The following is a 115,343-nucleotide window of genomic DNA, read 5'->3' on the forward strand; positions in this document are numbered from 1 at the left end:
TGGATCCATACATTAATGTCGATCCTGGGACTATGAGCCCATTCCAGCACGGTGAAGTATTTGTCACAGAAGATGGTGCTGAAACTGACTTAGATTTGGGTTATTACGAGCGTTTCTTACGTCGTGCCAAAATGACCAAATTGAATAACTTTACTTCAGGTCGTGTTTATCAAGACGTTTTAAATAAAGAACGTCGTGGTGATTACCTCGGCGGTACAGTACAAGTTATTCCGCATATTACGGATAATATTAAAGAACGTGTTCTTCGCGCAGGCGAAGGTTATGACGTTGCCATTGTGGAAATCGGTGGGACAGTAGGTGACATTGAATCTCTCCCATTCATGGAATCTGTACGTCAGTTGATGGTTGAGCTTGGTCATAAACGTACCATGTTGATGCATTTGACTTTATTGCCATATATCAAGTCTGCTGCTGAACTTAAAACCAAACCAACTCAACATTCTGTTAAAGAATTATTGTCGATTGGTATTCAACCCGACATTCTGATTTGTCGTACTGAACATGATGTTGACGCAGATACTACCCGTAAAATCGCACTCTTTACAAACGTTGAAGCACGTGCCGTTGTGGTGTGTAAAGATGCGCGTTCAATTTATCAAATTCCTCGTACATTTTATGAACAAAATGTTGATGATTTAATCTGTGAACGTTTTGGTTATGACAGCTTGCCTGAAGCTGATCTTTCGGATTGGGATCATGTTGTTGAAGCATTATTGAACCCAGAATACACAGTTCGAGTTGCGATGGTAGGTAAATATGTTGAATTGCCTGATGCATATAAGTCTGTTAATGAAGCACTCTTACATGCAGGTATTCAAAATCGTGTCAAAGTTCAAATTGAGTATATCAATGCAGAAGAACTTGAAGGCCAAAATCCTGCTGAAGTATTAAAAGGTATTGATGCAATATTAGTTCCTGGCGGTTTTGGTGAGCGCGGTACTGAAGGTAAAATGCAGGCGATTCAATATGCCCGTGAAAACAAAGTACCTTTCTTGGGTATTTGTTTAGGTATGCAATTGGCCGTAATTGAATTTGCTCGTCATGTTGCTGCTATGCCAGAAGCGACTTCTACAGAGTTTAATCGTTCAACAAAATTCCCATTGATTGGTTTAATTACGGAATGGCTAGATGAACGTGGTGAAATCCAGCATCGTAGTACTGAGTCAAACCTTGGTGGCACAATGCGTTTAGGTGCCCAAAAATCAGAATTGGTTGAAGGTACTAAAACACGTGAAGTTTACGGCAAAGCTGAAATTACTGAACGTCATCGTCACCGTTATGAAATGAATGATCGTTTCATTCCTGCAATTGAACAAGCAGGTATGAAAATTTCAGGTTATTCTACTGCGCAACATCTTGTTGAAACTGTAGAAATTCCTGAACATCCTTGGTTTATTGCTGTACAATTCCACCCAGAATTTACAAGTTCACCACGTGATGGACATCCATTATTTGCTAGTTTTATCGATGCTGCTAAAAAGCAGCACCAAAACAGCAAGTAAGTATGTAAGAACTTAAACTAGGAAGTTTAAATGTCACAATTAAAACCACAAGAAATTGTACGTTTAGGCGATATACAAATGGCAAATCACTTGCCATTTGTATTATTCGGCGGCATGAACGTACTTGAGTCGAAAGACTTAGCTTTTGAAATTGCAGAAACTTATGTCGATATCTGTACGCGTTTAGAAATACCATATGTATTTAAAGCCAGTTTTGATAAAGCCAATCGTTCAAGCTTACATTCGTTCCGTGGCCCTGGTTTGGAAAAAGGTATCGAATGGTTAGGTGACATTAAAAAGCATTTTAATGTTCCGATTATTACCGATGTCCATGAACCTCACCAAGCTGCCGCTGTCGCTGAAGTTGCAGATATTATCCAGCTTCCAGCATTTCTCAGTCGTCAGACTGATTTGGTTGAAGCAATGGCGAAAACTCAAGCCATTATTAATATCAAAAAAGCGCAATTCCTTTCTCCTCGTGAAATGAGCCATATTCTAAATAAGTGTTTAGAAGCGGGTAATAACAAACTCATTTTGTGTGAACGTGGTACGTCATTTGGCTATAACAACTTAGTCGTTGATATGCTGGGTTTCGACACCATGAAAGAAATGAATGTACCAGTATTTTTTGATGTAACGCATGCATTGCAAACACCGGGCGGTCGTGCAGATTCAGCAGGCGGACGTCGTGCTCAAATCACAACCTTAGCTCGTGCAGGTATGGCGACTGGGCTTGCAGGTTTATTTTTAGAAAGTCATCCAGACCCTGAAAATGCAAAGTGTGATGGACCTTGTGCATTACGTATGTCGCAGCTTGAGCCGTTTTTAGCGCAGTTAAAAGAATTGGATACCTTAGTTAAAGGTTTCAAAAAGTTAGATACACATTGATGCGCTTAGAAAGCATCTTATTTTTAATCAACTGAGGAATTATTCATGAGCCAAATCGTTGACATTCGTGCACGTGAAATTTTGGACTCTCGTGGTAACCCAACCATCGAAGCAGACGTAATCCTAGACTCTGGCGTTGTTGGCCGTGCATGTGCACCATCTGGTGCTTCAACTGGTTCTCGTGAAGCTTTAGAACTTCGTGACGGTGATCAATCACGTTACTTAGGTAAAGGTGTTCGCACTGCTGTTCAAAACGTAAATGGTCAAATCAAAGACTTATTAAAAGGTCAAAACGTATTTGAACAAAAAGCACTTGATGACAAAATGATTGCGCTTGATGGCACTGAAAACAAAGAAAAATTAGGTGCAAACGCAACTTTAGCTGTATCTTTAGCTGCTGCGCGTGCTGCTGCTGTTGAGAAGAAAACTGAACTATTCCAATATATTGCAGATCTTCGTGGCCAAACAACTTTGTCTATGCCTGTTCCAATGATGAACATCTTGAACGGTGGCGCACATGCAGACAACACTGTTGATATTCAAGAATTCATGATTGAACCTGTAGGTTTCACATCTTTTGCTGAATCTTTACGTGCTGGTGCTGAAATTTTCCATGCTTTGAAATCTGTATTGAAAAAGCAAGGTTTAAATACAGCAGTTGGTGATGAAGGTGGTTTTGCGCCTAACTTACGTTCCAATGAAGAAGCAATTACTGTTATTCTTTCTGCAATTGAAACAACTGGCTATAAAGCAGGTTCTGATATTATGCTTGCACTTGATTGTGCATCTTCAGAATTCTACAAAAATGGTCAATATATTCTTGCAGGTGAAGGCAACAAAGCATTCACAAGTAACCAATTTGCTGACTATCTTGCTGGTCTTGTTAAACAATATCCAATTATCTCAATCGAAGATGGTTTAGATGAGTCTGATTGGGAAGGCTGGAGCTATTTGACTTCTATCCTAGGCGATAAAATCCAATTGGTCGGTGATGATTTGTTCGTTACAAATCCTAAGATTTTACAACGTGGTATTGATGAGAAAGTAGGTAACTCTATCTTAATTAAATACAATCAAATTGGTACTTTGTCTGAAACTTTAGATGCAATCTATCTTGCTAAAGCAAATGGCTACAGCACTGTGATTTCACACCGTTCTGGTGAAACTGAAGATTCTACAATTGCAGATCTTGCTGTAGGTACAGCAGCAGGTCAAATTAAGACTGGTTCACTTTGCCGTTCTGACCGCGTTGCAAAATATAACCAATTGCTTCGTATTGAAGAATTGACTCATGCTGCTTATCGCGGTAAAGCTGAGTTTAAAGGTTTAAATTAATATCTTTTATTGATTTAATTTAAAAAAGGCCATTCTTTTATTTGATATAGGGAATGGCTTTTTATTCGCTAAAAATAATCAAGAATAGTATGTGTTAAGTGAGATTTAATATGATGTAATTGATAAATAATGAAATTTAGAGGTGGAGTTTAATTAGCATAGTTTGTGGAAAAGAAAATTTATAATAAATAATATCGCGATATATGAGTTTTTAGCATAAAGATAATTCTTAAATTTTTAATTACCAAGTAGATTATTGAGCACATAATTATTCTTTTATAAAAAAGAGAATTTATTTTGTTCTAGTTTTGCAGTTTTCGCATAGTTTAGTGTTCTTCATACAAAATATTTGATGTATATTAGCATCTTAATTTAATGCTGTTACTCAAGACGCAAATACATGTTAGAAGTCTTTAAAACAACTTCAAGTAAAGTGATTGCAATACTCGCGATTTTAATTGTTGTGGTATTACAATATCGCTTTTGGTTTGGTGAGGGTGGTCATTTCCCTCATCAAGCTTTACTACAGCAAATTGAACAGCAAGCTGAAGTCAATGCTGAGTTAAAAGAACGCAACCGAATTCTTGCTGCTGAAGTGTATGATTTAAAAAATGGTGCTGAAGCCATAGAAGAACATGCACGTTTAGACCTTGGCTTAGTAAAGCCACATGAAACTTTTGTACAAATGAGTACCATTAGTACCCATTACAAACCTATTTATACCGATCCAAGTGTAGATTTAAGAACCAATGAAGATGACAACGAACCTGCGCCAGAACAACCGTAAAATTTGGGCAATTGTTCCTGCGGCTGGCTCAGGTCGTCGTTTTTCAAAAACTGAACTAAAACAATACCAAGTCATCCAAAATCAAACAGTTTTAGCGCATACCATAGCGCGTTTAAACGATTTACCACTTGCGGGTTATGTACTTGCTGTGGGTGAGCAAGATCATTATGCTCAAACATTGCCATTAAAAAATAAACATTTGAGTCATTTTTGTTTGGGTGGTACAGAACGTGTTGATTCGGTTTTAAATGCGTTGCGTTATTTAGAACAATTTGCACAAGCCGATGATTTGGTTTTTGTACATGATGCTGCTCGTCCTTGTGTGACACAGCAATGTCTTGAAAACTTAGTCGATACCGCAATAAACCTGAACAGCAGTGCAATTCTTGCAATTCCTGTACGAGATACTTTGAAGTGTGTTGAAAATCAGCAAGATATCAATAAAACAGTCAGTCGTGATCAATTGTGGCAAGCACAAACACCACAAATTTCTACCTTTTCAAAGCTTAAAACGGCAATCGAAAAAGCTTTAGCGAATAATATTGTCATTACAGACGAGGCGAGTGCATTGGAATATATCAATGAACCTGTCAAAGTAGTGATGGGGCGTTCTGATAATATTAAAATTACTTATCCAGATGATTTGGAGTTGGCCAAGTTAATTTTGCAATCGCAGCAATAAAACAACGAAAATAAAAATAATTATGCATTGATTGATTTTCTCAACCGCTATTTATCTCTATAATTTGACCAGATTAAACTAGGTTTAAGATTTGTATTCATGACACCATCGCCACAGTATAAGTTTTTACGTCAATCAGTCAGAGATGGTTTAAGTATTAATCAAAAAGTTTCAAGGTGGGACAAATTACACCTTGATCCTTGGTTATTGGGCTTTTTAATTATCAATGCAATTTTGGGTTTATTGATGGTCTATAGCGCATCTTCTGAAGATATGTCTATGGTCATTCGACAAGCCGTGAGTTTCGGTGTTGGTTTTATTTTGCTTTTTATTTGTGCACAAATTCCACCAAAAGTATATCAAGCGATTAGCCCTTGGTTTTATTTGTTTGCAATTTTGTTGTTGATACTGGTTTTATTGGTCGGTGATGTTCGATTAGGGGCAAAGCGCTGGCTGACCATTCCAGGGATTGGCAGTATGCAACCCAGCGAATTTATGAAGTTTGCCATGCCACTGATGATGGCATGGTATTTTGCACGTAACCCGTTGCCGCCAAAGTTTAAACATATTGTAATTGCCTTGATTATTATGATGGTGCCTTTCGTATTAGCATTATTACAACCAGACTTGGCAATTGGTATCGTGATTGGTGGCGTGTTTGCTTTGTTTTTAAGTGGCATGTCGTGGACTTTAATTATTGGGACTTTAGCGGCATTAGCACTGGCGTTCCCTTTAATTTGGACTTTTGTATTACAAGCTTATCAAAAGAAAAGGATTATGACCTTATTTGATCCTGAGTCAGATGCGCTTGGGGCAGGATGGAATATTATCCAATCTAAAATTGCGATTGGTTCAGGCGGAATGACAGGGCGTGGATTCTTAGAAGGAACACAGTCTCAGTTGGGCTATTTACCTGAACATCATACTGATTTTATTATGTCGACCTATGCAGAAGAATTTGGCTTTATTGGGGTATTCTTCTTATTTGCACTTTATACCGCAATGATTTTTAGATGTATGATCATTAGCTTAAGCAGTTTCCATAATTATGGTCGTTTATTGGCAGGTACGATTGGTTTGTCTTTGTTTTTCTATGTATTTGTAAACTCTGGTATGGTCAGTGGGATTTTACCTGTGACTGGTGATCCATTACCACTTATGAGTTATGGTGGATCGGCGGTAATTGCGTTGTTAGCGAGTTTTGGTATCGTTATGTCTATCCATACGCATAAATAAATAGAATCTTCAAAATTTAAAATTTCTTAAACTAAAGCTATTCCTTCTCTTTTTTAGAGGAGGATAGTATCAAATATAAATAAAAAAGTTTTTCTTAAATTTAAGTTCCTTAGATTGTCAAACTACCTAATTATTCATACAAGTGCAATGCATCAAATTATTGATCGTAAATAATAAATATTTTTTTGGATGAACTTTTAGATACTGTTGGTTTTAAATTCGTTTGGTGTACTTTTGAATCATAGATGGTTGTTCTATTGTGTGGCGACATGGATGTCGCCGTTGGGCGGCGCCCATGAGTAAAGAAAAAGCACTGCTTTGTTTGCAGCGCAAGGTTTGGCATCTCCTACGAAAAGTGAGGTATCGCCAACGCAAAGGAATTGAAACTTTGAATGTAAAGTGTGGCATTGCAAGTTTTTTTATAACGGAACAATTTCTTTTTCTATGCAATTAATTTAACTAAAAATATTAATTAGGAGAAATTGTATTCTTATGTCTGAGTTTTTTGACTAGGCAGCTATAATTTGCTGATGGTTTAAAAATCATGTGATATTGTGAATGATGTATCTATTTGAAATCGAATTTAAGCTGACACTTCAACATCAAATCAGTATTGCTAAATCTGTTCTAAGTGCTAAATTAAAATGGTCATATAAATTATTTCTCTAACTACATTATTCTTATTATAAGACGATTAAATCGTATAAGGTTCGGTTCAATATGCATATCATCATCATGGGAGCTGGTGTTATTGGTACAACATCCGCCTACTATCTAAAACAAGCAGGTCATGAAGTCACTGTGATCGATCGGCAACCCAATGTGGCTTTAGAAACCAGTTTTGCCAACGCTGGGCAGATTTCGCCGGGTTATGCGTCGCCTTGGGCTGCACCAGGTATTCCATTAAAAGCGTTTAAATGGATGTTTCAACCACATTCACCATTGGCAATTAAGCTAACGGGTGATATGCATCAGTATCAGTGGATGATCCGTATGTTGGCTGAATGTAATATCAATCGCTACCAAATCAATAAAGAGCGAATGGTACGGATTTCTGAATATAGCCGTGACTGTCTAGATGAATTACGTGCGGAGACTAAAATTCATTTTGATGAGCGCCAATTAGGTACATTACAACTTTTTCGAAAACAACATCAATTGGATGTGGCAGGCAAAGATACCGAAGTTTTAAAACATGAAGGCGTGCCATTTGAGTTGTTGGATAAAGCTGGCGTAATCAAGGCTGAACCTGCTTTAGCCCACGCAACTGTTGATTTTGTTGGTGGTTTGCGTTTACCGAATGACCAGACAGGCGATTGCCAAAAATTTACAACAGAGTTGGCGGAGCTTGCAGCCAAACAAGGGGTCAATTTTTTATTTAATACGGTAATAGAATCAATCGAAAAAGATGCTGAACGGATTACCGCGATTCATTTAAAAGATGGTCGTAAAATCAAGGGAGATGTTTATGTCATGGCACTGGGCAGCTATAGTCATGAAATGCTCAAACAATTGGAAATTGATGCGCCTGTATATCCATTAAAAGGCTATTCGATTACCACCAAAATTGTTGATCCGGCACTTTCACCAGTGTCTACAATCTTAGATGAGTCTTATAAAATTGCCTTAACCCGTTTTGATGATCGAATTCGTGTAGGGGGGATGGCTGAAATTAATGGGTTTGATCGCTCGTTAAAATCTAGTCGTGAAGACACTTTGCTTATGGTTTTACAACAATTATTTCCAAATGCAAGTGACTTATCAGATGCAAATTTCTGGACGGGTTTAAGACCTGCGACACCAGATGGTACCCCGATTGTTGGGCAAACAAGGTATCAAAATCTATATACCAATACAGGGCACGGTACCTTGGGTTGGACCATGTCATGTGGTTCTGCAAAATTATTATCGGACATTATTTCTGGAACCACACCACAAATTGAATATGATGATTTGAATGTGTTTCGATATGACTCAGTGAATCACTAAGATGTTTGTGAAACTGATATGAACCAAAGTTAGCAAGTCGCAGAACAGGCAATTTCATTTTCCAATGTGCATTTTTGGCATTGGTTTATGCTTTCACTTCGTGGTTTTAATGAAGAAAATTCAGATGAGGCGATTTAGGCTAATTTCAATCAAACTACAACAAAGCCAGAGTCAGTGATCAAGTTATTGACTAAGCTATTTAATTCTTAAGCGATTTAAAAATTAGATAATAATTGAACATATTTTACTTGTATTCGAGCAAATTCATGGCATATTAATTGCTAATACAAGGAAAGATGATTGCAGGAGAGAAGTCTCTTGCGGACTCGCCGAAGGAGCAACGACCCCGGAAACTCTCAGGCAAAAGGACTGTAATCATTGTAAAACCTCTGGAGAGAAGTCATTCTATTGAAAACAAAAAAGAAATGACTCACCGAAGGGGATGGTAAAGCCTAAATAGTTTAGGTTTTTATCGAAGCTCTCAGGTACACATGACAGATGGGGCATACATTGACAATGTAATTAAAAATATTGCATTTCAACGGAGTGTGCGTATGTGTCATGTCGTCATTATTGGTTCTGGTATTACAGGTGTTACTTCTGCCTATGAACTTGCTCAATTAGGTTATCAAGTTACTGTTATTGATAAACATTTATTTCCCGCAATGGAAACATCATTTGCCAATGGTGGACAGCTGTCTGCGTGTAATGCTGAAGTGTGGAATCAAAAATCCACTGTGTTAAAAGGTATTAAATGGATGGCGAAGAAAGATGCACCATTATTGCTCAATCCATCTTTTGATTTGCACAAATATGCATGGCTGGTCGAATTCCTTGGCAATATCAAACACTATGAAGCAAATACTCAAAATACAGTGAAAATGGCACTTTTAGCGCGTCAAAGGCTATTTAATATTGCTGAACATGAAGGGATTGATTTTGATTTAGAAAAACGTGGCATCTTGCATTTCTACCATTCTGAATATGATTATAAAGTGGCAACCAACGTCAATGCGCTGTTATGTAAAGGTGGTTTAGAACGCCATGCAGTGACCAATGAAGAAATTAAATCTATCGAACCGAGTTTGACGGGTGAGTACTATGGAGGCTTTTATTGTCCAGGTGATGCAACGGGGGATATTCATAAATTTACCACTGGACTTGCCAAAGCGACTGAAAAATATGGGGTAAAATATTTATTTGGTATGGAAGTTATTAATGTAGAACACACTGCCAATGGGGTGAATATTCAATATCATTCGAGTGTTGAAAACATGGAAGGTGGTTCAGTAGCAGTTGAACAACTCAGTGCAGATGCCGTGGTGATTTGTGGCGGTGTTGGTAGTTATCAATTGGCCAATCAATTGGGCGATCGTGTGAATGTTTATCCTGTAAAAGGCTATTCGATCACCGTACAATTGAATGATGAAGAAAGTATTAATGGTGCACCTTGGGTCAGCTTGCTCGATGAAAGCGCGAAAATCGTCACGTCACGATTAGGCGCTAATCGTTTACGTATTGCTGGAACTGCTGAATTTAATGGCTATAATCGAGATATCCGCTCAGATCGTATCCAACCTTTAACAGATTGGGTCAATAAGAACTTCGATATTTCAACCGAGCATTGTATCCCGTGGGCGGGTTTACGACCAATGATGCCGAATATGATGCCTGTGGTAAAACGTGGAAAACGTGAACGGGTATTTTATAATACAGGGCATGGACATTTAGGCTGGACGTTGTCTGCTGCAACAGCTGTGATGATTAGTCAGGAAATTGCAAGCTCGCATCCGATTTAATCGTATAGGCAATATTTTTGTATTTGCACTCTGGTGAATGTCCATATTCACCAGAGTGCTGGTAAAAATAATTAGGTGTGTTATGAATATAGAATCAACAACTCAAAAGCACTGGCATGAAACGAGCTATGTAAAGTTAGTTGAATCGATTCAATATATTGCACAAAATTATCACGATGTGTACGCCTTGGCCTTGTACTATTATTGTGATGATGATGAACCTTGTTTTCCCAAAGTTGAGCTGAACTTTAATACCATTGAACAGTTTGAGTCGCAAATTTCTGAATCTTCGAGTCAAGCTGAAGCGAAATGGAATTATGCCTATTGGTTACAACAACCGTCTTGGGATATTGGGGGAGAGAATGATCAGCTTTTGGCACAATGGTTTGAGCAAACACCATTTTATTATTCTCAAAAACAGATGGAATATGCTGAACAAGAAGATGATGCACTATTTAATGAACTTTTAGAAAAAGGCGAGCAGTTTGCTCAATTGTTTATTACACAAATAATCAAAATAGTTCAGCAATTATTTTCTGAAAATATTCTTCAAGATACATTTGGGAAAAATCTTCCAGTCATTATTCATGAGCTTGAATATTATGAAGAACCCATTTCGTGGACCAAAAAAGCCAATCCAAGTGCATTAATCAATGAATTTATGGATGCCTGTGAAAGTGATTTCTCTTAACAAAATATGCTTATGATTCAATGCTGAGGGACGTGATGTGTCCCACAGCACTTATTGAGTGGAAGCAAGCACTTTAAACGTTATAGACGAGTAAAGACATCTTCTTGGGTTAAACGAGACTTGGGCAATTTTGCATTAAAGTCAGTATCACTACGATAACCGAGTGTCATAATCACAGACGGGACCAAATTCTTTTCAATTAAGCCTAATTCTTCAGTCAGAATATCTTCGTCAAAACCACCGATTGGCGTTGCATCGATACCTTCAATACCTGCAGCTAATAGCATTTGACCCAGTGCGATAAAGGTTTGATTTTCCGCCCAGCGCTGAATATCACCTTTTTCATTGCGATAATAAGAGACATAGCCTGTACGACTGTCTTTTTGACCTTGCTTAGCCTTGTCATCTTTAAAGCGGCCACTGAGATCATCCTGCTGAAGTAAATTACTCAGGTGCTGTTCTGTAATATCTGCTTTGGTACAGAATAAAATCGTATGTGATGAATCTAAAACCTTTGGTGCGTTGTAGCTATATTTTCCGACTAAGGCTTTAGCAATACGTTGTTTAGCTGCATCATTGTCAGCAATAAAAAAATGCCAAGGCTGGATATTGATTGACGATGGGGTTAAACGCAGGATTTCAAGTAAACGTGCAAATTGTGCTTGAGGAATCTTTTTAGAAGAATCATAAGCTTTTGTGGTGTAACGTGTTTTTGCTACATTTAATACATCCATAAGGCGATCTCATATATCGTAAATTTTCGATATATTGTATGCTAAAATGGCGAAATGTGAATCTTCAAAACGTAAATAAAGGTGGAAAATCTTTTTTAGCTGGGATAAATATTTGTAAATTTTATCAATGGATTAAATTTGAACCAATATATCCCTGCAAAAAAGCATAAATTAATTGATTAATTCTTAATATTTTATTTCGTGTTTTTATTAAACTCTTAAATCCGCTATTTATCTGGTATTACAATAGATTGGATTCGTTAATTACAGCAGAAAAATCATTGGTTTTAGAATGATCAGAAACTCATTTAACAGTATTAACTTAAGAGAAATTTGATAGAGTAGTGTAGAGGAAAAGACATTTTTTAATAATTAAGTATTAAAATTCTTTTATCATTTTTTACTCCATGAAAAAGTGGAATAAGTTGAAAGACATAATATTATTTATAGGCTCAATTTTTGCTCTCTGCTGGATAATATACTAATAAGCATTCTCGTCTATTTTTACTATTAAGCTTTCTGTGATATTGATTCATGTTTGGATGGTTTTAATTTTATGGAATTATTAAATCTGTTTAGTTTAAGGGGGGGGAGTTATTGAATAATCCACTTAATAAATTTCCAATCCGCATTTTCATCCACTTCTAAAATCATTGCTTCAGATGTTTTTTCACGCCAATCTCCTAAAACAATTCTAGCTTTACCATTTACATCATGAATTTCAGGGCGATGAGTGTGACCATGAACCAACAGATCGACATTATTAATTGCTTTTTCTACTGCTTGTTGGTTAACATCCATAATTTCATAGGACTTATTTTGTTGAGACTCACGGCTTTTTTTACGAAAACCATTAGCAAGTTTTTGTCTAAAACCAAGTGGAGTACTTTTTAAAAGTCCCAATACAATCGGATTGCGAATAATTTTCTTAAATCGTTGATAAGAGATATCATCGGTACATAAAGCATCGCCGTGTTCAAGTCGAAATTGTTTATCAGCTATGGTAAATGTATAAAATTCGGGAAGTAGTTTGCCATCAAACTGATTTAAAAATTTTTCCCCTAAAGCAAAGTCACGATTACCCACTTGAAAATAAATTTGATTACCAGCTTGCAAGGAAAATTGTTTTAGATGCTCAATAATTTCATCTAACCAAGGCGCAGTATAATCATCCCCAATCCAAGCATTAAACCAGTCACCGAGAATAAACAGTTGTGTGTGTTGATATTTATAGTGTTCTAATAAATCAAAAAACCCTCGAACCAGTCGAGGGTGTTCTGGTGACAAATGTAAATCAGCGATAAACAGATAGGTCACTTATTTTTCCTATTTAATAACTCCTCCTAACCTTGCTTAGTAAAGGGAACAATATCCCTTTATTTAAAAGAAGCTTCGGGAGGATTTATAAATTATTCAGAGATAATTTTTGCAGATTCAATCACAATGTTTTCTAAAGGAACATCAGCATGATAACCACGGTTACCTGTACGAACACCTTTGATTGCTTCAACGATGTCTAAGCCTTCAGTCACTTTACCAAATACTGCATAACCCCAACCTTGAGCAGTTTTACCTGTATGGTTAAGGAAAGAGTTATTTTTTACATTGATGAAAAATTGTGCAGAAGCAGAGTGAGGTGCTTGAGTACGTGCCATTGCAACTGTACCCTCATCATTGCTTAAACCATTGTCCGCTTCATTTTCAATTGAATCACGTGTGGTTTTTTCTTTGAAGTTTTCATCCATGCCACCGCCTTGGATCATGAAACCGTCAATAACACGATGGAAGATTACGCCATCATAAAAACCATCACGAACATATTCTAAAAAGTTAGCAACAGTTTTTGGTGCTTTTTCAGAGTTAAGTTCAAGAACAATGCGTCCTTTGTTGGTGTTTAATTCGACTTGAGGAAAACTCATTCTATAATCTCCTAATCATGACTAAAAATGTCATGGGTTTTTGGTTGAGAGAAGCATAAGCAAACTGTAAACTACATAGCAAGTAAAAATGTGAAATTCTTTTGTTAAAAAAGGATAAAATCACATTTTATATATTCAATTTTAACTTTTAGAAGTGATTTATCAACTATGAAGCCAAATGATGTTGTTTCAGAACTGCCGAAAACTCCGACAAATAGTCCAAGCCCTGTCGATAATGCGCAGCAAGAACAACAAGCGGGCTTAGATTTTGTACGCCAAGTCATTACAGAAGATTTGGCAGCGGGCCGTACACAAAAAGTTGTTACGCGTTTTCCACCTGAGCCAAATGGTTATCTACATATTGGCCATGTAAAGGCTATTTGCTTAAATTTTGGTATCGCTCAAGAATACGATGGTTTATGTAACTTGCGTTTTGATGACACCAACCCAGATGCTGAAGAACAAGAATATGTTGACGGTATTGCCAATGATGTAAAATGGTTAGGTTTTGAATGGAATGGCGAACCTCGCTATGCATCAAGTTATTTTGACCAATTACATGCTTGGGCAGTTCAGTTGATCAAACAGGGCGATGCTTATGTAGATCTACAAAGCCCAGAAGAAATTAGAATTAACCGTGGTAATTTTGTCGAGCCAGGTAAAAACTCACCTTATCGTGATGCATCTATTGAAGAAAACCTTGCTCGTTTTGAAAAAATGAACAATGGTGAATTGGCCGAAGGTGAAGCAGTATTACGTGCCAAAATTGATATGACATCACCAAATGTACATATGCGAGATCCAATTCTATATCGTGTACTTCATTCAGAACATCACCAAACTGGTGATAAATGGAAAATGTACCCAATGTATGACTATGCTCATCCATTGTCAGATGCGATTGAAGGGATTACACATTCATTATGTACCTTAGAGTTTCAAGACCATCGCCCATTTTATGATTGGGTTGTTGAGAAAGTGCACTCACAATCGGTTCCACGTCAGTATGAATCTAGCCGTTTAAATGTAGATTATACGATTACCTCTAAACGTAAATTACGTAAATTGGTAGAAGGTAACTATGTTCATGGTTGGGATGACCCGCGTATGCCAACTGTGGTGGGCATGCGTCGTCGTGGTTTTACTCCTGAAGGGTTACGTGAGTTTTGTAAGCGTGTAGGTGTATCTAAAACAGACGGTATCGTAGATGTGGCTATGCTTGAATTCTGTATTCGCCAATCCCTTGAAAATACAGCAGCACGTGGTATGGCTGTTTTAAATCCGCTGAAAGTGACTTTGACCAACTTGCCAGCAGATTTGAATTTAAGCCATTCACGTCATCCAAATGTAGATATGGGCGATCGTATTATTCCTTTAACCTCTGAAATTTTTATTGATCGTAAAGACTTTGAAGAAGTTCCGCCAAAAGGTTTTAAACGTTTAGTTCCTGAGGGTGAAGTGCGTTTACGTCATGCGTATGTGATCAAGTGTGATGAAGTGATTAAAGATGCCAATGGCGAAGTGATCGAGTTGAAATGTTCTATTGATCCGGAAACTTTAGGTAAAAACCCAGAAGGTCGTAAAGTGAAAGGCGTTGTACATTGGGTTTCTGCGTCGAAAGGGATTCCTGCTGAGGTTCGAGTTTACGATCGTTTATTCACCGAAGCTGCACCAGATGCGGATGATGATTTCTTAGCAAACTTAAATCCAGAATCTTTAACGGTACTTCAAGCGGTAATTGAGCCTGCTTTGGCAAAAGCGCAGCCAGAAGATCGTTTCCAGTTTGAACGCGAGGGTTATTTTGTTGCGGATCAATATGATCATACAGCAGATAAACCTGTGTTCAATCGTGTCTTAGATTTGAAAGATAGCTTTAAACCGGGTAAATAATTTTATTCAATCCTGAATGAAATCATGAATTAAGACCTAGCTTTGGCTAGGTTTTTTTCATGTTGTTTAAAATTGATTGAGTAATACTATAGAAAAAAGATATAGTAAATGCATAAATAATAATCAGGACAAATATATGTCTTCCCAATTTGATTTTGTTACGGTCCATATTAAACCTAATGTTCATTATAAAGGACGATCAATCAGTTATCTTATCGAATGTAAAGATGGTTCGAAGAAAACATTGGGGGTAATTTTACCCACAGAGAAACCTTTAACTTTTGAAACTCATGTGACTGAGCGCATTGAAATTGTTTCTGGAAGATGCTTGGTTCGGATAGCAGATCAAGAAGAAATGGAGGTCTACAGTTGTGGAGAATCTTTTACTGTACCTGCAAATAGTCGTTTTAGTCTGCAATCTAGCGAAGTTGTAGATTATGTTTGTCATTTAGAATAACGAATAATGTTAGGCAAATCATCATTAGAATTCTTTAAAGTAATCCTGTAAATACTCAATAAAAACTTTTACTTTATCAGAGATTAATTTTTTATCTGGAATAACAGCATAAATAGCAGTGGGTTCTACCATAAAATTAGGAAGCACATGAACCAGTTTTCCTGAATCTAAATCGTTTTTGACATGCCAAAGTGAGTGATTGGATATGCCGAGCCCTGCCAAAGACGCCTGACGAATCCCTTCGCCTGAGTTGCTAATAAAATAGCCATTTACGTGGATATTTAATCTTTGATTGGATTTAGCATGATCCAGAAAGTTCCATGTATTGGTGATGCCTTGTTGATGACGCTGCACGATACAACGATGTCGCTGTAAATCCTCTAAACGTTTGGGGATACCAAATTTAGCTAGATATTCAGGTGCAGCACAAAGTAAGCGTTTATTGATAGATAAAGGTTTTGCAATTAAAGAAGAGTCTTGTAGTTTGCCTATGCGAATTGCGATATCCATACCTTGGGTAATAAGATCTACATTTTGGTCATTTAAATCTAGATTGATTAATAATTCAGGGTGGTGTTTTAAAAACTCAGCAATAACTTGAACTAGTATCTGGGTTCCAAAGGTTGCGGAAGCCGTGATATTAATGCTCCCTGAAAGTTTTTGATCTTGAAGCTTTAAATTTTCGGTCAATGTTTGAAAACTATCGAGAAGTGGACGTCCTTGCTTAATCAATATTTTGGCTTCTTCAGTCAGACTCAGTTTACGTGTCGTGCGATAAAAAAGTTTAAGGCTAAGCTGATTTTCAAGCCTTTGCACTCGTTGACTTGCCACTGAAACTGCAATATTGGCTTCTTTTGCGGCTTGGCTGATTGAACCCAAATCTGCGACACGTAAGAAGAAATGAAAGTCTTGTGTATTCATTTTCCATAAAATCGAAAAAGTAATTTCTTATTATCCTGATTTTTTAAACAATACCAAGTTGTTATTTTGTGATGAGACACATTATTCAATCAAGGTGAATGATCATGAAATATAATTTTTTAGGCGAATCTGGTTTAAAAGTATCTGAGCTGGGGTTTGGTGCTGGAACCTTTGGAGGAAAAGGTCCTCTATTTTCTGCATGGGGACAAACAGGGCAGATCGAAGCGAATCAAATGATTAGCACATGTATAGATGCAGGAATTAATTTCTTTGATACTGCCGATGTGTATTCAGACGGTGAATCTGAAAAAATGCTTGGAATTGCATTAGCGCCTTATCGGCACAGTACGATTATTTCAACTAAAGTTGCGCTTCGTAGCAATGAGCAAGTGAATCAGGTCGGATTTAGTCGTCATTATTTAATTCATGCAGTAGAGCAATCGTTAAAACGATTAAATACAGACTATATCGATGTTCTACAGTTACATCAGTTTGATAGCTTTACTTCACTCGATCAGCTTATGAAAACTTTAGATGAATTGGTCCGAAGCGGAAAAGTTCGTTATATCGGGGCATCTAATTTTTCAGGCTGGCAATTGATGAAAGCACAGTCGATTGCAGATCGTTATGGTTATGAAAAAATGGTAGCACATCAGGTGTATTATTCATTGATAGGTCGGGATTATGAATGGGAATTGATGCCTTTAAATCATGATCAGCATATTGGTGCTGTTGTGTGGAGTCCTTTGGGATGGGGACGTTTGACGGGTAAGTTTGATCGTGAGCGTCCTATGCCTGAAAATAGTCGCTTACATGAAACAGCACAATTTGCACCACCCGTAAACAAAGAATATCTTTATCAAGTGATCGATACTTTAAAACAGATTGCATTAGAAACGGGAAATTCAGTCCCACAAATTGCTTTAAAATGGCTGTTAACACGAGCTACCGTTTCGACTGTATTGATTGGTGCTCGAAATCAACAACAACTGCAAGATAATCTCATTGCAAAAGATCTAGTGCTTATGGATTCACAATTACAGCGTTTAAATCAAGCCAGTGCGGTTTATCCAGCATATCCATATTATCCATATTGGAATGGTCAATTTTCAGAGCGCTATCAGAGCATCGTTGAATCATCACTTATTCAAAACTAATTGGTTAAATTTATTAACAAAAACATGATACTGATTATATAGCACTTATGTTATCAGTATCACTTTGTTATCTATATAATTCAATATAAGTTTAGAAGAGTAATAAGAATGAATCCAACCATTGAAACTCAAATGTTAATTCGTAAACCCGTGTCTGCGGTTTTTAATGCATTTATTGATCCTGACATTACTTCAAAATTCTGGTTTAGTCGATCTACAGGACCACTAAAAGAAGGCAAAATTGTGCAATGGAGTTGGGATAAGTATCAAGTCAGCTCAAAGGTTATGGTATTTAACATTATTGAAAATAAATTGATTCAAATTACTTGGGGTGAACCCAAAACATCGGTAGATTTTATATTTGAAGAAATCAGCTCAGAGCAAACTTATTTAAAAATTAGAAATTATGATATTTCGCTTCAAGGCTCTGAACTAATTCAATTTATTATAGATGCAACTGGGGGATTCACCACAGTGCTGGATGGTTTAAAAGCTTATTTGGAATACGGATTAGAACTCAAATTGGTTGAAGACAAATTTCCACCATTTTAATGGTAATTTAAAATCAGGGCTTTACTTAAGGTCATGTGAAGAACCTCGTTGAGTATTTTACTTTTTAGGCTGTTGTTCTTTAAGTGATAAATAGGTTGGAAGTTTTAATTTTGACTGAGCCCTGAGTTTCATTTTTATGTATAAAACCAAAGCAAAACAGGTGGTTGCAACTGTTAAAAATAAGCCATTCATATAGGTCATGATTGAACTGATATAGCCAATCGTGGTTAAACGGTTCATCATTTTTACCACTTGAGGACTACTTTCAACCCCTGTAATTGCCCAACTACACAGATGTTCACAATTATTGATAATTAAATGATAGCTGTTTTCGTGCATGCGTGTACGCATACGTCGAACCACATGACGACCAGAAAACTTAGGTTGATCATAGTAACGGACACGGATCACTTTTCCATGTGAAAATTTTTCAAGTGAAGTGATTTCGATTGGGCGTTTTTTTACAAAATGTGCCAGTCCAGAATAATGTATAACACGACCTTTTCCAGCATAGATTCCATGATGACTATAGCCAAAATGTTTGACGATTAAATGCGCACCTAACGGGTATTTAGCTATTTGTTTTGTCTGCATATTCCCACTCAGTTCAAATAAAGTGTACACATGTATTTAATTGAAAGGATAGTTTGATTATAACGATGCAAAATGAATTTGATAGCCCTTAAAGTGATAATTAAGTAAAAAAATGCATTAAAAATGCTAATTAGCCTTCATTATTCAATAGATCACACGATAAAATATAACACTTTGAATGGGGTTGTTATGAATTTGAAAACTGGAGTATATGCGCTGATAAGCATGATGGGATTGAGTGCACTTTCCTTTCAAGTCAATGCCAATACCGACTATATCAAAATAATCAAAGACAAGAAGGTGATCGCAGATGCTGTACGTATCGACGATCTTGATCAGCTACAACTATTTTTAAAAAACCAACAAGGACAAACTTATAAAAAGTTCGCAGCTGTACAAAAAGAGCGTAAAAAATGCCAGATCAGTTTTGCCATGAATGCAGGAATGTATCATCCAAATTTTACACCAGTGGGTTTATACATTGAACAAGGTAAACAACAAACAGAATTAAACCAGCAAAAAAATAAATTTGGTAATTTTTTTATGCAACCCAATGGCGTGGTTGCTTGGAACAATAAGCAAGCTGTGATTAAAACCACTGAGCAATATCTTAAATCTAATTTTAAAGCTCGCTATGCAACACAATCTGGTCCAATGTTGTTGATCAATGGTGAGATCAATCCAATTTTCGTTAAAAACTCAGATTCATTGAAAGTTCGCAATGGGGTGGGAATTAAGAATAATCAACTGTATTTCGTGATAAGTCGTGAAAAAATTAATTTTTATAATTTTGCTGATATTTTTAAGACGCAGCTCAAAACAGATCAAGCTTTATATTTAGATGGTTCAATTTCAAGTGCATTCATTCTACAAGTGAAAAGGCATGATCAGACTTATGATTTAGGCCCAATGTTTATTTATAGTGAAGCAAAAAATTGTGACGATTAAAATGTAAAAATTAAAGTTTTGCTTATGACCTATATGCTAAATCAAAATGGATGCCTGCAAATTGAAGCATCCATTTTGTAGATTAAAGATAAATTACTTAACCATGCCAATGATTGAAGACTGTGCTTTACAGGCTTGAATAGCATCTTCTTTAGATAACTTTTTAATTTCTTCTTCAAAGGCTTTTTTCTGTTCTTTTAGTGAATCTTCAGGAATGCCACTTTGTTTTGCCAAGTCTTCCATATGCTTCCAAGATTCTTCACATTCCTTTGGCATACCACCACATGCGGTTAAGATAGTGCCTAAAGCGAGAATTGGAATTAAACGTAATAATTTCATATTTAGATCCTTTAATTAAGTTGGTTTTTTACTGAGGTTTATTCATATTGATCATTAAAATTTATAGCGTATACAAATGACGGAAAAATGAATTTGTCTTTGAATAAAAAGAAAAAGACTTCATTCTCAAGTATATACACTAGAATGAAGTCTACGCTAAAAACAATTTTAACAAGATCATGCATTGAGCATTAGAAACGGTAACCTATTTTTAAACCATAGCCTATGGCATTGTTGTCACGATAATCACCTTGTTAGGCAATTTCTGAAGCACCGGGTACCGGAATGTAATAGGTACCATCTTGTGCCGTGGCATCCCCAATCCAAATATATTTGATGCCTCCTGCGATAAAATAATTTTCAGCAGGATTGTATTGAACACCCAACCCTAAGCCCCAACCGCCTTTGGTAGGATTCAATACAGAAGCAGGATTTCCAGTACCAGAATCCCATGAAACATCAGCCGACGCAGCCCATTTTTGTGTAAATTGATGTCCTAAACCAATAGTGATGCTGTATTGGTCTTTTTGATAGTCATCGAGATTGAATCCACCAGCATACAGGCCTTGGCTTAACTCAGCTGTTGCCAGTTCAGTGAGTGCACCAAACTGTGTTGGACGGATTCTAAAATCTTTCCAATTTACCCAACGTGCATTTAAATATGCCAGCGTGTCTTTATAGATGCCTGTTTGAAAATCTAAATTTACCGATTGTGGCGTTTTGATTTCTGTATCTTTATCAGTGGTGAATGCTAAAGGTTGTCCAAAAATGGTTTCTTGAGCATCTATTTTGTGCTTGATTTCAGAACGATAAGTTACCGCTGCTTTTAAAGCAATTTCAGGAATCTGAAAAGCAGCACCAGCAAGCCATCCAACAGCATTATCTTGTTTAAAATTAGCATCATAGCCATTAAACACACTCATCGAATTACCACGCAAAGACACTTTGCCTTTGACTGTCTGGTATACCGCACCGCCGTAAAGGTTAAAATGGGCATCTGGCTGAAAACCAAATAACATCGCAATATTTTGAGTATCAACATCCGCAATGGTACCTTTCATACTGATTTCGGTATCAGAGAAGGTATTATTACTACGTAAAGGATATTCGATTGCAGCACCATAAGGTTGATCATAGATGAGCCCAAAGGAAACTTTTGGCGCAATTTGCAGTTTTAAAGCAGCATTATAGTATTGATATGATTGTGCCATATCACCTGTAGTTAAATCATTGCTCCCTGTATTGACTAAATCAGGTCGATTTCGGACTTTGCCTGATACTTCTGGGTCAACTGTGGCAATACTGGCTTCGAAATAATTCTTGTCTTCAAGAAACGCCAGTATCGATTGACCAGATTGATCCATCGCAGCTGCATGAGTATATGCAGTGGGTAAAATGCTGAGGACACTGAGAATCAGTGATTGAGTTTTCATGCTTTTCTTTCCTTGAATGTTTTTTTTTATTTCGCATATAAAATTCAGATAAACAAAGTGAACAATAGAGGTTAAGCTATTAGTTTATTTAACTTTTATCTGAAATCTTTATGATTTTAGTGAATCATTTTTAGTGGATTTAATAAAGGGGGCTAATGACCAATTTAAGGGGGGATTATCGGACAACTCATGTTTGCATTGTCTTAAGAAGTTGCCTCAGATCATTTAAGAATATTGTAGAATCAATTAATGATTTAAAAAGGTTCATTTTCTAAAAAGGAGTAATTTAAAATGACTGTTTTGATCGATCAGGAATTGATAAATCAGCAAGGGTAGAAAATAACCTCAACAAGATAATTAAGTTCATCAATGATTTATTAAATATTGAATCAAGCGATCAGGGTGGATAGCTTATTGCTGCAAAATTTATTAGTATTTAGTCTGCATTACCTTGTAGTACCAACAGGGCAAACTATTCGCTGCCAGTTTATTTGGAATGGAATTTACATATCGCTATGAACTATAAAAGATCCTCTGTCATGGAAGAGAAAATGCAACATAACCGTGAGACAATTTTATTGTCTGCACGTGAATTGGTTGCACAAGGAGGATTTAAAGATGCACAAATTCAAGCAATTGCAGATAGGGCGGGTGTATCAAGTGGTTTGGTCTACAGATATTTTGAAAATAAAAATCAGGTATTGATTGAAGTTTTAAATGCAGCGATTCATATCGAAGTTAATATTCTCAATGATATTGCACATACTGAACTTAGTGCGATAGAAAAATTAGATCGAGCAGTCACAACCTTTGTAAAAAGGGCAATGAACAGCCCTCGACTCTCTTATTCTTTATTATTTGAACCAGTCGATCCTCAATTTGAGTTAGAACGCTTTCAAAGTAAGCAATTGATTAAAGAAAGTATTATTAAAATTTTGACAGAAGGACGTCATTCAGGCGAGTTTATTTTTGAGGATCTAAACACCACCGCATTGTGCATCGTTGGCGCAATGACTTTCGTTGTGATTGAACCTTTAAGTATCGCCAAGACCAAGCGTTTTGATAAAAGCTATAAAGAGTATTTTGTAAAACAAATCGCTGATTTTTGTTTACAGGCAGTGAAAGTCAAACATCCTCAGGAATAGTATTAATCATCATTACAAGGCTTAAAGAAATGGCAAAGGACTTTAATAATCCAGTTGTAGTTGAAGGATATGATGCACATATTCGTAAATTAATTCCCGGTTATGAACTGATACATTTACAAGTCCATGCTGTATTAAAGAGCTATGTATCGACTCAAGCGAAGATTTTAGTCGTGGGATGTGGTACAGGTTATGAACTGCAATATTTGGCTGAGCAATTTCCTCATTGGAATTTTACAGCAATCGATCCTGCAGCAAATATGATTGATAAAGCCAAACAACATATAGCAGATTTAGGGCTTTCTTCTCGAATTCAGTTTGTGCAAGGTGATACATCTGTTCTTAAACGAGTCCATGAGAGTTTTGATGTGGCTTTGGCTATCTTGGTTACACATTTTGTTCCAGTCGATGCGAAAGCACAATTCTTAAAAGATATTGCAAATCGCTTAAGCAATACTGGTCTATGTTTAAGTTATGAATTGATGGAAATTTCGAATGCCAAACAATTAAAAACTTTAAAAAATTTGAGTTTAGCAACAGGATTAACAGAAAAACAGGCGCAACTTATGACAGATCGAATTGAACAAGATTTTGCTTTAATTTCTGTTGATGAAATGAGCGCTTTGTATTTACAAGCAGGCTTTAATCGTGTGGAAAGCTTTGCTCAAGTATTGAATTATCATGGCTTTATTGCCTTTAAAACAGACTAAGTTAATGGTGGTTAAGTAACAACTATTTAAGTAAAAACTATAGTCAAACCGCCTGATTATTCAGACAAGTGATTTGATTTCAATAACTCATATCCAATGAACTTTATGTTTTTATACAATTTGTTAGAAGCTTTTGGTGATTAATTTATTTTGTACTTTTGGATTATAGATGGTCTTTCTATCGTGAGGCAACATGGATGTTGCCATGTTGAGCGGGGGGATAGGATGTACCCCTCGCTTAACGAAAGATTTTGTCACCTTTTCATCTGAGCAAGAACAAAGACTGCTTTGTTTGTAGCACAAGAGTGAGACATCAACTACGCAAATCTATTTAGACTTTAGAGGTTAAAACGTGGCAATGAAAGCTTTATAGTGTTAAGCAATATATTCATTGCATTGATTTATATGCGCTTATAAAAATTTCCTTATCCAAGTGAATGAAGGAACTCTTTTGATTGCGGATCAAAACCAAAAATAAAGGATTATTTCTCTTTTCCGTCTTTCTCAGATTCTTTTACAACATTGACATCATACAAATGAGAAAAGGCAGAAAGTAAGCGGATTTTAGGATCTGCATTTAAAATTTTAATGCTTTGATCAGCTTCGAGTGTAATTAATTTTTCAGCAACAAAATAATCGACAATTTGTCTGATTTCACTCTCAATCTCAGACTCATCCCATTTTAAAAAGAAGGCTTTTTGAATAAGTGGGTATTGTTCGATGACTTGGGTATATAAATCAAATTTTGAAATCTCAAATTTCTGCTGCTCTGTTTTAACTCTCAATATTTTAGCAATGAGTGCTGGCAATATAAACGTGTGCATAATGTTATTACTAAAGTACTTAAGCAAGCCCACCTGTATATCACTGACTTTCACCCAGCGTTCATTATCATGCTCAATCAATTCAACTTGTTTCAGTTTCATGGCATATTGAATGATTTCTGTATTGGAAAGCTCAGTGATTTGCATACGATCATCATAGCGATGCTGTTTGAGTAGATTGCGGAATTGTTCTAAACGTACCAATACTTCACGCTCTGCCAAAGCATGAGTTGGTGCATTTAATAAGACCAGAGAAATTAAACTGATAGGATTAATCACTACTGCTTTATTGATATTTTCCAAAATATCAAACGCAACATCATTGACCGTGGCCTTAACTGACTCAGGCATCTCTTCATGCAAAGCAACACGTTGTGGAGCATTGTTCTTTTTTAAGATATCTTCAAGGAAAACCGGTTCACCTAAATTGACATGGACAACACCAAAGACTTTTTCAATTTTTTGAATAGATTTAAGTAGTCCAAATAGTGATTCAGCTTGTTTTTTCTGCCCACCCAGCTCTTTTATGTATGAACTGCCTTCGATCAGTTTTTCATATCCAAAGTAAGTCGGAATAAATGCAATCGGTTTGCTATTCCCACGCAAATAACTTTGGATGGTCATTGCGAGCATACCTTTTTTAGGCGGCAATAAAAGTCCAGTACGAGAACGTCCACCTTCGATAAAGTATTCCATGGGGGTATTTCGATTGAGCATACTGTAGATATATTCTTTAAAGACGGCGGTATAGAGCGCATTTCCATTAAAGCTACGTCGAATAAAGTATGCACCTGCGCCACGCATCAATTGCCCAACTACAGGCATATTTAAATTAATGCCTGCTGCAATATGGGGAACCATCAAGCCACGGTTATAAATCACATAAGACAATAACAAATAGTCAATGTGGCTACGGTGACAAGGGGTATAGACAATTTCATAATCTTTGGCAAGTTCACGAACTGTATCGAAATTATGTACTTCGATACCGTCATAGAGTTGGGTCCACAATTTGGTTAAAGCAATTTCAGCAAAGCGTAAGGTCGAATAAGAAAAATCAGACACGATTTCATCGAGGTATTTATGCGCGAGTGCTTCGGCTTCATTGATGCTGATTTTTTTATGAATGCTTTCATTGAGAATGGCTTCTTTGACCGCATCACTCAGCATGAGTTTGTTAATTACATTACGACGATCTGAAATATCAGGACCAAGAATTGCTTCTTTATAGCCATTAAATTGTTTATTAAGCTCAGTCACCACATAATGCGCTGGTGAAAAATTGGGTGTGAGTTCAATGGCTGAGTCAATTAACTGCCGTAAAGAAACTGCTTGATGGAATTCAATATAATTATTACGGCCATAGAGAGTAATGTTGAGTGCTTGTTTAATGCCCGTTGGCTTAGCCCAAGCATCAGTCATCAATGCTTTATACCAACTGTCCTCATTTTCCGGCGCACGCCCCCATAAAATCGTTGTTGGTACTAAAAGCACATCTTGTTCAGGGTGTTTTAATAAATATTCGACCAAACGAATAATTTTGTCTGGGTAGTATGCAGAGGCGTTGCTTTTGGTCGGTTCTAAAGTGATAAAACGATCATCTTCCTGATAATCTGATCCTAGGTTAAGTGGCGCAAAAGCAGGGCTGAGTTTTCTTTTTTCTGTTTCATTGTCAATTAAGACTTTATTCGAAGTTGAGTCATCTTGGATGACATAGCAAATTGGAAAATTGGCTGTGTTTGGATCATTAACTGTATTTTCAAGTGTTTTTGTATCGCCTAAAACTTGTGGGCTGACGATTTTATCTAAGATTTTTTTTGTAAATTGACGATAAAATTTTTGATAAGCATTGCTTGCCATAATATTCTCTAAATATGAGTCATATGGTTATTATGCTTGAAATAATATACAAATATATAGTTTGATTTGATGACAAATCGGTCAAACACTTTGCCTAAAAACTAAACTTATGATTTTTATCAATAAACTATTTAAATATCGGTATAATTAAATTCAGTTACTCAATATCAAAGTTTCATAGAAAAGCATTATGATAGATTGATATAAATTCATTTAAATTCAAGGAAAGGTCATGTCTACAGATCCAAATTTTCCAGCAACTGAAAACTTAGGTATTGCTGTTTATTCTAATAATGCTGAAGCAATTGGTAATACACCACTTATTCGTATCAATCGTCTTATTACAGGTGGCGCAACGGTTTTAGCAAAAATTGAAAGCCGTAATCCTGCTTTTTCAGTTAAAGATCGAATAGGTGCTGCACTCATTGCAGATGCAGAAGAGAAAGGGCTCTTGAAAAAAGGTATGCATATTGTAGAACCTACGAGTGGAAATACTGGAATTGCATTGGCATTTGTAGCAGCGGCAAAAGGTTATGCCATCACTTTAACTATGCCAGCAAGTATGAGTATAGAGCGCCGTAAAGTATTAAAAGCGTTGGGTGCAAATTTAATTTTAACTGAACCTGCAAAAGGTATGAAAGGTGCAGTTGACGAGGCAGTGCGTCTAGTAACTGAACATCCTGAAACATATTATTTACCGCAACAATTTGAAAACCCAGCCAATCCAAAAATACATGAGACAACGACTGGCCCAGAAATTTGGGCAGCCACTGGTGGTAAAGTTGATATCCTTGTTGCTGGTGTTGGAACTGGCGGTACTATTTCAGGTATTTCAAGTTATTTTGAAAAGGTCAAGCAGCAAGCGATTTACTCCGTTGCTGTAGAACCCGCAGATTCACCAATTATTGGACAAACCAAACGTGGTGAAACGTTAACGCCTGGTCCACATAAGATCCAAGGGATTGGTGCAAACTTTATTCCTAAAAACTTAGATTTAAATTTAGTGGATGAAGTTATTGCTATCGATAACCAAGAAGCGATTGATTTTGCTCGTCTAAGTGCCACTCAAGAAGGTATTTTTGTCGGTATCTCTAGTGGTGCGGCTTTAGCTGCTGCAGCAAAATTAGCTGCTCGTCCTGAAAATGCAGGCAAAACCATTGTGGTCATTCTTCCAGATGCGGGTGAACGTTATTTGTCTTCCGTTTTGTTTGAAGATATTTCAGCAGATTAAGATTGAATTAAATCATTTATGTTTATGCTGTTTATTGTTGCTATGGACTAAAAAAATAAACCCACTCAAGTAGCAGCAGTGGGTTTATTTTATTGAAATTCAGCCCCTATTCTTAAACTTCTATAAAGAAGACTTTAACTGTTTTTCATGTTGTTTGACTTGTTTCGCATATCGTTTACCTTGACGTTTCATTTTACGATTTGTTTGGTAATTTGTGGGTCCAACGTTGTAGTAGGCTAAGGCCTTTTTCCAGCTTCCTGCACTTTGATTATATTTTGCCAAGATCATAGTGCCACAACGTACATTGGTATATTCATCAAACAAATCACCAGGACAGGCTTGTTGCCAATAACGTGGCATGATTTGGGTAAGCCCGACAGCACCAGATGGAGAGGTGACATAACTCCGGTAGCTCGATTCTTGACGTATGGTCGCTGCAATCAGTAAAGGATCTACATCATACTGATCTGCGCTTTGTACAATCATTGGGGATACGCGATTAGCAACGTCTGGAGAGACAGAATAGGCTTTTTGGATTCCAGTCGAAAGTTTAGCAGCACGTTTTTGCACAGAGCCGCCTCCCAAAGACGAACATGCTGTAATCGCAAGTGTCAAACTCACTGTAGAAATTATTTTTAACTGATACTGAAAATTCAAAATAAAACCAATGTTATGTATCCAAGATTGCCCTGATGTTATGTAGCTGATTTAAACCTGTCAATCTATGAAAATTGGTAGATTTATTCGTGATTTGTATCTTAAGCTGTTGGTTGCTTGCTATTTAGGCGTTATTGCTTGAAAAATTAATTTGTTCAATGCATTGAAAGATAATTTTTGTTTTTTAAGTTATTCTTGATAAATCTCTTTAAGTTGTAAGTAAAATTTGATAAAAGAATAATTGTTGACGAATACAAAAAATGTTAATGGTTATGGCTAAAAGATATAAAATTTATCCAATAAAGACAATTAAGGATTGGCAAGGTGAAGACTGGGATGTATATGAAGAGCGAAATACACAAGCTGGGATTATGATCTACAAAGGTTGGATGTACGAGCAAATTGCAAAGAGTCAATATGTTTACATTTTGACCAATGATTTAGCTGAGTTTTTAAAGAAACATGATCGAGTTAAATCTATGAAATTACTCGGATTATCGGTTAAAATAATCACTAGATTTAGACGTGCATTGGGTCTTCAAAAAAAATATGACTATACTTTATCTACTTTAAGAGATTGGATGTTTGAACATCAAGATGAGTTGTTTACTCAAAGCTTTCAGATGTTAAAAGAAAAATATGGATTAACTCAAACTGAAGTTACAAAGTATTGCACCTTTTTAAGAAAGGAAGGAGTTCAGCGTAGTAACAAACTACGTAAGAATAAAATTGGTTATGCAAATCGTAAAATTGTACAAAACAACAAAGACGCACTAGCTAAATCTGAAAATATTTTTGAAGTACAATCGTTATTGAATAAAAAAAATCTTAAAGCTGCAAGGCGAGCGCATAATCTGGTATGTAAAGAACTTGGTATACCTACATTAAATGACATACGTGTACAACGTTTGAATGAAAAAAAAGAGTGGCGATTAGAACATAAAGAGATCATTTTGAGTACACAGTATTCAATCAAAGAGATTGCGATACGACTCAATAAAACTGAACAGGAGATTTTAACTTCTCGTTCTTATTTAAAAGAATTATTAGGTGAAAAAAAACGAGTTTCTCTTCTAAATTGGGTAAGAGAGCATCAACAGGAATTAAATACACTTTCTATAAAAGAATTATGCGAAAAATTTAATTTAACTGTGGGGGCGGTAATGTATCGGAGAAAACTATCGAAACGAAATGAAATACAATAAATTATGTAGATAAAATTAAATGTGGACAAAATATGATCTTTTTTGTAGAGTGTGCTTAATTTAGAACAACTATACAATAACTCATGTTTAATAATATTTATTTTGCTTTGAAAAATTGGGTCTTACTGCTCAAAAGCGTGCCATGCATGCGTCTTTTTCAAACACTGATCTTAATCAACTGGTATTTTTACAACGTATTGATGGGATGCATGAATTAAACAAAGGCATTCATTTACAATTGATTTGCTTGTCTACGTCAATGAATATTCCATTAAAGCAATTTATCGGTAGCCAAGTGGCTGTCGATATTGTGAATGATAAATCAGAACTCAATCGAATTTCAGGGATTGTGACCCAAGCAGATGTGGGCGCGAGCGATGGTGCGCTGACGATTTACCGCCTGACAGTTGAAGATCCAACCGCACTTTGGAAGCATCGTAGAAATTCCAGAGTGTTTATGAATATGTCTGCGCCTCAAGCAGTTGAAGTTATATTTCAGGAATGGCGCGAGCGAAGTCCATTGTTTGCTTCAAGTCTAACATTGGATAAAAGTGGCTTAACCAAAGACGACGATGTTCGCCCATTTATTATGCAGAATAATGAACGGGATATAGACTTTGTTCAACGTCTGCTTTTTTCTGAAGGGATTAATACTTTAATTGATGAAGCCCAACTTAAAGTATCGAGTTTCAGTGAACAAATTCAACCTCAAAAGCTTCGTTTGATTGACAACAATACTCAATACACCAGCTTAGAACGCAAGAATATTCGCTTTCATCGTAGCAGTCCCACCGAAAGGCAGGACAGCATTATCTCATTTATTGGACAGCGTTCTATTCAGCCTACATCAGTACATATTCAACGTTGGCAAGCCGATGTACTGGAAATAGAAGAAGGTGCAGGCAGTGTTCTAAGCAAACACAAGCATAGTGAAAACTACGACAATGCTAGTTTAGCTCTTGAGCAAGTTTGGCACTTTAGCCCAGCATGGATCCAAGACTTGAATGGAGAAGATGGTGCAACAGCATCAGGTAATCGTCAAATTGAACGTTTTAATGAAAATCTGAGTAACTACTATGACTCACAAGCCAAACAATTTACCGCAATATCTACAGTACGTGATGCACATGTGGGTTATATCTTTGAATTAAATGGGCATCCCGAAATTGATCAACACGATTTTTCCGATAAGCAATTCCTAATCATATCGAAGCACTTTTATAATCAAAATAATCTACCAAAAGAGTTGACCCATCAGGTTGAAAATTTGCTTAAGCAAAGCAATTGGCAAATAACCAATATCACGACAAACAATAGTGATGAACGCCAAGCCAATCAGTTGGTGCTACAACGTCGCAATATCACCACTGTTCCAGAATACAATCCATTAAAACATCGTCCGATTGCGTCACCCCAACGTGCCAGAGTGGTTGGACCAAGTGGAGAAGAAATCCATGTGGATGAGTGGGGAAGGATCAAAGTACGTTTTCTGTTTACCCGCAATCAAGATCATAGCCACGATGGTGGTGCTGGTTCCAATGATAACGACACCGATTCAGCTTGGGTGGATGTACTGACGCCGTGGGCTGGTGAAGGCTATGGTGCACGATTCTTACCGAGAGTTGGAGAGGTCGTCGTTATAGATTTCTTCGATGGCAACATTGACAGGCCGTTTGTGGTGGGGCGTATTCATGAAGCGCATCGTCATCCAAGCAAGTTTGATGAAAAAGGTAAACTGCCTGATACCAAAAAACTGTCAGGAATAAAAAGTCGAGAGTATCAAGGCAGTGGCTATAACCAACTTAGATTTGATGATAGTACTGAGCAAATCAGCAGTCAGTTACAGAGCAGTCATGGGGTGAGTCAACTTAACCTCGGTAATTTAAGTCATCCCAAAGAGACAGACACTAGCGAAGGACGAGGTGAAGGCTTTGAACTGAGAACTGACCAGTGGGGTGCATTAAGAGCAGGACAAGGTTTATTACTGAGTACTTATGCTCAGGATTCAGCCTCGGGCAATCACCTTGATGTGACCGCGGGCATAAATCAGTTAGAAAGTAGTCTCAATAACTCTAAAGCATTAAGTGAGGTTGCCAAGAATCAGCAGACTGATCCTTTAGAAGTTTTAGATAATATCAAAGGCTTTATCGACGTATTGGCTCAACAAGATCCGAAAAAAGCAGATGAATTTAAGTCTGCGGTGATGATGTTGGCTTCACCAAACTCAATTGCGCTTACCAGTAATGAAGATATTCATCTTTCAGCAGATGGGCAAATTAGCCACACATCAGGCGACAGCATTAACCTAAGTACACAAAAGGCTTTGATTGGACATGCCAGCGCTAAAATTAGCCTTTTTGCGGCACAAGAAGGTGCAAAGTTATTTGCTGGAAAAGGTAAAGTTGAGATCCAAGCGCAGGGTGATGGGTTGGATATGATCGCACGTAAAGGCATTCAAATCATTTCAACCGAAGACGCAGTTTATATCATCAGTCCGAAGGAAATTAAGTTGGTCAGTGATGGTTCTGAACTCAAGATTAATGGTTCAGGTGTGTTTTCAACCACAGGTGGCTTATTTGAGGTGAAATCTGGGCAACAGAAACTGACTTCCCCAGCTTCTATAAATCCGCCAGCTTTAGACTTGCCTGATTGCTCTGCGAAACAAGGACAGGCAGCTCAAAATGGATCAGCGAAGGTGATCTTATGATGAGTGAGAACTTTCTACAACAAACGGCGATATCCTCTGAACTTCATTCCGTAGAAGCAATTTATCAAAAAATGCAAGCAGTCTTTAGCCAGCATCATCGGCTGTTAGTATTGCTTGATGAAACATTAGCGCCTGATGTTTTTGATGATTTAAAGAAGTGTTTAAGAGAACACAATATTATTTATATTCCCTTGGCAAAAGGCAGTCGCTATAAAGACACGCATCTGTTTTTTATAGAAATATTAGATGAAAAGATATTAAAAGAGATCGGACCACAGCTAGCAGAACATTTACTTAATAATTTTGAAATTTCCAATGATCAGTATTTAGTACATGGTTTTGGGGCTTCTCATTATGAAAATGATCAGTTGAACCAAAAGTTTAAAACCAGTTTGGTATTGCAAGATATTGATTCCAAAATTTTATTTCGATGGTATGACCCACGAGTAATGATTTATTTGGATCAAATATTCAATGAACAGCAAATGAATAGTTTATTGGGAAATTTTACCCAATGGGAATTTATCCATCCTAGTGGATATTTTCACTGGGAAAATATCCAACAGAAAAAATTGCTGAAAAAAGCCATTATCCAAGTGAATGAACAACAATCCTTAGCTTTAGATTTGATTGAAATAAGTAATATTGTTTTTCGAAAAGCGCATGAATTAGAACAAGTCGACATCAATCACTTGAAATCACAACAGATTCTTAAAAATTTATATCAAGGACATGAACAATACCACATTACCAGATATGTCGACTTAGTCAGTTATGGCTTATACGCAGAGGTACTTGGTCACAGCTTTATGAAGCATCCTTATATTGTAAAAGTACTTCAACAATACTGGAACACTGAACCTGAAAATTATAATTTTACTGAAGCGATGAACTTTGTTGCTGAAGATTCTTGGGCATTGATTAAAACAGAAACATTGGAATAAGGAAAATAAAATGGGCGGTGATAAAGAAGCTTTTGCAAGAAAAGAAAATAAAAAAGCCGAACAACGTAGACAGGGAGAAGAGATTTTAGCTGCTCCAAATGCGATAACAAAAGCTGCTAATGCAGCAATACAAGTCAATCAACAAACTTCAGATGCAAAAGGCAGTAAAGACCAATGTAATTTTTGCCGTAAACTTGGTTTGCAGATTTTGCCTTTACGTTATACGGTAACTCAAGACAAAGCCCCACACCTTTCATCACAACTTGGGAAAAATGTAAAAAACGTAGCATTGTCATACTCCAAATATACAACTGAAATGATTGATTCTAGTTATATTTATGCAATGGTGAAGCGAAAAAAAGGTTATCAATGGATCGGGTACATCGTCACACCGCAAGGCTATTTATCATCTTTTCCATTAGACAAACCTGCACCCGTATCTGTGCTTGAGTTTGCATGTAAAGGAAATGAACATGCGTTATTTGCCTCATTTGTCACCATTGAATATATTGCAACGAATTTGGCCGAGAAGGCATATTTGATATACACCCACGCACCTATGACGGATGAAAAAAGAAAAGAATACCAAGCGAAAGCGGATGAATATGTCAGTTCAGGGAAATGGCAATCTATAGATGTTGCAGGATGGGCTAAAGGATCATCACAACAAGAACATTGTTTAAACAATTCAACTTTAAAGGACGGCGTGAGTTTTCCTTTGTCATTTGGCTCAGACCGCTGGAGTAAACTGCTGACTAAATTTGCTGAGAAACCTAAAGCCTTTGCATCTATAGTGCTGTATGACCCAATTGGCATCACTGTAAAGCTAAATGAATATCGAAATGAAGCTTATGCCCCTGTAGATGATTATTTAGAAGCAAAAGATAAATATGGCGTCACAAATCAGCGTAAACTGGATTCAGTGCAACGGGTAGAAAGCATTGAAGGATCACTACTTAAAAATAAAGCAAAAATTGTACAACGGGAAAATGAAATTCATGAACAAACAGCAGAATTTATAGAAAATAGGTATAAATCTACTTTAATTAGGATTGAGCAACAACTTGTATATGCAAGGAAAAGAAATGATACAGCAGAAATTGCACAACTAGAACGAAGTAAGAAAGAGCTTGTCGAAGACCATGAGCGTACGATGAAAACACGGGCAGGTCATGGTGAGGTTGTTGGAGAAGCTAACTTCCAAACTGACCGAAAAGTTCTGCTCGATAATTTAAACTATAAAGAAATAGAAGCGTTTAAGCTGGAAGCAGCACAAAAATATGACACAGCTTTGAAGGTTGCAAACCAACGTGCTCAAGAGCATTTGAACTGGGTTGTTTCTGAAAGTTTATTTGATGCTTTAGATGCCTATGATCAGAAAAATTTACGAAGTGGTTGTGCGTTTAAAGCTCATGTAGCGTCTATATTATTTGGAATGGAAGGTGCGGAAGCAGGTGCAAAACAGTTAGATGACTGGGTTAAAAAGCCAGAATTTGAGCGTAAAAATTTATTTATTCGTGGCTTGTATAGTAATCAGTTAGAAGCCAAGGCAAAGCATGACGAACTGAAAAAAGCTGCAACTGATTTTACCGCTGTTGGTCTAAAAGCAATGAAGGGTACAATAGACTTTTTAAAGAAAACTGATTCTGCATGGGATGAATGGGCAAGGAATCAGGGAATAGACAAAAATAAAGGCAATATAGGATTTTTTAAAACGGAAAAGAAAGTGATGCTTTATGTTTCTAACTTTTCTCGAGTGGTGTTTAGAGCGGGTATGGGGTCAACTGCTGAAAGTCGATTTGTCTCTGCAATTTCGCAAAAACTGTTGTTTGCTCAGATGGGTGACTTGGCTGGAAAATTAAGATTTGATCAAGTTGTATATAATATAAACCCTGAAAAATTAAACTCTGGAAATATCAAACTCAGTCCTGAACTTAGTGAAAGAGTCGGTGGTCAGCTGTCAAAAAATGCAAAGGAAGCAACAATTCGTTCTTTGGATGTATTGATCGATGATGCAATGGCAAAAAAGCAACAAGTGGCATTAACTTTAGAAGAAATTGAAAAAGCGGGCAGTAAAGGTATGGCGAACCATACCAATAATTATCATCAGGTACGAGCATCAGGCATTCTTGTATTTATAGAGGCGATTAATTTAGCGCATATGCTTAACTCTGGAAAATATAAAGACTCGGTACAAATTGCTGCTTTGGTGGCATCTGTATCCGCATTGATGGCTTTTGGTTTGGATATCTTTTATGGTCTAGCAAAAGGTGCAAGAGAAGTGGCGACTCAAACATCTTATGCAGGCGCTGGAGCAGCAGCCACACGAGGCGCAGCAAATATTCAAAGAGCAGGTATTAAATGGGCAGCAGGTAGTTTAAGTACTATTGCAGGGGGAATTACTGCTTGGTTAGATTACAACAAAGTTGAAAATTTGACTGGAAAGGAAGGAATACCTACCTCCTTAATTATATTATATTCAGCTCGTGTAGTTACAGGAGCTGCTGCTGCTCTTTTGGGATTATGCGCAACTTTAACCTATATAGGACCTTTAATGACATATTTAAACCGTGTTGGAGGTAGTCCATTGATTCAAAAGATGGGCGCTAAAGTTTTTGGTGAAACTATGGCTAAATATAGTGTTAAAAAGCTTACTCGAGAGATAGTACGGAATGCTTTACTGCGTTGGATTGCTTGGGCAAGTGGTATAGGTTTAATTTTAACTTTAGTTGAAGTCGCCTTTTTAATATATATGGAGGCAACAAAGCTTCAACGTTGGTGTCAGTATTCTACTTTTAGAGCTTTAAAAACCAATAAGCTAATGTCGGAACAACAAGAAGTCGAAGATTTTCAGACACTATTTGCATAATAGAGTAGTCATAGTATGAGTTTAAAAAAAACAGACCGAATGATTGATGAATTGTCAAATAGGCTTTTTATCGTAGAAGGCGAAGTAACTGATCTGTTGACCAGTGAAACCATGCAGAACTTAAATACCAATATACAAACGGGTACAGGTGCAATGGCTGTAGGCTCAGCACTTGTCGGACAGATCGGTACAGCTGCTTTAGCCAGTTTTGCTGCCAGTGATGAAGGAATAGAAGTCAGTGATTTTGCTTTAGAACTCACAGATAAAAATAATCAAAAGCATTACTTTAAGGGATGTTTTCCTGTAGTGATGTTTAAAAAGGGAGATATGGTTAAAGTGATTGCAGAATCGCTTTCGGGTCAAAATAAATATGCTTATGCAGCAACTATTATTGATATAAAGAATAATTATATATGGACTGGGCAAGAAGTTGTAAAAGGAAGAATGCAACATAGAATCACATCTATGAAGTTTGGACTGATTGTTGGGTTCCTATCAGTATTAACTTTCTGTTTATTTGCAATATTTGGTAAATATGGGATTTCACTTATATTTAATCCTCCTATAGGCGGTACTCTGTTCATTTGTTTATTTTTTTTCTTATTTATAGGCTGGCGTGTTGGTGCAAGTTTTGATGAGCAAAGTATTGAATTAGAATCTATTTTAAAAAAACTTGGGTTTAATAAGCCAAGTCGAATGAATTTACAAATTTTTGCATTGAGTGATTTAAGTTGGAAAAATCAAGAAAAAGATTTTATCCATGAGCGTTGGAAAGATTATACCTACCGTATTGATTTAGCCAAACAATATGATGAAGAAAAATATGGAAAAAAATGAGCTTAAAAAAAACAGACCAAATGATTAATGAATTGGCAGATAGACTTTTTATCGTTGAAGGAGAAGTCACAGACTTATTGACCAGCGAAACCATGCAAAACTTAAATGCCAGTATGCAACCGGCTACAGGTGCAATAGCTGTCGGTTCAGTACTAGTCGGACAAATTGGGAATGCTGCCTTAGCTAGTTTTGCAGCTAGTGATGAAGGTATTGATGTTAGTGATTTTGCTTTAGAAATCACAGATAGAAATAATCAAAAGCATTATTTTAAAGGATGTTTTCCAGAAGTTAATTTTAGAATTGGTGACAATATTAAAGTTATGGCTGAGCCTTTTACAACAAAATATTCAATAGTAAAAGCAGTTATTGAACCAAAAAATCAATATATATGGACAAGTCAACAAATTATAAAAGGACGAATAAGATATAGGATTTTTGGGATAAAATTAATAGGTGGTGTAGGAATATTTGTCATGATAATTTTTATTTTATTTTCGATATTTGAGGATAATGGTATCTCATTTCTTTTAAGTCAGCCTATATTTATTTCTTTTTTCATTTGTTTATTTATTTGTTTATTTATTGGATGGAAAGTGGGTGCAAGCTTTGATGAGCAAAGTGTTGAATTAGAGGCAATATTAAAAAAGTTGGATTTTAATAAACCAAGTATGGCAAGTTTAAATGATTTTTCAGTTTTCTCAATAAATATAAAGAATAAAATAAAAATGGATGAGCATCCTGATCGTTGGGAGCAATATACTTATCGTTTAGACTTAGCTAAACAATATGATGAAGAAAAATATGGGAAAAAATGAGTTTTAAAAAAACAGACCGAATGATTGATGAATTGTCAAATAGGCTTTTTATCGTAGAAGGCGAAGTAACTGATCTGTTGACCAGTGAAACCATGCAAAACCTAAATGCCAATTTGCAAACGGCTACAGGTGCAATAGCTGTGGGTTCAGCTCTTGTCGGTCAAATTGGGAATGCGGCTTTAGCCAGTTTTACAGCCAGTGATGAAGGGATAGAAGTCAGTGATTTTGCAATAGAAGTCACGGATAAAAACAATCAAAAGCATTACTTTAAAGGATGTTTCCCTGTAGTGATATTTAAAAAGGGAGATATGGTTAAAGTAATTGCAGAACTACTTTCGGGACAAAATAAATATGCTCGTGCAGTAGCTGTTATTGATCAACAGAACAATTATACATGGACTGGGCAAGAGGTTGTTAAAGGAAGGATTCGCTATAGGGTTTTTGTAATGAAATTATTTGGAGTCATTAGTATTATTGTAGTAATTTTTGCTTTGCTTTTTGATTTTTTTATAACAAATTCAATAAAGCAAATGTTAATTAATAATATTGGTATTCAAATAATTTCTTTTTCATTTATATTAGTTTTTATATTCATTGGTTGGCGAGTAGGTGCTAGCTTTGATGATCAAAGTATAGAATTAGAAGCAATATTAAAAAAATTAGGATTTAATAAACCTAGTCGAATGGATTTACAACATTATGCTCTCAACGATTTGAGTTGGAAAAATAAAGAAGATAATAAAGGATATGTCCATGAACGCTGGAAAGATTATACCTACCGTATTGATTTAGCAAAACAACATGATGAAGAAAAATATGGGAAAAAATGAGCTTTAAAAAAACAGATCAAATGATTGATGAATTGTCTGACAGACTGTTTATTGTTGAGGGAGAAGTCACAGACTTACTGACCAGTGAAACCATGCAAAACTTAAATGCCAATATGCAAGCAGCTACAGGAGCAATAGCGGTGGGTTCGGCATTAGTTGGTCAAATTGGGAATGCTGCTTTAGCCAGTTTTGCAGCCAGTGATGAAGGAATAGAAGTCAGTGATTTTGCCTTAGAAATTACAGATAAAAATAATCAAAAGCATTATTTCACTGGATGTTTTCCAGTGGTAATGTTTAAAAAACGAGATATGGTAAAAGTAATTGCAGAAGAAATACAAGGTGAAAAAAAATATGCTCGAGTTAGTACAATAATAGATCAGAAAAATAATTATATGTGGACAGGCCAAGAGGTGGTTAAAGGGCGGTTTCGATATAGAATATTTGGAATAAAATTATTTGGTATAATGGGAGGAGGGGCATTATTAATAGGTATAATTACAGTTTCATTTATGGGTGCATTTAATAGTTTATTAGAAAATTATATGATTTTAACAATTTTAACAATTTTAACAATTTTAACAATTTTAATTACTTTTATATTTATTGGTTGGCGAGTAGGTGCAAGCTTTGATGGTCAAAGTATCGAGTTAGAGGCGATATTAAAAAAATTAGGATTTAGTAAACCCAGCAGAATGAATTTACAAAATTTTGCATTGAGTGATTTAAGTTGGAAAAATAAAGAAAAAGATTTTATCCATGATCGTTGGAAAGATTATACCTATCGTATTGATTTAGCAAAACAATATGATGAAGAAAAATATGGGAAAAAATGAGTTTAAAAAAACAGACCAAATGATTGACGAATTAGCAGAAAGGCTTTTTATTATTGAAGGTGAAGTCACAGACTTATTGACTAGTGAAACCATGCAGAACTTAAATACAAATATACAAACAGGTACAGGTGCAATGGCTGTAGGCTCAGCACTTGTCGGTCAAATTGGGAATGCGGCTTTAGCTAGTTTTGCTGCTAGTGATGAAGGTATTGAAGTTAGTGATTTTGCTCTAGAAATCACAGATAAAAATAATCAAAAGCATTATTTCACTGGATGTTTTCCAGTAGTAATGTTTAAAAAAAGAGATATGGTTAAAGTGATCGCAGAACCACTTTCTGGTCAAAATAAATATGCTCGTGTAGCAGCTGTTATTGATCAAAAAAACAGTTATACATGGACAGGCCAAGAAGTAGTTAAAGGTCGATTTCGATATAGAATATTTGGGATGAAATTAATGGGGGGAGTTTGCTTATTTGTAATGTTTATACAGCTAATCATAGATTATTTTATATCAGATTCGATAAATCAAATGTTATTTAGTGATACAGGAATTCAAATAACAGCCTTAATGGCCCTTATTGTTTTCACTGGTATTGGTTGGCGTATAGGAGCAAGTTTTGATGGTCAAAGCATTGAATTAGAGGCAATATTAAAAAAATTAGGATTTAACAAACCAAGTCGAATAGATTTGCAAAATTATGCTCTCAATGATTTAAGTTGGAAAAACAAAGAAGACAACAAAGGATATGGGCATGAACGTTGGAAAGATTATACCTACCGTATTGATTTAGCTAAACAATATGATGAAGAAAAATATGGGAAAAAATGAGTTTTAAAAAAACAGATCAAATTATTGATGAATTTTCAAAAAGGCTTTTTATCGTAGAAGGCGAAGTAACTGATCTGTTGACCAGTGAAACCATGCAAAACTTAAATGCCAATATGCAAGCAGCTACAGGAGCAATAGCTGTAGGTTCAGCACTCGTTGGGCAAATTGGGAATGCTGCTTTAGCCAGTTTTGCAGCCAGTGATGAAGGAATAGAAGTCAGTGATTTTGCCTTAGAAATTACAGATAAAAATAATCAAAAGCATTATTTCACTGGATGTTTTCCAGTGGTAATGTTTAAAAAACGAGATATGGTAAAAGTAATTGCAGAACCGCTTTCGGGTCAAAATAAATATGCTTGTGCAGTAGCGGTTATTGATCAACAAAACAATTATATATGGACAAGTCAAGAAGTCGTTAAAGGGAGAGTAGGGTACAGATTTTCTACTATAAAATTATTTTTGAGTATAGGTATCATAGGTCTTTTTATATTCATACCTTTGTTAATGTTAATAGGAGATGGAATAGCTACATTAAAACATGAAGTTACTAGGCTCATTTTATTTATTTATTTATTTGTTTATTTGGTGGTTGGGTTGTTGGAGGAAGTTTTGATGAACAAAGTATTGAGTTAGAGGCAATATTAAAAAAACTCGGATTTAATAAACCCAGTATGGCAAATTTAAATGATTTCTCAGTTTTCTCAATGAACATAAAGAACAAAATAAAAAGGGACGAATATCCTGATCGTTGGGAGCAATACACTTATCGTTTAGATTTGGCTAAACAATATGATGAAGAAAAATATGGGAAAAAATGAGTTTAAAAAAATAAATCAAAATTTAAGGATATAACCAATATTCGTTACTTCCATTGATTTCACCCCAAATTTTGCTGATTAACTGATATTGGCAGATTAACTCCACCAATATCTCAAAATATGAAAGAAGATGGGTGCAGAAAAGCAGATAGAATCAATCCGATCTAACATCCCGCCATGACCATGAATCAACTGCCCCCAATCTTTTACACCACGGTCACGTTTGATAGCTGACATCACCAAACCACCGAAAAAGCCAAAGATACACACAACCAGTCCTATCAAGGCAGCTTGTAGATAGCTAAATGGAGTAAGCCATGCCATAGCAACACCTAAAGCTGTGGCTAAAACAATACCACCCACTAAGCCTTCAACTGTTTTTGATGGTGACAAGACAGGTGCAACCTTGTGCTTTCCAAAAAGCTTACCACAGACATATTGCAAAACATCGGATGCTTGAACAACCATAATCAGCCAGATTGCTAACCAAATCGGTTCACCTTTAAAACCATTTAGTTTTAAATTGAGTAATGCAGGAACATGGGAAATACAGAAAACACAGACCATGAGTCCCCATTGAATTTTAGAACTACGTTCAAGGAAGTGTTTGGTATCTTCTTGTTTTAAACTGGCAATCGGAATCAGTAAAAATACATAAAGTGGAATAAAAATTGAATATAAGCCGTACCAGTCGATATAGATCAAATAATATTGATAGGGAATAACAAAATAAAAGGCGATAAGTAAAGGGAAATAATCACCACGCCGTGTCGGCAATAGACTGGTAAATTCTCGTAGAGCAAACAGGGAAATAATCCCAAATAAGATAATAAATGCAGTTTGACCCAATAGAATTGCTGCGCCAATGACGATCAACATCACCCACCAAGCATTGATCCGTGCATTTAAATTATCAATCACTGATGAGGGTTTTTGCCCAGCTTTTTGTTTGAGAATAAAGCCTACACTAGATGCAAAAACTAAAATTCCCGCAAAAATACCAAATAAAAGATAGGTTTTATTCAGATTATCTAAAATCATTGATTCTCAACCTCTTTTAATAGTACTAGCTGCTTCTGTGCATAATCTATAAATGTGGCTTTATCCATTTCTAAATGTTGTTCTAAAGGAAAGCCAAAGCATACGGTAGACAGTAAAGGCAAAGGAACAAAAGAACCTTTTGGCATGACACGTCTTAGATTTGAAATCCAAACAGGGACAATCTCAATCTCAGGAAATTGTTTATGTAAGTTATAGAGGCCACTTTTAAAAGGTAATAGCTCAAGATCATCATCAAGATTTCGAGTACCTTCAGGAAAGAAAATAATGGAATACCCCTGAGCAAGAGCGTCTTTTACAGGTTGTAAAGGGTCTGCATTATCTTCGCGATTACGTTGAATCGTGACACCATTAAAGGTGTCTTTAATTAAAAATTGTCTAAAACCATCTTTCAGCCAATAATCTGAAGCAGCAACAGGTTTAGTTTTTCGACGCATCAGTTTGGGAAGTGAGGACCATAGTAAGATAAAGTCGATATGACTATTGTGATTGGCATAGTAAATACGTTGTTTCATCTCAGGCTGACAACCAACCCATAAGCTACGAGCACCAGTTAACAGTCGTGCGCCACGGCGTGTCAAAAATGCGATAAAGCGAGCAATAGAGTGTGATGCTAAATTTCCATTAGAAGAATCTAAGTGTTGAGTCTTTTGCTCTAAAGACTGTTTATTGTATGACTCTTTATCTTGTTCGGAACGTGGTTCAGGTAGTTGATTCATTCTTTAAGCCGATTGATATTGAAGCATTTTATTGTGGGGCAAGCTGTATAATAAGATGACTAAAGTACAAAATTCTACTTTTTAAGTGATTAAAATAAAATATAACCAAACTTAGTTTTGAATAAAAAGTAAAAAGCTTGGTCTCCTTTTACAAATTTATCATTTCTATTTTTTGAATCATAGAAGAATTTTATAGCATTTCAAGATCTTCACTGCTGAGAAGCTGATAATTTTCTTGATTTAAGATCATTAAAACTATCATACGATAACAATTGAATATATCAGCAACTGTATCAGTTGAGGTTAAAATCGCTTTAAATCATTCTAGAAATCAAAATCATTAAAACCAGATATTGTACCAATAATAAAGCAATTTGTAGTTTTAAAAGTTTAAAGCATCCTACAAAACGCTGTGACCAATCACGTCCTGCTTTGGATGCGGGCATCAATTTCATACTCATTAGGGTTTGATCAAATTGTAGGGTTAAGTTTTCAATAGATTCAGTTTGGGATTCTCGTGCTATCATTTTAATGATTTGAGCATCAAACTTAACTCTAAATGAGAGATAGTGATGAAGCCCAGATAATAACAATGTAATGACAATGAACGTCCAAAACTCAAAGGATTGCCAACCTTTGAACAGGATGGCAAAAATAGATAACGCAAAAGCCAAATAACCTGAAAGTAATATAGCTGTGGTTGCAGACAACAGTTGCGCAACCACATAAAAATTCATTTTCATGGCGCTAAACCTTTCAGTTTTAGATGGTAAATTTCTAATTCTTCCAGTTGGGCTTGTTTTAATACCACCCAAGGGCGAGCTTTACGAATAATGTTTACCATTTCATCAATATTGGCATCTTGGTTTTGTTGAATCAGCCAAGCGGTGAGTACAGCGCTACTTCTTGAATAACCTAAGGCACAAAAAATCAGAATATTTTGGATAGAGCTTGCTTCAAGCTTTGACATCAAATCATTTAATCGTGCTACGGCTAACTCAAGCTGATTGGCTTGTAATGGAATCAGATCTAGACTGAGATATTGCTGATATGCCGTTACTTGGTTTAAGGGTAACTCAGCAACACAATCAAATATTGCATTGTATTGGAGGTGCTCTTGTTGTGTTGGAACTCTTCCAATATAGATTTTTTTAAGTTCATGTTGAATGATAAAAGAATCTTCGTGATGTTTTTTGGTCCAAACACGACTATTAAGCCAAGCAAAGATTAAATAAGGCGCAAGCAGTATTTGTGCTGCAACCGTCATTTTGCCATTTTCTTGTTTTTGAAAAAAATGTGGACGTACAAAACTATAGCTATGTGCAACGATAAATAGACTCACAGCAGGGTAAATTAGCCACAATCCCCAAGGTCTAAACTCATAAGCTAAGATAAGGAAAATCACTGAGCCACAAAGGTAATAACTACCAAGCTTTAAATGTTTTGCTGTTAACAGTTGCAGCCCATCTTTTCTAAATGGGGATTTTACTGAAATTGGAAATAACCATAAGCATAAAGCACCAACAAGTATTCCTGTAGGAAGATCAATAAAATGATGTTGCCATGTCGTGAGTACAGAAATTCCAATCAGCACACACCAAAAATCGACCACATATTTCCATGCCCCAAATACATGGCGACGATAGAAATCCCAAAGGATAATCAGCAAAACAATATGTAATGAGGGCGCTTGATTAAAGGGCTTATCGAAGCCCATCAGGACATCAAACCATAGACCGAAAAAACCATCTAAAGGTGGACGTTCAAAACTAAACTTTAAAGGGAACACTAAGAAGCAACTAATCGAAATGACTTGCGCTAAAAATAGCCTAAGCGCTTGTTGTTTAAGCTCAAATTTGTTCCAACAAAGCAATAAGGAGAGGCCGTAAAACAGGTCAATTGACCAATACGGCACAATCGTCCAAGCCCAAAGTGGAATATGCTTTTCCCAAGCAAAGACAATACTTGGAACATCACTAAGACCTGACGCATATTGATTTGCAAAGCCATAAGTGAGGAAAAAGAAAGGCGCAAGAAAAACTAAGCAAAGTAGGCCCCATTTCCAAGTCCCAGTTTCTTTGATGAGTGTTCGCATAAAACATCCGTAGATTATTATTCTATTAAAATTAAAAAATTGGTGACTTAAAATGATTTATATCAAGTCACCAACTGTGTGATCGCAGAAATTTTATAGCTTTTGTGCGACTGAGACGGTAAATATTCCAAACTCATCAATACATTGGTCGACCTTTTTAAAGCCAGCAGCTTCAACAAGTGCATCCATTTCCGCTTGTGAGCGTAAACGCATTACCCATGCATCACCTTCACGATGTGAGGTTAGTGCGCGCGCAATAAACTCTTGCTGCGGGTGCCAAATTTGACCAGTATAAATCAAATAACCATCTTTAAGGATTGCTTTACTTAAGCCCTCAAGTGATTGACGTAGCAAATCATTGTCTGCAAATAACTCATATAAACCCGAAACCACAGCAAGTGAAGGTTTTGGTTTAACAGAGGCCAAAGACTGTGTATCAAATGCATCTGCTTGAACAAATTCAGCAATGTCATTGAGTCCACGTGTTGCAATCATTTGCTGACCAGCTTGTACATTGATATCACTATAATCACGCAATAAGATTGAATCTGGTCGTTTTGGTAGTTGAACCACAGCATCTAAAATATAACGCCCATGACCAGAAGCAATATCCATAATGCTCAATGGTTTACGGTTTTTAATCAGAATATCCGCATATTTCTGAACCAAAAGTTCAATATTCTGTTTACGAACACGGATTCCACGCCAACCAATCGCATTTAAATATTGGCGGTCTATGATGTTGCCAATAGGATTAGAACTTTCAGGTTGGTTACGATAAACAAAATCTAAAGTGCTTCCAGAGTCATAGCCAGTGTCTTCACCAATTTTTAAGCCTTTTGATAAATGACTACCAATTTTTAGATTCTTTTTGGTAATTTCCCAAAATGCATTCTTTATTGATTTAGCGGGTAATGGTGAACTGAGTTCTTCAGCTATAGCGCAACTTGAACCAATTTTGTCCGCATTTAAAACATCTGGAGCTTGATATTCAACCGCAAAACATTGCTGGATAAATCTGCGTATTTTTTCTGTTGCAATATGGCGATCTTTTTCGCCTAAAGTATCGTGAAAGAAACCCTCTAAAATATGTAATTCTTTTTTAGGATGTGGAAGCTTTTTGTAAAATTCACGTTGCGGTTTTTGAAAAACTACAAAATCTGAACCTGAACATAACACCTGAGTCGGCACAAAGATATTTTGTGAGTCAGCAACAATACGCTTAGAGGCATCATAGAGTCCAAGCAACATTCTCACCGAAATTGCTTTAGCAATTTTAGGATCGGTATCATAGCTTTGAGCACGTTCTTCATCATGGGTCAGCATTTTGGCTTTAACATAACTTTGAATGAAAAAATTACCACGAATTTTTTCCATGACTCTTAAACTTGGTTCGGCAAATGGCACATAAAGCTTAATATCAAAAGCAGGGGAAGCGAGACACAAGGCGCGAATTTTTGGCGCATAATCATGTACCCATGTTGCAGCTAATACAGCACCTACACTTTGTGCAACCACAGCAATGTTTTTGGCGTCGATGCCATAGTTTTCTTCAATATGCTGTACAAAATATTGAATATCTTTTACACATGTGGAGAAGCTAGGTGCATCACCACGTTCACCTGGTGAATCGCCGTGCCCACGGGCATCCCATGCAAAGAAATCAAATTCACTTAAATTGAGTTCATTAACTAAATGCGCCATACGTCCTGAATGTTCATGGCCGCGATGAAACAGAAGAATGGCTTTTTTTGTTTCGCTTGGAGTGTTGGTCGACCAATGTTGATAAAACAATTCTGTTCCATCATGACTCGCAAAGGTGTGATGACTGTTGTTATACATACGAATTTACCCTAAATATGAAACTGTTTTATAACGCTGTTTTTAAACTATTTTTAATTCGGTTATAGATGGTTAAACTAAGTAGTAGACCAATTAAAATGAGTATGCCATTACAGATTAAGCTGAGAAGTTGTAAATTTGTAGTGAATAATGGCAAGATGACAATCACGACAGTGATTAAACTAAACCAAAATGCGCGATCACTTTTCCCCATTGGGCCGTCATAACGACGTTCTTGACCAATCAGTGGGGCCATAACGCCAGTGTATTCACTTAAAATTGCAAGAAAAGCGACTAATAAGAGTAATTTTGCATTAATAAAGCCAAAAGTAATCAAGCATAGATAGAGTGCTGTGTCCGAAATAACATCACACAACTCATTGTAAAACGCACCTAAGTTGGATTGTTGTTTAAATTCACGGGCAAGCATTCCATCGATGGCGTTGAAAGCCATTCGTAGCAGCATCCACAAAGGAAAGAGCAATAACCATCCATTTACAGCATGATTCAAATAATACTGGTATAGAAAAAAGCTTAAACCGAGCGATATAAACATCGCTAATAATGTGACTTGATTTGCCGTGATTCCGATATTAAAAAGCTTTTTAACAAAAGGGCGTAGTAAGTTTTGAAATGCTGGTTTTAATTGATAGATTGATGGCATTGTTCTAGTAATATAAGGTATATGATAGGATTTTAATCAAGTTTTCCATGATTTTACAAGTATTAATTTTCATCATTTAAATTCGTGATGTTGGGAGCTACTGACATTTCATAAAAGGTTCGCGTTGTGGGCTAAAATTGCATATGAGACGTATACATCGTAGTGTATTGAGTGAGATTGATTAGAGAAACTATTGGCGAGTTTTACTGCTCAGGCTGAGATAATTTAGCCATCACCTGAGCAAGAACCAAGAAATATTTTGTTTATAGAGAGGGTGTGCGGGGACTAGAATATTTTTTCAGCAACGTCGTTAGCTTGTGAAATGATGTTGCTCATCTTTTAGAGTGTCTAAATTCAATATTTCATGCCTCGTATCATCTAAAATCATTTGTAGCCGCAAACGCAGACAAATTATCAACAGACCCTAATTTAAAATTTCTATGAATGGTCCTATAATTCAAATATCATCTTAATTTTGATCTTGTTTATGCTATGACACCTGCTTGTAAAGTTTTAAAATCAAATAAAATTGAATTTTCTGTTCATGAATATGAACATGATGTAAATGCAAAAAGTTTTGGCTTAGAGGCTGCTGAAAAATTAGGTTTAAATGTCGAAGAAGTTTTTAAAACCCTGATGGTAACAGATGATAAAAACTATTTTGTTGCCATCCTTCCAGTGAATCATCAATTAAATTTAAAGAAAGTAGCGAGCGCCTTTGCTTGTAAAAAACTACATATGGCTGATCCTAAAGATGCAGAGCGTTTAACTGGATATTTAGTTGGTGGAATCAGTCCTGTAGGTCAAAAAAAGCGTTTAAAAACGGTAATTTGTGAAAGTGCACAGCCGTTAAGTAAAATGTATGTGAGTGGTGGGAAAAGGGGCTTGGATATTGGGGTTAATCCACTAGATTTAGCGAAGGTTTTGAGTGCGAATTTTGCTGATATTGTTGATGAATAATCCATCCTTTTATTGATGAATTTTAATTAAAAATAATAATGTTACTCACTATGTTACTCACAAAAAGATTTGCTCAAAAATAAAGCCACTGAAGTGGCTTTATTTTTTGAATCTATATCTAATATTACAGACTGGACATATGAACTAAACCAATAAATCTTCCGACCATCCTTAAATGGCTTCGTGTAGCGTCCTTCTCTAATTCTGGCATCTAGAGTTTCTGGTTCTATATTCAGCAAGTGAGCAAATTCGGCTCGCCCAATTCTGCGTTCTTCTTTTTGGCTTACCAGTTGCTCAACAAGTCTTGTTAAATGTTTGAGAGATTCAGATGCAATTTTTAATGCGACCATTTCATCACCTCAACAAGCTTTCTTTCTAGTGCGCTTCATATCAGCAGCAATAGATTGAGTAGAATTAATAATTAATTGTTCAGCCTGATTAATATTATCAGAACTGTTCATGTAACAAGCAATCGCATTACTAGCTATGCAATAACCAAATTTAACTGCTATTAAGGTTTACTACAGAACAAGTGAAGTCAGTTTTAGCGGTTCAACAGCTAGAGATGATACTAGGGGATTTATTACACTGGGAACTGTAGATGCGACGCGACATATTTTACAAGCAGTTGATTGATCCCGTTTTGACTTAATAGTTAAACTGAAGTTTTTTCTAAGAATGTTACTTGATCTGGATCAAGGCGTATGGCATATTTTAGCTGTAGTGGACGAATTTATGGTAATCCACACAGTTTAATAGATTTGTATACCCACTGATTCCATCAAGTGGGTATTTTTTTGAGATATACAGCTAATGAAATGGATTTTATCGCTAACTCTTATAATCGTATCTACGACAAGTTTTGCTTATCAAATTACAGATTATTCAGGGAAATGTTTTACACAAAATGAGAAAAAAACTTATTCCTGTTCAATTCAAAAAGGTGTAAGTGCTGGTGGAAAGTTTGTATACATAGAATTTGATCAAAAAGAATATTTAATTGAGCAATCAACAACATGTGGTGGTAAATGTAAACCTTATTTGGGTACAACTCCAGAAAATGTATTGTCTGCTAAAAATTATAAAAAAGATCAATGGAGTTGTTACAAGCAAGAGCAAGGCAATATGAATATTTGTTATATGCTAACCAAATAAATTAATTTTTAAGGAGCTCATCGAAAGGTGAGTTTTTTTTTCATAAAAAACAAATCTGTAATGATTAGGTGCTAAGATACTATTGAAGAATAGGAAAAAACATGAACATTTGTATTGGTGGTCCTTGGCATGGAAGTAAGTTGCTTGGGAATGTAAGCCATGAGAAATTTTTCAAAATTAAAGGTTCTACATCAAAATCAATTACAACCTATTATAAAAAAATAGTTAAGATTAAAAATCAAGAGTATGTATTTTGGGTATCTGATGAGTTATTAGATATGCAGGCTGATGAAATAATTAAAGATTATTTAGTAAAAAATTTTCAAATTCAATAGAGAAAACATATAGTCGTTAAAAGATATAGATTGATAGTGATTGTTTAGAAAATTATAGAATGTTACGTATTTCATTGAGATAGAGATTATCTGGCATTGCATATTTATATATTTAATGGATAATTATGTTTTCTTCCATGGTTTTTTACATGCCAATCGTTAATGTTAAAAAGCTTGATAATATTCTTAGTAAATTATTTGAAAGTAAAAGAATTCCAAAAATAATTTTAATTGGCTATAAATCATATAGTGATCTTATGAATGACCGAAAATTTTTTGAAGATGTAGTGGGCTCATCAATGAAACCCAGCAAACGAACTTATAAAAATATTAAAATAAAAGTAACCCAAGATGATAATCAGCTTGAGGTTAGATGTTTTTCTTGAATTTTTGAAGATCCTATTAGCATGAAAATTAAAATTGGTTTACTTATTTTGAAAATTGAGTGCAATATTAGATTAAAATATTATATTAGTATCCTACGCTAATGAATAAAAATAAATTTTTATAATAGTTTTTACTTCTGTATTAATAGTTAGCATATTTTTACTAGGTTTTTCCGTTTATAAGATTTCTCAAGCACGAAATAAAAATAACATCTTGAAACTTTCTAGCGATGCTAAAAATTCATTAGTCGATATTGCTAAATAGAATTACTTATTCGATATAGATCGAACCAATGAAAATACCATAATGATTTTTTTAAATTTTATCGGCTACTTAGTGATTGATTTTTTGATCCTGTTACTCTTGATTATGAGCTTTTTCATCATCTTTAGCTGAATTTTGTGCTTTAATTGAGCATGAGCTGAATCACAATTAAACAGTTTAAGGATGAAATGCAGGTTATGAAATTCAAATTATGAGATGAGCATCTTAAACAGCTTGAAATAGACAGAATTAAAAGCGGTGATAGTGAAGGTACTGATGATCTTACATCAGTAAAAATAACTATTCAGGTTGTTGATGCAAGTAAGTAAGCCCTCCTCGATAAGGGATTACATCCTAAAAAAAGGACAAAATTAAAATCTTAAATTTATCAGTTTTATAATTATGTTATTGAATTGACTGATTTAAAATTAAGTTGTAAATTACCATGTTACATCTTAGATGATTAAACAGTGACCTTATTTTTTCGTTTTTTTATTTCGGTGCTCCTAATATTAATATTCTTCATGTTTATGTATATTGTTATAAAGGGTATTTGAGTCTGACATATTTTTTAAGCAATAAGAAACCCGCATTAAGCAGGTAAATACTGAGTTTCTTTTTTGGAGTAAACCATTGTCTAAGTATGAGGTGCTTTGTTTATAGCATCAATAGAATTTCTCTTTTTTAGTTTTATAAAATTAACATGATATAGCTATCCAGAACTCTAGATAAGCTTCACACATCAAATAATAGAATGACACCTTGCCCTAAACTTTTAAAATTAGCGTCAGGGCAGGGTAAACAAATCACACGATGTATCATTTACTATTGCTAATTACAATGAGTGTAATACATTGAAAGATGCAAAGAATAAGGCTTTTAAGTGAGGGTTAAACTTTTAATTTTGTATAATCTTTTAAAATATTGGGATGAAAAGTAATTGTCAGATATTAAATTATATTCGCTAAATAAGAGCGTTGTTACACTTGTTAAGACTCAATCTAGTGACTTTGAAGCGCTTGTTGCTATTCGAATTGAAGCAATGTTTGAAAGCCTTAAGCGTCTTGGTCGTTTTGATCCCATACGTGTAAGAGAGCGTTTTCGAGAAGGCTTTAATCCTGAGTTTACTCGCTATATAGAAGTTTCTGGTGAACGAGTAGGTTTCGTGGTTGTTAAACCTTATATCGATGGAATGTTACTTGACCATCTCTATATTAAACCAGGTGCACAAGGTATAGGCATAGGTTCTGTAGTTCTTCGTCATATCTTCATGGAGGTGGATGAACTTGGTTTGTCATTGAAAGTAGGAGCTTTAAAAGAGAGTGCTTCAAATCGATTTTATAGTCGTCATGGTTTTCAATTCGTGGAAAGTAGTGAATTTGATAACTACTATGTTCGTCATAATGGACAAAGTGGTTTGGGGGTGGATATTTGACTTAAACTTATTTGTTATTTAGGAAAATAAATAATTTAGAACGAGCGAATGCAGTGCGAATTGATAATGAAAATTAGATGAAGCATGACCCTTAGATTGAGAGTAGTTCCCTTAAAGACCATTAGGTTTAATGAGATTGTTATTCTTTTGAATTTTCACAATTTAGTAGAATACATTTGCCATCAATTTTACCAACCGAACTTATTGGTTTCGATGTATCTCCATCGTCTAGAGAGATCTCAACAAATAAGTTTTGATCCTCGAAAGATTCCAACTCTTTAATTAATTGTTTGATAGTTTTTCCACGTGTTATCCATTCTGGCTGTTTAGACATATTTTTTCCTGTTATAGATCATTGATACTGTCGCCAAATACAATGAATGTAGTGCTTTAAATGATGCGAAAAACAATGTGTTAGAATGAGACTAAATAAGCTATAAACTCATTTGAAATTATAGGCTTTAAGCTACACTATCACTTCTTCTTATTACAGCCGATCACACTGGCATCTGTGATGATATTCTTTTTATCGGTGTACAGAGTGATATTGCAAAAATAATCGATAACAGTCCGATTCTCTGTATATCCAGTTTTCCGATATACAGGTTCGCTACCAACTGGCATTTGGCCAATCACGCCACCACCTCCGATTCCAACCATTGTCGTCTTTTGGCCAATATACTCAACACCTGTCTGCACGAAAACTTTTTCTGGTGTTACATGGGTCTGCACTCGATTCCACCCATAGAAGCCACCACTACCATACGATGATGGACCCAGACCATGATCAGGTTTACCAAATAATTTAAATGCATTACTGGCTGGTTGCCCTACTAGTTTTTGTGCAGCCACTTCGACTTCATTGGGTTTGGAGACAAAGGTAGCGCAAGCGGTGATGGTAAACACCATAAGGGTTACACAACTATATTTGAATAAAGGCATGGAAATGATTCCCGAAATAATGAATGTTATACGCATAATGCAGATTGAGAAATTAATCAATAATGACTAAGTATATAATTTATTCGATTATATCGCTTAATTATAGATAACCTCAACATAGCCTAGTCCTAACTCATAGAATCAGGACTAGCAAAAAATATCGATTTACGATGTTTAGACTATTCAAAAGTACACTCAGTGTATTTCTTCAAGTGTTTCGAAGAAAACGCATTTAAGCCTCTGAGCTTTGGGTTATTGATTTTGAATATTACGCTGATTTAATAAAGGTGTATTTAGATTATTGAATTTTCTCTGATACTCATCATTTGAAATAAGCCCTCGATCTTTTGCTTTTTGTAAATACTGAATGTTTTGTTGATTTTGTAGAGACTCTACTGCATTCATATCATTTTTCTTTAAGTAGTATTGAGTCTTTTCATACGTATTCATAGTAGATGTGTTTAATGAGTCTTCTTGAATTTTTACCGCCTTTTCATATCTTTGTTTTTTTGATAATTCTTCTTGTTGTTTTTTAAAATCAAAAAAATCAACTGAAGGAGTGCTTTCAAGTGAAATTTCATTTTGTTCAGAACTAAACATTAATGATCTTTCTTTTGAGTTTTGCTCAGAAAATGCTGGCATAGAATACGATTGCCCACAAAGTATAAAAAGATAAAGGCATTTTTTAATCATTACTAAATTTCTCAGAAAAGATTTTACGTTAAAATAACTAGCAAAGCTTTTGTAGAATATCTTAAAAATGAAAATATAACTATTTAAATTTTGTATAGATGACACATTGGTAAGCATACAGTTGAGTCTAATAAGATCAATCAAAGCAACACAGCCATTTCAATGGATAATTGTCTACACATTACGGTAGCTCAACTTAACCATATGAAACGCTAGAGGAGTTCGATGAACTACTTTTCTAGATTTATTCAATCTTTTAAGATGTTTTTTCAATTTGTTTTTCTCATAGATTTTACATAATTATAATAAATATTTTGTTGGATTATATTTGTGGGATGTATTTTTAATAGAGGTAATTTAAATAAATATTATTTTAAAGATTTTATTTTTTATTGAAAATTCAGTGTTTTTCTATAAATAAGGCTTATATTAGGTTGCAATATAAAATATTTAATCCGTGATGTTTTATTGTATTAAGAATGTGTGATTAAAATTGTGATAAATAGATTGTTAAAATTTTTATCTTTTAATCAAGTTTTAAAGTGGTTTTGATGGTGAGATGTATTTTATATTTCGCTTAAAAGGTGTAATTGGGTCTTTATTAAGATTAAAATCACATTAAAAAATTACAAAAATAATAATGCTGTAAACAAATATTAATATATAGTTTTATTGTATAAGACATTACTTACATAATTTTGACATAAAGTTAACTTAAATTATAATGTAAAATTTAAGGATATAAATGATTATAAATTATCGGAAATAACTAGCTTATAAATTATTGATTATTTTGTTGTTGAAATTTTGAGCTTTAAAAATTTTATATCTGATAATTTATAGATCTTTTTTATTTGAAATTATCTTAAACACTTGAGGAATTATTATGAAAATTGCTTTGATTGGTGCAACAGGTATGGCAGGTTCACGTATTTTAGAAGAACTTGTTTCACGTGGTCATTATGTTAAAGCTATTGCACGTGATACACATAAAATACCAGATACGGAACGTGTTTTATCTTTAGATGTTGACTTAAATGATCATGATGCACTCGTAGAAGTACTAAAAGGTCAGGATGCTGTTATAAGCTCAGTTCCTTTCCAAGGATTAGATGCTAATGCATTGATCAATACAATTAGGGATTCAAAAGTTAAACGTTACCTCGTCGTAGGCGGCGCTGGTGGATTAACGCTTCCTAATAAAAATGTACGTTTATTGGATACCGATGATTTTCCTGCTGCTTATAAACCTGAAGCAGAAGCAGCTACAAATTTTCTTGAAAAACTCAAACAAGTTGATGATATCGACTGGACTTTCATATCACCTTCTGCTGAGTTTGCACCTGGCAAACGAACAGGGGAGTTTCGTTTAGGAAAAGATGAACTTATAATAGGTAAAGATGGTAGCAAAATTTCAGCTGAAGATTTTGCAATAGCATTGTCTGATGAAATTGAAAGTAATAACCATATTCATCAACGTTTTACTGTTGGTTATTAAGAAGTGAATGAAAGCCCTCAATTGAGGGCTTTTTTATATATAAAATCATTAAAATTAATAGTATTAATAAGATTTATAGTTTCTTGAATGAATATTATTTAAATATTTTAAGTGGATTATAAGTGTTTGCAAATTTTATTTTTGATTGATTTTTAAATGTTTATATTGAATTGATCTAAATAAATATTATTAAAAAATAATGAAATAATATTTCAATCAAATCAATGCTTTTGAATTTATTTTTATAATTTTAATATATGTTGATACATATAAAGAGTAGCTATTAATAAAGCAAAGGATCATGCTTGATTTTGTCATTAATGTTAATGATAAAAAAAGGATAATTATTATGTCTAACTCCACTAATCAACCTGGTTCAAATCAAAATAACCAAACATCTAAACAACCTGATAGCGATCAAGGTAATCAACCTCAAAAACAGCAACAAGGAAATCAAGATCAGCAAAATTCTGGTGTTAATCCTAAACAAGATAATAATGCAAAAGAACAGCAGCAAGCTCCTAACACGAAGTAATAATGTCAAAGTATTATCTTATAATTAAAGGGGCGTAAGCCCCTTTAATACATGGAAAATAATTAAATGGGCTCCAAAACAACATTATGATATATGTGAAATATTGTATCAGTATATGAGCTTGCTCATACCAATGATGATGAAATAATAAATAGAGATCTAGATATTAATTATTTTTTAGATGTTGATATAGACATGAAGCTGCTACTTTTGAATATTTACACACGCATATCTATTTGGTTGAGTAAGTTTTACTGTTGTATAACAGCCACTATTTTAAATAGGTGAAACTATTCCCAATATCTTTTCAGCTATTTCATTACCATTTAAATATGCTCCATGAACAGTACCTGCATATTTCAAACTACAATGCTCGCCAGCGAAGAAAATTTGTTCTCGAATGGGTTTGTGTAATACTTTAACCAGATCATCTGTGTGCTTCAGTGATGGAAAACTAAAGGAACCATAACTATAAGCATCAGAACCCCAACGTGTAATGATGAGCTTCTTAGGCTTATGGGGAATACTGCCGAATTGTTTTTTTAAGCTATTATAAATAAACTGGTATATTTGATTATTCGTTGAATTATCGATAAATTCTGATTGTTTTCCTCCAAACAGCATCAAATAAACTGGTTTTTTATAAATTTCAGATAAGTCTAAAATATTAAAACAGCCAATATCATTCCAATAGAAATCACTTATATGTCTGGCAGGTAGTTTTAATCTAAAAGAAAGCGGTTGTTCTAATTCAAAAAATACTTTATTGAATGAACCAAATCCAATATTTTTAATAGAATTAGCATAGTGATTAGGGAGCAAGGGATAAAATTCGATATGATTTTTTTGTAAAACACCGAGTGGTACAGTAACCACCACACGAGAACCTATGTAAAAATTATTATTGGAATCAATAATTTTTACATAATCATTTTTGCAGATGATTTTTTTTACATCTACATTTAATTTAATATCTAATTTTTTTGAAAGTACATCTATCACTTGATGATAGCCCGTGGGAAATATTACTTCATCTCCTTCAAAATAACCTTCATAATTTTTATAATTTGCTAAAAGTTGGTCAAGATTTGTCGCAAATGGATCATTTGCTATTCGCTCGAAAAAGTTAAATAATATTTTTTTAAGATAACACTCTGAAAATTTGCTACCTGAATAATCTAAAGAAGATATTATTTCTTTAATTGCATTCAGGGCAGATATTGTTTGTGTTTGAGAAAGTAGCATTTCTATTTTTTCTACATGAGATTCAAACTCCTGAACTTCTTGATCAGAAAATAGCAAACCATTTTCATGAAAATATTGAGATTTATAGTAGTTAAATATTTTTGTTTCAATGTGGTTTTCTTGGGTAATTTTCCATATAGGATTACCTTTAATACCATGAATCCATGATGCACCTAAATCAAAAACATCAGAATCAGATTTCAATGAATCTATTCGTCCACCTATACGAGATCTGGCTTCAAGTAGGGTAACTTTTTTACCACTTTCTTGTAGTTTTTTAGCGCATGCTATTCCAGCAATACCGGCACCAATAATAATAATCGGAAGATGAATATCGCGATTTTTTAACATAAAATTTATAGTACACTTATACATCCTAAAACTAGGATAATACACCTTATACTTTTTATACAAAATTATTAATATTTTTTCATTATAAATCAATAGATTGGTTTAATAGGATGCGTATTTCAACCTACAAACATGGCTTTTTATGGTAATTGGAGTCGGACTTGGAGGGCATATATGTAACTTCTGATCAACTTTGATACAAGGTAAGCGATATCTTTAATAAACCTATACATAACTTAAATAATAAATATTTAAATTTTCCTATACTTAGAGACAAGTAATATTATTAGGTTTTAAAATGAAAAACATCATAAGTGTTCCGCTTTTATCAGTTTTAGTATCATTTAGTTCACTATCTGCATTTGCTAAAACTTCTCAAGAATCTATAACCTTTTCCAAAGGTACAGATCAAAAAACACAGACAGGAAGTTTTAAGGGATATGATGATATTCAATATAAAATTTATGCAAAAAAAGGACAAGTTCTTAAATTTAAAATAAACAGTAATAAAAATTTAGCAAATATTAATTTTTTCTCTCCTAATAGTAAGCCGGGTAGGGATGAGGCAATTTTTATTGGTTCTACTGGTGGTCAAGTTGGTGAGCTTATTTTACCTTTGAGTGGTGAATACACAATACAAGTTTATCAGATGCGTAATAGTGCTCGCCAAAATCAGAAAGTTAATTTTCAACTTAATATTCAGATTCAAAATGAACTTAAACATGCTGCTAGGTGATCTTTTTAAGGCATAAAAATCCAATAATTTAAAGTATATAGTAGGTATAGAATTTATATTAATATGATATTGAAAGTACATTATAGATTTAATTTATCTACATAATGCATGATTGAAAACTAATCTTATTTCTACTAGAATACAAAAACTTCATTGGCAAGTAGCCGCTTTTTACTCAGGTAAAGAGGTGATGATCAACATAATTGCTCAAATGGGCATGGTCATCCTAGCAAAGAACTAAAAGATCTTTCGAGCATATATTTCTTTTTGCTGGCAAGACCTTTGATTTATGACTCTGCTCTGGCTAGAAAGAGTGACAAATCATTGGTTATTGCTAGCCAGAGAAATTATTATGCTATCCGCTTTGCTAATATCTCGTTCCGTATTTGCTTTATCCGAAATTGGGGATAAAACCCTATTATTGGCGTTACTACTTTCAGCTCGACTCCAAAAGCCTACTCCTATTCTTGTCGCTATATTTCTCGCAACATTACTAAAACATGGTGTTTCAGCTGTTTTAGGGCAGTGGATTACTACTGTTCTTAGTCCTACATTATTGTTTGGATAGTTTCTGTGGGATTTATCGGTATGGCTGTATGGATGCTTATTCCAGATGACTAGGCGATGAATCCGAAAGTATTAAAAAATGGCAAAAATATGGCATCTTTGGTGCAAGCTTTATACTTTTCTTTTTGCAGAAATTGGTGATAAAACTCAATTAGCTATGGTGGCTTTAGCAGCGCGTTTTGACAGCATAGCCTGAGTAACTATAGGGAAGAGTTTGGGGATAATGTTAGTGAATGCTCCTACAGTTTTCATTGGAAATAAGCTTGCTGGAAAACTTCCTATTCCATTAATTCATGAAATTGGCATACTTGTCTTTTTATTTATTTGGATCACTGTACTCATTCAATATTACTTTTTCTAACTATAATGAGGCGATTTAAACTAATGCCCATATATTGGCACCGCTTATTTTTTACTTTGTATCTACTTACTCCGCCACTTATTACTTTACTGCTATTGGGTTTAGCAGGTAACTGGTCGGATAGTGTACGATTGGCACTTTTATCACTACCAGGTTGCTGGCTGTGTTTTCAAGCGACCCAAAAATCAAACTTATTGTGGAAATTTTTTTCCATATTTTGGTGGTTTATCTTTATATTTCATACAAGTTTACTTTCAGTAAGTTGGCTATTGTTCAATAGTGATGCTGAAGCATATACAGTTGTAGAATCTATTGCGAATACAACATTTAATGAAAGTTTAGAGTTTTTTCATCTACATGTGGTTTTTTTTACGCTCTTTATTGGCTTTATTTTAATTGCTCTAATTTTATATTTTTCTATATTATTTAAATATTTTAATAAAACAGATTTACATGATCAGCAAGTAAACCGAGTGGGACGCTATGCTGTAGGTTTGTTAATATTACTATGTATAGTGAGTTATGCGTTTAAGCCTTCAATTGCTTTACATCCATTACTTTTTTGGTATGGATATTATGGCAATATTGCAGACTTTAAACTCCGTATTTTACAGCATGATAAAATACATAAAGAATGGACCCTTAATGCAAAAAAGAGGTTGGTTGTTGATGGTAAATTTAATAAAAAACAGATACATACGATTGTTTTAACAGATAGTATTACAAGTTTTAATTTTGGATTATGTGGTTATCCAAGAAATACAACACCTGAACTAACTAAACGTAGTGATCAGTTCAAAGTATTTTGTCGTGGATACGCACCTGCATCTTCTACTATTCAATCTTTACGTTATTTATTTAATGATGGTACACGGGATGTAATGGATGATAATGCGCCAGAAAATATCATGGCATATGCAAAGGCTGCAGGTTTTAAAGTTTACTGGATTAGTAACCAAGACGATGTTTATATTTCTTCGCTTTTTGCAGCTTATGCAGATAAAGCAGTATTTATAAATAAGAAATCAGGCCGTAGTAGTACTTCATTAGATGAAAAGATTCTTCCTGCATATAAAATTGCTTTAAATGATCCAGAACCTCGTAAATTTATAATTCTACATCTTATTGGTTCACATCCGAATTATAAAATGCGCTATCCAGAACAATTTTCTAAATTTAGCGATTCTTCAAATGATGAAGTAGAAGAAAAACTTGAAAAAAATGAGATAAGCCATTTAATTCAACTGAAGCGAAATGAATATGATAACAGCATACTTTACCAAGACTGGATTGTTTCAAAGCTGTTTGACCTTCTAACTTCCACTCAATCAGATTTTAGATCTTTTACCTTTTTATCAGATCATGGTAATGAAGTTGGACATGATCAGAACTATGCTGGACATAGTGCAAGTACCGAGGCTGGATATCGTGTTCCCATTGTTATTTGGTATGATCAAATGCCAACTAAAGGTATAAGAAGTGAAAGACCAATTGATGCTGGTGATTTAGATCGTTATATATTACATCTAATGGGGGGACATGACAGGTTAGATCGTAAAGAACAACTATGTTGGTTAGATCAAACCTGTAAATTTTTACCTGGCTTACTTTGGCATTAGCTAAAATAATCCAAGACATTGTTTGTGCTTTAAGCGGGTTTTTGGGTAAGTTGATAGTTTTTATTGAAATTAGATGGTCTTTAATAAGTATAGGAGTGTATCAACTCGTCACTATATTTCTTAATGGTTGGTATTTTCTTATTGCTGTCTTTTATTTTGTTGTTTTAAATGGAATAAATAGATAATGGTCATATCAGTGTCATGTTCTTTGATTAGTTTGCCTGCATTCAACCTAATATGATATTTCAATGATGAAACCATTTAAAATTAAATATTCTCTAATCATTTGTTTATATTCAGGAATTTTTTTAACAGCCTGCAACAATGATCATGATGATAACTCAGCTGTTGTAGTACCACCTAAGGCAGATACATCACTATATTTACAGACTAAACAACCCTATCAACCTCAGCAGAAACTAAGCAGTTATGAAGCAACACCCGTTGGTTATCATGCAGTTTTTACAGAATTAGTTGCTCGACATGGTTCACGAGGTTTATCGAGTATTAAATATGATTTAGCTTTATACAACATGTGGTTAAAAGCAAAACAGGAAAATGCCTTAACGCCATTGGGTGAACAATTGGGTGCCGATTTAGAAGCTATGATGAAAGCCAATATTCTATTGGGTTATGGGGTAGAAGGTATACGTCAGTATGGCTATGGCAACGAAACTTCTGTGGGTATTAAAGAGCATCAGGGTATTGCAGATCGTTTATTACTACGCTTACCACAATTATTTAATCAAGCTAGCCAACAAGGTAAATCTGTACAAGTCATCAGCTCGGGTGTGGATCGAGCGGTGGACAGTGCTAAATTTTTTACCCATGAATTATTGAAACAGCAACCGAGTTTAAAAACTGTAATTACACCAGCAAGTTATCAAAGTCTCAACAGTATCTCTATACCAAGTATTGTTGATGGTGGGGTAAATCGCTTTCATCTGTATTTTCATAGTTTAAATGTACAAGACGATTTGACCAATGTTAAAACGGATTTAGACAAAACAGTCTATGCTGCTAGCTTAAAATATCAAGATTTTGAAGAGAACGATCCAGACTTAAAACAAAAAATTAAAGCATTGAGTGCAGATCCTAATGCGCAAAAAATCGCAACAGATGTATTAAGCCCAATTTTTAAAACAGCGTTTATTCAAAAAATTGGTCAAACTGGCTATAGCTTTAGTAATTCAGGATCATTCACTGTAACAAGTCCAAAAGGAGAACAGATTACTGAAAAAGGAAAAGGTAAAAATACTATTGCCAGTGCAGTAGATGCTGCGGCTTATGTGTACGAGTTGTATTCAATCACCGATGGAATGCAAGACGAGCTTGGTGCGACCCATTTTAAAAAATATATGCCTATCAAAGCGGCTAAGTTTTATGCGCAATATAATGATGCCAATGATTTTTATAGTAAAGGCCCAAGCTTTGATACAGGAAAAGCTGTAACAACAGATATTGCCAAATCACTTAAACAGGATTTATTTAAACAAGTTGATGATGTTATGAGCAACACACAAAAGAATGTTGCTGTATTAAGATTTGCTCATGCTGAAATCATTATCCCTTTAGCAACTAGCTTAGAGTTAAAGGGGATGATGCAATCTGTGCCCTTGACACAGACGTTTAATTATTCAAATAGCGCATGGCGTGGTGAAGATATCTCACCGATGGCAGCAAACTTACAGTGGGATATTTATCAAAATTCGCAAGGGCAGACTTTGTTAAAAATGCTCTACAACGAAAAAGAGATTGCTTTTAAAAAAGATTGTGATTATGCCCGCTATAAAGCAAACAGCTATTATTATGATTATTTAAAGTTGAAACAATGTTATAATATTCAATAGATTGCTATAAAATTTTAGGGGAACTGGTTTCTCCTTTTTGATCGGTTTATAAAAGGAACACTGTGAAATTCCAGCGACATACTATTCAAGCTGCTATTTTTGATATGGACGGTACGATGCTGGACACTGAAAGGCTTAGGTTTAATGTATTAAAACAAGCGTCGTTGGAAATTATCGGTGTAGAGTTTAGCTTAGATTATTTGATGCAATGTTTAGGGCTTAATGCGTTAAGCTCAGAACATTTAGCGCAAAAGTTTTATGGTCAACATATTCCTTACCAGCACATTCGGCAGCGTGCTGAACAAATTGAACTTGAGATAGTTTTGTCGCAAGGCGTACCAGTGAAAGCTGGAGTTTTAGAAATATTAGCTTATTTGCAATCTCAAAATATCCTATTGGCTGTCGCTACATCTAGTACCCGAAAAATTGCTGAAAAATATTTAAAACTTGTAAAAATTGATCATTATTTTACCTTGTTGGTCTGTGGCGATGACGTGATACAAGGTAAACCACATCCAGAAATTTTTAACAAAGCCTGCACTTTATTAAATCTAAATCCGCAACACAGCTTGATGATTGAAGATTCTGAAAATGGGATTACTTCAGCAGATTTGGCTGGGGGAGTCACGATTTTGATTGAGGATATTAAAGCGCCGAATCAGGTCATGCTGGCGAGAGCAGATTACTATTTTGAATCTATGTTGGATTTTTATCAGGCAATCATAAAATCTGACTGAATAAAATTCATTTTCAATTGAACAACACTCAGTCAATTCAAGATTTAAACATGATGATTACGTGCTTTAATAGAAGCATTAAAATTAATGTGAATTTGATGTGTTTTTAGATTCTCAAAGTTTAACAACTCCAACTGAGACACATAATTATCCTGAGTGGCACAAAGGGAGAAAACACTACGCCTTATGGTACGTCGAAATTCATCATCCCGAATTATTAGCTTATTTAAATGATTTAACAGAAAAATTCTCAAACTATTTATTGCAACCCAACACACGCCAATTTCATATCACATTGTATATTTGTGGCTTTCTAAAAAAAAATAAAATGCAATTTGATGATGATTTTATTCAAAGCAAATTTCAACAACAGCTTAAAATTCTGACCCAAAACCAGCCAAATAGTTTTAAATTAACGACAGGAAAAATAAATAGTTTTAGTAGTGCTTTGTTTATAGAAATTCAAGATCATGAAAATAGCCTAAGCAATATTAGACAGTTATTATCCTATTCAAGCCAAGAAATTGCTGCATTACATTATTATCCACATATTACCTTAGGTCTGTATTCAACAGAGATTAGAGCACAAGAAATATTCAAAGCTATCGAAACGATTGATCAAAAAAGTTTTGAAATTAGCGTTGATCGGCTTAATTTTGGTATATATCAAGCGCAAGCCTTACAAGGGCCTTTAGCCACGTTACATCAACTTATACTCAATCCGAAAAAAACAGATGGATCTTGGGAGTGGAATTCATGTTGCAATTAATCCTTGGCGGCGCGCGTTCAGGAAAAAGTAAATTAGCTGAAAAGATCGCGAAAGACTCAAATCTAAAGGTCATTTATATTGCTACGGCCCAAGCTTGGGATGATGAAATGCAACAACGTATTTCACACCATCAGTCACAACGACCTAATGAATGGCGGCTGATTGAAGAACCACTCTATCTAGCAGATTGTTTAAAACAAATAGATCAAGAAAAGCAAGTGATTTTGGTCGATTGCTTAACCTTATGGATGAGTAATTTATTGATGCATGAGGACACAAATATGCAACGCATTGAATGTGAAAAATTGCTTAAAAACTTACCTAAATTAGAGTCTGAAATTGTTTTAGTCAGTAATGAAACTGGGCTAGGTGTTATACCAATGGGTGAAATAACCCGAAAATTTGTTGATGAATCAGGACGTTTACATCAACTATTAGGTCAAATTGCTGATAAAGTAGTGTTTTGCGTCGCAGGTTTTCCGATGTTATTAAAAGGATAAATATTGTGATTACTATCATAGAAATTTGAGCATTTTAACGATTAATAATGAATTTTTAAAAATTTGAGATGGAGAGTAACAATGAATTGGTGGTTAGAAGCATGTAAAGTACCAAATGCAGAAACAAAACAACAGGCTGAAGAACGTCAATTACAATTGACCAAGCCAACAGGCTCACTGTCTGTTTTGGAAAATGTCGCCGTGCAATTGGCTGCTTTGCAAAGTAACCCAAAACCTAATGTAGACAAACCTTGGATCACGATTTTTGCAGGCGATCATGGGGTGATGGCTGAAAATATTTCAGCATATCCACAAGCAGTAACTCGTCAAATGCTGCAAAACTTTGCAACGGGTGGCGCGTGTATCAGTGTGATTGCTAAAGAATATGCTGCCACTTTACAAGTCATTGATTGTGGTACAGTGGGTGAAGTTTACCAATATCAAGGGGTTGAGCGTCACAGTATCGCTCAAGGGACTGCCAATTTTGCTCAACAATTGGCAATGACTGAGCAACAATGTCAGCAAGCCATGGCGCTGGGGCGTGAGAGTGTAGCAAAAGCCATTGCACAAGGTGCTTCAATTTACATTGCTGGAGAAATGGGGATTGGCAATACCTGTTCAGCTTCAGCGATTGCATGTTTCTTATTAAATGAGCCCGCTGAGCAACTGACAGGTGTAGGCACGGGGATTCGTGCTGATCAGTTGATTCATAAAAAAAATATCATTCAGAATTCACTTGAATTACATAAAAATTATGTTAAAAATGATGCATTTAAAGTTTTGTGTGCTGTAGGTGGCTTAGAAATTGCTGCAATGACAGGAGCTTATATTCGTTGTGCTCAACTCGGCGTTCCTGTAATTGTTGATGGTTTTATTAGTTCTGTGTCGGCATTAGTCGCGGTACGACTCAATCCTGAAGTTCGACAATGGATGTTGTTTGGTCATCAGTCTGCTGAATATGGACACCAGCGTCTATTACAAGAATTGAATGCTGATCCATTATTAAAGCTTAATTTACGTTTAGGGGAAGGCAGTGGTGCGGGTGCTGCCTTGGGGGTGATTAAGTTGGCATGCAGTTTACATAACAACATGGCAACCTTTGCAGAAGCAGCTGTGATTGGCCAGAAAGTTTAAATTTATTCATAATTCAAAAAGAGCATATGCATGAAACTGAGGATTGATCTATTACGTCATGGGGAAACTACGCTGAATCATACTTTGCGTGGTTCGACTGATGACGAATTGACGGAATTGGGCTGGCAACAAATGCACCAGACCATTTCTTATGATCAATCTTCTGTGCAAACGAACTGGGATTTTATGTTTAGCTCGCCCCTTAAGCGCTGTTTTTCATTTGCACAGTCACTTTCTGAACAAGTAAAAATACCTCTAATGCAGGATCATCGATTACAAGAAATACATTTTGGTGATTGGGAAGGCATTTCAACACAGCAGATTTATGAAAAGTCCCCAGAGTTATTGGAAAATTTTTGGCAATCTCCGACACATTTTACCCCGCCGAATGCTGAAAGATATTTAGATTTTCAGTATCGAATTAAGCAAGCATTACAAGCAATCAAAGAGCAGATGTTGATTAGCCAAAGCCAAACTGCTTTGATTGTGACGCATGGTGGTGTGATTAAGCTTTTAAAATGTATTGCACTAAAGCAATCTCTTGATGATATTTTAAAAATGTCAGCAGAACTTGGGCAATTAAATCGGTTTATATTGGACAGTGAAACCATGCAGTTAGAGTTATTGGAGAGCAATAAATGACCCCATTTTTGATTGCATTGCAATTTCTAACGGTTTTCCCTGTTCATTTAAAAAATATGCCTTCGCCAAAACAAAATGGTCAGTCACTGCTATTTTATCCAGTGATTGGGTTTTTGATTGGTTTGGTTCTGTTTGCCGTTGCCAGTTTTCTACATGTTTTACCTGTTGTTTTACTCAGTACTATTATTCTAGTCCTCTGGATTTTACTCACTGGTGGTTTACATTTAGATGGTTTAGCCGATACTGCGGATGCTTGGGTCGGTGGCTTTGGTGATAAAGAAAATACTTTAAGAATTATGAAAGACCCAGCATGTGGACCATTTGGTGTGCTGAGTTTAATTGTTATCTGCTTGATTAAGTGGTCTGCACTGTATGTGTTATTACAAGAGCAATACTATACTGCTTTGATTCTATTTCCTATTTTAGGGCGTTTAACACCATTATTTTTATTTCTAACCACTGAATATGTCCGTGAAAAGGGTTTAGGTTGGTCTATTGCTCAATATATTCCTAAAACTTGGGCAATGATCATTTTTGGTATTAGTTTATTGGGTGCAGGTTATTTTGTCTGGGTAGGTTTAGTGACCGCGACGATTTTTATTTTGACCTTAATTTATCTTCGCTATAAATTTATTCAACGAATTGATGGCATTACGGGTGACACCATTGGTGCAAGTATAGAAATCGCAGAAACCGTCTGTTTACTCTGTTTTATCATTTGTGGTTTTTATATTTAAGCAGATTAAGAAAAACCGAAGTTTCTAAACTTCGGTTTTTAAATGGATCACTTATTTATGTTTATTTACTCATTATTTATTGGTAAGTAACTTATAAAAGTTTGATTTATATATGTATTTATTCCAATGAAAATTAGAATTTTTTCTCGACACTGAACAAGAAACTTGGAATAGCATCATTGACTCGAGCTTCATATAAACTACCATCACTTTGATTATTTAAACGCTCTTTATAATCTGTACTCAAAATATTACGAGCACTCAGTGTTGTTGCCCAAGCTTTAGGGAAGCGTTTTGTTGCACTAATATCGACATTTACACGTTCGTTACTTGTACGATCATAGGCAAGATTATCTAGAGCACGAGTAAATTCTGGCGTGTAAGTAAGATTAATACTGGTCGCTAACTGCCAAGGCTGGTAATTGTATGAAACGCCTGTACTAGCTGTATAAGGTGCAACATCACTGGCTAAACGAGTATTGTGATCGGTATCTTCGATTTTGGCGCGTACCGTCGATAATTGTCCATTCAACATAAATGAATGACCATTTTCAGTTTGTTTTAAAGCATAACGACCGGAAACTTCTACACCATAGGTTGTTGCTTGGTCTTGATTATATGGACGCTCAACAAAACGTGTACCTTCTTGACGAATCACTTTTTCGATATAGTCATCAATATCTCGATGAAAAGCCGTAATATTTATACCTCCTGTAGTAGTGTTATAACCCAAGGTCGTTTCCAGTGCAGTGATTTTTTCAGGTCGAAGATTGGGATTACCACCACGGTCTGGGTTATTGATAGAACCTGCATCAGCATCAGTTGAAATGGAAACAGTCGGCATGAGATTGTTACTATTTGGACTTTTATAGGCGCGACTAATATTGGTTTGCAAAGACCATTGATCGTTGAAGTCTAAACGATGTGCAAGCACAGGACTTAGGCTTTGATCACTATAACCAACCAAGCCTGAACGTTCTAACCATTCCTGACGCACACCCACGGTAAGCGTTTGACGTTTTGAAAATTTTAAACTGCCTTCCAAATAAAGTGCATAACGTTGCTCATCTAATGTATCAGCAATATTGCTTGCTAGCTCATTGTCACGCGCATCAAGTCCAAATTTTACTTGTTTACTTTCATCAAACTTGCGTACCCCATCATAAGCTAAACCGTATTCATTCACAGTTTCATCAATATAAGAACTGTATTGATTGGAACGAGTGGATTCAGTTTCATTTTGTTTTTCAATAGACAAGCGGACTTTGTCTGAGTCACCTTTATCTTTACGCTCATAACGGCTGTTTAAACGAATACTGTCATTTTTATCATTTTGAACTTGATTACTGCTAGAGCCATCACTTTCATTCTTACGATAAAAAATTTCTGAAACCAGTTTTCGTTGATCATCAATTTGATATTCAATACGTGGTGCAAACATGGTATTAGTACGATTGGTACTGCGTATTTGTTGGCGTGTACCATTTATATTTTCAATTTCTGTGCTTGTTTTACTGTCATTCCACATTTGATTGGATGAAACACTATAAATCCATGCACCATCACGCCCATCTGCTTGGACACTGATATTTTTACGTTGTTCTTCTTTTTGATCGGATTGGGTGATGCCATATCCTAATTTAACATTGCCACTGATTCGAGCATTGTCTAAGGGTTCTTTTAAAATGATATTGATCACTGCGGATGAGGCAACTGAGGCTTGAGCTACACTAGGTTGTTTGGTGATTTCAATTTGTTCAATCATTTCAGGCGTAATCGAGTCAACAATAGATATACCACCGCGTGGTCCACCTTGCACAGCTTCCCCATTAATCAAAAATACTGGTGCGCCACCACCACGAAAACGCATGCTGCCTGAACCGCTTGATCCACGCGGTCCTTGTCCAAATGTTGGCATTTGAAAACCTGCTGCACGTCTTAAAGCATCATTGACCGATTGATCGCCAAATTGTAGCATTTCTTCACGTGTCACAATGGTTTTAGCGACCGCACTGATATCAGGATCTTTAGCAGGTGTTTGTTCCGCTGCAAAAACCAAGGTTTTTAATTGTTGAGGTGATTCAGTTTCTTGATGTTGAGTCATTTCAATAGTTTTATTTGTAGATATCGTTTCATCATTTGCAAGGCTTGCAGAGGTGATAGCGCATATTGTAAGGCTTAAAGTACTCAATGTACCCCAGTAAAGTTTTCTACGGTGCATGTTGCATCGTTCCATTTATGTAATTTCGCGTAAGATTAGCGCACAATTATGTAGAAATTTTGAGGAAAAGTGCAGGGATAAAAAATAAATTTAATACTTAAACTGTTTTATTTATAGCCAACCTGTCAAAAAACTCAGATACAAGAATATATTTTCTCTTAAAAATAGTTTTAGTTAAATCAATTGCTTGGATATAAAAGCATTGCAATACCACATCTTACATTCAAAGTTTAAATACCGTTGCGTAGGCGATGCCTCACTTTTCGTGGGGATTGCCAAACCTTGCGCTGCAAACAAAGCAGTACTTTGTTTTTGCTCAGGTTGGGCGAGGGGTACGTCCTTTACCCCCGCCCAACGGCGATATCCATGTCGCCCCACGTTAGGACAAGCATCTATGATTTAAAAGTATAAAAAACGAATTGATTACCAATCGTTTCTAAAAGTTCACATAAAAACCTCAGCTTCATTTTTGATTAATGACTTGATGAAAATTAATTGTATGAATAATTAAATGGTTTGACTATAAATCAAAAAAAGCCTAATGATTGAAGCATTAGGCTGATGAAATTTCTAAAAATATAACAGGGGATTACCACATCAAATCATCTGGAATAACATAAGCAGCATAAGGATCTTCCTCATCTGTCACTTGTTCATTCTTCTCAGAATTGTTGACAATAATAAATCCATTCATTTTTTCATTGATACGTTCACCCAAAGCTTTGGGTAAAATTGCATACGCATCATTATTATCATGCGCGATCACCAAACTGCCTGAAACTAAAGCATTATAAATTTGCTGATTGATATAGATTTTTTTAATTGAACCATCAATAAATTGATAGACCGCATCGCCATCTGTATCTTTGATTTTATGTTGAGCTATCATTTGGATAATTGAAGCTTTTAAGGCTTTTTCATCTAAAACGCGTTGTTTCTCTTGATTCAGCGCTTGATCTTTACTGATTTTTTCTTGCTTGTCTTGTTCAATTTTAGCTTTAAGCTCAGCTTCATTGCTCTGACCTGTACGTTGCTCATGCTGTGCCTGCTTTGATAATTTCTTTGCTTTTTTATTATCTACTAAGCCAGCTTTGAGTAACTGTGCTTGTAACGCGTTTTTGACCATAACAATAACCAACCATTAAATGTGTTTCGAACCATGCCGAAAATAAATAAACCAATACGTTAAGCTGAGTATTAAACTTAATCCAGCAGGGATAAGGAATGAATTTAATTGTAAATAAGGATGTACTATACTGGCAATCAGTCCACCCAGAATAAATCCGAAAAGAATCAGTAGATGTAGTGTCACACGGCGTTTTTCAATGCCAAGGCCTCTAAAAAAATAACCTAAAGCCAAACCAAGATCCGTTAAAACCCCTGAAAGGTGTGTAGTGCGGATGATCGTACCTTTATAGTGACTGACCATAGCATTTTGCATTCCCATTGCTGTACTCGCCCAAAGCAAAGCATATTTTGGATAAAAAGGAATAAATAACCAGCAAAGGAGAATAAACACACCCACAAGACTAAGTGGAATACCATATCTCCGTTCGAGTTTAAAATTGCTATTTCCTAAAATAAAGCCACTATAACTTGAACCAATGACGTAACTGACAATCACCATAAATAAGTAAAGCACATATTCATATTGTTGATGAATAAGTGCTTGCGCAAATAAACTAGCATTGCCCGTCATATGAGAAATAGATTGATGTAGAACGGTAATTAAACCAAGTACGTTAATTATGCCTGCATTGACCGCAAGCATAAACGCACCTAGTTGAATCCAAACGGGCAAATACTGTAGAGGCATAATTCCTTCTTTTTGTTCATATACGCTGTATATTACTTTTTAGAAAGATCGACTGCTGCTGTAAATAATACATCAGTCGAGGAGTTCAATGCTGTTTCTGTTGAGTCTTGAAGCACACTAATCACCATACCAATTGCAATCACTTGCATTGAAATTTCTGAAGGAATACCAAATAAACCACAAGCGACAGGAATTAACAACAAAGAACCACCAGCAACACCGGAAGCACCACAAGCTGTTACCACAGAGACTATAGATAAGATCACCATAGTGACGATATCAACCTGAATACCAAGCGTATGCACCGCAGCTAGAGTAAGTACAGTAATTGTTACAGCAGCGCCAGCCATGTTAATGGTTGCACCTAGAGGGATTGCAACGTTTGCAGTGGTATCATTTACCCCTAATCGTTTTGCTAAATCAAGGTTTACAGGAATATTGGCAGCAGAACTACGAGTAAAGAATGCGGTGATTCCACTTTCTCTTAAGCATTTTAAAACCAATGGGTATGGGTTTTTACGCATCACAAAACCAACAATTAATGGATTGATGATCAGTGCAACAAAAAGCATGGTACCAATAAGAACAGCAATTAAGTGCGCGTAGTTTTTTAAGGTTTCTAAACCTGCTTGCGCAAATGTCGCAACAACTAAACCAAAGATCCCCACTGGAGCAAAAGCAATCACGACACGAATGATAGCGTTAATTGCATCTGCAACATCTGTAATCACTTGTTGAGTCGTTTCCGAACCGTGACGCAGTGCTGCACCTAAGCCTACCGCCCAAGCTAAAATCCCAATGAAATTGGCTTCATGTAAAGCTGTTATTGGATTGGTAATAAAACTGAGGAGTAAATTTTTTAATACTTCTGCTACGCTACCTGGTGGTTGTAAAGTAACTTCACTTGCGTGGGCAAAAATTAAAGTACTTGGAAATATTGTGCTTATCGTAATTGCACTAATAGCAGCCAGTAACATTCCAATTGCATATAATCCAAGGATTGGTTTTAAGTTGCTTGCGCCTTCACCAACTTTAAAGTTAGCGATAGACGAGAGAACCAAGACAAATACAAGAATTGGGGCAATGGATTTTAATGCTTTAATAAAAAGCTCGCCTAAAATAATGAAATATTGGGCTGAATTGGGGAATAGATACGCAACTATAAAACCAAGAATAATGGCAATAAGAATACGAGTAACTAAACTTAAACGTGCTAGGGCAGCAAACATGTTGAACCTTTATGCCTAAACTGGTCTAAAATCGATGAACAAGCCGCGTATTCTATACCTAAAAGCGAAAACTTAAATAATACAATTTCGCCATAAAAATTAAGATATTAAAAAATATATAGCTTTTTCAGGAATCATAATAAAAAATGTTGATAATTTAAACGATTATTTAACTAAAAGTTTGAGCATCCAATTTATGCATGGCTTGGTAATGCGTTAAATAAATATTTCCACTGAGCTGTTTAATTAAATTGGACTGTTTTAAACGATCCATGACTGGGCCTTTGACTTCTGTGAGATGCATTTGGATTTTTAATTTATTTAAATCACTGTTGATTTCTTCCAAAGTTTCTAAAGCACTTGCATCAATATTACTAATACTTGAGCAATTGATCACTACATGATGTAGTTCTGGATGTTTACTGACTTCTAAAATGATAAATTCTTTTAAGGTATTGGCATTTAAAAAACTTAGATTTTCATCTATACGAATAGACACAATATTGGTACTTGTTAAAACATCATGTCTTGAAATATTACGGAAATGTTGCGTGCCTTCAACTAAGCCAATGACGGCAATATGCGGACGGCTAATACGCCATAACAGCAATAAAAATGTAGAAATAATACCAATAATCAAACCTGTTGATATATCGATACACAATACCCCAAAGAATGTGACCCACATGGCAATTCCATCCGCTTTGGAATAATGCCATGTTTCGACAAAAGGTTTAAAATCAACTAACTTCCAAATTGATACTATAATGGTGACAGCAAGAATAGCCAAAGGAAGCTCTTTAAATAACCCAGTAAAATACAAGCTCACAATTACGATAAAAATTGATGATATAACGCCAGCCATAGGCGTTTTTGCGCCTGCATCAGCATTGACCACTGTACGTGATAAACTGCCAGTCACAGGAAATGCTGATGTGACACCTGCACTAAAGTTGGCTAAACCCAGTGCAATCAGCTCTTGATTACTATTAAGCTCACTACGTTGCTGAAATGCTGTGGTCTGTGCAATAGAAATAGATTCGACAAAACTCACCATGGTAATCATGGCTGCACCAGGTAAAAGCTGGATCACCAAATCCCAGCGCCAGTAAGGCATGGCAATTGGTGGAAATCCCGAAGGAATCTCACCCACAGTTTTGATACCAAATTGGTCTATATGCAGGAAATGTATTAACGCAATCGAAATAAACACCAGAACCAAGGGCAGTGCTTTAACCCAGAATTGAAGATAATTTGAAAATGATTTGCATAACTTTGATTTAAAGAAAACAGGCATGTAAAGCAAAAAGAGTATGGAGCAAACCCCAAAAATCAAAGTTTCAATACTAGTAAAGTTAATGTATTGCCAAATACTTTGGATAAACTCAATAACATTGCCTGATTTTAAAGGTATATCAAGTATAAACTTAACTTGACTAAGTGCGATCAGCACTGCGGAGGCGATGATAAAACTTTTAATGACAGGATGACTGATTAAACGAATTAAAAATCCGAATCTGAAAATGCCAAGTAAAGTTGAAAGTATACCGACAAGAAGTGCCAATAAACATGCAGCTTGAATATAGACTGGTGAGCCTACCTCATATAAGGGTTCAAGTGTTGCAAAGGTCATCATAGAAATCAGTGCTACAGGACCAATAGACAATGTTGGGCTACCGCCAACAATGGCATAGATGATCATGGGTAAAATACTGGCGTATAAGCCTGTCACAGGGGGTAAGCCTGCGACCATAGCATAAGCCATGCCTTGTGGTACAAGCATTGCAATGATGATTAAAGCAGCAAGAAGATCGGCTCTAAATTTAGGAACATTATAGTCTTGGAGCCATTGCCAGACAGGAAGTATTTTACTGAGTTGAACTTTAGGATCAGCCATTTGAATTTCATTAGCATATTTTCATATATATTATGCATAAAAAATGCTAAGAAAAATAGTGACAACTAATTTTTGTATATAAGGTATTGTTTTATTTTAAATTTATCTAATGTTAAAAGAAAAGCTAAATTTGTGGACAATATAAATCATATAATGTCGACAATACCACCGTCATTTTCTGATCTTTAATAGAATAATAAATTTGCTTTCCATCACGGCGCGTCGAAACAACATCACTTTTACGCAACATCATCAATTGTTGAGAAAGGGTGGGTTGGTTGATCTGAGTTTTTTCTTCTATTTGTGAAACATTTAACTCTTCTTGAGCAAGATGGCATAAAATTAATAAGCGATCTGTATTGGCTAAAGATTTTAAAATAGTTACCACTGAAGAAGCTGATTCACGCATTACATCAATTTCAAGATCACTAGACATAGGCAGGTTCTATCCGTTATTTAGCACATTATAACTGTGTCGGAAGTTGTCGTATGGCTTTTAGCATATGTTTTTTGATGAATTTCTAAATCAATTTTGTGAATATATCTTCACATTGTATTTTAATCTTCTACGGAAATAGATTTTCTGTGTTCAATGATGAATAAATAGACAAAAATAAGTGATATGTTAAGATGTAACTACAGCTAAAGTTTATGCTGAGGATATATGACATGACGACATTTACAGCAATGAAGACGACATTACGTGAGGAGGCAACGATTCCAGTGCTTGCTATCGATGCGTTTAGTGCGGCATTTAATCATGCAAGTCAGTCAAACGCTACAATCACTTATGTAAAAGATCAACAGCTGGTCCAACAAAGCAATGGTGAAGTCAAAGTTGTTGAAGATTTATCTTCTGCCTATGTGGTTCCCAAGCTTAAACACAGTGTGTTAAAACGTAAAAAGAAACAAGAGGTGATGGCATAACTTTATATGCGACAGCCGAGAATAAGAATGTTTGCTGGTCCAAACGGATCAGGTAAAAGCACAATTAAAGACTATTTAGCGCCCCATCAGATTGGGGCATATTTAAATGCAGATGAGCTTGAAAAACAATTATCTGCGACTCAAAGTTTGTGCTTAGATGATTATCATCATGATTTATCTAGCGCAGCGTTACTGAAATTTTTAAAACAAAAAAAACGTAAAAAAAATGACCAAGTCGTGCCGCTATTAACCTCAAAACCACAAATTGTGGATGGACTCATTATATTTAACCGAGATGAAATCGACTCCTATCTTTGCGCACGCATTATCGATTTTATTCGGATGGAATTTTTAAGGTTAAAAATGAGTTTCACTTTTGAAACTGTGATGTCGCATATCAGCAAAGTTGAGTTTCTACGTGAAGCCCAGAAACAAGGCTTTAAAACATATCTGTACTATGTGGCAACCGTTGACCCAAAAATTAATATTGGACGTGTGCAATATAGGGTTGCTACAGGTGGTCATGCTGTACCAGTGCAGAAAATCTGTGAGCGCTATTACCGTAGTTTAGATTTATTGATGTTGGCAATTGAAGCCTCAGATCGTGCATATATTTTTGATAATTCAAGTCACGGTGAAAAAGCAGCTTTTATTGCAGAGATAGAAAAGGGTGAAGTGCTAAAACTAAATCCTGTTGTAGAGTATTTCCCTAAATGGTTTGTAGACAAAGTATTGAGTGAGTTTAATTAATCTGATGATTATATCTCTTTCATAACCTAAAAATAATCCTGCTGAGTGAAGTATATTGGTATTGAAAGTTCTTTCTTAGTTTTTGAGAAGGCAAGGATAAGAGGGATTTTATGTTGATGCATTGCTTAAAAAAGGTCTTATAAAAGAAGTCTATTGGGAAAGTATTAAAAATTAAAATAAATCATAAAATATTGATTTTTAAAAATAAACGTAAATAAAATTATTCATATTTTTAAATCAAAACTAAAAAAATGCTGTGCAACTCTTTGGTAGAGCATATAGGGATTGTATTTGCAGTTATGCCTTTTATTTGCATATTTCTACATATATTTATCTGAATGATGAAGTTGATTAATTTAAATAATTATATATTATAAAAACGTATATTGTATGGGTTTAAAGCAATGCATGATTTCATATTGGCCTTTTGGGGTGGTCTTCTGCTCGGATTTGCTGTGGTTGGCTACCTATTTGTAAATGGTCGTGTAGCAGGGGTAAGTGGTCTAATCGCACAAGTCCTCAATACACACACGATTTTTAAAACCCCTGCTTTGTGGTTTTTGTTGGGATTATTTATCACACCATTTATCTATGGACAGATTTTTAATCCTGAAATTGTGATGCTAACGACAAGCCCAATTTTGCTTGTCATCGCTGGTCTATTGGTTGGCTTTGGCACAAGATTAGGCTCAGGCTGCACCAGTGGTCATGGAATTTGTGGGATAAGTCGTTTGTCTAAACGCTCAATTGTCGCAACCTGTACCTTTATGCTGGCTGGATTTATCACTGTGTATGTGATGCGCCATGTGATTGGAGCTTAATCATGAAAAATATCTTTGCATTTATCTTTGGCGGGCTATTTTCTGTAGGTTTAATGCTTTCGGGTATGTCGAATCCAGCCAAAGTCATCGGTTTCTTAGATATATTCGGGCAGTGGGATCCAAGTCTGGCTTTTGTGATGATCGGCGCAATTGTAGTCGCATTTATTCCTTTTCAAAAAGCGATACGAAAACCAGTGACTGTGTTTAATGAAGTGATCGAATTACCAAAAAATACCCGACTCGATACAAAGTTAGTTGCAGGCGCTTTCATTTTTGGTATAGGTTGGGGAATTGCTGGAATTTGTCCAGCACCAGCATTTACATTGATTGGTTTAGGTTATTATCAAGCCCTATATTTTATTGTTGCCATGCTGTTTGGCGTGTTGATTCATCGCAAAGTGACAGGAGCATAATTTTTTATGAATCCATTTGTACAAGATTTTTTTGATGAAGCCAGTAATACCTTTAGTTATGTGGTGGTTGATCCTGCAACTCAATACTGTGCCATTATTGACAGTGTATTGGATTATGATGCGGCATCAGCAACAACATCGACAACACATGCAGACCATATTATTGAGTATATTCAAAAACATCATCTTACAGTGCAGTGGATTCTTGAAACACATGTACATGCAGATCATTTAACAGCTTCGCAATACTTAAAAGCACAGTTAGGTGGTCAAATCGCCATGAGTGAAAAAATTGTGACTGTTCAAGATATTTTTAGTCAAATTTATCATCTTGATTATGAAGCTTTAAAAGCACAGCATTCCTTTGATTATTTATTTAAAGATCATGAGATTTTTAAGATTGGCAAGTTAGAGGCATATAATCTACCTACGCCTGGTCATACCCCAGCTTGTTTGACCTATGTGATTGGTGATGCAGCCTTTGTTGGTGATACTTTGTTTATGCCTGATTATGGCACAGCGCGTTGTGATTTTCCAAAGGGCAGTGCTGCACAACTTTATGATTCTGTAATGAAAATTTTTAACTTACCCGAGTATACTCGGTTGTATTTATGCCATGATTACCTGTCAGAATCACGCCAAGATTTTCATTGTCAAACAAACATAAAGACCCAACGTGAAGAAAACATCCATATCCATACAGGAGTCACTAAACAAGCATTTATTACTATGCGGGAACAACGTGATGCTACATTGTCTATGCCGAAACTAATCCTTCCAGCTATTCAAATTAATATGAATGCAGGTCAATTTCCTGAGCCTGAAAAGAATGGTGTTCGTTATTTAAAATTACCTTTAAATTATTTTAGGTAAATTGCTTAAATTAAAATGTATTTATTAAATGATAATGATTTGAATTTTTATTCAATAATTTTTAGATTTAATAATCATGATTGTTTATTTAATTTTTTAAAATAATCTTCTTTAATATGCTTGAAAATTGCGCAATGATTGATTTGATTATGCATATTGTTAAGATTATTAGGAATAAGGGCAGAACTCAATGATGGAATTAAGTTTCTCTAGAAAAATCAAAAGAGAGAGCGGGATTACTGTTATTACAAAAGATAAAATTTATTTATCAATTTGATATTTAAGGATAATTTAAATAAATAAGGATTTGTCATAAATTTGAAACATACTTAAAAACTTAAAAGAATAGATTTTATAAGCTTTATTGTATACAATTTAAACTTATTACTTAAAGTGTGATTTGTGTCACATGACTATTTGAAAAAAATAATGACTCGACGCTTAAGTGATATATGAATCTGTGGTTATTTTAAATACATATAAGTTTGAACGATGGTTTATCTTAATTTTGCGTTGATAGATAGGATTAATTTATGGCAGGCATTTATTTACCTTTGCATTCGAGTTTGAATCAGGTGGATTCGTTTCCAAAGTCTATAAGTCCTCGATCTGCGCAAATTTTGAATGAAGTCAAAAAAGCTTTGGATTTGATACCCCACCTTATCTGGGTGACAAAGTTAGGGATTGGATATTGTAATACACCATTAAAAGAATTTATTGGTGTAGATACTCATCATATTTGTGATTCAGATTGGATTAAATGCTTACATCCAGATGATGCAGAGCATATCTACAATATTTGGATATCAGCGCAAAAAACTGGACAACGTTTTGAAAAAGAATGCCGTATCCGCCATGTGAATGGCGAATATCAATGGTTTTCGTTGATTGCACAAAGTACAGTTTATAAACAACAATTTTTTGATTGGACTATAACCTGTACCAATATTCATGATCGTGTAATGCTATTACGTGAAACCAATGAGTCATTAAAAGCCAATACCGATATGCTTGATGTAAGTGTCGACTGTATTAAAATTATCACACCAGATGGTTATGTTTCACAGATGAATAAATCTGGTTGTATTGCCTTACTAGGGCAAGAAAAAGTAAAAAATTTTGGTATGGAATGGCTTGCACTATTACCACCCGAAGTGCGTGAACAAGGCAAAAAAGCCATTAAAGAAGCTGTAAAAGGCAAGAATTCTAGATTTGCTGGTAAAAGTGTGTTTGGCAACTTAACCATGTATTGGGACAATATTTTAACCCCTGTTATCAATGAAAATGGTCAAACTACTAGCATTTTATGTGTTTCACGGGATATAACGAAACAACGTATTGCTGAAGAAAAATTAAGAGTTATTTGTGAATTTGATGAAATGACGAGTCTGATGAATCGTCGTGCATTTAAAAGAAAGTTAAAATCCTCTATTACTAAAGCCCGAGAGAATCGAAGTAAAATTGGATTATTACTAATTGATTTAGACCATTTTAAGTATATCAACGATACTTTAGGGCATTCTGCTGGTGATCATTTACTTAAAGTCTTGTCGAAGCGTCTCGCACATTGTTTAGATGACAATGCATATATCTCAAGACTAGATGGTGATGAATTTGCAGTAGTGATTGACCACGTGGAAAGTCATGAGCAGATTGAGGCTGTTTCCCAAAAATTATTGAAACAATTGGACGCACCTATTACTTATAGTGGTAAATTGCTCAATGGCGGAATGAGTATTGGCGGTTCAATTTTTCCGCAGGATGCCAAAGATGGTTCAGGTTTATTGAAATGTGCAGATGCTGCTTTAAATGATCTTAAAGAACAAGGTCGTGGTGGTATTCGTATGTTTGGTGTAGACATGTTTGAAATTGCTCAAGGCAAGGCGAAACAATTAATCACAGCACGTCAAATTATCCGTAATAATCAAGTTGAACCATTTTATCAACCTAAAGTGAAACTTGATGATTGCTCAATTATTGGTTTCGAAGCACTATTGAGATGGCGCGATCCAAAGGGAAATGTTTATTTACCAGCGACAGTTGCTGAAGCATTTAATGATTTTGAATTAGCAACCAAAATCAGTGAAACAATGCATGATAAAATATTTACAGATATTTCCCATTGGATCAAACAAGGCTTTAAAGTGTTGCCTGTTTCAATCAATGCTTCGCCTGTAGAGTTTATGCGGGATAATTATGCCGAGATTTTATTGAAGCGCTTAACCCAGTATGCAATTCCACACCATCTTGTTGAAATTGAAATTACTGAACATGTTTTGGCAGACCGTGGCTATGAATATGTCATCAGAGCGTTGAAAAAACTTAAACAAGAAGGCGTTCGAATTGCCTTAGATGATTTTGGAACAGGGCATTCATCGATGACACATATCCGAGATTACCCTGTAGATAGTTTAAAAATTGACTATAATTTTGTGAGTCGTATGCATGAAGAAAAGTCGATTAAAGCAATTGTGGAAGGTATTGCAAAATTAGGTCCAATCCTTTCTTTAGATATTATTGCAGAAGGGATTGAAACAATTCAGCAGCTTGAAAATTTAAGAGCCATGGGCTGTAAATTTGGCCAAGGTTTCTTATTTAGCCAAGCGATTTGTGCTAAACAAGTACAAGAAATGTTGAAGTGATGGGCTTTGGATTATCACCAATGATTAGGTTAAATTGTGTCTTAACTCAATCATTTGTATTCCATACATAAAATATAGAAAAACTTTAAAAAAGGGCTTGAAAAGTCTACAGACTACAGGTATTGTAAATTCAATATAGATTTTTATGAACGACATAAAGATGAAAAAGCAACCTGTAATCGCTACTTCTTATTATTTCTGGCAATTCTTTAGATAATTGCCTGAAGTCGTTCGGGCAATGAATTGGTTGCCCATCAAAGTTAATACCTGATCGGCAACACCGATCAGGTTTTTTTATATCTGAATGTTAAAAATATTTTGAATCAATTAAGTGTAAAGATTTTGGAGAATGTCATGATGAAATTTAACTACGTATACTTTAGCAACTTTTATTGGACTTACTTTGGTCAAGTGAAAAACCTGATCGCCCATTTGAATAGATCCCATACGCTCAAATAAAAGTTCGGACTTTATAGAGTCCAAAGGAATACATCATGAATGCACTAAATATTGCTTTACAACAAAATCAAACCATAGAAACTCAACTCAGTTTACCTTATGAGTTAAAAGAAAAATTTGCATTAAAACATAAGCTCACTTTACAAATCACTGAGCAACGCCAAACAATTGAAAATATTCTCGATGGTACAGATGACCGTTTATTGGTGATTACAGGCCCATGTTCTATTCATGATGAAAAATCCGCATTGGAATACGCAGATCGCTTAATACAATTACAAGAAAAAGTGTCAGATCAAATCTTTCTAGTGATGCGTGCATATATTGAAAAGCCACGTACAACAGTGGGTTGGAAAGGGTTTTTATACGATCCAAATTTAGATGGATCTGCTGATATGCAATTGGGTTTAGAAAAATCACGCCAATTGTATTTACAAATTATTGAAAAAGGTTTGCCGATCGCCAGTGAAATTCTAAGCCCTATGGCAACTGCATATTTTGATGATTTATTGGCTTGGGGGGCTATTGGTGCACGTACCAGCGAATCACAAATTCATCGTGAAATTTCAAGTCATATGCCTTTTAGTATTGGCTTTAAAAATGGGACAGATGGCTCGATTCAAATTGCTTTAGATGCAATCCAATCTGCAAGTCATCCTCATCAGTTTCTAGCCATGGGCCAAAAGGGATTGCCTTGTCTTGTACATAGTCATGGTAATCCTTTAGCACACATCATTTTACGTGGTTCAAATAAAGGCACAAACTATGATGCAGAATCGATCCAACAGATCCGCCAGCAGCATCAAGGGAAATTACCAGCATTGGTGATTGATTGTAGTCATGGTAACAGCAGTAAAGATCCTTTAAAGCAACCGTTGGTTTTACAGCAAATCATTGAAGAAAGACATGTGACCAAGGTACGTGGTGTAATGTTAGAAAGTCATTTGGTAGATGGTAATCAAAAAATCTCTTGTGATATGACTTATGGTCAATCTATTACAGACGGTTGTTTGGGGTGGAATAAGACGGAGCAATTGCTGTTGGATGTTGCAGAGCAGCTTTCGAAACATGAGTTGTTGCTGATGGCTTAATTAAATGCCTTTATATACTTTATTTAACGACAAAAACAAAAAAGATCAGACTCATCTGATCTTTTTGTGTTTAAACATTATTTTTAAGCATTAGTATTTTAAAAATTAAAGACCAGCTTCATATTCGCTATTGCTGAGTAACTTTTCAACATCTGCAATATTGTCTGGTTTAATTTTATAAATCCAACCTTTGCCATACGGGTCGTCATTCACAAAATCAGGATCATCTTCGAGGGCAGTATTCACTTCTACAACTTCACCAGAAACAGGCGCATGAATATCAGATGCTGTTTTAACGGATTCAACTACACCAGCTTGAGCACCAGCAACCACATGGCTACCCACTTCAGGCGCTTCAACGTAGACTAAGTCGCCTAAAGCATCTTGAGCATGGTCAGAAATACCAGTAATCACAAGATCACCTTCAATTTTTACCCATTCATGTGTAGCTGCATATTTCAAATTTGAAGGATGATTCATAATGACTCCATTAATCAATTTATTTTTGGCACGAGTTATACAGGTTTTTTAATCAAAACAGAAAGCAGAGATACTGATAAACTTATTCATCGAAACAAATAATCGTGATAAATCACATTATAAGTATGGGTCTTTGCGCCAACTACTTGGGCTACGACCACTCCAGCGTTTAAATGCACGACTAAAGTTTGCAACATCACTATAACCGAGTTCATCTGCAATTTGTTCCAGTGTATAGTCAGTACGGGAAAGTAACGATGTGGCATGGCGATAACGTACTTCATCTACCAGTGTAGAGAAAGAAGTACCTTCGGCAGCCAACTGACGCTTTAATGTACGGTCTGACATATGCAGACGATCTGCGACATTTTCAATACTTAAATAATGCTGTTCCGAATGGGTCAAGATATCACGTACACGCATCGCCAAACGACGTCTTTCACCCAAAGCTGAAAGTTCTGCTTCACATTGATTAATCGCAATTTGACTGGCAATCGGGTCAGCATTGACCATTTTTAAGCCCAAGTAGGATTTGTCAAAACTTGCAATGAGATGTGGCTGTTCAAAACGCATATTGTATTGCTTTGCCAGTTTCTCGATGTATTTGTCAAAACCATCAGGTTTGGGAAAATCAAAATCGATATCGCCATGCAAATAATCAATGCCGGTTAAGGCTTTTGCCATGGTCATGATACCAAAGGTTAGCCCCATCACAATTTCTGTGCGCAAAGGTTCGATTTCGATATCACATTGCAATTGAAGTGTGGCTTTTTCACCAAAAGTCGAGAAATACAATTGTAGAAAGGGCATACGCAACTGGATAAAACGGTTGGCTAAAACAAGCGCATCGGTAATATCGTGTGCTGTCATGATGGCATAACCAATAAAGCCATGAATGGAAATACGCATTTGTGTACCGAGATGAAAGCCTAAGGTGCTTTCACCGGTAAGTTTTAATGCATGTTTAATCAATTCATTGGCAAGCGGTGTTGGGATCCGACACTCAGGATCTGCTAACTGTTCACTGGTAAAATTAAAGGGTGCGAAAAGTGTTTCTGCGCTATATCCCCAACGAGAAACAATATCTAGTAATAATAGTCCATAAACACCAGGAATTCCCTGATCTTGGCGAGCTGAGACTGTTTTCATGTGCTTTCCATTGCTCTGAACATTGTTTTTACTTGTTTAATCATATTGTCATGATATGGAAAAACCCTTAAATATTGTAAGACAAATTTAGGATTAATGTGCATCAAAATTGCGTTTAAAGACCACAATTTTAGTGGTTGAAATCAACAATACATCATCATCTTGATTTTTTGCTTGTGTTACATAGGTCACAATTGCGCGATCATTTTTGGTTTTAGACGGCAGGATAGCCACAACTTCGACATCAACATGTATTTTATCGCCCACACGTGTGGGTTTTGGCCATCTTAAACTTGATTCTGAACCAATTAAGCCATAAGCAACAGGGAAGCATTCTGTCCAAAGACGCATAGTAACTGCAGACGTATGCCATCCACTTGCAGCAAGTCCTTTAAAAATCGGGTGATCTTTGGCTTTTTCAGCATCAGTATGGAAAATTTGCGGATCATACTTATGCGCAAACTCTAAAACCTCATCCAAAGTCATTTCGTACTCACGACTTTTAAAACGATCGCCTATATTTAAATCTTCCAAGTACAACATTGTTTATACATTCCCTTAATTTCACACAATACTCATAAATAATGATGTTCTACGCATAAAAATTAAATTATCTAAACTCTTTCATTGTAAGTCACCATTAAGCAATTTCAATGACTGTTTTTGCCAGTCATCATTTTTTTAAGTCGTATTGAAATATCAATCAAAATATAGAATGATTCAGATCATAATAACATTGTCTAATGTCCTGAAAGTAATGAAAATACGACCAAAGTGAATTGAGCAAGCTCAAGACGCGTTAAAGCAATGTTTTAAGCATCCAAACTTCACAAACATGGCTATGACCAGTATTACCTTTAGGTTCCGATAAATGCTTAAAGCCTAACTTTTCATAGAGTTTAATGGCTTGCCATAAATCTTGTGTAGTTTCTAAATAACAGGATTGAAAGCCTTGTTGTTGTGCAAATTCGAAACACTTTTCAAGAATTAGTTTGGCAAAGCCTAAACCACGAAGTTCAGGCAAAAAATACATCTTTTGAATCTCTAATATGCTTGCATCTCCTTGTAATGGTGAAAGTCCTCCACCGCCAACAACTCGACCATTTATATCCTCAATGACCCAGTATTGAGCATTAGGTTGAGCGTATACCTGATATAAATCATCTAAAATCGGATCGGCCACTGCGAAGCCTGATTCAGGGGCTAAGCCAAATTCTTTAGATACTTCACGAATGACTTGTGCGATCGATGGATTGTCTTGTATTTGTATCGTTCTAATTTGGTACATAAGTAAATGAAAATAAAAAAGGTAGAATTTTTATAACAAAAATTCTACCTTTTGTGATCAGTTAAAAATTCAACTGATCAAAACTTTACCACTTGAATAGTTGTATAGGGTCTGTTGACAATTTGTCTAGTTATGAAATGCCAACAAACCCTAAGTAAATTTACAAGTTTTGCTACTAGGCTATTTTAATTCACTTGAAGATTTACCCAATTCTCGACGGGCAATAATCAGCTGTTGAATCTGTTGCGTTCCCTCAAAAATATCTAGAATTTTTGAATCACGCGCCCATTTTTCTAATAATTCATCTTCGTTATAACCCATACTAGCAGCCAGCTCTACACATTTTAAAGTGATTTCATTGCAAATACGCCCAGCTTTTGCTTTGGCGATAGAAGCTTCACGAGAGTTTGGTTTTTTATTATCCGCCATCCATGTGGCTTTTATGGTGAGTAAACGTGCAGCTTCCCATTCTGCCTCCATCCGATAGATTTGCGCAGCCAAATTTGAGGTTTGCAAATATGGGGTTGCATAGTCGAGATCTAGTTCATCTTTAAAGATTTCTTTGATGCGCTCTAGAGAAGCTTTGGCACAGCCTACTGCCATAGCTGCAACTAGTGGGCGGGTATTATCAAAAGTTTCCATCACACCCGCAAAACCTTTGGCTACATCAATTTCTGCATTACCGAGTAAGTTGACTCCAGGTACACGACAGTCAATAAAACTAATTGCTGCTGTATCGGATGCTTTAATACCTAGTTTATGTTCAAGACGTTCTACCTTCATACCAGGTGTGCCTTTTGGTACTACAAAAGATTTAATCGCAGCACGCCCCAATTTCTTATCCAAAGTTGCCCAAACCACGACTGAGTCAGCACGTTCCCCAGAGGTGACAAATATTTTTTCACCGTTCAGAATGTAATCATCACCATCTTTGGTTGCGGTTGTACGAATCGCAGCAGAGTCAGAACCACAACCAGGTTCAGTGATGGCCATCGCAGCCCATGTTCCTTTAAAACGCTCAAGCTGTTCATCATTGGCGACGGCAGCAATGGCTGAATTTCCCAGTCCTTGACGTGGCATGGTCAGCAATAGGCCTGTATCGCCATAACACATTTCAATCACACCCAATGCAGTCGACATATTTGTGCCATTTTTATTATTACTGTCTGTATCGCCACGTTTATTAATCGCAGCACCAGCGTTGAGTCCATCGCCACCATCGTTCATGCCATCTAGTAACGATGCGAGCATATCGAGTTCTTTTGGATAGGCATGTTCCGCTTTGTCGTATTTACGAGAAATTGGACGTAAAACATTTAAAGCAGTTTCATGTGCTTGATCTAAAAGCATTTGGAATTTTTTTGGATTTTGTAAATTCATGATTTTTATCCTTTATCTTCTAAGTTAAGCGTGTAAGCCAGAATGTAGAACGGCAGTTGCACGTAAGTCACGGTACCAACGCTCAGCTGGATGTTCCTTAGTAAAACCATGTCCACCTAAAATTTGCACACCATCTGTACCAATTTTCATGGATTTTTCTGCACAAAGTAGACGGGCTAAATACGCTTCTCTATGGAAGGGTTGTCCTGCTTCTGCAAGACTTGCTGCATTTAAAATCAGCATACGCATTGCATCAATTTCAATCGCCATATCTGCGATCATAAATGCTACACTTTGACGGTGTGAAATGGGTTCACCAAATGCAATACGTTCATTGGCATATTTGATGCTGTAATCTTTAACCGCTTCACAAGTACCAACAGCCATTGCACACCACATTAAATTGCCTAAATCTAAAAATGCAGCGTAATTAAAATCGTCATCACCCAAACGTTGGGCTGGGGTATTGTCAAATTTCAAGCTTACCGTTTCCGTTGCTTTTAAACCCATTGCAGGTGTTTTTTTCACTGTAATACTTGGATCTCGCTTTACAACGAAAACATCCGCTTGACCTTTAAAGTCAGCATTAACAAGGAATAAATCTGCTGTTGCACCTAATAGCACTAAAGTTTTTTCTCCAGTAATGCTGAATTGTCCGTTGTTGGCAGTTGCTTTAGTTTTTAAATGTAATGGATTAAATGCAGGGGTTGCTTCTTGTACTGCAAAAGTGGCTTGAATATCGGTATCATTGGCAAAATTGGGCAAATAAACAGATTGAACTTGTTCAGAACCCCATTGAGTAATTGCATTGATGACACTAAAAGTAGAGAGCAGACCTGCAGCAAGTGAAAAATCACCTTTAGCTAAGCGTTCAGCAATTAAAATATTACTCACAATATTTTTTTCAGATGCGACACCACCTAAAGCTTCAGGCAGTGCATAGTAATTTAGACCTAAATCGGTACTGTGTTGCCAAAGCTCAGCTGGAAACTTTTCGTCGTGATCCGCTTGATGAGCCAATTGATAAAGTACTTCGGAAGCAAATTGATCCATGGCATCCACAGTCATTTGCTGTTCTTCAGTCAAGCTCAGATCAAATAGGGACTTTTGTTGGTTGGGTAAACGTTGTTTGGTTACATTTGAATCTGATTTAAAGGCTTTTTGTGTAGCACTTAAGGTTTTAAAACCTGCTTTAGACCCTTGATAAAGAGATCTTTCAATAAATTTGCGCAATTTAAACTGATCAAGTAAATCACTACCTGCAATTTTTGTAATTAGATTTAAACCCAAACCTTGAGCTTTATTTACCATATTGGTCATGCCGAAGTCCCTGTATTTTAGTGTCGGTATACATCAATCCTGACATGCATAAATATAAAAAACCATGTCAAAGCTGACAAACTGATTGACCATAGATGAATGGTAGAGTTAAGGGTTTATAAGTTTTTAATATTTTGATTTTTATAAATTATTTTAAAATAAAAATACCCAACATTTGTTGGGTATTGGTAAAAGTGACATTTTAAAAACTTTTAAAATCTCTTTTAACTTGTATGAAAACTAAAAAGATTAAACAAAAGGTACAATCATTTTACGAACATTAGTCTTTGCTTCAATCACCGTCATAAATGTATAAGCACCAATAAATTTACGACTGATAAACATAAATTCTTTTGGTGGAATACTGAAGTAACGTGAAGCCATTGATTTTGAAGCACGTTGCATCACACGGCTATGCAACTGGCTTTTTTTCCAGTCATAACGATTATGTTGATCCATCACGCCAGCGGGTAAATCTGGATTATTTAAAGGTGTACTAAAGGCTTCTGTTGCCAATAAAAATACTTTTGCCATATCGGGTTTAATGCTTAGGGGCATGGCATCAAAGAACTCATAGCCTGACATTGCCTTGACCATAGCTTCAGCATCGTGGTTATAACCGGCTTTAATTAAATTACAGGCAACACCAAGGAGTTGATCATCAAACTGACGTATTGCACCAAAATCTAATAAAATAATTTTGTCTTTTATATCTTCACCATTACCCAAGCGAACAAGGTAATTACCAAAGTTAGGATCGGTTTGCATTTCGCCCCACTCAAACAATTCACGGACTGCGATTTCAAGTGATGCTTCACCTAAAAGATTTCGGCGCTCTTGCGGTAAAGATAACATGACAGGGCTGTTGATGGGGACACCACGTTCAAAGGTCATGCACAGGACTTGATTGGTACAATAGTCATCAATAATTTGTGGCACGCCATAACGTGGATCTTCTTTAAGTCGCTGGCCAAAACGACGGGTTGTTGCCGCTTCAACTTTATAATCAACTTCACGATGCATCATTTCACGAACTTCATCAAACCACTGATCGAACTCACGGGTTTGTGGCACCATACGTGTCAATTTAAGCATATTTCGAAATAGGCTCATATCTGAGTCTATGGCGTCAGCTACACCTGGATATTGGATTTTAAGAACCAACTCTAATCCATCTGACTTACGTGTTGCGCGGTGAACCTGAGCCAGAGAAGCTGTACCAATCGGCTCATGATCAATGGTGAGATCGTTGAGTTTTGAACCCAATTGACTGACCAATTGCTCTTTAATCGCAGGCCATGCAAGGGCAACTGTTTGATTATTGAGGGTGTTTAATGCTTGAGTAATTTCTTCAGGTAAAAAATGCTCGCCATAAAGCGCCATCATTTGACCGATTTTAACAATTGAGCCTTTTAGCTTACCAATTTCTTGAACAAGGTAATTGGCTTGTTCCTTCATCGCTTGTTTACGTTTTTTTTCTTTTTCTTCTTCACTTGAAAAGATTGAACTCGCACTTGAAGCTGCCCAGCGTGTACCTGCCAATAATGATGCTTTTGCGATTGATAAGCGACGATCCATTGATGAGGTTTTTAACTGTTTGAGCTTTTCGTTCTGATCTGACATGAAGATAAAATCCTTTAAAAGAGATTCGAAAAGATAAAAAGATGACTAATTGTAAGGAATATTACATGGAATGACTGTATTTAAACAGTTCAATTCGCTGAATGGAGGAATTAAATTAATTTCATCAAAATAGCCTAAGCAATATTAAAATTTACATTCTAAATTGGATTTTGAGCTCTTTCCGAAGTATTAAACCTTGCTTATTAGAAGCAATGTAATTAATGATCAGATCCTTAACACTTTGATTGGTAAAACCCAGTGCATAACCTTTAACAATGATTATGCTTGGCAAGCTAAAGAAAAAATATTTTACATCATCTAGAGAAGCCGGTTCATAAACACCTTGTTCTGTAAGGGTTTGTTGAAAAAATTGCTTTTCAATTTTGACATTTGGAGTGGATTCATCATCCCACCATGACTGACGCATTGCCATGAGGTTATTATGTTTGTAGCTCATAAATTAACTAAATTCATAAATATTTAAAAACTTATTGTATATATAAAGGTGAAATGACCTAATTTCAAGTTAAGTGCTCAATCTCAGCAATTTAGCCACAAATAAGTTGATATTTTATAACCATGAAGATCGATTTTTTTAAAACATATAATAATAGCTTGAAAATAAATCTGAAAAATTAGTGATATGGTGTAACAAAGTTGATTGCTTTAAATCAATTTTTAACCACAATTTATCTACAATGATTGTATTTAGTTTCAAATCTTTTACACTCTTCTACATAGCTGATTATTTAAAATTAGCGCCTTAGTTCTTTGGATTAAGAGTTTTTGAATTAAAATAATGATTTTGGGATAGGGAATTGGATGTATTTAAAATATTGGGGTATCAGTTTAGTTGTATTATTGCCGATGCAAATACAGGCGATCGGCTATAGTTCAGAGTATTTAAACTGTATGAATTCGGCAGGTTCGAGCTCAGCAACACTTGCCAGTTGTATGAAAATAGAGTTGAGTAAACAAGATGATCGTTTGAAATCATTATTTAAACAGACACTGGACCTGTATACAGATAAGCAACAGAAAGTTCAAAAGAAATATCAGAAACAATGGCTTAAACTTCGAGAACAGCAGTGTGATGAGTCGAATAAATCAGTTTCAGATGATTATAAAATGAAGTATTACAATTGTGCGCTTAAACAAACAGTCAATAGAGCCAATATCTTAGAGAAACAAAGCTATCGTTTATAGTGCTTTATTGCGCTATAAAATAATTGCTAAGTAAATTGTCGTAAAGCATTATAAATGTCATGCAAAACAAGGTATCATAAGGCGTTTAAAAATATGACCTTGGAGAAACCTTAAGTGGATCGACCGACTATTAGCCCTGAACATTTACAGGAAGCTGCTGAAAACCTATCAACAATTCGTGATTTTATTCGTTTTGGGGTTACAGCTTTACGTCAATACGATGCACATTTGGGTCAAGGTACAGAAGATTATTTTGCAGAAAGTTCTGCCTTGGTGTTACAGACGCTTTCTTTAGAATGGAAGGCGGATGCTGAAATTTTAGATTCAAAATTATTGCCAAGTGAAAAAGCTGAGTTTTTAAATTTACTCGAACGTCGTGTAAATGAAAGAATTCCAACCTCTTATTTACTTAACCTCGCTTATTTCTTTGGTAAGCCATTCTATGTTGATGAGCGTGTGTTAATTCCTCGTTCACCGATTGCTGAATTGATCGAAAACCGTTTTGCACCTTATTGTTTAGATGAAAATGGACAAACACGTGCAGGCGTGAATAATTTACCTGAAAACCCAAATCCAAAAACACCACAGCGTATCTTAGATATGTGTACGGGTTCAGGTTGTATTGCGATCGCGCTGGCATATGCATTCCCTGATTCAGAAGTAGATGCAACTGATATTTCTAAAGAAGCATTAGAAGTGGCTTCTATTAATGCGGAGCACCACAATAAGCAATATCAGGTGGCTTTGCTTGAGTCAGATTTGTTTGCCAAAATTCCAGCTGAAAATCAATATGATTTGATCGTTTCAAATCCACCGTATGTGGATGCCGAAGATATGGCAGATCTCCCGGATGAATTTCATCATGAACCTGAACTTGCTTTAGCTGCTGGTCAAGATGGTTTGGATTTAGTTCGAAAAATGTTGGCTCAAGCTGCTGATTATTTAACTGAAGACGGTTTAATCGTGATTGAAGTAGGTAACTCAGAATGGGCAATGAAACAGAATTTTAATACGATTGATTTTTACTGGTTACAGTTCCAAAAAGGCGGTACAGGTATTTTTGCTTTGACTGCTGAACAATGTCGTACATTCCGTGATTTATTTATTCAATCTATTCAAGCTTAAGGAGTCGTAAGCATGGCAGGTAACAGTATTGGACAACTCTTCCGTGTAACGACTTGTGGTGAATCTCACGGCGTAGGCTTGATGGCAATTGTTGATGGTGTGCCACCGGGTCTTGAATTATCTGCTGAAGATTTACAAATTGATTTAGATCGTCGTAAACCGGGAACGTCTAAGTTTGCTACTCAGCGTAAAGAGCCAGATGAGGTTGAAATCATTTCTGGAGTTTTTGAAGGTAAAACGACAGGAACTTCGATTGGTTTATTGATCCGTAATACAGATCAAAAATCTAAAGATTATGGCAATATTGCGCAAACTTTCCGTCCAGGCCATGCAGATTACACCTATACGCAAAAGTATGGTTTCCGTGATTATCGTGGTGGTGGTCGTTCAAGTGCACGTGAAACGGCGATGCGTGTGGCAGCGGGTGCGATTGCAAAGAAATTTCTTTTTGAGAAATTTGCGATTGTGATTCGTGGGCATGTGACGCAAATTGGTACAGAAAAAGCACAAGCTTTAGATTGGAATGAAGTTCCCAATAATCCATTCTTCTGTGGTGATGTCAATGCAGTTCAACGTTTTGAAGCGCTGGTGACATCATTGCGTGAACAGGGTACCAGTTGTGGTGCAAAGCTTGAAATCCTTGCAGAAAAAGTACCTGTAGGTTGGGGTGAACCCGTATTTGATCGTTTAGATGCTGATATTGCCCATGCCATGATGTCAATCAATGCGGTGAAAGGTGTTGAAATTGGTGATGGTTTTGCAGTTGCAGAACAATTTGGTCATCAAACACGTGATGAACTTAGCACCGATGGGTTTTTAGCCAATCATGCTGGTGGTATTCTCGGGGGTATTTCTTCAGGTCAAACCATTCGCGTAGCGATTGCGTTAAAACCAACCGCAAGTATTACCACACCAGGAAAAACCATCAATCTAGATCGTGAAGATACAGATGTCCTCACCAAAGGTCGGCATGATCCTTGTGTGGGCGTGCGTGCGACACCTATTGCTGAAGCCATGCTTGCCATTGTATTGATGGATCATTTTATGCGTCACCGTGCACAAAATGCGGATGTGGTTGCACCATTTGCCCCAATTGAACCTAAATAGCAAATATATTTGAGATAAGAGAGGGTATTTTAGTTTTGAAATATCTTTAATTATGAGAGTAAATTTCAAATGATTTGTCTTTACTTAACAAATTTAGGTCAATGCGAATGGATTCATTATTTTAAGTTAAAGATTTTCAGTTAAAAAAACCAGACATTTTGTCTGGTTTTTTTATATCTATTCTGCTCAGTCTTATTGAGTAACAATTTGACCTGTATAACCCTTTAAGAACGTTAGGTACGCAGAAGATTGTTGACCATCTGCCTTTAAGATTGAACGTTCAACATCGCCCTGATTGGTGACCAATTTAAGTGAAATTTCTTTACCATTACGGAATGAGTTAAGAAAACTGACTGGAACATTAATCGAGTTTGATGAAACTGTACCCGCATATTGGGTCGTGTTAATGGTTGAATATGTATACGGCTGGCCATCCACTAAGAAAACAAATTGGGTAATATCATATTTTGTTGGGTTGTTAATTTCTGCTGTGATTTTAAAGCCATCACGGACTTCATCTTTCCAACGCATAGATAGTTCAGGGCAAACTTCATTTGCTTCACAGATTAAAGGGCCTTTTGTAACAACTCTTTCTGGATAAGAGCCAGCACAACCCGCCAAAGTTAAACATGCTAAAGAAGAAATTACTGCAAATTGAAGTTTCATACCGCTTCCTAATAAGCTCATTTGTGTTATTGATATGTTGATAATCTAGGTAAAATTTAACGCTTTTTAGTTAAAAAGTGAATTAAATATTTCAGTAATTTGTATTTTAGTTAAGGCATAGCATAAATCTTAAACAATATTTAAGATTTTTAATATTTCCTTTGCAATATTCTCAGTCAATTGATTTAGTCGAGTCAACGGCTCACCTTCAATAAAATATTTAAAATTTGATAACCTGTTTTGATAATAGATTGAGATAAAGAAAGTACCTTCTGGTTTTTCAAGACTCGCACTACCACCTGGTTTAAGTAAGCCCGTACAACTGACAATGATATCTGCAGCTGTAAAGAGCTTTTTTCCTTGAATTGCCATTGCTTGAGTAACTTCAACTGATTCAGCACTATATTTTTCGATGAGGGATGGATCAACTTGTAAAATTGAAATTTTAATAGAGGGGGCGTAACTGACTAAACCGCCTAATAAAATATCTGCACCACTGTTTTTATAGATCGAAAATTGGCTGGATAAATAACCAGAACTTGCACTTTCAATAAATGCGATTGTTAAATTCTTTCTTTCAAGCAGATCACAACATTGTTTTAAAAGCATAAGTATGACTCTAAAATAATTATTGATATTCAATAATTTAACTATAAGTAAATTGAAAAAATTTGCAAGAAAACTATGTGGAAAGTAGGCATACTCATCGTGTATTTATTTAATTAATTATAAAAATTAATATGTTAGATTGATTTTTATCAATAATAATAAAATAACTAAAAAGAAATTGTGGTTGAAATAGGTTTGTCATATTTATTTGCCATAATGTCTGCACAAACAACAAAAACCAAGAATAAGCATTAAATAACAATCAAAAAAAGTTTAAAAGAATAATCAGCGTAAAGTCTGTAAATATGCAGTCAACCCACTCTTCAACAGGTGGGTTTTCCTTTTTTGGGCCAATCGTAGAATTACTGTGCAATATGGTGAATTTATATATTTCAAACCTGCCAAAAGGTGATATAAATAAAAATAAAGTGCATATGAAAATGGAGTACGAATCATGAAAACGACAGTTAAGTATGTTGTCCTAAAAAGTAGAGAATATCAGCTTGGCACCGCTTTATTTGAAGAAAGTATTGAAGCCGAAGGAAATTATTTTGATCAAATTCCCGATATCATTCACTATCAAAATCATAATTTTAAAGTAAAGTCCAAAGAACTTAGCCGTAAGCAAATTTTTGATGATTTTGAAGAATCTCAAACCATTTTAGTCAAAGTTATCGCGGTTTAATAATTTTCCCAAGTTGTCTTTGCTATGGACATTGCATAAATAAAACCCAGCTAAACTGGGTTTTATTTATCTGATAATTTAATCAATCACTGTTTGACAATCAATACAGGGAGTTTAGTTTGACCTAGTACATCTTGTGCAAAGCTACCCAAGAAAAATTTCTGGAAGCCTTTACGTCCATGTGATCCCATGATAATTAAATCTGTATTTAATGATTCAGCAGTTTTAATGATGGTTTCTGCTGCAACCGAGTCTCTCACGACTTGTGTATCAATCTGAACACCTTGCTGTTCAGCCAATTGTTTGGCTTTGCCCAAACCTTCTTCCGCATTTTTAATTGCTTCTTCAATGTAATCTTTTAACATATCTGGCGAATAGTAGAAATCAGCAGCTGCAAAAGGGTCTTCGGCAACGACACTGATCGCAGTGACTTTGCTTCCAAAGGCTTTTGCAATCGCAGCAGCATGTTTTAATGCAGAAAAAGAAATGTCAGAACCGTCAACTGGGACAAGAATATTTTGATAACTCATAATCACACCTTTTTAATTAAGATTTCAAATAAAAACTAAGCTTCTTCTTGGGGAGATTTAATAATCAACACAGGCAGTGGAGAAATAGACAACACTTCTTGTGCAACACTCCCTAAGAAGAATTTTTTCAGACCAGTACGTCCATGGGAGCCCATTACAATAAGGTCCACATTTAGTTCATCTGCAACATCTAAAATTCCAGTAGCAGGAGGAACTTCACGTACCACTTTGGTATCTACTGTTGTTACACCATGGTGAACTAAAGTTTCTTGAATATCTTTTAAACGTGCTAAAGCATTTTTTTCAGCTTCAAATAAATATTGAGTTACAGCAGGCGCTATTTTATAAAAATCGACGCCTTTAAAAGGATCAACTGCGATTACACTCATCACAGTAATTTTACAGTTAAAAGCAAGTGCAAGTTTCTCTGCATGTTCAAGTGCAGCATAAGAAATAGGAGAGTCATCTACAGCAAGAAGGATATGTTGATAAGCCATTATAAGTTTCTCCTTTTAAGGGGGCTGTTGACATTTCATAAAGGGTTTGCGTTGTAAGCTAAAATTGAGCAGACAAGGCAGGAAACGAAGAGAATAGCGAGACTATTTTCGAGTTTCATAACGCAGACTGAGATAATTTTAGCCACAACCCTTCGGGACTAGCGTGTTTTTTTGCCGCTACGTCGTTACGAAATATTCATTTAGAATGACTAAATTTCATACTTCGTGCCTAGTATCACCAAAAAAACACACGTAGTCGCAAATCTAGACGAATTGTCAACAGACCCCGTCATTATTTATTCATTGATAACACATTGTGTTGTTAGTCGCAAATTATCGATGAGAATTTTAGTTGATCAAAACTGTGTTATTTCAAGCTTTTGTGAAATACACATAATTTTATTATGGTTTTATTTTGTAACGTTTAATTGTTCTGATTTTTTATTGAAATCTCGCTCATGTAAATTTGATCTCAGGTTTTAGGTTAGCGTTCTAAATAAGATGCATTTTGAATTCTTACGATTCTAAAAACTGGCATGATAAATGCTTTAATTTAATGCAAACCGATATTTATGAATAAAATTTTGGCATCAATTTGGAACATTTTAAATCAAGTGCCATAGGTAATTGGATCAGTATGAAAATTTATACGCAACGTCTAGACCATATAGAGTCAAACATTGAGGCTGAAAGTATTGAATTGACTTTTGATACTCGGCAAAAGAGCCGTTTTCGTGCAACTTTAAATAATGGGCGCGATATTGGTGCGGATTTACCACGTACAGGCATTTTGCGTAGTGGTTCTTATATTGCAACTGAACAAGGTGAAGTGTTACGTGTAGATGCCAAAGCTGAAAAATTAATGCAAGTTTCGGCACTGCATAGTTTTGACTTACTTAAAGCTGCATATCATCTGGGAAATCGCCATGTTCCGTTAATGCTTTCCCCAACTGCACTTTATTTTGAACCTGATCATGTCCTTGCAGAAATGATCCAAGGTTTAGGGTTGACAGTAGATGAAGTAGAACATCCATTTGAACCTGAAAGTGGGGCATATGCCCAACATCAGCATGATCATCGTTTAAGCCCAATTAAGGCTTTACATCATGTCCATCACTAACGCATCGCAACTACTAAGTCTATTGACCTTGTCATCGACAGCCTTACCCATCGGTGCATATTGCTATTCGCAAGGGGTGGAAAGTGCGATTGATCAGGGTTTGATTCATGATGAAGCAAGCAGTATCGCTTATTTTGAAGAAGTACTGGAAATGTTGCTGGTTAGGTTTGAACTACCCGTTTTAAAACGTTTAATGCAACATTATTTAGACGAGGTAGAATTTTTAAATTGGGCTAACTTTTATAAAGCAAGCCGTGAATCAAAAGAATTACGGGCTGAATCTCAGCAGTTGGCATTTTCTTTGAATGCTTGGATTCGTGATGTTTTAAAACAGCAACCTGAGATTAAAAAGCAGTTTGGTTTTGTACCAGTTTACGCACATTTATGCGGAACGTTGAAGCTTAATCTGGTGGATGTCCTAACAGCATATAGCTTTACTGTTTTAGAAAATCAAGTGCTAGGTGCAGTAAAAACTGTCCCTTTAGGGCAAATGAGTGGTCAAAGAATTTTGTGGCACTTACATGGCCTAATTCCTCAAGCCGTAGTACGTGCCTTGGCCTTAGAAGATGATGCGCTAAGTAGTGCCTTGCCCAATTATGCGATGTTAAGTATGTCGCATGAAACTTTATATTCACGATTATTTAGATCATAAATGACACGGTTCATTCCCTACTTTTATAGAGAATGAAGTATAGAAAAGGAAAAAATGATGACAGAACGTAGCCCTTTACGTGTTGGAATAGGTGGTCCTGTTGGTTCAGGTAAAACAGCATTAACCCTAAATTTATGCCTTGCTTTACGCAACAAATATAATATGGCGGTTGTGACCAACGATATCTATACCAAAGAAGATTCTAATTTTTTAACTCGTCATGAAGCGATGTCACCAGAACGTATTGTTGGTGTTGAGACAGGTGGTTGTCCGCATACTGCAATTCGTGAAGATGCTTCAATTAATTTGGCTGCAATTGATGATCTTTGTGAAAAATTTAATGGTTTAGAGCTGATTATTATCGAAAGTGGTGGAGATAATCTAGCCGCTACGTTTAGTCCCGAATTATCTGATTTAACCCTTTATGTGATTGATGTTGCAGGTGGTGAAAAGATCCCACGTAAAGGTGGTCCAGGAATTACCAAGTCGGATTTATTGATTATTAACAAAACAGATTTAGCCCCAATGGTCGGTGCAAATCTCGATGTGATGGATCAAGATGCAAAACGCATGCGTGGTGATAAACCTTTTCTATTTTCAAATATGAAAACTCAAGCTGGTTTAAACCAAATCATTGAGTTTATTGAAAAACAAGGTTTATTTAAAGCTTAGTCGCGATATTAAAATAATTGTAACTATTTGAATTTAAAAATAATCAAAGGAGAATTTGAATGCGTATTTTTAAAAAAACTCTGATGGCATGTGCTGCATATTTACCTGTATTGGCTTTGGCTCATCCTGGACATGATCACCATACTGGGTTTTGGGCGGGCTTTATTCATCCATTTACAGGTTTAGATCATTTGATGATGGCAATCGCATTTGGGGTATTGATGTGGACAGCAAATCAACGCTGGAAGCTTTTTGGCTTGATAGGCTTAGCTTCAGCGATGGTGGTTGGTTTTATGATCGGTAGCCAAGGATTTATTCCAGCAGCAATTGCTGAATACGGCATCATTGCTTCATTGGTTTTACTGGCTGTAGCGCTTTGGACAAAAACAAATCAAGTTTTACCTATTGCAGCAGTTTTATTGGCAAGTTTTCACGGTGTTGCGCATGGAACTGAACTAGGCCAATCCGGTCATGCCAGCTTACTGATTTTAGGCATGGTGACAGCAATGACATTGATCTATGCGGGTGGTTTAGGCATTGGTGCTTTTATTAAAAAGTACGTTCCATATGGCAAGAAAATTATTGGTACTTTGGCTGCGGTCGTTGCAGTTATTGGTTTGGCTTAATGTTTAAGCGCTTAATTGCTGATATCCATTTATAAAGGCGGCCATGATAAGTTTAGTGGAACATCTTCCTGATCAGCGCCTTTGGTATGCAAAACTAGAATTGGGTTTTCAGGCTCAAACTGAGCGGACAGTACTAGCCCATCGTAGACATTTTGGACCTGTACGTGTGCAAAAGATGCTTTGGCCTGAAAAAACTGGGATTTGTCATGCGATTATTGTCCATCCGCCTGCGGGTATTGCAGGTGGCGATCATTTAACATTTGAGATTAATGTTGATGTTGCTGCCCATGCCTTAGTCACGACCCCTGGTGCAGGTAAATGGTATCGAACCAATGGCAAACAAGCTTATCAACATATCCATATCTCAGTTAAACACAATGCTGTGTTTGAATGGCTTCCTCAAGAAACCATGTTATTTGATGGTGCCAATGCTCACTCAGAAACCTTGATTCAGCTTGATCAGACAGCAAGCTTTATCGGTTGGGATATGTTGGTGATTGGTCGACAAGCTCGAAATGAAAAATTCCAATCTGGTGCTTATCACAGTCATTTAAAATTATGGCGAAATCAGCAATTACTGGTGGCAGACACATTGAGTTTTAAAGGCAATGATCGTTGGCTAAGTTCTTGTCTAGGCATGAATAATCATGCCGTTATGGGAAGTTTATGGGCAGTTCCTCCTGAAAAATTCCGAGCAAACATTTATTTAGAGGCACATATCGATTTAATTCGTGAGTTGATGATGCGAATGGATATGCCTGTCAGGTTAACCTTATTGGGTGATGTCATCAGTGCACGTTTTTTAGGTGATGATGTTCGACATTGTCATGATGCTTTTGCAGCAATTCGTGCCAGATTGAGGCGATATTGGTTTGATTTGGATGAAGCATTTCCACGAATTTGGCGAACTTGATTCATTTAAAGTTCGTCTTTTAGAAATAAAATCTGCGTGTTTAATTTAAAACTGAGCACATATTTTGCATAAAAAATGCAAGAACTTTAGGAAACACATATGGAACTCAATCCTACTGAAAAAGACAAACTGCTGATTTTTACAGCGGGTTTGGTTGCAGAACGTCGTAAAGCACGTGGACTAAAACTCAATTATCCTGAATCTATTGCATTTATTTCCGCAGCACTGCTTGAAGGTGCGCGAGATGGAATGACTGTCAGTGAGTTGATGCATTTTGGCACTACCTTGCTCAGTCGTGATGATGTGATGGAGGGTGTGCCTGAGATGATTGCCGAAGTGCAGGTAGAGGCTACTTTTCCAGATGGCTCGAAGCTCGTCACAGTCCACCAACCGATTATATAGAATACTTTTTAAAAAATTAGGATAAGCACATGATCCCTGGTGAAATTATTACACCTGATTGTGATATTGAAATGAATGTCGGTCGTGAAGTACTGAAAATTTCAGTGTCAAATTTAGGTGATCGACCGATTCAGGTGGGTTCACATTTTCATTTTTATGAAGCCAATGATGCTTTGCAATTTGATCGTGAACGTGCCAAAGGTTTTCGTTTAAATATTGCAGCGGGTACAGCGGTTCGGTTTGAGCCGGGGCAGCGACGTGATGTTGAAATCGTTGCACTGGTCGGAAAACGTGAAGTCTATGGTTTCGCAGGGCGTGTGATGGGTAAGTTGGACTAAAAGGATAATCAAAATGAAAATGTCACGTCGAGCTTATGCTGAAATGTTTGGTCCTACCGTTGGGGATCGAGTACGTTTAGCAGATACCGAACTTTTTATAGAAGTTGAACAAGATCTCACCACCTATGGTGAAGAAGTTAAATTTGGGGGCGGCAAAGTTATTCGCGATGGGATGGGGCAATCTCAATTACTTGCAGCAGATGTTGCAGATACGGTGATTACCAATGCGTTGATTGTCGATTGGTGGGGAATTATTAAAGCCGATGTAGGATTGAAAAATGGGCGAATTTGGAAAATAGGTAAAGCTGGCAATCCGGATATTCAACCCGATATTACCATTCCATTAGGTGCGGCCACTGAGGTGATTGCCGGTGAAGGGCAAATACTTACAGCAGGTGGAATAGATACCCATATTCACTGGATTTGCCCACAACAAGTTGAAACAGCGTTAATGTCAGGAACAACAACCATGATTGGTGGTGGTACTGGTCCCGCTGCAGGAACATCGGCGACAACGGTAACACCAGGGCCATGGCATATTTCAACCATGCTGCAAGCCATTGATGATTTACCTATGAATATTGGCTTATTGGGTAAAGGTAATTTAAGTCAACCTGAACCGATTGCGGAGCAGATTAAAGCAGGTGTGGTGGGGCTGAAATTGCATGAAGACTGGGGTTCTACCCCTGCTGCAATTGATAATTGTCTAACTGTGGCAGATGAATATGATGTACAAGTTGCGATTCATACCGATACTTTAAATGAAAGTGGTTTTCTTGAAGAAACACTGGGGGCATTTAAAAATCGTACTATTCACACTTATCATACTGAGGGCGCGGGTGGCGGTCATGCGCCTGATATTTTAAAAGCCATTGGTCAGGCAAATGTTTTGCCATCTTCAACCAATCCAACCCGCCCATATACTATCAATACCATTGATGAACACTTAGACATGCTCATGGTCTGCCACCATTTAGATCCAGCGATAGCTGAAGATGTCGCATTTGCTGAGAGCCGTATTCGTCGTGAAACGATTGCCGCAGAAGATATATTGCAAGATCTCGGCGCAATTTCAATGATGTCTTCTGACTCTCAAGCCATGGGGCGTGTGGGTGAGGTGATTTTACGTACTTGGCAAACGGCGCATAAAATGAAAGTGCAACGAGGACCATTAGAAGGCGATAATCAGTATCATGATAATAATCGGGTGAAGCGTTATATTGCAAAATATACAATAAATCCTGCCATTACTCATGGTTTAAGCCACGAAATTGGTTCTATAGAAGAAGGGAAACTTGCTGATTTAGTGTTGTGGAAACCCGAGTTTTTTGGGGTAAAGCCATCAATGATCATTAAAGGTGGAATGATTGCGGCAGCGCCAATGGGAGATATTAATGCCTCAATTCCAACACCACAGCCGGTACATTACCGTCCAATGTTTGGGGCATATCCAAGAGGCGTGCACAATACCTGTATTACTTTCTTGTCACAGGCCGCAATTGAACTAGGTGTTGCTGAAAAATTACAATTAAGGAAGTTAATTTCACCTTGTAAAAATACCAGAAACATCACTAAACAAGACATGAAGCATAATAACTATTGTCCTGTGATGGATGTGCATCCTGAAACCTATGAAGTTCGTGCCGATGGTGTACATCTAACTTGTGAAGCTGCTGAAGTATTACCCATGGCACAGCGTTATTTCTTGTTTTAATTCAAGATAATTCGAATTTAAAAATGCCTTTCTTATGATAAGAGAGGCACTATTTTATTTGAAATCAATATGTCTCTACGTAATGCAACCAAAGACAACTTTATTAATTTAAAAAGCTATGTTTAATATTGGTTGGTATAAGTACAGCGATACAATCCTTTTCTTTTTTTGAGTTTTATTGATGACGCAATTTTGGTCTAAATTTTTTTCCAAGTCATTTTCTACTTTGTTTTCAAAACTATTGAATGAAAAACAGCGCGATTTGAATAAACATCATCAAGCTTATTCTCGTTCAGACGTTGCAGTGGCCGTGGATACAGGTGCTACGGAGATTGGCTTTGCACAAGATCAAATTACTCAAGTCAGCCCTCAAGGTGTAGATTTGATTTGTGGTTTTGAGGGATTAGAGCTCAAAGCCTATGATGATGGCGTCGGGGTTTGTACTATCGGTTATGGAACAACGATTTACCCGCATGGAAAAGCTGTTCAGTATGGGGATACTTGTACCATTGAACAAGCAAAAAACTATATGCAACATGATCTTAGGCGTTTTGAACAAGCAGTAAGTTCTGCTGTAAACGTTCCTTTAAATCAAAATCAGTTTGATGCGTTGGTTTCATTGAGCTATAACATAGGTATTGGTGCTTTTAAAAACTCAACCTTATTAAAATTATTGAATACCTCTGATTATCACGCTGCCAGTCATCAATTTGATGTTTGGATCAAGGCAGGTGGCAAAACGGTACAAGGTTTAGTAAATCGAAGAGCAGTAGAGAAAACTTTGTTTCTTGAGCACTAATATGACTTGCTTTTTCAAATGTTGTTCTGAAAACGTGTGTTAATTCCAGATGATTCATTTTGAATTATCATTCTTTTCAAAATGTTGTCTAAAAATTAAAATAGTCAAGGTTGATATGAGCATTTATTTAATTCGCCATGCGCAAAGTTTAGGGAATGTAAATGGTAAAACTGAGTCACATGCAAGTATTCCCTTAACCGAATATGGACATGAACAGGCGCAAAAACTTATTGATGTTTTACCTCCAGCAAAGCAGATTTATGTCTCTCCATTTATCCGTACACGTCTAACAGCTGACCCAATTTTATTACGTGATCAGATTACACCTCAAATTTTGGATATCCATGAGTTTTCTTACTTATCCGATATGCGATGTAAAAATACCACTTTAGAGGAACGAAAACCTTGGGTAGATGATTATTGGAATCAAGCAGATGTCAATTTAGTTACAAGTGAAGGTGCTGAATCTTTTGCAAATTTTTATTATCGCGTTACGGACTTTATTGTGCACTTGGATTCCCTAAAAGCGCATTATCAACATGATCATTTACTGGTATTTAGTCATGGTCAGTTTTTACAGTTATTTAAAATGCTGGTTGAGCAAAAGCGAGAGTTATCATCACAATTAATGCGTGATTTTCGTTATGCATTGTTAAATCATCAATTAAACAATACAGAGTTTTTTATTTTTAAATAAAATGAGAATAAAATTATGAATTTTATAATAAGAAAAATTGCGCTATTGACGGTTTTTACTTTTATACCTGTATCGATATATGCAGATATTGCGGCTTTAAAGTCAGATTTAACTCAATTTGCGCAACCTCTTGAAACACAATGTAAGGGGCTTGATCGCTATATGCCTCTTAACATGTTACATCAATTTTTAAATCGCCCAAATTCTGAAAAAATAGATGTGTATTCGATGGATGTAATTTTTGTTTCAGATCTTTTGGGTTATTTGGAAGATAAAAATTGTGCTTTAGCAGCTTCTGACTTCACAATATCAGGTGTTAAAATTTTGAATCAATATCATGATTTATGGGAGAAAGATTTACCTAAAGAGAGAAATGTTCTGAGATACGAAACCTACCTTGCAGCAGGCGATGCAAGTTTAGTGAAATATAAATGGACTCATAAGATTCAATATCTAGATGATGCACATCAATTTTATACACAGTACTTAATGACCAATGCAATCAGTCAACAACAAAAAGATCAATGTGGGAAAAAATGTGCAGAATACTTAGCCGATGTGAGTAAGGTGCAATACTTTAATCTCTATGATTACGCTTCTATATCTAAGGAATATCAAAAACTTTTTCATGATATTTATGAACAATATTCACAACAAGATGCAAATTTCTCAGATAGTCTTGAAAGCCTTAATCTAGTTTTTGAACGGACTGATCAATTTGAAGTGGGCGCAATTAAAACCACAGGATTAAGCTCAGTCAATAATGAAGTGGCTTCTTTAAATAATTTTGAGACTGTTTTTAGTTCTGGTGATAAAAAACTTATAGAATTTTATATAAAACGTTTAGATCAATATCTACAAAATAGAATCCAGCATAAATTATTAGATGCAGAGATGACGGATAAAATTTATCAATTCTTGTTAAAAGAATCGAATGAAAATAATTCGATGATTGTACGTACTCAGCAGGAAAGTGCTCTTCAACCTAATCTAAGTTTTCAAATTGGAAAACACCACTATATTTTCAAGGGAACAAGTCATCACATGCAGTTAATTTTCCAACCCGTTAACTAAAGCATGAGGAGATTGGCATAAAAACTGCTTGATCATTCACACTAAAAAATGGTGATTGAAAAGTTTAAAGGCGGTTTGAGTGAATAAAACTTATTTACGTGGGCAAGACTTAATAGACCAAATCCAAAATACTCCCTATTCACGAGATCTCATTGGCTATCACGGTGAAGTACCCAAAGTAGCATGGCCAAATCAAGCCCAAATAGCGGTACAGTTTGTTCTTAACTATGAAGAAGGTGCTGAAAACCATATCGAACATGGTGATGCCGGTTCTGAGCAGTTTTTATCTGATATCGTGGGAGCAGCAAGTTTTCCTGACAAGCATATGTCGATGGATTCGATGTATGAATATGGCGCTCGTGCAGGATTCTGGCGTATTCATCATGAGTTTAAAAAGCGTAACTTACCCATGACCATATTTGGAGTGGGTATGGCGCTGGCACGTAATCCATATATTGTGGAAGCCATTCAACAAGCCCATTACGATGTGGTTTCACATGGACAGCGTTGGCTAAATTACCAAAATATAGATATTGAAACGGAACGTCAGCATATTGATCAAGCAATCAGTATTCTAGAAACCTTATTTGGCACTACACCTATGGGTTGGTATACAGGACGAGATAGCCCAAATACTCGTAAATTATTGGCTGAATTTCCACAGATCAAATATGACTGCGATTACTATGGTGATGATTTGCCATTTTGGACAAACTTAACCGATTTACAAGGCCAAAGCCGCCCGCACCTGATCATTCCATATACTTTAGAAAGTAATGATATGAAGTTCTGCGCGCCTGCTGGTTTTAACAGTGGCGAGCAATTTTACCAATATTTAAAAGATGCCTTTGATGTGCTTTATGCAGAAGGTGAAACGGAGCCGAAAATGCTATCGATTGGAATGCATTGTCGTATCCTGGGACGTCCCGGTCGTTTTAAAGCATTACAGCGTTTTTTAGATTATATACAGGCACATGAAAAAGTCTGGATCTGTCGTCGCGGTGATATCGCTGAACATTGGTTTAAACACCATCCAGCCGCATAATTGTCGCTATGAGGATGTGGCTTTTAAGGTAAGCACTTTATTTTTAATTGAATGCAGTAAAGCGCGCAGCAAAGTTTATATAAAAGTGTTTGAAAATTTTAGCGAACTCAAGCATAGGTATTATTCGTGAAAATAGAAGAATTTAATCAAGCATCATCAGAAGAGCTTACAAGCTTGCTCAAGCATTGTGTGCACATTCAACGTTGGTCAGATGAAATTTTGTCACAACGTCCATTTGTCAACACTCAAGCGTTAATGGATTTTGCAAAAATACAAGCCTCAACTTGGACATGGTTAGAAATTGTAAATGCATTAGCGACACACCCACGGATCGGTGAAAAAAAGGCTCAGGCAGTGCTGAGTGAAAAAGAGCAAGCATTTTCTCATCAAGAGCAATCAGCAATAAAACAGAACACTGAAACACAACATGCTTTATTGCAAGGCAATATTGCTTATGAAAAGAAATTTGGTCATATTTTTTTAATTCGTGCTAAGGGCTTAGATCAGACTGAAATTCTACAAGCACTGAAATATCGTTTATTAAATGATCCTGAAACAGAACAGCGTATTGTTAAACAACAACTTGGTGAAATTGCAATGTTAAGACTCAATCAAGAACTGAGTGAAAATGAAAGCTTAAATAATTGATTGCATTAAAATAATGTTTAGAAAGGAAATAACATGATCAGTACCCATATCTTAGACACGCATCTTGGCAAGCCTGCCGTAAATGTTCTGATAAAATTATTGGATAGCCAAGACAATATTGTTGCAGAATCAAGGACCAATGAAGATGGACGGGTAGCAGATTTTAATTTAAGTGGAATTAAAACAGGGGATTATAGTTTGGTTTTTTATACTGCTGAATATTTTGACCGTTTAGCCTTAGCAACGTTTTTCCCAAAAGTTGTGATTCATTTTTCAGTCCTTGATTTGGCACAACATTATCATATTCCTTTATTAATCAGCCCATTTGCTTATTCCACGTATCGTGGTAGCTAGCTTTTATAGAATTAGATTATTTTATGATTTTAAAGCCCATTGATTTGGGTTTTTTTTAATAAATTTTGACCAAGTGTAAAAATTGGCTTTGTTTTTGCTTATTCACACAAGTGTTTACCGTTATTTCTGATGGGGAATTTATAAAATGAACTTAACACAATTTGCTGCGCTTTCAACTTTAGTTTGCACTGCTTTTAGCACTCATGCTGCACCTATTTGGCAAGACTTTAGCATTACAGGTTTATATGGAAAAAACTATGAACTGATTGCTCGGGAAGACGACCAATCGACCATAACTTTTGAATATGCAGCCAAATTAAAATATGGGGATTTCTTTGCATTTGCGGATCGTACCAATAATGATGTTTCAGGTAATGAGACGTATTTTGAAGTGTCACCACGATTGAGCTTGGGTGCTATTTCAGGGCATAAGTTGGAAGTGGGTCCAATCAAAGACGTTCTCATTGCCACAACATGGGAAGGTGGTGAAGGTTTTAACAATTATCTGTATGGGATCGGGGTAGATTTAGCAATTCCATATTTCCAGTATGCACAATTAAACTTCTATAAAGCAGACAATTATAAGAATACGGATGACGATTATCAGCTGACTTTTGCCTTTGGTGTACCATTTAAAATCGCATCAGAAGATTTTCTTGTCGATGGTTTTCTTGATTGGTCAACTGCAGAAGATGACCATGCCAGTGAGTTAAACTGGACTACACAATGGAAATGGAATGCGGGTAAACATATTTCACCAGATACTAAATTGTATTTAGGCGTTGAGTATTCAGTTTGGAATAATAAATATGGAATCTCTGGCAAAGATGAAAACAATGTCAGTGCGTTGATTAAATATCATTTTTAAAACGATTTTTATCTGATCATGATTTTATTTGATTAAGTTAAACTCAGAATAAATTTTCCAATCAGAGCAACATAAAACAATGTTGCTCTGAAGTTTAAGAACATACAAAAAAAGTTTTTAATCAATACTTTTAAAGCTAATTTCGCCCCATTAGCATTTTGAATTCATGTTATGAAATGATGCTTATTGCTTATAAAGTCAGGACAATATTTTCATTAAACTGAAAAACATCACAATTGTGACCCTCACCGATCCGATCGATTACCGTAAAATCACTGGGTGCTTCTAGTGTCAATAACGGATGATGCCAAGTGCCTGCGCGATAGTTTACAGCCTGTAGACCATTGCTAATAAAGGCGTAAATATGTTCAAGATCAGGTTGGTCTTGGTCCAAAGCGGCTGCAACAACAACCAAGAAAGATTGACCTTGCATCGGGATAAATGCCTGTGAACCAATCGGATGTCGTTCAAGCATTTGAATTTCACAAGGCACTTGGGTTTTTTGAATATTTCGAAAAATACTCAATCCGATTTCAGCGTTGGTCGCTTGAGCCAAGGATAAAGCATGATAACGTTCCGTATGCGCACTATTGATATGGAAAAAATCATTGCCAGTACAAGCAATGACCTCACCAAATGGGGCAAAAGCTTCAGCTGTTAAAGGTTGAATTTGAATATATTTCATAAAATCACTCTATAATTTTACCCCATAATCGGATACGACTAATACCACCGTCTGGAATCATATTGACACGAATATGTGAAATTTTTTCATGCTTTAAAATGTCGGCTACATAATCATGAATATGATCCATTTGCATATCCTGAGCATTGAGTAGAAATGGCCAAAACATACTTTGTGGAATTAGTTGTGGATCAGTCGCATTTTCAATATATATCGCCTGAATAGAAACTTGAGCAGGGAAATTTCCTTTGAAATGTGCAGTATCAATTTCAATTTTTTCAATTACACCACTTTGACCGAGTGCTAAAATACACCAATCAAATCCAGGCGCACGGCGACGTTTGGTTTCCCAACCATCTCCCATATTGATTCCACGATTCGGATTGATCAAATTACGAGGATGACCAAAGTGGGCGTCGCTATAGGCAATCACGCGTCCACCATTTTCTAGTGCCAGTAAATCTAATGTTTTTTGATGATCTTGAATCTGTATTTGCACTTCGCCATAGACGCGAAAACGTGCAATACCCCCATCAGGAAAAATATTTAAGCGGACATGGGTAAAGACTGCTGAATTTTTAATGTTAAAAATATGGTGTTGGCTTGGGCCAAGAATAGAATTATTTAGAATGGGTTGCCAAAGTGCATTGCTTAAGTCCCCATTTGGTGCATAACAGGCTTCAATTGAAGCAGAAGCAGGGTAATTCCCAGTAAAAAAAGTGGTATCAATATCAAATGCTGTAATTTTTCCAGCAACGCCTAATTTAATAATTGCCCAGTCATAGCCTGCATGTCGTTTACGACGGGTTTCCCATCCATCCATCCATTTGCCGTGATCATCAAATTTATCTTCTACAAAAATGGGTGGATTAAATTGCAACATTCGTTGTGCTTCTGCAAAAAAATCATCTGAACATTCAAGTACTTTTGTACCAATTCGGGGATCTGCCAAATTGGTGCATTGTTGTAAATGTGCAGGAAGCTCAAAACTTGGTGCAAGTAAAGTTGCCATATTTATTTACCATTCATATTGCGATTTATATCATTTTATTCATTGATATGGGTGCTTAAAGTTCAATAAGCACTCATAAAAACAATATCTTACCGTCCTCATCATGCATAGCCTATGCCAACTTTGCTTGACGAATGTTGTAATTTTTAAATAAATGGCACGTTTTTAGCATTTTAGTCATAAGTGTTAAAGATACAGACAGAGGAGAAATAGATGGAGATTACTATTATTGGTGCAGGTATGGGGGGATTAACCGCAGGTATTGCACTAAAAAAATTCGGACATACGGTCACCATCTATGAACAAACTGAACAAATTCTAGCTGTAGGTGCTGCTATTTCTTTATGGTCAAATGGCGTTAAGTGCCTGAATTATTTAGGCTTAACGAATCAAGTTGCCAAACTCGGTGGTCAAATGGATCATTTAGCCTATATCGATGGACTAACTGGTGAGCACATGACTCAGTTTAGTTTAATGCCTTTGATTGAAGAGGTCGGACAACGGCCTTATCCAGTTTCACGTGCAGATTTACAAAACATGTTGATGGATGAATTTGGCCGTGACGATATTCATCTTGGGAAAAAAATGGTTGCACTAGAACAAGTAGATCAACATATAAAAGTTCAGTTTGCAGATGGCAGTGAAGTCATCACAGCATTGTTAATTGGTGCGGATGGAACACATTCGCTAACGCGCCAATATGTATTGGGTGAACAGGTTGAACGTCGTTATGCTGGTTATGTCAATTGGAATGGTTTAGTGGAAATTTCAGATAATTTAGCCCAAGCAGATCAATGGACAACATTTGTTGGAGAGGGGAAACGTGTTTCGCTTATGCCAGTGGCAGATCAACGTTTTTACTTCTTCTTTGATGTGCCATTACCTGTAGGTTTGGAAAACAGTAAAGCCCAATATAAAATACTATTTAAACAATATTTTAAGGACTGGTGCCAGCCTGTTCAAAACTTAATTGAAGCGATTGATGAGCAAAAAACCAATCGAGTAGAAATTCATGATATTGAACCTTTTACCCAGTTTTATAAAGGCAGAGTGGTAATTATGGGGGATGCGGCTCATAGTACCACACCTGATATTGGTCAAGGCGGTTGCCAAGCCATGGAAGATGCAATTTACTTAGCACGCGCTTTGCAAATCAATACATTAGGTGTAGAGGATGCCTTAAAACGATATCAAAATAAACGTAATGAGCGCGCCAATGAGTTGGTATTACGTGCCCGTAAGCGCTGTGATGTGACCCATATGAAAGATGAGGCTGTGACCGAAGCATGGTATCAAGATTTACGTCAAGAACAAGGTCCACATATTATGCGTGGCATTATCAGTAATATTATCGGAAATCCTTTAGATTAAATGTTGCTAGGTCGATGCTGAATTTAAATTACTAAATCTAAATTCAGCATTGGAAATTTAACACTTTTGATTCATATATATGTTTAGGGAGTTATTGCTAGTCATCACTCAGCTACACGTCATTGCTTTGTTGCTTAAGGGGCTGTTGTTCATTTCTTTAAATCAATGATTTGTATTACAACATACCCAAACCTGATTATTGATAAGGGATCAACTTGAGCTTAAATGCTTCGATTTGTTCAATAAGATGCTTAATCATAATTTGCGATACGCGTGAAAGTTGTCGTTTTGGTGCAACACATAAAGCTAGTGTTAATGGATATAAACGTTTTTCTCGAATTGGCTTAAAAACCAGCTCGTCGCGCTCTAAATAAGGATAAGCATCAATAAATGACAATAAACCAATGCCCAAGTTCTTTTGAATTAATGACATCATCATTCGGATGTCATTACAATGTAAGTGATGCTGAGGGCTAAACTTATGATGCTTATACAAGGTCTGTGCGTAATCATGAATAATTAAAGGTGCGCCAGGAATCAAGTGCTTATAGTTGACACTATCTGATAGATAGACTTTCTCATTTTTTGTTAAAGGGTGATCTTTAGGTAAAATAAAACCGATTGGGATTTCTACAAAAGAGAGAACCTCTAATTGATGATGTCCTTTAGGGTTTAATAAAATCCCAAAGTCAATTTCAGCCTCCATAATCATATTTGACACAGTTTCACTGTCTTGGATATGAAAATTAAAGTTGATCCAAGGATAGTTGTCATACATATATTGAATTGAATCTAAGACAAAACCATCACTCAGTGCTGAAATAAGCCCACAATTAATGGTTCCCCGAGAAAGCCCTTGAATTTCATCAAAACGATTACGAGTTAATTGAAATTCTTTTTGCCACTTAATCAAATCCGCATAGAGTAACTCTCCAGCAAGGGTCAGTTTTAAACCACTGGGTAAACGTTCAAACAGATCAATTCCAAACTCTTCCTCAGCGAGTGCGATTTGACGATGTACTGCAGATACTGAAATATAGAGTTGATCTGCTGCTTTTCTTAAGCTACCTGTCTTGGCAACGGCAATAAAATAATCTGAAAATCGTGAAAAAGTTGTATTCACAGGCATATGGGCTGTCCATTATTTATATTTCACGGACTTATTCCTAAGCAATGAAAATCAAGGAAATTTGAAACTCGCTAAAATCACAGATCACTAAGCGATTTTTATGCCAATGATGAGTTTTTTCTAAAAATAATTTTAAATAGGTGTTCTATTTTTTAGAATGAGATAAGTAAAACATTCTAATAGACAGAATTAGACAAAATTCGTAATTTAAAACTCAGCCATGATTTTAGCTGAGCGCTATGCTGAAATCACAGCATAAGATCATGACATTAAATATATATTCTGTGAGTTTTTGTATGAATGCAATTCCAGTTCTGAACTTGTTTAGTCAACCACAATGTAGTGGTTTTGAGCCTAAAGACTGGGAAATACTCGCTCAGCATTGGTATCCTGTCGCACGTGTGCAAGATGTCACAACAGCCCCACAACAAGTACAACTCCTCGATGTGAAAATGGCGCTTTATCAAACGGCAAGTGGTGCGATTCAGTTGGTGCGTGATATTTGCCCGCACCGTGGTGTACCACTCAGCAAAGGTTGGGTGCAAGGTGAAGAGATTGTTTGTCCCTACCATGGATTGCATTACAACACAGCAGGTCAATGTACAAAAATTCCAGCACAGCCAGAACTGACAAATATTTCAGAGCGCTTTAGCCTCACCAAATTTCCTGTAGTTTTAAAATATGGTTTGGTTTGGACGAGTTTATTTAGCCGTGATGAAAGCCTCGCAAACTTTCCAATATTGGATACTTGGGATCATCCTGATCATCAGCCCATTTTGCCACCATTTGTTGATATTGCTGGTTCAAGCGGGCGGCAATTGGAAGGTTTTATTGATGTTGCACATTTTGCTTGGGTACATCAGCAGTCTTTTGCCGATGCTGAAAATCCTGTTGTACCCAAATACACCACTGAACGTACAGATTATGGTTTACATACTGAATATGTCAGCAATGTAAGCAACTATCCACATGGTTTACAGCATCTGGCACCAGAAGGTTTTTTATGGAAGCGAATTTTTGACGTTTACCCGCCATTTTCAGCAGTGTTAAAAGTTGAATTTCCACATGAGGGCGTATTAAAAATTTTAAATGCCTGTTGTCCTGTATCACATAACCAAACTCGATTATTTGTACCACTCACCCGTAATTTTGATACCACAGGCGATTTGCAGGCAGTTTATGATTTTAATGCACAAATTTTTGCAGAAGATCAGGACATGGTAGAGAGTCAAAAACCAGAAGAGCTTCCATTGGATATTACAATGGAAGCACATTTTGAAGCAGATCGTTCATCTACAACCTATCGCAGGATATTGGCAGAATGGGGACTAAGCAAACGCTATATTGTGTAAATTTTCATTTTTCCATCCCCAGCGTCTGGAGGTATTAACATAATTAATCATATATTGATGATGAATGATCAATATATGATTAAAGCTGATCTTAACAACATAGATCTTCTTATAAAAAAGAGTTTGACTTTGTTAGTTTAGCTAATAATTTTTCTTTTAATTGTTGCCAATTTGTCGAAATCCAACACACCAAAGAGCCTGAAGTTACCAACATCACACCATACCAAAACTCTGGTGGTAGGTGGGTTTGTAAGATAAACATTGAAATCACAGTGGAGATGACTGGACTAAAATAAGATAAAGTCACCAAAATCGTAATATTGCCTTTGATAATGCCAATATTCCAAGCAGCATAACCCAAGGCCATCACCACTGAAACAATACCTAACAATCCAATTGTTGTAAGTTTAACTTCTGGAATTACATTTAGACTCAACCCATGTGACCATAGGTATTTAGTCCACAGTACAATACTGATCGAAACAAAGAAAAATGAAATTGGATTATGCCCATCGCTATATTTTTTGGTAATTACACAATATAAGGACCACAGCGTTGCCCCAACAAGTGCCAAAATATAACTGATTGGATTTTCTAGAATATTGGATAAAATATTAGACCAAGTTAAAGCACCTTGCCCAGTTTGAATTAAAATAATTCCACTCAAGCTGATGGCTAATCCAACAATAACAAAGACATTAAATTTAATTTCTTTAAATAGGATCAGCATGGCAACAGTTAATCCTGGCCAGAGGTAATTGACTAGACTGACTTCGATGGCCTGTTGAGCAGTTTGTGCCAGTGCAATAGCATAAGAAAAACATAATTCATAAATAACAAATAATAAGGTAGAAAAAATCAGATATTTTTTTGAAATTAATTTTAAATTTGGGATTTTAAAAAATATTAATAAAATACAAGTACTCAGTGTATACATCAGCAGCACAGCTAACTCAGCGCCCAAACTAAAACTAATTTTTTTCAATAAACCGACGATGGAAGACCATTGTAAAATGGCACTTAAACCAATCAACGTAGCGAGATTTTTTGACATATTGGGCTTTAAAATCTGAGGATTCAGATTAAGGTAAATAATAAAACAATTATAGCTTAGAACTCTGCAATTATTTTTAAAATATTACCCAGCATAAAACAAATAATATGTCAGAATCAGATCAATTAAAAAATAGAGTATTTAAGTAAAATTTGATATTTGGATAAAAAATTAAGTATTAAAAATGATAAAAAGCTTTGTTTTTAGTTCAATTTTTTATATAAACATATACATAAAGATTAAAAATTAACGAGACATTAAACAGAGATAAACAAATGAGAAGATTACCCGTATATTTATTATTAGATACATCAGGTTCGATGCATGGTGAACCGATTGAAGCCGTTAAAAATGGTGTTGAAATACTGGTTTCTTCACTCAGACAAGATCCTTACGCGCTTGAAACAGCCTATTTATCTATTATTACTTTTGATACTCAAGCCAAGCAGTTGATTCCCTTAACTGAAATTGCGCTGTTTCAACCGCCTCAATTACAGGCAACGGGAACTACACAGTTGGGCGAAGCGCTTGGATTATTGGCAGATAAAATTGATCAAGAAGTGCAAAAAACCACACCTGATACCCGTGGTGACTGGAAACCCTTAGTTTTTATTATGACAGATGGTGCACCAACAGATGATTGGACTAAAGGTTTTGCAAAACTCAAACAAGCGAAGACGGGGATGATCATTGCTTGTGCAGCGGGACATAATGCAGATAGCAGTATTCTCAAACAAATTACAGAAGTTGTGGTAGAACTTGCAACTGCAGATTCAAATACCATTAAAGCCTTCTTTAAATGGGTTTCTGCAAGTATTTCTACAGGTAGCCAAAAAGTAGATGCAGGTCAAAAAGAAGTCACAGGCTTAAATGATCTTCCACCACCACCACCTGAAGTGAATGTGGTTTTATAAAAATAAAGGAAAATGCATGGCAATTACATTAGTAAAAGGTCAAGGACTCAGTCTTGAAAAATCTAAACATGATTTAGAACGAGTGACGATTGGACTCGGTTGGGATATCACTGAGCAAAAGAAAGGCTTTTTAGGCGGATTATTTTCAGGCGCTAAGAGTGAGGAACACGATCTAGATGTGGTAGCGTTCTTATGTGATATCAGTGGAAAAGTAAAAGATCTAGGTTGGAATGCCGCAGGTCAAGCCACACTCGAAAATAGTGATGTTATCTTTTTTAATAA

General features: G+C 35.8%; 116 protein-coding genes, 2 pseudogenes and 1 riboswitch (2 of these 119 only partly in view). Of the genes and pseudogenes, 76 read left to right on the forward strand and 42 right to left on the reverse strand.

All coding sequences use genetic code 11. The annotated features are described in order from the left end of the window. From pyrG to AC4CVF_RS06940, 9 genes are all read left to right on the forward strand, one after another. A protein-coding gene (pyrG, locus tag AC4CVF_RS06900) for a CTP synthase (RefSeq protein WP_336950949.1) crosses the window boundary here: on the forward strand, nucleotides 1–1,523 show its 3' portion. It extends 118 nt beyond the left edge of the window; the window shows 1,523 of its 1,641 coding nt (coding positions 119–1,641); its start codon lies beyond the left edge, outside the window; the stop codon is at nucleotides 1,521–1,523. A gap of 30 nt (nucleotides 1,524–1,553) precedes the next feature. After that, complete coding sequence (gene kdsA / locus AC4CVF_RS06905) at nucleotides 1,554–2,411, forward strand: 3-deoxy-8-phosphooctulonate synthase (RefSeq protein ID WP_336950950.1); 858 nt, start codon at nucleotides 1,554–1,556, stop codon at nucleotides 2,409–2,411. 45 nt (nucleotides 2,412–2,456) lie between these two features. Continuing rightward, nucleotides 2,457–3,746 carry a phosphopyruvate hydratase gene (gene eno / locus AC4CVF_RS06910; RefSeq protein ID WP_004719930.1) on the forward strand — a complete coding sequence of 430 codons (1,290 nt, stop codon included), beginning with the start codon at nucleotides 2,457–2,459 and terminating at the stop codon, nucleotides 3,744–3,746. 400 nt (nucleotides 3,747–4,146) lie between these two features. Beyond that, nucleotides 4,147–4,533: a cell division protein FtsB gene (ftsB, locus tag AC4CVF_RS06915; protein WP_336950951.1), complete on the forward strand. Its 387-nt coding sequence runs from the start codon at nucleotides 4,147–4,149 to the stop codon at nucleotides 4,531–4,533. Then, nucleotides 4,496–5,215 (forward strand): 2-C-methyl-D-erythritol 4-phosphate cytidylyltransferase, encoded by a 720-nt coding sequence (gene ispD / locus AC4CVF_RS06920; protein WP_336950952.1) that lies wholly within the window; start codon nucleotides 4,496–4,498, stop codon nucleotides 5,213–5,215. The genes ftsB and ispD overlap by 38 nt, the downstream gene beginning before the upstream one ends. A gap of 99 nt (nucleotides 5,216–5,314) precedes the next feature. Beyond that, a complete protein-coding gene (gene rodA, locus AC4CVF_RS06925) occupies nucleotides 5,315–6,451 on the forward strand; it encodes a rod shape-determining protein RodA (RefSeq protein WP_336950953.1) in 1,137 nt (378 codons plus the stop codon). A gap of 720 nt (nucleotides 6,452–7,171) precedes the next feature. Beyond that, nucleotides 7,172–8,440 (forward strand): D-amino acid dehydrogenase, encoded by a 1,269-nt coding sequence (locus AC4CVF_RS06930; protein ID WP_336950954.1) that lies wholly within the window; start codon nucleotides 7,172–7,174, stop codon nucleotides 8,438–8,440. Nucleotides 8,441–8,733: 293 nt separating this feature from the next. Then, nucleotides 8,734–8,822: riboswitch (glycine riboswitch) on the forward strand. Nucleotides 8,823–8,994: 172 nt separating this feature from the next. Beyond that, nucleotides 8,995–10,239 carry a D-amino acid dehydrogenase gene (locus AC4CVF_RS06935; RefSeq protein ID WP_336951465.1) on the forward strand — a complete coding sequence of 415 codons (1,245 nt, stop codon included), beginning with the start codon at nucleotides 8,995–8,997 and terminating at the stop codon, nucleotides 10,237–10,239. An 82-nt stretch (nucleotides 10,240–10,321) separates the two neighbouring features. Further along, entirely contained in the window at nucleotides 10,322–10,930 is a 609-nt protein-coding gene (locus AC4CVF_RS06940; protein ID WP_336950955.1) for a DUF4303 domain-containing protein, read from the forward strand. Nucleotides 10,931–11,010: 80 nt separating this feature from the next. Here AC4CVF_RS06940 and nfsB read toward each other — a convergent pair whose 3' ends face one another. The 3 genes from nfsB to AC4CVF_RS06955 form a co-directional block, all read right to left on the reverse strand. Beyond that, nucleotides 11,011–11,664 (reverse strand): oxygen-insensitive NAD(P)H nitroreductase, encoded by a 654-nt coding sequence (gene nfsB, locus AC4CVF_RS06945; protein WP_336950956.1) that lies wholly within the window; start codon nucleotides 11,662–11,664, stop codon nucleotides 11,011–11,013. A 594-nt stretch (nucleotides 11,665–12,258) separates the two neighbouring features. Continuing rightward, nucleotides 12,259–12,981, reverse strand: a complete 723-nt coding sequence (locus AC4CVF_RS06950) for a UDP-2,3-diacylglucosamine diphosphatase (RefSeq protein ID WP_336950957.1) — start codon at nucleotides 12,979–12,981, stop codon at nucleotides 12,259–12,261. A 92-nt stretch (nucleotides 12,982–13,073) separates the two neighbouring features. Next, complete coding sequence (locus AC4CVF_RS06955; RefSeq protein WP_105712525.1) at nucleotides 13,074–13,583, reverse strand: peptidylprolyl isomerase; 510 nt, start codon at nucleotides 13,581–13,583, stop codon at nucleotides 13,074–13,076. Nucleotides 13,584–13,751: 168 nt separating this feature from the next. Here AC4CVF_RS06955 and AC4CVF_RS06960 point away from each other — a divergent pair, with 168 nt between their 5' ends. Next, nucleotides 13,752–15,473 carry a glutamine--tRNA ligase/YqeY domain fusion protein gene (locus AC4CVF_RS06960; protein ID WP_336950958.1) on the forward strand — a complete coding sequence of 574 codons (1,722 nt, stop codon included), beginning with the start codon at nucleotides 13,752–13,754 and terminating at the stop codon, nucleotides 15,471–15,473. 136 nt (nucleotides 15,474–15,609) lie between these two features. Beyond that, entirely contained in the window at nucleotides 15,610–15,930 is a 321-nt protein-coding gene (locus AC4CVF_RS06965; RefSeq protein WP_419327289.1) for a pyrimidine/purine nucleoside phosphorylase, read from the forward strand. A 24-nt stretch (nucleotides 15,931–15,954) separates the two neighbouring features. On the opposite strand, the gene AC4CVF_RS06970 is transcribed toward AC4CVF_RS06965, so the two are convergent. Continuing rightward, nucleotides 15,955–16,851 (reverse strand): LysR family transcriptional regulator, encoded by an 897-nt coding sequence (locus AC4CVF_RS06970; protein WP_419327288.1) that lies wholly within the window; start codon nucleotides 16,849–16,851, stop codon nucleotides 15,955–15,957. 104 nt (nucleotides 16,852–16,955) lie between these two features. Here AC4CVF_RS06970 and AC4CVF_RS06975 point away from each other — a divergent pair, with 104 nt between their 5' ends. Together AC4CVF_RS06975 and AC4CVF_RS06980 are read left to right on the forward strand one after the other, a co-directional pair. Then, nucleotides 16,956–18,008, forward strand: a complete 1,053-nt coding sequence (locus AC4CVF_RS06975; protein WP_336950961.1) for an aldo/keto reductase — start codon at nucleotides 16,956–16,958, stop codon at nucleotides 18,006–18,008. Between the two features lie 108 nt (nucleotides 18,009–18,116). After that, a complete protein-coding gene (locus AC4CVF_RS06980) occupies nucleotides 18,117–18,560 on the forward strand; it encodes an SRPBCC domain-containing protein (protein ID WP_336950962.1) in 444 nt (147 codons plus the stop codon). 57 nt (nucleotides 18,561–18,617) lie between these two features. Here the strand turns inward: AC4CVF_RS06980 and AC4CVF_RS06985 are convergent, their stop codons facing one another. Beyond that, on the reverse strand, nucleotides 18,618–19,154 hold the full coding sequence (locus AC4CVF_RS06985) for a lecithin retinol acyltransferase family protein (RefSeq protein ID WP_209826074.1): 537 nt from the start codon (nucleotides 19,152–19,154) through the stop codon (nucleotides 18,618–18,620). A gap of 189 nt (nucleotides 19,155–19,343) precedes the next feature. Between AC4CVF_RS06985 and AC4CVF_RS06990 the strand changes: the two genes are divergently transcribed. Next, nucleotides 19,344–20,102, forward strand: coding sequence for a phosphodiester glycosidase family protein (locus AC4CVF_RS06990; RefSeq protein ID WP_490789129.1), 759 nt, complete (start codon nucleotides 19,344–19,346; stop codon nucleotides 20,100–20,102). A 93-nt stretch (nucleotides 20,103–20,195) separates the two neighbouring features. On the opposite strand, the gene AC4CVF_RS06995 is transcribed toward AC4CVF_RS06990, so the two are convergent. Then, a complete protein-coding gene (locus AC4CVF_RS06995; protein ID WP_004719975.1) occupies nucleotides 20,196–20,441 on the reverse strand; it encodes a hypothetical protein in 246 nt (81 codons plus the stop codon). A 191-nt stretch (nucleotides 20,442–20,632) separates the two neighbouring features. Next, nucleotides 20,633–21,874: pseudogene (locus AC4CVF_RS07000) on the reverse strand (transporter). 515 nt (nucleotides 21,875–22,389) lie between these two features. Here AC4CVF_RS07000 and AC4CVF_RS07005 point away from each other — a divergent pair. Both AC4CVF_RS07005 and AC4CVF_RS07010 read left to right on the forward strand, forming a co-directional pair. Continuing rightward, the gene (locus tag AC4CVF_RS07005; protein ID WP_490789130.1) at nucleotides 22,390–23,019 is read left to right on the forward strand and encodes a TetR/AcrR family transcriptional regulator; all 630 of its coding nucleotides are present in this window, start codon (nucleotides 22,390–22,392) and stop codon (nucleotides 23,017–23,019) included. A 29-nt stretch (nucleotides 23,020–23,048) separates the two neighbouring features. After that, entirely contained in the window at nucleotides 23,049–23,729 is a 681-nt protein-coding gene (locus AC4CVF_RS07010) for a class I SAM-dependent methyltransferase (RefSeq protein WP_490789131.1), read from the forward strand. 482 nt (nucleotides 23,730–24,211) lie between these two features. Here AC4CVF_RS07010 and plsB read toward each other — a convergent pair whose 3' ends face one another. Beyond that, nucleotides 24,212–26,413, reverse strand: coding sequence for a glycerol-3-phosphate 1-O-acyltransferase PlsB (plsB, locus tag AC4CVF_RS07015; RefSeq protein WP_490789132.1), 2,202 nt, complete (start codon nucleotides 26,411–26,413; stop codon nucleotides 24,212–24,214). Between the two features lie 232 nt (nucleotides 26,414–26,645). Here plsB and cysK point away from each other — a divergent pair, with 232 nt between their 5' ends. Beyond that, entirely contained in the window at nucleotides 26,646–27,644 is a 999-nt protein-coding gene (gene cysK, locus AC4CVF_RS07020) for a cysteine synthase A (RefSeq protein ID WP_490789133.1), read from the forward strand. 120 nt (nucleotides 27,645–27,764) lie between these two features. Here cysK and AC4CVF_RS07025 read toward each other — a convergent pair whose 3' ends face one another. Continuing rightward, a complete protein-coding gene (locus AC4CVF_RS07025; RefSeq protein ID WP_419820354.1) occupies nucleotides 27,765–28,301 on the reverse strand; it encodes a lytic transglycosylase domain-containing protein in 537 nt (178 codons plus the stop codon). Between the two features lie 272 nt (nucleotides 28,302–28,573). On the opposite strand from AC4CVF_RS07025, the gene AC4CVF_RS07030 reads away from it, so the two are divergent. From AC4CVF_RS07030 to AC4CVF_RS07075, 10 genes and pseudogenes are all read left to right on the forward strand, one after another. Next, nucleotides 28,574–29,506: a hypothetical protein gene (locus AC4CVF_RS07030; protein ID WP_419327282.1), complete on the forward strand. Its 933-nt coding sequence runs from the start codon at nucleotides 28,574–28,576 to the stop codon at nucleotides 29,504–29,506. An 83-nt stretch (nucleotides 29,507–29,589) separates the two neighbouring features. Next, nucleotides 29,590–32,213: pseudogene (locus AC4CVF_RS07035) on the forward strand (type VI secretion system Vgr family protein). Next, nucleotides 32,210–33,157, forward strand: coding sequence for a DUF4123 domain-containing protein (locus AC4CVF_RS07040; RefSeq protein ID WP_490789134.1), 948 nt, complete (start codon nucleotides 32,210–32,212; stop codon nucleotides 33,155–33,157). Before AC4CVF_RS07035 ends, AC4CVF_RS07040 begins: the two are co-directional and overlap by 4 nt. A 10-nt stretch (nucleotides 33,158–33,167) precedes the next feature. Further along, the gene (locus tag AC4CVF_RS07045; protein WP_490789135.1) at nucleotides 33,168–36,026 is read left to right on the forward strand and encodes a T6SS effector BTH_I2691 family protein; all 2,859 of its coding nucleotides are present in this window, start codon (nucleotides 33,168–33,170) and stop codon (nucleotides 36,024–36,026) included. 15 nt (nucleotides 36,027–36,041) lie between these two features. Then, a complete protein-coding gene (locus tag AC4CVF_RS07050) occupies nucleotides 36,042–36,863 on the forward strand; it encodes a putative type VI secretion system effector (protein WP_419327277.1) in 822 nt (273 codons plus the stop codon). Next, a complete protein-coding gene (locus tag AC4CVF_RS07055) occupies nucleotides 36,860–37,678 on the forward strand; it encodes a putative type VI secretion system effector (protein WP_419327276.1) in 819 nt (272 codons plus the stop codon). The genes AC4CVF_RS07050 and AC4CVF_RS07055 overlap by 4 nt, the downstream gene beginning before the upstream one ends. Continuing rightward, nucleotides 37,675–38,508: a putative type VI secretion system effector gene (locus tag AC4CVF_RS07060; RefSeq protein ID WP_490789136.1), complete on the forward strand. Its 834-nt coding sequence runs from the start codon at nucleotides 37,675–37,677 to the stop codon at nucleotides 38,506–38,508. Before AC4CVF_RS07055 ends, AC4CVF_RS07060 begins: the two co-directional genes overlap by 4 nt. Further along, nucleotides 38,505–39,341, forward strand: a complete 837-nt coding sequence (locus AC4CVF_RS07065; RefSeq protein ID WP_490789137.1) for a putative type VI secretion system effector — start codon at nucleotides 38,505–38,507, stop codon at nucleotides 39,339–39,341. The genes AC4CVF_RS07060 and AC4CVF_RS07065 overlap by 4 nt, the downstream gene beginning before the upstream one ends. Further along, nucleotides 39,313–40,170 carry a putative type VI secretion system effector gene (locus tag AC4CVF_RS07070; protein WP_490789138.1) on the forward strand — a complete coding sequence of 286 codons (858 nt, stop codon included), beginning with the start codon at nucleotides 39,313–39,315 and terminating at the stop codon, nucleotides 40,168–40,170. Before AC4CVF_RS07065 ends, AC4CVF_RS07070 begins: the two co-directional genes overlap by 29 nt. Then, on the forward strand, nucleotides 40,167–40,802 hold the full coding sequence (locus AC4CVF_RS07075; protein ID WP_490789139.1) for a putative type VI secretion system effector: 636 nt from the start codon (nucleotides 40,167–40,169) through the stop codon (nucleotides 40,800–40,802). Before AC4CVF_RS07070 ends, AC4CVF_RS07075 begins: the two co-directional genes overlap by 4 nt. Nucleotides 40,803–41,083: 281 nt before the next feature. On the opposite strand, the gene AC4CVF_RS07080 is transcribed toward AC4CVF_RS07075, so the two are convergent. From AC4CVF_RS07080 to AC4CVF_RS07105, 6 genes are all read right to left on the reverse strand, one after another. Then, nucleotides 41,084–42,028 carry a phosphatidate cytidylyltransferase gene (locus AC4CVF_RS07080; protein WP_004719987.1) on the reverse strand — a complete coding sequence of 315 codons (945 nt, stop codon included), beginning with the start codon at nucleotides 42,026–42,028 and terminating at the stop codon, nucleotides 41,084–41,086. Continuing rightward, entirely contained in the window at nucleotides 42,025–42,765 is a 741-nt protein-coding gene (locus tag AC4CVF_RS07085) for a lysophospholipid acyltransferase family protein (protein WP_336950976.1), read from the reverse strand. Before AC4CVF_RS07085 ends, AC4CVF_RS07080 begins: the two co-directional genes overlap by 4 nt. A gap of 314 nt (nucleotides 42,766–43,079) precedes the next feature. Continuing rightward, nucleotides 43,080–43,508, reverse strand: coding sequence for a hypothetical protein (locus tag AC4CVF_RS07090; RefSeq protein WP_336950977.1), 429 nt, complete (start codon nucleotides 43,506–43,508; stop codon nucleotides 43,080–43,082). Further along, on the reverse strand, nucleotides 43,505–44,860 hold the full coding sequence (locus AC4CVF_RS07095) for a phosphatase PAP2/dual specificity phosphatase family protein (RefSeq protein WP_490789140.1): 1,356 nt from the start codon (nucleotides 44,858–44,860) through the stop codon (nucleotides 43,505–43,507). Before AC4CVF_RS07095 ends, AC4CVF_RS07090 begins: the two co-directional genes overlap by 4 nt. 93 nt (nucleotides 44,861–44,953) lie before the next feature. Next, nucleotides 44,954–46,702, reverse strand: coding sequence for a bifunctional alpha/beta hydrolase/class I SAM-dependent methyltransferase (locus AC4CVF_RS07100; protein WP_490789141.1), 1,749 nt, complete (start codon nucleotides 46,700–46,702; stop codon nucleotides 44,954–44,956). Nucleotides 46,703–46,730: 28 nt separating this feature from the next. Further along, nucleotides 46,731–47,366 carry a CDP-alcohol phosphatidyltransferase family protein gene (locus AC4CVF_RS07105; protein ID WP_490789142.1) on the reverse strand — a complete coding sequence of 212 codons (636 nt, stop codon included), beginning with the start codon at nucleotides 47,364–47,366 and terminating at the stop codon, nucleotides 46,731–46,733. Nucleotides 47,367–47,858: 492 nt separating this feature from the next. On the opposite strand from AC4CVF_RS07105, the gene ybaK reads away from it, so the two are divergent. Next, nucleotides 47,859–48,326, forward strand: coding sequence for a Cys-tRNA(Pro) deacylase (gene ybaK, locus AC4CVF_RS07110; protein ID WP_419327269.1), 468 nt, complete (start codon nucleotides 47,859–47,861; stop codon nucleotides 48,324–48,326). A gap of 53 nt (nucleotides 48,327–48,379) precedes the next feature. On the opposite strand, the gene AC4CVF_RS07115 is transcribed toward ybaK, so the two are convergent. Then, nucleotides 48,380–48,676: a hypothetical protein gene (locus AC4CVF_RS07115; RefSeq protein WP_490789143.1), complete on the reverse strand. Its 297-nt coding sequence runs from the start codon at nucleotides 48,674–48,676 to the stop codon at nucleotides 48,380–48,382. A gap of 463 nt (nucleotides 48,677–49,139) precedes the next feature. Between AC4CVF_RS07115 and AC4CVF_RS07120 the strand changes: the two genes are divergently transcribed. The 4 genes from AC4CVF_RS07120 (at nucleotide 49,140) to AC4CVF_RS07135 (ending at nucleotide 51,902) form a co-directional block, all read left to right on the forward strand. Further along, nucleotides 49,140–49,481: a hypothetical protein gene (locus AC4CVF_RS07120; protein WP_336950983.1), complete on the forward strand. Its 342-nt coding sequence runs from the start codon at nucleotides 49,140–49,142 to the stop codon at nucleotides 49,479–49,481. A gap of 101 nt (nucleotides 49,482–49,582) precedes the next feature. Beyond that, nucleotides 49,583–49,816, forward strand: a complete 234-nt coding sequence (locus tag AC4CVF_RS07125) for a hypothetical protein (RefSeq protein ID WP_419359728.1) — start codon at nucleotides 49,583–49,585, stop codon at nucleotides 49,814–49,816. Nucleotides 49,817–49,965: 149 nt separating this feature from the next. Beyond that, nucleotides 49,966–50,202 (forward strand): hypothetical protein, encoded by a 237-nt coding sequence (locus AC4CVF_RS07130; protein WP_419327266.1) that lies wholly within the window; start codon nucleotides 49,966–49,968, stop codon nucleotides 50,200–50,202. A gap of 1,307 nt (nucleotides 50,203–51,509) precedes the next feature. Continuing rightward, nucleotides 51,510–51,902, forward strand: a complete 393-nt coding sequence (locus AC4CVF_RS07135; RefSeq protein WP_336950986.1) for a GNAT family N-acetyltransferase — start codon at nucleotides 51,510–51,512, stop codon at nucleotides 51,900–51,902. 139 nt (nucleotides 51,903–52,041) lie between these two features. On the opposite strand, the gene AC4CVF_RS07140 is transcribed toward AC4CVF_RS07135, so the two are convergent. The 3 genes from AC4CVF_RS07140 to AC4CVF_RS07150 all read right to left on the reverse strand — a co-directional run bounded on the left by AC4CVF_RS07140 (nucleotide 52,042) and on the right by AC4CVF_RS07150 (nucleotide 53,486). Further along, a complete protein-coding gene (locus tag AC4CVF_RS07140; RefSeq protein WP_336950987.1) occupies nucleotides 52,042–52,236 on the reverse strand; it encodes a hypothetical protein in 195 nt (64 codons plus the stop codon). A gap of 140 nt (nucleotides 52,237–52,376) precedes the next feature. Further along, on the reverse strand, nucleotides 52,377–52,844 hold the full coding sequence (locus AC4CVF_RS07145) for a hypothetical protein (protein WP_336950988.1): 468 nt from the start codon (nucleotides 52,842–52,844) through the stop codon (nucleotides 52,377–52,379). A gap of 252 nt (nucleotides 52,845–53,096) precedes the next feature. Further along, nucleotides 53,097–53,486: a hypothetical protein gene (locus AC4CVF_RS07150; RefSeq protein WP_336950989.1), complete on the reverse strand. Its 390-nt coding sequence runs from the start codon at nucleotides 53,484–53,486 to the stop codon at nucleotides 53,097–53,099. 937 nt (nucleotides 53,487–54,423) lie between these two features. On the opposite strand from AC4CVF_RS07150, the gene AC4CVF_RS07155 reads away from it, so the two are divergent. Next, nucleotides 54,424–55,035: an NAD(P)-dependent oxidoreductase gene (locus tag AC4CVF_RS07155; protein WP_419327263.1), complete on the forward strand. Its 612-nt coding sequence runs from the start codon at nucleotides 54,424–54,426 to the stop codon at nucleotides 55,033–55,035. Nucleotides 55,036–55,336: 301 nt separating this feature from the next. Continuing rightward, nucleotides 55,337–55,570 (forward strand): hypothetical protein, encoded by a 234-nt coding sequence (locus AC4CVF_RS07160; RefSeq protein WP_490789144.1) that lies wholly within the window; start codon nucleotides 55,337–55,339, stop codon nucleotides 55,568–55,570. Between the two features lie 276 nt (nucleotides 55,571–55,846). Here AC4CVF_RS07160 and AC4CVF_RS07165 read toward each other — a convergent pair whose 3' ends face one another. Then, nucleotides 55,847–57,166: an NAD(P)/FAD-dependent oxidoreductase gene (locus AC4CVF_RS07165; RefSeq protein WP_419327261.1), complete on the reverse strand. Its 1,320-nt coding sequence runs from the start codon at nucleotides 57,164–57,166 to the stop codon at nucleotides 55,847–55,849. A 298-nt stretch (nucleotides 57,167–57,464) separates the two neighbouring features. Between AC4CVF_RS07165 and AC4CVF_RS07170 the strand changes: the two genes are divergently transcribed. The 11 genes from AC4CVF_RS07170 (at nucleotide 57,465) to AC4CVF_RS07220 (ending at nucleotide 66,818) form a co-directional block, all read left to right on the forward strand. Further along, the gene (locus tag AC4CVF_RS07170; RefSeq protein ID WP_419327260.1) at nucleotides 57,465–57,902 is read left to right on the forward strand and encodes a DNA breaking-rejoining protein; all 438 of its coding nucleotides are present in this window, start codon (nucleotides 57,465–57,467) and stop codon (nucleotides 57,900–57,902) included. 352 nt (nucleotides 57,903–58,254) lie between these two features. After that, nucleotides 58,255–58,470, forward strand: a complete 216-nt coding sequence (locus AC4CVF_RS07175; protein WP_419327259.1) for a TMEM165/GDT1 family protein — start codon at nucleotides 58,255–58,257, stop codon at nucleotides 58,468–58,470. Nucleotides 58,471–58,548: 78 nt separating this feature from the next. Beyond that, nucleotides 58,549–58,665 carry a TMEM165/GDT1 family protein gene (locus tag AC4CVF_RS07180; protein WP_419359722.1) on the forward strand — a complete coding sequence of 39 codons (117 nt, stop codon included), beginning with the start codon at nucleotides 58,549–58,551 and terminating at the stop codon, nucleotides 58,663–58,665. A 296-nt stretch (nucleotides 58,666–58,961) separates the two neighbouring features. Further along, on the forward strand, nucleotides 58,962–60,449 hold the full coding sequence (locus AC4CVF_RS07185) for a phosphoethanolamine transferase (protein ID WP_419820359.1): 1,488 nt from the start codon (nucleotides 58,962–58,964) through the stop codon (nucleotides 60,447–60,449). 251 nt (nucleotides 60,450–60,700) lie between these two features. Continuing rightward, on the forward strand, nucleotides 60,701–62,299 hold the full coding sequence (locus AC4CVF_RS07190; protein ID WP_490789915.1) for a histidine-type phosphatase: 1,599 nt from the start codon (nucleotides 60,701–60,703) through the stop codon (nucleotides 62,297–62,299). Nucleotides 62,300–62,361: 62 nt separating this feature from the next. After that, nucleotides 62,362–63,036: an HAD family hydrolase gene (locus tag AC4CVF_RS07195; protein WP_490789145.1), complete on the forward strand. Its 675-nt coding sequence runs from the start codon at nucleotides 62,362–62,364 to the stop codon at nucleotides 63,034–63,036. A gap of 100 nt (nucleotides 63,037–63,136) precedes the next feature. After that, a complete protein-coding gene (locus tag AC4CVF_RS07200; protein ID WP_490789146.1) occupies nucleotides 63,137–63,805 on the forward strand; it encodes a 2'-5' RNA ligase family protein in 669 nt (222 codons plus the stop codon). Next, a complete protein-coding gene (gene cobU, locus AC4CVF_RS07205) occupies nucleotides 63,793–64,305 on the forward strand; it encodes a bifunctional adenosylcobinamide kinase/adenosylcobinamide-phosphate guanylyltransferase (RefSeq protein ID WP_336950998.1) in 513 nt (170 codons plus the stop codon). Before AC4CVF_RS07200 ends, cobU begins: the two co-directional genes overlap by 13 nt. An 81-nt stretch (nucleotides 64,306–64,386) precedes the next feature. Then, complete coding sequence (cobT, locus tag AC4CVF_RS07210) at nucleotides 64,387–65,439, forward strand: nicotinate-nucleotide--dimethylbenzimidazole phosphoribosyltransferase (protein ID WP_490774087.1); 1,053 nt, start codon at nucleotides 64,387–64,389, stop codon at nucleotides 65,437–65,439. A gap of 30 nt (nucleotides 65,440–65,469) precedes the next feature. After that, entirely contained in the window at nucleotides 65,470–66,081 is a 612-nt protein-coding gene (locus tag AC4CVF_RS07215) for a histidine phosphatase family protein (protein ID WP_336951000.1), read from the forward strand. After that, a complete protein-coding gene (locus AC4CVF_RS07220) occupies nucleotides 66,078–66,818 on the forward strand; it encodes an adenosylcobinamide-GDP ribazoletransferase (protein WP_490789147.1) in 741 nt (246 codons plus the stop codon). The genes AC4CVF_RS07215 and AC4CVF_RS07220 overlap by 4 nt, the downstream gene beginning before the upstream one ends. Before the next feature lie 133 nt (nucleotides 66,819–66,951). Here the strand turns inward: AC4CVF_RS07220 and AC4CVF_RS07225 are convergent, their stop codons facing one another. Beyond that, nucleotides 66,952–69,039, reverse strand: a complete 2,088-nt coding sequence (locus AC4CVF_RS07225; protein ID WP_336951003.1) for a TonB-dependent receptor plug domain-containing protein — start codon at nucleotides 69,037–69,039, stop codon at nucleotides 66,952–66,954. 251 nt (nucleotides 69,040–69,290) lie between these two features. Here AC4CVF_RS07225 and AC4CVF_RS07230 point away from each other — a divergent pair, with 251 nt between their 5' ends. Beyond that, the gene (locus AC4CVF_RS07230) at nucleotides 69,291–69,422 is read left to right on the forward strand and encodes a hypothetical protein (protein ID WP_336951004.1); all 132 of its coding nucleotides are present in this window, start codon (nucleotides 69,291–69,293) and stop codon (nucleotides 69,420–69,422) included. A 206-nt stretch (nucleotides 69,423–69,628) separates the two neighbouring features. On the opposite strand, the gene AC4CVF_RS07235 is transcribed toward AC4CVF_RS07230, so the two are convergent. From AC4CVF_RS07235 to AC4CVF_RS07255, 5 genes are all read right to left on the reverse strand, one after another. Further along, nucleotides 69,629–70,165 carry a DUF2058 domain-containing protein gene (locus AC4CVF_RS07235; RefSeq protein WP_336951005.1) on the reverse strand — a complete coding sequence of 179 codons (537 nt, stop codon included), beginning with the start codon at nucleotides 70,163–70,165 and terminating at the stop codon, nucleotides 69,629–69,631. Between the two features lie 15 nt (nucleotides 70,166–70,180). Then, nucleotides 70,181–70,855, reverse strand: a complete 675-nt coding sequence (locus AC4CVF_RS07240) for a YoaK family protein (protein ID WP_336951006.1) — start codon at nucleotides 70,853–70,855, stop codon at nucleotides 70,181–70,183. A gap of 32 nt (nucleotides 70,856–70,887) precedes the next feature. After that, entirely contained in the window at nucleotides 70,888–72,084 is a 1,197-nt protein-coding gene (sstT, locus tag AC4CVF_RS07245) for a serine/threonine transporter SstT (RefSeq protein WP_490789148.1), read from the reverse strand. A gap of 169 nt (nucleotides 72,085–72,253) precedes the next feature. Then, nucleotides 72,254–73,981, reverse strand: a complete 1,728-nt coding sequence (locus AC4CVF_RS07250) for a SulP family inorganic anion transporter (protein WP_336951008.1) — start codon at nucleotides 73,979–73,981, stop codon at nucleotides 72,254–72,256. Nucleotides 73,982–74,105: 124 nt separating this feature from the next. Further along, entirely contained in the window at nucleotides 74,106–74,417 is a 312-nt protein-coding gene (locus tag AC4CVF_RS07255) for an ArsR/SmtB family transcription factor (RefSeq protein WP_336951009.1), read from the reverse strand. Between the two features lie 233 nt (nucleotides 74,418–74,650). Between AC4CVF_RS07255 and AC4CVF_RS07260 the strand changes: the two genes are divergently transcribed. The 7 genes from AC4CVF_RS07260 (at nucleotide 74,651) to AC4CVF_RS07290 (ending at nucleotide 81,957) form a co-directional block, all read left to right on the forward strand. Continuing rightward, nucleotides 74,651–74,908, forward strand: a complete 258-nt coding sequence (locus AC4CVF_RS07260) for a hypothetical protein (protein ID WP_303576033.1) — start codon at nucleotides 74,651–74,653, stop codon at nucleotides 74,906–74,908. Between the two features lie 6 nt (nucleotides 74,909–74,914). Beyond that, nucleotides 74,915–75,658, forward strand: a complete 744-nt coding sequence (locus tag AC4CVF_RS07265) for an ATPase (RefSeq protein WP_336951010.1) — start codon at nucleotides 74,915–74,917, stop codon at nucleotides 75,656–75,658. 404 nt (nucleotides 75,659–76,062) lie between these two features. Continuing rightward, entirely contained in the window at nucleotides 76,063–76,479 is a 417-nt protein-coding gene (locus AC4CVF_RS07270) for a YeeE/YedE family protein (RefSeq protein WP_336951011.1), read from the forward strand. Between the two features lie 2 nt (nucleotides 76,480–76,481). Continuing rightward, entirely contained in the window at nucleotides 76,482–76,892 is a 411-nt protein-coding gene (locus tag AC4CVF_RS07275; protein WP_336951013.1) for a DUF6691 family protein, read from the forward strand. Nucleotides 76,893–76,898: 6 nt separating this feature from the next. After that, the gene (locus AC4CVF_RS07280) at nucleotides 76,899–77,765 is read left to right on the forward strand and encodes an MBL fold metallo-hydrolase (protein ID WP_490789149.1); all 867 of its coding nucleotides are present in this window, start codon (nucleotides 76,899–76,901) and stop codon (nucleotides 77,763–77,765) included. 533 nt (nucleotides 77,766–78,298) lie between these two features. Continuing rightward, complete coding sequence (locus AC4CVF_RS07285; RefSeq protein WP_336951016.1) at nucleotides 78,299–80,407, forward strand: sensor domain-containing protein; 2,109 nt, start codon at nucleotides 78,299–78,301, stop codon at nucleotides 80,405–80,407. A 494-nt stretch (nucleotides 80,408–80,901) separates the two neighbouring features. Then, nucleotides 80,902–81,957 (forward strand): 3-deoxy-7-phosphoheptulonate synthase, encoded by a 1,056-nt coding sequence (locus AC4CVF_RS07290; protein WP_490789150.1) that lies wholly within the window; start codon nucleotides 80,902–80,904, stop codon nucleotides 81,955–81,957. 105 nt (nucleotides 81,958–82,062) lie between these two features. Here AC4CVF_RS07290 and gcvH read toward each other — a convergent pair whose 3' ends face one another. The 8 genes from gcvH to AC4CVF_RS07330 form a co-directional block, all read right to left on the reverse strand. Then, nucleotides 82,063–82,437: a glycine cleavage system protein GcvH gene (gcvH, locus tag AC4CVF_RS07295; protein ID WP_419327245.1), complete on the reverse strand. Its 375-nt coding sequence runs from the start codon at nucleotides 82,435–82,437 to the stop codon at nucleotides 82,063–82,065. A gap of 117 nt (nucleotides 82,438–82,554) precedes the next feature. After that, nucleotides 82,555–83,586 carry an AraC family transcriptional regulator gene (locus AC4CVF_RS07300; protein WP_004720255.1) on the reverse strand — a complete coding sequence of 344 codons (1,032 nt, stop codon included), beginning with the start codon at nucleotides 83,584–83,586 and terminating at the stop codon, nucleotides 82,555–82,557. A gap of 93 nt (nucleotides 83,587–83,679) precedes the next feature. Continuing rightward, on the reverse strand, nucleotides 83,680–84,129 hold the full coding sequence (locus AC4CVF_RS07305; protein ID WP_419327244.1) for a MaoC family dehydratase: 450 nt from the start codon (nucleotides 84,127–84,129) through the stop codon (nucleotides 83,680–83,682). 256 nt (nucleotides 84,130–84,385) lie between these two features. Beyond that, a complete protein-coding gene (locus AC4CVF_RS07310) occupies nucleotides 84,386–84,874 on the reverse strand; it encodes a GNAT family N-acetyltransferase (RefSeq protein WP_336951032.1) in 489 nt (162 codons plus the stop codon). A 180-nt stretch (nucleotides 84,875–85,054) separates the two neighbouring features. Then, the gene (locus AC4CVF_RS07315; RefSeq protein ID WP_336951033.1) at nucleotides 85,055–86,254 is read right to left on the reverse strand and encodes an acyl-CoA dehydrogenase family protein; all 1,200 of its coding nucleotides are present in this window, start codon (nucleotides 86,252–86,254) and stop codon (nucleotides 85,055–85,057) included. A gap of 24 nt (nucleotides 86,255–86,278) precedes the next feature. Next, nucleotides 86,279–87,565 (reverse strand): acyl-CoA dehydrogenase family protein, encoded by a 1,287-nt coding sequence (locus AC4CVF_RS07320; protein WP_490789916.1) that lies wholly within the window; start codon nucleotides 87,563–87,565, stop codon nucleotides 86,279–86,281. Between the two features lie 258 nt (nucleotides 87,566–87,823). Further along, complete coding sequence (locus tag AC4CVF_RS07325; RefSeq protein WP_336951034.1) at nucleotides 87,824–89,197, reverse strand: ABC1 kinase family protein; 1,374 nt, start codon at nucleotides 89,195–89,197, stop codon at nucleotides 87,824–87,826. 151 nt (nucleotides 89,198–89,348) lie between these two features. Beyond that, the gene (locus AC4CVF_RS07330) at nucleotides 89,349–89,654 is read right to left on the reverse strand and encodes a hypothetical protein (protein WP_336951036.1); all 306 of its coding nucleotides are present in this window, start codon (nucleotides 89,652–89,654) and stop codon (nucleotides 89,349–89,351) included. 365 nt (nucleotides 89,655–90,019) lie between these two features. On the opposite strand from AC4CVF_RS07330, the gene AC4CVF_RS07335 reads away from it, so the two are divergent. The 3 genes from AC4CVF_RS07335 to aroC all read left to right on the forward strand — a co-directional run bounded on the left by AC4CVF_RS07335 (nucleotide 90,020) and on the right by aroC (nucleotide 92,635). Continuing rightward, a complete protein-coding gene (locus AC4CVF_RS07335) occupies nucleotides 90,020–90,403 on the forward strand; it encodes a lysozyme inhibitor LprI family protein (RefSeq protein WP_490789151.1) in 384 nt (127 codons plus the stop codon). 114 nt (nucleotides 90,404–90,517) lie between these two features. Further along, nucleotides 90,518–91,528 carry a 50S ribosomal protein L3 N(5)-glutamine methyltransferase gene (prmB, locus tag AC4CVF_RS07340; protein ID WP_336951038.1) on the forward strand — a complete coding sequence of 337 codons (1,011 nt, stop codon included), beginning with the start codon at nucleotides 90,518–90,520 and terminating at the stop codon, nucleotides 91,526–91,528. 12 nt (nucleotides 91,529–91,540) lie between these two features. Then, nucleotides 91,541–92,635 carry a chorismate synthase gene (gene aroC, locus AC4CVF_RS07345; protein WP_336951039.1) on the forward strand — a complete coding sequence of 365 codons (1,095 nt, stop codon included), beginning with the start codon at nucleotides 91,541–91,543 and terminating at the stop codon, nucleotides 92,633–92,635. Nucleotides 92,636–92,827: 192 nt separating this feature from the next. Here aroC and AC4CVF_RS07350 read toward each other — a convergent pair whose 3' ends face one another. Together AC4CVF_RS07350 and AC4CVF_RS07355 are read right to left on the reverse strand one after the other, a co-directional pair. Beyond that, a complete protein-coding gene (locus AC4CVF_RS07350; RefSeq protein WP_004821699.1) occupies nucleotides 92,828–93,301 on the reverse strand; it encodes a hypothetical protein in 474 nt (157 codons plus the stop codon). 129 nt (nucleotides 93,302–93,430) lie between these two features. Next, nucleotides 93,431–93,910 (reverse strand): CinA family protein, encoded by a 480-nt coding sequence (locus AC4CVF_RS07355; RefSeq protein ID WP_419327240.1) that lies wholly within the window; start codon nucleotides 93,908–93,910, stop codon nucleotides 93,431–93,433. A 454-nt stretch (nucleotides 93,911–94,364) separates the two neighbouring features. Here AC4CVF_RS07355 and AC4CVF_RS07360 point away from each other — a divergent pair, with 454 nt between their 5' ends. Beyond that, entirely contained in the window at nucleotides 94,365–94,595 is a 231-nt protein-coding gene (locus tag AC4CVF_RS07360; RefSeq protein WP_419327239.1) for a hypothetical protein, read from the forward strand. Nucleotides 94,596–94,681: 86 nt separating this feature from the next. On the opposite strand, the gene AC4CVF_RS07365 is transcribed toward AC4CVF_RS07360, so the two are convergent. Next, nucleotides 94,682–95,125, reverse strand: coding sequence for a universal stress protein (locus AC4CVF_RS07365; RefSeq protein WP_336951042.1), 444 nt, complete (start codon nucleotides 95,123–95,125; stop codon nucleotides 94,682–94,684). A 35-nt stretch (nucleotides 95,126–95,160) separates the two neighbouring features. Beyond that, a complete protein-coding gene (locus AC4CVF_RS07370; RefSeq protein ID WP_483770991.1) occupies nucleotides 95,161–95,622 on the reverse strand; it encodes a universal stress protein in 462 nt (153 codons plus the stop codon). A 637-nt stretch (nucleotides 95,623–96,259) separates the two neighbouring features. On the opposite strand from AC4CVF_RS07370, the gene ureE reads away from it, so the two are divergent. The 15 genes from ureE to AC4CVF_RS07445 all read left to right on the forward strand — a co-directional run bounded on the left by ureE (nucleotide 96,260) and on the right by AC4CVF_RS07445 (nucleotide 107,544). Continuing rightward, nucleotides 96,260–96,742, forward strand: a complete 483-nt coding sequence (gene ureE / locus AC4CVF_RS07375; RefSeq protein WP_490789152.1) for an urease accessory protein UreE — start codon at nucleotides 96,260–96,262, stop codon at nucleotides 96,740–96,742. Continuing rightward, a complete protein-coding gene (locus AC4CVF_RS07380; RefSeq protein ID WP_336951045.1) occupies nucleotides 96,729–97,394 on the forward strand; it encodes an urease accessory protein UreF in 666 nt (221 codons plus the stop codon). Before ureE ends, AC4CVF_RS07380 begins: the two co-directional genes overlap by 14 nt. 57 nt (nucleotides 97,395–97,451) lie before the next feature. Beyond that, nucleotides 97,452–98,066 (forward strand): urease accessory protein UreG, encoded by a 615-nt coding sequence (ureG, locus tag AC4CVF_RS07385; protein ID WP_336951046.1) that lies wholly within the window; start codon nucleotides 97,452–97,454, stop codon nucleotides 98,064–98,066. Nucleotides 98,067–98,125: 59 nt separating this feature from the next. Continuing rightward, entirely contained in the window at nucleotides 98,126–98,692 is a 567-nt protein-coding gene (locus AC4CVF_RS07390; protein WP_419820374.1) for a HupE/UreJ family protein, read from the forward strand. 43 nt (nucleotides 98,693–98,735) lie between these two features. Beyond that, complete coding sequence (locus tag AC4CVF_RS07395) at nucleotides 98,736–99,605, forward strand: urease accessory protein UreD (RefSeq protein WP_419820375.1); 870 nt, start codon at nucleotides 98,736–98,738, stop codon at nucleotides 99,603–99,605. Nucleotides 99,606–99,704: 99 nt separating this feature from the next. Next, nucleotides 99,705–100,007: an urease subunit gamma gene (gene ureA, locus AC4CVF_RS07400; protein WP_336951049.1), complete on the forward strand. Its 303-nt coding sequence runs from the start codon at nucleotides 99,705–99,707 to the stop codon at nucleotides 100,005–100,007. Between the two features lie 29 nt (nucleotides 100,008–100,036). Further along, nucleotides 100,037–100,345, forward strand: coding sequence for an urease subunit beta (locus AC4CVF_RS07405; protein WP_336951050.1), 309 nt, complete (start codon nucleotides 100,037–100,039; stop codon nucleotides 100,343–100,345). Nucleotides 100,346–100,358: 13 nt separating this feature from the next. Next, the gene (gene ureC, locus AC4CVF_RS07410) at nucleotides 100,359–102,059 is read left to right on the forward strand and encodes an urease subunit alpha (RefSeq protein WP_336951051.1); all 1,701 of its coding nucleotides are present in this window, start codon (nucleotides 100,359–100,361) and stop codon (nucleotides 102,057–102,059) included. Nucleotides 102,060–102,240: 181 nt separating this feature from the next. After that, nucleotides 102,241–102,858 (forward strand): lysozyme, encoded by a 618-nt coding sequence (locus AC4CVF_RS07415; RefSeq protein WP_419327233.1) that lies wholly within the window; start codon nucleotides 102,241–102,243, stop codon nucleotides 102,856–102,858. Between the two features lie 115 nt (nucleotides 102,859–102,973). After that, entirely contained in the window at nucleotides 102,974–103,555 is a 582-nt protein-coding gene (locus AC4CVF_RS07420) for a histidine phosphatase family protein (RefSeq protein WP_336951053.1), read from the forward strand. Between the two features lie 15 nt (nucleotides 103,556–103,570). Continuing rightward, nucleotides 103,571–104,629, forward strand: a complete 1,059-nt coding sequence (locus AC4CVF_RS07425) for a hypothetical protein (RefSeq protein WP_336951054.1) — start codon at nucleotides 103,571–103,573, stop codon at nucleotides 104,627–104,629. 79 nt (nucleotides 104,630–104,708) lie between these two features. Further along, complete coding sequence (gene puuE, locus AC4CVF_RS07430) at nucleotides 104,709–105,674, forward strand: allantoinase PuuE (protein WP_056511287.1); 966 nt, start codon at nucleotides 104,709–104,711, stop codon at nucleotides 105,672–105,674. 126 nt (nucleotides 105,675–105,800) lie between these two features. Further along, nucleotides 105,801–106,322, forward strand: a complete 522-nt coding sequence (gene uraD / locus AC4CVF_RS07435) for a 2-oxo-4-hydroxy-4-carboxy-5-ureidoimidazoline decarboxylase (RefSeq protein WP_336951056.1) — start codon at nucleotides 105,801–105,803, stop codon at nucleotides 106,320–106,322. A 33-nt stretch (nucleotides 106,323–106,355) separates the two neighbouring features. Next, nucleotides 106,356–106,676 carry a hydroxyisourate hydrolase gene (gene uraH / locus AC4CVF_RS07440; RefSeq protein WP_105712584.1) on the forward strand — a complete coding sequence of 107 codons (321 nt, stop codon included), beginning with the start codon at nucleotides 106,356–106,358 and terminating at the stop codon, nucleotides 106,674–106,676. A 145-nt stretch (nucleotides 106,677–106,821) separates the two neighbouring features. Beyond that, the gene (locus tag AC4CVF_RS07445) at nucleotides 106,822–107,544 is read left to right on the forward strand and encodes an outer membrane protein OmpK (RefSeq protein WP_336951057.1); all 723 of its coding nucleotides are present in this window, start codon (nucleotides 106,822–106,824) and stop codon (nucleotides 107,542–107,544) included. A gap of 190 nt (nucleotides 107,545–107,734) precedes the next feature. Here the strand turns inward: AC4CVF_RS07445 and AC4CVF_RS07450 are convergent, their stop codons facing one another. Together AC4CVF_RS07450 and alc are read right to left on the reverse strand one after the other, a co-directional pair. Then, on the reverse strand, nucleotides 107,735–108,229 hold the full coding sequence (locus AC4CVF_RS07450) for an ureidoglycolate lyase (RefSeq protein WP_336951058.1): 495 nt from the start codon (nucleotides 108,227–108,229) through the stop codon (nucleotides 107,735–107,737). Between the two features lie 4 nt (nucleotides 108,230–108,233). Next, the gene (gene alc, locus AC4CVF_RS07455; RefSeq protein ID WP_419327228.1) at nucleotides 108,234–109,241 is read right to left on the reverse strand and encodes an allantoicase; all 1,008 of its coding nucleotides are present in this window, start codon (nucleotides 109,239–109,241) and stop codon (nucleotides 108,234–108,236) included. A 213-nt stretch (nucleotides 109,242–109,454) separates the two neighbouring features. On the opposite strand from alc, the gene hpxO reads away from it, so the two are divergent. Then, the gene (hpxO, locus tag AC4CVF_RS07460; RefSeq protein ID WP_419327227.1) at nucleotides 109,455–110,612 is read left to right on the forward strand and encodes an FAD-dependent urate hydroxylase HpxO; all 1,158 of its coding nucleotides are present in this window, start codon (nucleotides 109,455–109,457) and stop codon (nucleotides 110,610–110,612) included. A gap of 196 nt (nucleotides 110,613–110,808) precedes the next feature. Here hpxO and AC4CVF_RS07465 read toward each other — a convergent pair whose 3' ends face one another. Continuing rightward, entirely contained in the window at nucleotides 110,809–111,741 is a 933-nt protein-coding gene (locus AC4CVF_RS07465; RefSeq protein ID WP_336951062.1) for a LysR family transcriptional regulator, read from the reverse strand. 296 nt (nucleotides 111,742–112,037) lie between these two features. Between AC4CVF_RS07465 and AC4CVF_RS07470 the strand changes: the two genes are divergently transcribed. Beyond that, nucleotides 112,038–113,093, forward strand: a complete 1,056-nt coding sequence (locus AC4CVF_RS07470; RefSeq protein WP_490789153.1) for a Rieske 2Fe-2S domain-containing protein — start codon at nucleotides 112,038–112,040, stop codon at nucleotides 113,091–113,093. A gap of 109 nt (nucleotides 113,094–113,202) precedes the next feature. On the opposite strand, the gene yddG is transcribed toward AC4CVF_RS07470, so the two are convergent. Then, on the reverse strand, nucleotides 113,203–114,147 hold the full coding sequence (gene yddG / locus AC4CVF_RS07475; RefSeq protein WP_419359693.1) for an aromatic amino acid DMT transporter YddG: 945 nt from the start codon (nucleotides 114,145–114,147) through the stop codon (nucleotides 113,203–113,205). Nucleotides 114,148–114,422: 275 nt separating this feature from the next. Between yddG and AC4CVF_RS07480 the strand changes: the two genes are divergently transcribed. Together AC4CVF_RS07480 and AC4CVF_RS07485 are read left to right on the forward strand one after the other, a co-directional pair. Continuing rightward, entirely contained in the window at nucleotides 114,423–115,061 is a 639-nt protein-coding gene (locus AC4CVF_RS07480; RefSeq protein WP_336951065.1) for a vWA domain-containing protein, read from the forward strand. 16 nt (nucleotides 115,062–115,077) lie between these two features. Beyond that, nucleotides 115,078–115,343: the beginning of a TerD family protein gene (locus AC4CVF_RS07485; protein ID WP_490789154.1), read on the forward strand. The gene runs 379 nt beyond the window's last position; 266 of the gene's 645 nt are visible here — the first part of the coding sequence; its start codon is at nucleotides 115,078–115,080; the stop codon falls past the right edge of the window.

Source organism: Acinetobacter sp. LipI_19, assembly GCF_058242925.1.

Coding starts and splice junctions, on each gene's coding strand:
- AC4CVF_RS07360 (WP_419327239.1), top strand. CDS start 94,365: ATGAAAACGACAGTTAAGTATGTTGTCCTAAAAAGTAGAGAATATCAG.
- kdsA (WP_336950950.1), top strand. CDS start 1,554: ATGTCACAATTAAAACCACAAGAAATTGTACGTTTAGGCGATATACAA.
- AC4CVF_RS07060 (WP_490789136.1), top strand. CDS start 37,675: ATGAGTTTTAAAAAAACAGACCGAATGATTGATGAATTGTCAAATAGG.
- aroC (WP_336951039.1), top strand. CDS start 91,541: ATGGCAGGTAACAGTATTGGACAACTCTTCCGTGTAACGACTTGTGGT.
- AC4CVF_RS07370 (WP_483770991.1), bottom strand. CDS start 95,622: ATGGCTTATCAACATATCCTTCTTGCTGTAGATGACTCTCCTATTTCT.
- AC4CVF_RS07365 (WP_336951042.1), bottom strand. CDS start 95,125: ATGAGTTATCAAAATATTCTTGTCCCAGTTGACGGTTCTGACATTTCT.
- AC4CVF_RS07255 (WP_336951009.1), bottom strand. CDS start 74,417: ATGTCTAGTGATCTTGAAATTGATGTAATGCGTGAATCAGCTTCTTCA.
- AC4CVF_RS07260 (WP_303576033.1), top strand. CDS start 74,651: ATGACGACATTTACAGCAATGAAGACGACATTACGTGAGGAGGCAACG.
- AC4CVF_RS07165 (WP_419327261.1), bottom strand. CDS start 57,166: ATGTTAAAAAATCGCGATATTCATCTTCCGATTATTATTATTGGTGCC.
- ureA (WP_336951049.1), top strand. CDS start 99,705: ATGGAACTCAATCCTACTGAAAAAGACAAACTGCTGATTTTTACAGCG.
- AC4CVF_RS07225 (WP_336951003.1), bottom strand. CDS start 69,039: ATGCACCGTAGAAAACTTTACTGGGGTACATTGAGTACTTTAAGCCTT.
- AC4CVF_RS06940 (WP_336950955.1), top strand. CDS start 10,322: ATGAATATAGAATCAACAACTCAAAAGCACTGGCATGAAACGAGCTAT.
- ispD (WP_336950952.1), top strand. CDS start 4,496: ATGAAGATGACAACGAACCTGCGCCAGAACAACCGTAAAATTTGGGCA.
- AC4CVF_RS07270 (WP_336951011.1), top strand. CDS start 76,063: ATGCATGATTTCATATTGGCCTTTTGGGGTGGTCTTCTGCTCGGATTT.
- AC4CVF_RS06955 (WP_105712525.1), bottom strand. CDS start 13,583: ATGAGTTTTCCTCAAGTCGAATTAAACACCAACAAAGGACGCATTGTT.
- AC4CVF_RS07320 (WP_490789916.1), bottom strand. CDS start 87,565: ATGGTAAATAAAGCTCAAGGTTTGGGTTTAAATCTAATTACAAAAATT.
- nfsB (WP_336950956.1), bottom strand. CDS start 11,664: ATGGATGTATTAAATGTAGCAAAAACACGTTACACCACAAAAGCTTAT.
- AC4CVF_RS06975 (WP_336950961.1), top strand. CDS start 16,956: ATGAAATATAATTTTTTAGGCGAATCTGGTTTAAAAGTATCTGAGCTG.
- AC4CVF_RS07220 (WP_490789147.1), top strand. CDS start 66,078: ATGACCCCATTTTTGATTGCATTGCAATTTCTAACGGTTTTCCCTGTT.
- AC4CVF_RS06980 (WP_336950962.1), top strand. CDS start 18,117: ATGAATCCAACCATTGAAACTCAAATGTTAATTCGTAAACCCGTGTCT.
- AC4CVF_RS07230 (WP_336951004.1), top strand. CDS start 69,291: ATGCCTCACTTTTCGTGGGGATTGCCAAACCTTGCGCTGCAAACAAAG.
- AC4CVF_RS07150 (WP_336950989.1), bottom strand. CDS start 53,486: ATGCCAGCATTTTCTGAGCAAAACTCAAAAGAAAGATCATTAATGTTT.
- AC4CVF_RS07465 (WP_336951062.1), bottom strand. CDS start 111,741: ATGCCTGTGAATACAACTTTTTCACGATTTTCAGATTATTTTATTGCC.
- cobU (WP_336950998.1), top strand. CDS start 63,793: ATGTTGCAATTAATCCTTGGCGGCGCGCGTTCAGGAAAAAGTAAATTA.
- AC4CVF_RS07075 (WP_490789139.1), top strand. CDS start 40,167: ATGAGTTTTAAAAAAACAGATCAAATTATTGATGAATTTTCAAAAAGG.
- alc (WP_419327228.1), bottom strand. CDS start 109,241: ATGGCAACTTTACTTGCACCAAGTTTTGAGCTTCCTGCACATTTACAA.
- AC4CVF_RS07235 (WP_336951005.1), bottom strand. CDS start 70,165: ATGGTCAAAAACGCGTTACAAGCACAGTTACTCAAAGCTGGCTTAGTA.
- cobT (WP_490774087.1), top strand. CDS start 64,387: ATGAATTGGTGGTTAGAAGCATGTAAAGTACCAAATGCAGAAACAAAA.
- AC4CVF_RS07115 (WP_490789143.1), bottom strand. CDS start 48,676: ATGGTCGCATTAAAAATTGCATCTGAATCTCTCAAACATTTAACAAGA.
- AC4CVF_RS07085 (WP_336950976.1), bottom strand. CDS start 42,765: ATGAATCAACTACCTGAACCACGTTCCGAACAAGATAAAGAGTCATAC.
- AC4CVF_RS07380 (WP_336951045.1), top strand. CDS start 96,729: ATGTCCATCACTAACGCATCGCAACTACTAAGTCTATTGACCTTGTCA.
- AC4CVF_RS07305 (WP_419327244.1), bottom strand. CDS start 84,129: ATGTTGTACTTGGAAGATTTAAATATAGGCGATCGTTTTAAAAGTCGT.
- AC4CVF_RS07480 (WP_336951065.1), top strand. CDS start 114,423: ATGAGAAGATTACCCGTATATTTATTATTAGATACATCAGGTTCGATG.
- AC4CVF_RS07145 (WP_336950988.1), bottom strand. CDS start 52,844: ATGCCTTTATTCAAATATAGTTGTGTAACCCTTATGGTGTTTACCATC.
- sstT (WP_490789148.1), bottom strand. CDS start 72,084: ATGTTTGCTGCCCTAGCACGTTTAAGTTTAGTTACTCGTATTCTTATT.
- AC4CVF_RS07190 (WP_490789915.1), top strand. CDS start 60,701: ATGAAACCATTTAAAATTAAATATTCTCTAATCATTTGTTTATATTCA.
- AC4CVF_RS06970 (WP_419327288.1), bottom strand. CDS start 16,851: ATGAATACACAAGACTTTCATTTCTTCTTACGTGTCGCAGATTTGGGT.
- AC4CVF_RS07330 (WP_336951036.1), bottom strand. CDS start 89,654: ATGAGCTACAAACATAATAACCTCATGGCAATGCGTCAGTCATGGTGG.
- AC4CVF_RS07095 (WP_490789140.1), bottom strand. CDS start 44,860: ATGCGAACACTCATCAAAGAAACTGGGACTTGGAAATGGGGCCTACTT.
- AC4CVF_RS07090 (WP_336950977.1), bottom strand. CDS start 43,508: ATGAAAATGAATTTTTATGTGGTTGCGCAACTGTTGTCTGCAACCACA.
- AC4CVF_RS07030 (WP_419327282.1), top strand. CDS start 28,574: ATGGCTAAAAGATATAAAATTTATCCAATAAAGACAATTAAGGATTGG.
- AC4CVF_RS07415 (WP_419327233.1), top strand. CDS start 102,241: ATGACGCAATTTTGGTCTAAATTTTTTTCCAAGTCATTTTCTACTTTG.
- rodA (WP_336950953.1), top strand. CDS start 5,315: ATGACACCATCGCCACAGTATAAGTTTTTACGTCAATCAGTCAGAGAT.
- cysK (WP_490789133.1), top strand. CDS start 26,646: ATGTCTACAGATCCAAATTTTCCAGCAACTGAAAACTTAGGTATTGCT.
- AC4CVF_RS07310 (WP_336951032.1), bottom strand. CDS start 84,874: ATGTACCAAATTAGAACGATACAAATACAAGACAATCCATCGATCGCA.
- yddG (WP_419359693.1), bottom strand. CDS start 114,147: ATGTCAAAAAATCTCGCTACGTTGATTGGTTTAAGTGCCATTTTACAA.
- gcvH (WP_419327245.1), bottom strand. CDS start 82,437: ATGAATCATCCTTCAAATTTGAAATATGCAGCTACACATGAATGGGTA.
- AC4CVF_RS07420 (WP_336951053.1), top strand. CDS start 102,974: ATGAGCATTTATTTAATTCGCCATGCGCAAAGTTTAGGGAATGTAAAT.
- AC4CVF_RS07100 (WP_490789141.1), bottom strand. CDS start 46,702: ATGTATAACAACAGTCATCACACCTTTGCGAGTCATGATGGAACAGAA.
- AC4CVF_RS07120 (WP_336950983.1), top strand. CDS start 49,140: ATGAAATGGATTTTATCGCTAACTCTTATAATCGTATCTACGACAAGT.
- AC4CVF_RS06995 (WP_004719975.1), bottom strand. CDS start 20,441: ATGAAATTATTACGTTTAATTCCAATTCTCGCTTTAGGCACTATCTTA.
- AC4CVF_RS07105 (WP_490789142.1), bottom strand. CDS start 47,366: ATGCCATCAATCTATCAATTAAAACCAGCATTTCAAAACTTACTACGC.
- AC4CVF_RS07135 (WP_336950986.1), top strand. CDS start 51,510: ATGTTTGAAAGCCTTAAGCGTCTTGGTCGTTTTGATCCCATACGTGTA.
- AC4CVF_RS07275 (WP_336951013.1), top strand. CDS start 76,482: ATGAAAAATATCTTTGCATTTATCTTTGGCGGGCTATTTTCTGTAGGT.
- AC4CVF_RS07170 (WP_419327260.1), top strand. CDS start 57,465: ATGAAAAACATCATAAGTGTTCCGCTTTTATCAGTTTTAGTATCATTT.
- AC4CVF_RS07315 (WP_336951033.1), bottom strand. CDS start 86,254: ATGAATTTACAAAATCCAAAAAAATTCCAAATGCTTTTAGATCAAGCA.
- AC4CVF_RS06960 (WP_336950958.1), top strand. CDS start 13,752: ATGAAGCCAAATGATGTTGTTTCAGAACTGCCGAAAACTCCGACAAAT.
- ureG (WP_336951046.1), top strand. CDS start 97,452: ATGACAGAACGTAGCCCTTTACGTGTTGGAATAGGTGGTCCTGTTGGT.
- AC4CVF_RS07300 (WP_004720255.1), bottom strand. CDS start 83,586: ATGAAAACAGTCTCAGCTCGCCAAGATCAGGGAATTCCTGGTGTTTAT.
- AC4CVF_RS07350 (WP_004821699.1), bottom strand. CDS start 93,301: ATGAAACTTCAATTTGCAGTAATTTCTTCTTTAGCATGTTTAACTTTG.
- AC4CVF_RS07065 (WP_490789137.1), top strand. CDS start 38,505: ATGAGCTTTAAAAAAACAGATCAAATGATTGATGAATTGTCTGACAGA.
- AC4CVF_RS07175 (WP_419327259.1), top strand. CDS start 58,255: ATGCTATCCGCTTTGCTAATATCTCGTTCCGTATTTGCTTTATCCGAA.
- eno (WP_004719930.1), top strand. CDS start 2,457: ATGAGCCAAATCGTTGACATTCGTGCACGTGAAATTTTGGACTCTCGT.
- AC4CVF_RS07070 (WP_490789138.1), top strand. CDS start 39,313: ATGATGAAGAAAAATATGGGAAAAAATGAGTTTAAAAAAACAGACCAA.
- AC4CVF_RS07005 (WP_490789130.1), top strand. CDS start 22,390: ATGAACTATAAAAGATCCTCTGTCATGGAAGAGAAAATGCAACATAAC.
- AC4CVF_RS07140 (WP_336950987.1), bottom strand. CDS start 52,236: ATGTCTAAACAGCCAGAATGGATAACACGTGGAAAAACTATCAAACAA.
- AC4CVF_RS07050 (WP_419327277.1), top strand. CDS start 36,042: ATGAGTTTAAAAAAAACAGACCGAATGATTGATGAATTGTCAAATAGG.
- AC4CVF_RS07285 (WP_336951016.1), top strand. CDS start 78,299: ATGGCAGGCATTTATTTACCTTTGCATTCGAGTTTGAATCAGGTGGAT.
- AC4CVF_RS07425 (WP_336951054.1), top strand. CDS start 103,571: ATGAATTTTATAATAAGAAAAATTGCGCTATTGACGGTTTTTACTTTT.
- AC4CVF_RS07160 (WP_490789144.1), top strand. CDS start 55,337: ATGCTTGATTTTGTCATTAATGTTAATGATAAAAAAAGGATAATTATT.
- AC4CVF_RS07180 (WP_419359722.1), top strand. CDS start 58,549: ATGGCAAAAATATGGCATCTTTGGTGCAAGCTTTATACTTTTCTTTTT.
- AC4CVF_RS07280 (WP_490789149.1), top strand. CDS start 76,899: ATGAATCCATTTGTACAAGATTTTTTTGATGAAGCCAGTAATACCTTT.
- AC4CVF_RS07215 (WP_336951000.1), top strand. CDS start 65,470: ATGAAACTGAGGATTGATCTATTACGTCATGGGGAAACTACGCTGAAT.
- AC4CVF_RS06930 (WP_336950954.1), top strand. CDS start 7,172: ATGCATATCATCATCATGGGAGCTGGTGTTATTGGTACAACATCCGCC.
- AC4CVF_RS07335 (WP_490789151.1), top strand. CDS start 90,020: ATGTATTTAAAATATTGGGGTATCAGTTTAGTTGTATTATTGCCGATG.
- AC4CVF_RS07240 (WP_336951006.1), bottom strand. CDS start 70,855: ATGCCTCTACAGTATTTGCCCGTTTGGATTCAACTAGGTGCGTTTATG.
- uraH (WP_105712584.1), top strand. CDS start 106,356: ATGATCAGTACCCATATCTTAGACACGCATCTTGGCAAGCCTGCCGTA.
- AC4CVF_RS07470 (WP_490789153.1), top strand. CDS start 112,038: ATGAATGCAATTCCAGTTCTGAACTTGTTTAGTCAACCACAATGTAGT.
- AC4CVF_RS07450 (WP_336951058.1), bottom strand. CDS start 108,229: ATGAAATATATTCAAATTCAACCTTTAACAGCTGAAGCTTTTGCCCCA.
- hpxO (WP_419327227.1), top strand. CDS start 109,455: ATGGAGATTACTATTATTGGTGCAGGTATGGGGGGATTAACCGCAGGT.
- AC4CVF_RS07045 (WP_490789135.1), top strand. CDS start 33,168: ATGGGCGGTGATAAAGAAGCTTTTGCAAGAAAAGAAAATAAAAAAGCC.
- AC4CVF_RS07395 (WP_419820375.1), top strand. CDS start 98,736: ATGATAAGTTTAGTGGAACATCTTCCTGATCAGCGCCTTTGGTATGCA.
- AC4CVF_RS07040 (WP_490789134.1), top strand. CDS start 32,210: ATGATGAGTGAGAACTTTCTACAACAAACGGCGATATCCTCTGAACTT.
- AC4CVF_RS07265 (WP_336951010.1), top strand. CDS start 74,915: ATGCGACAGCCGAGAATAAGAATGTTTGCTGGTCCAAACGGATCAGGT.
- AC4CVF_RS06985 (WP_209826074.1), bottom strand. CDS start 19,154: ATGCAGACAAAACAAATAGCTAAATACCCGTTAGGTGCGCATTTAATC.
- ftsB (WP_336950951.1), top strand. CDS start 4,147: ATGTTAGAAGTCTTTAAAACAACTTCAAGTAAAGTGATTGCAATACTC.
- AC4CVF_RS07010 (WP_490789131.1), top strand. CDS start 23,049: ATGGCAAAGGACTTTAATAATCCAGTTGTAGTTGAAGGATATGATGCA.
- AC4CVF_RS07390 (WP_419820374.1), top strand. CDS start 98,126: ATGCGTATTTTTAAAAAAACTCTGATGGCATGTGCTGCATATTTACCT.
- AC4CVF_RS07055 (WP_419327276.1), top strand. CDS start 36,860: ATGAGCTTAAAAAAAACAGACCAAATGATTAATGAATTGGCAGATAGA.
- AC4CVF_RS07355 (WP_419327240.1), bottom strand. CDS start 93,910: ATGCTTTTAAAACAATGTTGTGATCTGCTTGAAAGAAAGAATTTAACA.
- AC4CVF_RS07290 (WP_490789150.1), top strand. CDS start 80,902: ATGAATGCACTAAATATTGCTTTACAACAAAATCAAACCATAGAAACT.
- AC4CVF_RS06935 (WP_336951465.1), top strand. CDS start 8,995: ATGTGTCATGTCGTCATTATTGGTTCTGGTATTACAGGTGTTACTTCT.
- AC4CVF_RS07405 (WP_336951050.1), top strand. CDS start 100,037: ATGATCCCTGGTGAAATTATTACACCTGATTGTGATATTGAAATGAAT.
- AC4CVF_RS07250 (WP_336951008.1), bottom strand. CDS start 73,981: ATGGCTGATCCTAAAGTTCAACTCAGTAAAATACTTCCTGTCTGGCAA.
- AC4CVF_RS07445 (WP_336951057.1), top strand. CDS start 106,822: ATGAACTTAACACAATTTGCTGCGCTTTCAACTTTAGTTTGCACTGCT.
- AC4CVF_RS07125 (WP_419359728.1), top strand. CDS start 49,583: ATGAACATTTGTATTGGTGGTCCTTGGCATGGAAGTAAGTTGCTTGGG.
- plsB (WP_490789132.1), bottom strand. CDS start 26,413: ATGGCAAGCAATGCTTATCAAAAATTTTATCGTCAATTTACAAAAAAA.
- AC4CVF_RS07080 (WP_004719987.1), bottom strand. CDS start 42,028: ATGATTTTAGATAATCTGAATAAAACCTATCTTTTATTTGGTATTTTT.
- AC4CVF_RS06990 (WP_490789129.1), top strand. CDS start 19,344: ATGAATTTGAAAACTGGAGTATATGCGCTGATAAGCATGATGGGATTG.
- AC4CVF_RS07325 (WP_336951034.1), bottom strand. CDS start 89,197: ATGTCAGATCAGAACGAAAAGCTCAAACAGTTAAAAACCTCATCAATG.
- AC4CVF_RS06965 (WP_419327289.1), top strand. CDS start 15,610: ATGTCTTCCCAATTTGATTTTGTTACGGTCCATATTAAACCTAATGTT.
- AC4CVF_RS07130 (WP_419327266.1), top strand. CDS start 49,966: ATGCCAATCGTTAATGTTAAAAAGCTTGATAATATTCTTAGTAAATTA.
- ureC (WP_336951051.1), top strand. CDS start 100,359: ATGAAAATGTCACGTCGAGCTTATGCTGAAATGTTTGGTCCTACCGTT.
- ybaK (WP_419327269.1), top strand. CDS start 47,859: ATGACACCTGCTTGTAAAGTTTTAAAATCAAATAAAATTGAATTTTCT.
- ureE (WP_490789152.1), top strand. CDS start 96,260: ATGAAAATTTATACGCAACGTCTAGACCATATAGAGTCAAACATTGAG.
- AC4CVF_RS07155 (WP_419327263.1), top strand. CDS start 54,424: ATGAAAATTGCTTTGATTGGTGCAACAGGTATGGCAGGTTCACGTATT.